This is a genomic window from Anaerospora hongkongensis (assembly GCF_004339805.1).
GTDB classification, from domain to species: domain Bacteria; phylum Bacillota; class Negativicutes; order Sporomusales; family DSM-15969; genus Anaerospora; species Anaerospora hongkongensis.
Map to the genome: position 1 here is coordinate 115,343 of NZ_SLUI01000009.1, position 100,466 is coordinate 215,808.

General features: G+C 47.8%; 92 protein-coding genes and 1 other RNA gene. 84 read left to right on the plus strand and 9 right to left on the minus strand.

What is annotated here, in order from left to right:
* Positions 1-109: 109 nt before the first annotated feature.
* Entirely contained in the window at positions 110-649 is a 540-nt protein-coding gene (locus tag EV210_RS14285) for a hypothetical protein (RefSeq protein ID WP_132081870.1), read from the minus strand.
* A gap of 154 nt (positions 650-803) precedes the next feature.
* Here EV210_RS14285 and EV210_RS14290 point away from each other — a divergent pair, with 154 nt between their 5' ends.
* The 15 genes from EV210_RS14290 to EV210_RS14360 all read left to right on the plus strand — a co-directional run bounded on the left by EV210_RS14290 (position 804) and on the right by EV210_RS14360 (position 14,454).
* Entirely contained in the window at positions 804-1,829 is a 1,026-nt protein-coding gene (locus EV210_RS14290) for an alpha-hydroxy-acid oxidizing protein (protein ID WP_132081872.1), read from the plus strand.
* 255 nt (positions 1,830-2,084) lie between these two features.
* Positions 2,085-3,200 (plus strand): histidinol-phosphate transaminase, encoded by a 1,116-nt coding sequence (gene hisC / locus EV210_RS14295; protein ID WP_132081874.1) that lies wholly within the window; start codon positions 2,085-2,087, stop codon positions 3,198-3,200.
* A gap of 80 nt (positions 3,201-3,280) precedes the next feature.
* Positions 3,281-4,288 carry an ABC transporter substrate-binding protein gene (locus EV210_RS14300; protein WP_132081876.1) on the plus strand — a complete coding sequence of 336 codons (1,008 nt, stop codon included), beginning with the start codon at positions 3,281-3,283 and terminating at the stop codon, positions 4,286-4,288.
* A gap of 87 nt (positions 4,289-4,375) precedes the next feature.
* Complete coding sequence (locus EV210_RS14305) at positions 4,376-5,170, plus strand: ABC transporter permease (protein ID WP_424218043.1); 795 nt, start codon at positions 4,376-4,378, stop codon at positions 5,168-5,170.
* Positions 5,170-5,955: an ABC transporter ATP-binding protein gene (locus tag EV210_RS14310; protein ID WP_132081880.1), complete on the plus strand. Its 786-nt coding sequence runs from the start codon at positions 5,170-5,172 to the stop codon at positions 5,953-5,955. Before EV210_RS14305 ends, EV210_RS14310 begins: the two co-directional genes overlap by 1 nt.
* A gap of 14 nt (positions 5,956-5,969) precedes the next feature.
* The gene (locus tag EV210_RS14315) at positions 5,970-6,467 is read left to right on the plus strand and encodes a methylated-DNA--[protein]-cysteine S-methyltransferase (protein ID WP_132081882.1); all 498 of its coding nucleotides are present in this window, start codon (positions 5,970-5,972) and stop codon (positions 6,465-6,467) included.
* Positions 6,468-6,541: 74 nt separating this feature from the next.
* The gene (locus EV210_RS14320; protein ID WP_132081884.1) at positions 6,542-6,886 is read left to right on the plus strand and encodes a phage holin family protein; all 345 of its coding nucleotides are present in this window, start codon (positions 6,542-6,544) and stop codon (positions 6,884-6,886) included.
* Positions 6,887-7,075: 189 nt separating this feature from the next.
* On the plus strand, positions 7,076-7,882 hold the full coding sequence (locus EV210_RS14325; protein WP_132081886.1) for a Cof-type HAD-IIB family hydrolase: 807 nt from the start codon (positions 7,076-7,078) through the stop codon (positions 7,880-7,882).
* A gap of 105 nt (positions 7,883-7,987) precedes the next feature.
* Positions 7,988-9,127, plus strand: coding sequence for a glycerate kinase (locus EV210_RS14330; protein WP_132081888.1), 1,140 nt, complete (start codon positions 7,988-7,990; stop codon positions 9,125-9,127).
* 162 nt (positions 9,128-9,289) lie between these two features.
* Complete coding sequence (locus EV210_RS14335; RefSeq protein ID WP_243650559.1) at positions 9,290-9,808, plus strand: hypothetical protein; 519 nt, start codon at positions 9,290-9,292, stop codon at positions 9,806-9,808.
* Positions 9,792-10,541, plus strand: coding sequence for a 6-carboxyhexanoate--CoA ligase (locus tag EV210_RS14340; RefSeq protein WP_132081890.1), 750 nt, complete (start codon positions 9,792-9,794; stop codon positions 10,539-10,541). Before EV210_RS14335 ends, EV210_RS14340 begins: the two co-directional genes overlap by 17 nt.
* Before the next feature lie 24 nt (positions 10,542-10,565).
* Entirely contained in the window at positions 10,566-11,732 is a 1,167-nt protein-coding gene (bioF, locus tag EV210_RS14345; protein ID WP_132081892.1) for an 8-amino-7-oxononanoate synthase, read from the plus strand.
* 12 nt (positions 11,733-11,744) lie between these two features.
* A complete protein-coding gene (gene bioD / locus EV210_RS14350) occupies positions 11,745-12,479 on the plus strand; it encodes a dethiobiotin synthase (RefSeq protein WP_132081894.1) in 735 nt (244 codons plus the stop codon).
* Positions 12,476-13,813 carry an adenosylmethionine--8-amino-7-oxononanoate transaminase gene (bioA, locus tag EV210_RS14355; protein ID WP_132081896.1) on the plus strand — a complete coding sequence of 446 codons (1,338 nt, stop codon included), beginning with the start codon at positions 12,476-12,478 and terminating at the stop codon, positions 13,811-13,813. Before bioD ends, bioA begins: the two co-directional genes overlap by 4 nt.
* A gap of 59 nt (positions 13,814-13,872) precedes the next feature.
* Positions 13,873-14,454, plus strand: coding sequence for a hypothetical protein (locus tag EV210_RS14360; protein WP_132081898.1), 582 nt, complete (start codon positions 13,873-13,875; stop codon positions 14,452-14,454).
* Positions 14,455-14,502: 48 nt separating this feature from the next.
* Here EV210_RS14360 and EV210_RS14365 read toward each other — a convergent pair whose 3' ends face one another.
* Positions 14,503-15,687: an ATP-binding protein gene (locus EV210_RS14365; RefSeq protein WP_165898911.1), complete on the minus strand. Its 1,185-nt coding sequence runs from the start codon at positions 15,685-15,687 to the stop codon at positions 14,503-14,505.
* 243 nt (positions 15,688-15,930) lie between these two features.
* On the opposite strand from EV210_RS14365, the gene rapZ reads away from it, so the two are divergent.
* The 9 genes from rapZ to rpoN all read left to right on the plus strand — a co-directional run bounded on the left by rapZ (position 15,931) and on the right by rpoN (position 26,136).
* Positions 15,931-16,821, plus strand: a complete 891-nt coding sequence (gene rapZ / locus EV210_RS14370) for an RNase adapter RapZ (RefSeq protein ID WP_132081901.1) — start codon at positions 15,931-15,933, stop codon at positions 16,819-16,821.
* Positions 16,822-16,837: 16 nt separating this feature from the next.
* Positions 16,838-17,173, plus strand: a complete 336-nt coding sequence (locus EV210_RS14375; RefSeq protein ID WP_132081903.1) for a hypothetical protein — start codon at positions 16,838-16,840, stop codon at positions 17,171-17,173.
* A 151-nt stretch (positions 17,174-17,324) separates the two neighbouring features.
* Positions 17,325-18,680 carry a gluconeogenesis factor YvcK family protein gene (locus tag EV210_RS14380; protein ID WP_132081905.1) on the plus strand — a complete coding sequence of 452 codons (1,356 nt, stop codon included), beginning with the start codon at positions 17,325-17,327 and terminating at the stop codon, positions 18,678-18,680.
* Between the two features lie 12 nt (positions 18,681-18,692).
* Positions 18,693-19,643 carry a DNA-binding protein WhiA gene (whiA, locus tag EV210_RS14385; RefSeq protein ID WP_132081908.1) on the plus strand — a complete coding sequence of 317 codons (951 nt, stop codon included), beginning with the start codon at positions 18,693-18,695 and terminating at the stop codon, positions 19,641-19,643.
* Positions 19,644-19,786: 143 nt separating this feature from the next.
* Positions 19,787-21,481 carry a methyl-accepting chemotaxis protein gene (locus EV210_RS14390; RefSeq protein WP_132081910.1) on the plus strand — a complete coding sequence of 565 codons (1,695 nt, stop codon included), beginning with the start codon at positions 19,787-19,789 and terminating at the stop codon, positions 21,479-21,481.
* A gap of 80 nt (positions 21,482-21,561) precedes the next feature.
* Complete coding sequence (locus EV210_RS14395) at positions 21,562-22,635, plus strand: copper amine oxidase (protein WP_132081912.1); 1,074 nt, start codon at positions 21,562-21,564, stop codon at positions 22,633-22,635.
* Positions 22,636-22,738: 103 nt separating this feature from the next.
* Entirely contained in the window at positions 22,739-22,879 is a 141-nt protein-coding gene (gene scfA / locus EV210_RS14400) for a six-cysteine ranthipeptide SCIFF (protein ID WP_132082054.1), read from the plus strand.
* Positions 22,880-23,195: 316 nt separating this feature from the next.
* Positions 23,196-24,575: a thioether cross-link-forming SCIFF peptide maturase gene (gene scfB, locus EV210_RS14405; protein ID WP_132081914.1), complete on the plus strand. Its 1,380-nt coding sequence runs from the start codon at positions 23,196-23,198 to the stop codon at positions 24,573-24,575.
* 166 nt (positions 24,576-24,741) lie between these two features.
* Positions 24,742-26,136, plus strand: coding sequence for an RNA polymerase factor sigma-54 (gene rpoN, locus EV210_RS14410; protein ID WP_132081916.1), 1,395 nt, complete (start codon positions 24,742-24,744; stop codon positions 26,134-26,136).
* Between the two features lie 459 nt (positions 26,137-26,595).
* Here rpoN and EV210_RS14415 read toward each other — a convergent pair whose 3' ends face one another.
* A complete protein-coding gene (locus tag EV210_RS14415) occupies positions 26,596-26,925 on the minus strand; it encodes a YnfA family protein (protein WP_132081918.1) in 330 nt (109 codons plus the stop codon).
* A 145-nt stretch (positions 26,926-27,070) separates the two neighbouring features.
* On the opposite strand from EV210_RS14415, the gene EV210_RS14420 reads away from it, so the two are divergent.
* The 18 genes from EV210_RS14420 (at position 27,071) to EV210_RS14505 (ending at position 45,541) form a co-directional block, all read left to right on the plus strand.
* Positions 27,071-27,811, plus strand: coding sequence for an MBL fold metallo-hydrolase (locus EV210_RS14420; RefSeq protein ID WP_132081920.1), 741 nt, complete (start codon positions 27,071-27,073; stop codon positions 27,809-27,811).
* 86 nt (positions 27,812-27,897) lie between these two features.
* Complete coding sequence (locus EV210_RS14425; RefSeq protein ID WP_132081922.1) at positions 27,898-28,407, plus strand: DUF134 domain-containing protein; 510 nt, start codon at positions 27,898-27,900, stop codon at positions 28,405-28,407.
* Positions 28,408-28,605: 198 nt separating this feature from the next.
* The gene (gene lipA / locus EV210_RS14430) at positions 28,606-29,517 is read left to right on the plus strand and encodes a lipoyl synthase (RefSeq protein WP_243650560.1); all 912 of its coding nucleotides are present in this window, start codon (positions 28,606-28,608) and stop codon (positions 29,515-29,517) included.
* 44 nt (positions 29,518-29,561) lie between these two features.
* Positions 29,562-30,137 carry a glycerol-3-phosphate responsive antiterminator gene (locus EV210_RS14435; protein WP_376746772.1) on the plus strand — a complete coding sequence of 192 codons (576 nt, stop codon included), beginning with the start codon at positions 29,562-29,564 and terminating at the stop codon, positions 30,135-30,137.
* A gap of 224 nt (positions 30,138-30,361) precedes the next feature.
* Entirely contained in the window at positions 30,362-31,090 is a 729-nt protein-coding gene (locus EV210_RS14440; protein WP_132081924.1) for an MIP/aquaporin family protein, read from the plus strand.
* A gap of 62 nt (positions 31,091-31,152) precedes the next feature.
* Positions 31,153-32,649 carry a glycerol kinase GlpK gene (gene glpK / locus EV210_RS14445; RefSeq protein ID WP_132081926.1) on the plus strand — a complete coding sequence of 499 codons (1,497 nt, stop codon included), beginning with the start codon at positions 31,153-31,155 and terminating at the stop codon, positions 32,647-32,649.
* A 105-nt stretch (positions 32,650-32,754) separates the two neighbouring features.
* Positions 32,755-34,230, plus strand: a complete 1,476-nt coding sequence (locus EV210_RS14450) for an NAD(P)/FAD-dependent oxidoreductase (protein WP_132081928.1) — start codon at positions 32,755-32,757, stop codon at positions 34,228-34,230.
* On the plus strand, positions 34,223-35,503 hold the full coding sequence (locus tag EV210_RS14455; protein ID WP_132081930.1) for an NAD(P)/FAD-dependent oxidoreductase: 1,281 nt from the start codon (positions 34,223-34,225) through the stop codon (positions 35,501-35,503). The genes EV210_RS14450 and EV210_RS14455 overlap by 8 nt, the downstream gene beginning before the upstream one ends.
* The gene (locus EV210_RS14460) at positions 35,500-35,871 is read left to right on the plus strand and encodes a DUF1667 domain-containing protein (protein WP_132081932.1); all 372 of its coding nucleotides are present in this window, start codon (positions 35,500-35,502) and stop codon (positions 35,869-35,871) included. Before EV210_RS14455 ends, EV210_RS14460 begins: the two co-directional genes overlap by 4 nt.
* Positions 35,872-35,897: 26 nt before the next feature.
* Positions 35,898-36,827, plus strand: coding sequence for a glycerophosphodiester phosphodiesterase (locus tag EV210_RS14465; protein ID WP_132081934.1), 930 nt, complete (start codon positions 35,898-35,900; stop codon positions 36,825-36,827).
* A 118-nt stretch (positions 36,828-36,945) separates the two neighbouring features.
* Positions 36,946-38,010 carry a sugar-binding transcriptional regulator gene (locus EV210_RS14470; RefSeq protein WP_132081936.1) on the plus strand — a complete coding sequence of 355 codons (1,065 nt, stop codon included), beginning with the start codon at positions 36,946-36,948 and terminating at the stop codon, positions 38,008-38,010.
* The gene (gap, locus tag EV210_RS14475; RefSeq protein WP_132081938.1) at positions 38,000-39,007 is read left to right on the plus strand and encodes a type I glyceraldehyde-3-phosphate dehydrogenase; all 1,008 of its coding nucleotides are present in this window, start codon (positions 38,000-38,002) and stop codon (positions 39,005-39,007) included. Before EV210_RS14470 ends, gap begins: the two co-directional genes overlap by 11 nt.
* 112 nt (positions 39,008-39,119) lie before the next feature.
* The gene (locus EV210_RS14480; protein WP_132081940.1) at positions 39,120-40,307 is read left to right on the plus strand and encodes a phosphoglycerate kinase; all 1,188 of its coding nucleotides are present in this window, start codon (positions 39,120-39,122) and stop codon (positions 40,305-40,307) included.
* 11 nt (positions 40,308-40,318) lie between these two features.
* Positions 40,319-41,071: a triose-phosphate isomerase gene (tpiA, locus tag EV210_RS14485; protein ID WP_132081942.1), complete on the plus strand. Its 753-nt coding sequence runs from the start codon at positions 40,319-40,321 to the stop codon at positions 41,069-41,071.
* Between the two features lie 13 nt (positions 41,072-41,084).
* Positions 41,085-42,626 (plus strand): 2,3-bisphosphoglycerate-independent phosphoglycerate mutase, encoded by a 1,542-nt coding sequence (gene gpmI, locus EV210_RS14490; protein WP_132081944.1) that lies wholly within the window; start codon positions 41,085-41,087, stop codon positions 42,624-42,626.
* 23 nt (positions 42,627-42,649) lie between these two features.
* Positions 42,650-43,933, plus strand: a complete 1,284-nt coding sequence (gene eno, locus EV210_RS14495; RefSeq protein ID WP_132081946.1) for a phosphopyruvate hydratase — start codon at positions 42,650-42,652, stop codon at positions 43,931-43,933.
* Positions 43,934-44,062: 129 nt separating this feature from the next.
* The gene (locus EV210_RS14500) at positions 44,063-44,914 is read left to right on the plus strand and encodes a histidinol-phosphatase (protein WP_132081948.1); all 852 of its coding nucleotides are present in this window, start codon (positions 44,063-44,065) and stop codon (positions 44,912-44,914) included.
* A 57-nt stretch (positions 44,915-44,971) separates the two neighbouring features.
* Entirely contained in the window at positions 44,972-45,541 is a 570-nt protein-coding gene (locus EV210_RS14505; RefSeq protein WP_132081950.1) for a nitroreductase family protein, read from the plus strand.
* 65 nt (positions 45,542-45,606) lie between these two features.
* Here the strand turns inward: EV210_RS14505 and nudC are convergent, their stop codons facing one another.
* Entirely contained in the window at positions 45,607-46,389 is a 783-nt protein-coding gene (nudC, locus tag EV210_RS14510; RefSeq protein ID WP_132081952.1) for an NAD(+) diphosphatase, read from the minus strand.
* A 390-nt stretch (positions 46,390-46,779) separates the two neighbouring features.
* Here nudC and codY point away from each other — a divergent pair, with 390 nt between their 5' ends.
* Together codY and EV210_RS22685 are read left to right on the plus strand one after the other, a co-directional pair.
* A complete protein-coding gene (codY, locus tag EV210_RS14515; protein WP_132081954.1) occupies positions 46,780-47,556 on the plus strand; it encodes a GTP-sensing pleiotropic transcriptional regulator CodY in 777 nt (258 codons plus the stop codon).
* A gap of 254 nt (positions 47,557-47,810) precedes the next feature.
* Positions 47,811-47,966, plus strand: coding sequence for a hypothetical protein (locus EV210_RS22685; RefSeq protein ID WP_165898912.1), 156 nt, complete (start codon positions 47,811-47,813; stop codon positions 47,964-47,966).
* Between the two features lie 43 nt (positions 47,967-48,009).
* Here the strand turns inward: EV210_RS22685 and EV210_RS14520 are convergent, their stop codons facing one another.
* A complete protein-coding gene (locus EV210_RS14520) occupies positions 48,010-48,648 on the minus strand; it encodes a response regulator (protein WP_132081956.1) in 639 nt (212 codons plus the stop codon).
* Positions 48,623-49,504, minus strand: coding sequence for a sensor histidine kinase (locus EV210_RS14525; RefSeq protein ID WP_165898913.1), 882 nt, complete (start codon positions 49,502-49,504; stop codon positions 48,623-48,625). The genes EV210_RS14520 and EV210_RS14525 overlap by 26 nt, the downstream gene beginning before the upstream one ends.
* A 329-nt stretch (positions 49,505-49,833) precedes the next feature.
* Between EV210_RS14525 and EV210_RS14530 the strand changes: the two genes are divergently transcribed.
* The 14 genes from EV210_RS14530 (at position 49,834) to EV210_RS14595 (ending at position 68,184) form a co-directional block, all read left to right on the plus strand.
* Complete coding sequence (locus EV210_RS14530) at positions 49,834-50,334, plus strand: hypothetical protein (protein ID WP_132081959.1); 501 nt, start codon at positions 49,834-49,836, stop codon at positions 50,332-50,334.
* The gene (locus tag EV210_RS14535; protein WP_132081961.1) at positions 50,331-52,307 is read left to right on the plus strand and encodes a TonB-dependent copper receptor; all 1,977 of its coding nucleotides are present in this window, start codon (positions 50,331-50,333) and stop codon (positions 52,305-52,307) included. The genes EV210_RS14530 and EV210_RS14535 overlap by 4 nt, the downstream gene beginning before the upstream one ends.
* 157 nt (positions 52,308-52,464) lie before the next feature.
* On the plus strand, positions 52,465-54,843 hold the full coding sequence (locus EV210_RS14540; RefSeq protein WP_132081963.1) for a DMSO/selenate family reductase complex A subunit: 2,379 nt from the start codon (positions 52,465-52,467) through the stop codon (positions 54,841-54,843).
* 16 nt (positions 54,844-54,859) lie between these two features.
* The gene (locus EV210_RS14545) at positions 54,860-57,244 is read left to right on the plus strand and encodes a DMSO/selenate family reductase complex A subunit (protein ID WP_132081965.1); all 2,385 of its coding nucleotides are present in this window, start codon (positions 54,860-54,862) and stop codon (positions 57,242-57,244) included.
* Between the two features lie 21 nt (positions 57,245-57,265).
* A complete protein-coding gene (locus tag EV210_RS14550) occupies positions 57,266-57,847 on the plus strand; it encodes a DMSO/selenate family reductase complex B subunit (protein ID WP_132081967.1) in 582 nt (193 codons plus the stop codon).
* 16 nt (positions 57,848-57,863) lie between these two features.
* The gene (locus EV210_RS14555) at positions 57,864-58,703 is read left to right on the plus strand and encodes a dimethyl sulfoxide reductase anchor subunit family protein (protein WP_132081969.1); all 840 of its coding nucleotides are present in this window, start codon (positions 57,864-57,866) and stop codon (positions 58,701-58,703) included.
* Positions 58,704-58,728: 25 nt separating this feature from the next.
* Positions 58,729-59,358, plus strand: a complete 630-nt coding sequence (locus tag EV210_RS14560; RefSeq protein ID WP_165898915.1) for a TorD/DmsD family molecular chaperone — start codon at positions 58,729-58,731, stop codon at positions 59,356-59,358.
* 173 nt (positions 59,359-59,531) lie between these two features.
* Positions 59,532-59,768 (plus strand): preprotein translocase subunit SecG, encoded by a 237-nt coding sequence (gene secG, locus EV210_RS14565; protein ID WP_132081973.1) that lies wholly within the window; start codon positions 59,532-59,534, stop codon positions 59,766-59,768.
* 70 nt (positions 59,769-59,838) lie between these two features.
* A complete protein-coding gene (locus EV210_RS14570) occupies positions 59,839-61,842 on the plus strand; it encodes a sodium-translocating pyrophosphatase (protein WP_132081975.1) in 2,004 nt (667 codons plus the stop codon).
* Positions 61,843-62,094: 252 nt separating this feature from the next.
* Entirely contained in the window at positions 62,095-62,820 is a 726-nt protein-coding gene (locus EV210_RS14575; RefSeq protein WP_424218046.1) for an alpha/beta hydrolase, read from the plus strand.
* A gap of 29 nt (positions 62,821-62,849) precedes the next feature.
* Positions 62,850-63,245: a PaaI family thioesterase gene (locus EV210_RS14580; protein ID WP_132081979.1), complete on the plus strand. Its 396-nt coding sequence runs from the start codon at positions 62,850-62,852 to the stop codon at positions 63,243-63,245.
* A 5-nt stretch (positions 63,246-63,250) separates the two neighbouring features.
* Positions 63,251-65,581 (plus strand): ribonuclease R, encoded by a 2,331-nt coding sequence (gene rnr, locus EV210_RS14585; protein WP_132081981.1) that lies wholly within the window; start codon positions 63,251-63,253, stop codon positions 65,579-65,581.
* Between the two features lie 62 nt (positions 65,582-65,643).
* Positions 65,644-67,047 (plus strand): FMN-binding glutamate synthase family protein, encoded by a 1,404-nt coding sequence (locus tag EV210_RS14590; protein WP_132081983.1) that lies wholly within the window; start codon positions 65,644-65,646, stop codon positions 67,045-67,047.
* 153 nt (positions 67,048-67,200) lie between these two features.
* Positions 67,201-68,184, plus strand: a complete 984-nt coding sequence (locus tag EV210_RS14595) for a D-2-hydroxyacid dehydrogenase (protein ID WP_132081985.1) — start codon at positions 67,201-67,203, stop codon at positions 68,182-68,184.
* A 34-nt stretch (positions 68,185-68,218) separates the two neighbouring features.
* On the opposite strand, the gene EV210_RS14600 is transcribed toward EV210_RS14595, so the two are convergent.
* Positions 68,219-68,599, minus strand: coding sequence for a RidA family protein (locus EV210_RS14600; RefSeq protein WP_132081987.1), 381 nt, complete (start codon positions 68,597-68,599; stop codon positions 68,219-68,221).
* Positions 68,600-68,798: 199 nt separating this feature from the next.
* On the opposite strand from EV210_RS14600, the gene EV210_RS14605 reads away from it, so the two are divergent.
* Both EV210_RS14605 and smpB read left to right on the plus strand, forming a co-directional pair.
* Positions 68,799-70,001 carry a threonine synthase gene (locus tag EV210_RS14605; RefSeq protein WP_243650564.1) on the plus strand — a complete coding sequence of 401 codons (1,203 nt, stop codon included), beginning with the start codon at positions 68,799-68,801 and terminating at the stop codon, positions 69,999-70,001.
* A 63-nt stretch (positions 70,002-70,064) separates the two neighbouring features.
* Positions 70,065-70,538 carry an SsrA-binding protein SmpB gene (gene smpB, locus EV210_RS14610; RefSeq protein ID WP_132081991.1) on the plus strand — a complete coding sequence of 158 codons (474 nt, stop codon included), beginning with the start codon at positions 70,065-70,067 and terminating at the stop codon, positions 70,536-70,538.
* On the opposite strand, the gene EV210_RS14615 is transcribed toward smpB, so the two are convergent.
* Entirely contained in the window at positions 70,535-71,434 is a 900-nt protein-coding gene (locus tag EV210_RS14615) for a DMT family transporter (RefSeq protein ID WP_132081993.1), read from the minus strand. The genes smpB and EV210_RS14615 overlap by 4 nt on opposite strands.
* A 158-nt stretch (positions 71,435-71,592) precedes the next feature.
* Here EV210_RS14615 and EV210_RS14620 point away from each other — a divergent pair, with 158 nt between their 5' ends.
* The 13 genes from EV210_RS14620 (at position 71,593) to EV210_RS14675 (ending at position 82,257) form a co-directional block, all read left to right on the plus strand.
* Positions 71,593-73,218 (plus strand): L-lactate permease, encoded by a 1,626-nt coding sequence (locus EV210_RS14620; RefSeq protein WP_165898918.1) that lies wholly within the window; start codon positions 71,593-71,595, stop codon positions 73,216-73,218.
* A gap of 109 nt (positions 73,219-73,327) precedes the next feature.
* Positions 73,328-73,671, plus strand: a transfer-messenger RNA (tmRNA) gene (gene ssrA / locus EV210_RS14625).
* Between the two features lie 312 nt (positions 73,672-73,983).
* Positions 73,984-74,943: a DUF1016 N-terminal domain-containing protein gene (locus tag EV210_RS14630; protein WP_165898919.1), complete on the plus strand. Its 960-nt coding sequence runs from the start codon at positions 73,984-73,986 to the stop codon at positions 74,941-74,943.
* A 182-nt stretch (positions 74,944-75,125) separates the two neighbouring features.
* A complete protein-coding gene (locus tag EV210_RS22690) occupies positions 75,126-75,281 on the plus strand; it encodes a hypothetical protein (protein WP_165898920.1) in 156 nt (51 codons plus the stop codon).
* 21 nt (positions 75,282-75,302) lie between these two features.
* Positions 75,303-75,653, plus strand: a complete 351-nt coding sequence (locus tag EV210_RS14635) for a hypothetical protein (RefSeq protein ID WP_132081999.1) — start codon at positions 75,303-75,305, stop codon at positions 75,651-75,653.
* Positions 75,654-75,933: 280 nt separating this feature from the next.
* Entirely contained in the window at positions 75,934-76,224 is a 291-nt protein-coding gene (locus EV210_RS14640; protein WP_132082001.1) for a hypothetical protein, read from the plus strand.
* A gap of 1 nt (position 76,225) precedes the next feature.
* On the plus strand, positions 76,226-76,555 hold the full coding sequence (locus tag EV210_RS14645) for a hypothetical protein (protein ID WP_132082003.1): 330 nt from the start codon (positions 76,226-76,228) through the stop codon (positions 76,553-76,555).
* Positions 76,556-76,637: 82 nt separating this feature from the next.
* Positions 76,638-78,329, plus strand: a complete 1,692-nt coding sequence (locus EV210_RS14650; protein ID WP_165898921.1) for a DUF927 domain-containing protein — start codon at positions 76,638-76,640, stop codon at positions 78,327-78,329.
* Positions 78,330-78,560: 231 nt separating this feature from the next.
* Positions 78,561-79,046, plus strand: coding sequence for a hypothetical protein (locus EV210_RS14655; RefSeq protein WP_132082007.1), 486 nt, complete (start codon positions 78,561-78,563; stop codon positions 79,044-79,046).
* Positions 79,047-79,172: 126 nt separating this feature from the next.
* A complete protein-coding gene (locus EV210_RS14660; RefSeq protein WP_132082009.1) occupies positions 79,173-79,604 on the plus strand; it encodes a hypothetical protein in 432 nt (143 codons plus the stop codon).
* On the plus strand, positions 79,579-80,190 hold the full coding sequence (gene radC, locus EV210_RS14665) for a RadC family protein (protein WP_243650562.1): 612 nt from the start codon (positions 79,579-79,581) through the stop codon (positions 80,188-80,190). Before EV210_RS14660 ends, radC begins: the two co-directional genes overlap by 26 nt.
* 245 nt (positions 80,191-80,435) lie before the next feature.
* Entirely contained in the window at positions 80,436-80,675 is a 240-nt protein-coding gene (locus EV210_RS14670; protein WP_132082011.1) for a hypothetical protein, read from the plus strand.
* Positions 80,668-82,257: a recombinase family protein gene (locus tag EV210_RS14675; protein WP_132082013.1), complete on the plus strand. Its 1,590-nt coding sequence runs from the start codon at positions 80,668-80,670 to the stop codon at positions 82,255-82,257. Before EV210_RS14670 ends, EV210_RS14675 begins: the two co-directional genes overlap by 8 nt.
* A 263-nt stretch (positions 82,258-82,520) precedes the next feature.
* On the opposite strand, the gene EV210_RS14680 is transcribed toward EV210_RS14675, so the two are convergent.
* Complete coding sequence (locus tag EV210_RS14680) at positions 82,521-82,742, minus strand: helix-turn-helix domain-containing protein (RefSeq protein ID WP_207900742.1); 222 nt, start codon at positions 82,740-82,742, stop codon at positions 82,521-82,523.
* 217 nt (positions 82,743-82,959) lie between these two features.
* Between EV210_RS14680 and EV210_RS22695 the strand changes: the two genes are divergently transcribed.
* From EV210_RS22695 to EV210_RS14725, 11 genes are all read left to right on the plus strand, one after another.
* The gene (locus tag EV210_RS22695; protein ID WP_165898922.1) at positions 82,960-83,121 is read left to right on the plus strand and encodes a hypothetical protein; all 162 of its coding nucleotides are present in this window, start codon (positions 82,960-82,962) and stop codon (positions 83,119-83,121) included.
* A gap of 35 nt (positions 83,122-83,156) precedes the next feature.
* On the plus strand, positions 83,157-83,567 hold the full coding sequence (locus EV210_RS14685; protein ID WP_132082017.1) for a hypothetical protein: 411 nt from the start codon (positions 83,157-83,159) through the stop codon (positions 83,565-83,567).
* A 75-nt stretch (positions 83,568-83,642) separates the two neighbouring features.
* Positions 83,643-84,134 carry a DUF1643 domain-containing protein gene (locus EV210_RS14690; RefSeq protein WP_132082019.1) on the plus strand — a complete coding sequence of 164 codons (492 nt, stop codon included), beginning with the start codon at positions 83,643-83,645 and terminating at the stop codon, positions 84,132-84,134.
* A gap of 82 nt (positions 84,135-84,216) precedes the next feature.
* The gene (locus tag EV210_RS14695; protein WP_132082021.1) at positions 84,217-84,594 is read left to right on the plus strand and encodes a hypothetical protein; all 378 of its coding nucleotides are present in this window, start codon (positions 84,217-84,219) and stop codon (positions 84,592-84,594) included.
* The gene (locus tag EV210_RS14700; RefSeq protein ID WP_132082022.1) at positions 84,581-84,973 is read left to right on the plus strand and encodes a hypothetical protein; all 393 of its coding nucleotides are present in this window, start codon (positions 84,581-84,583) and stop codon (positions 84,971-84,973) included. Before EV210_RS14695 ends, EV210_RS14700 begins: the two co-directional genes overlap by 14 nt.
* A gap of 155 nt (positions 84,974-85,128) precedes the next feature.
* On the plus strand, positions 85,129-85,866 hold the full coding sequence (locus tag EV210_RS14705) for a hypothetical protein (RefSeq protein WP_132082024.1): 738 nt from the start codon (positions 85,129-85,131) through the stop codon (positions 85,864-85,866).
* Between the two features lie 3 nt (positions 85,867-85,869).
* Entirely contained in the window at positions 85,870-86,724 is an 855-nt protein-coding gene (locus EV210_RS14710; RefSeq protein ID WP_132082026.1) for a serine/threonine protein kinase, read from the plus strand.
* On the plus strand, positions 86,724-87,929 hold the full coding sequence (locus tag EV210_RS14715; protein WP_132082028.1) for a hypothetical protein: 1,206 nt from the start codon (positions 86,724-86,726) through the stop codon (positions 87,927-87,929). Before EV210_RS14710 ends, EV210_RS14715 begins: the two co-directional genes overlap by 1 nt.
* A gap of 129 nt (positions 87,930-88,058) precedes the next feature.
* Positions 88,059-88,217, plus strand: a complete 159-nt coding sequence (locus EV210_RS22700; RefSeq protein ID WP_165898923.1) for a hypothetical protein — start codon at positions 88,059-88,061, stop codon at positions 88,215-88,217.
* Between the two features lie 26 nt (positions 88,218-88,243).
* Positions 88,244-88,555: an HNH endonuclease signature motif containing protein gene (locus EV210_RS14720; RefSeq protein WP_132082030.1), complete on the plus strand. Its 312-nt coding sequence runs from the start codon at positions 88,244-88,246 to the stop codon at positions 88,553-88,555.
* A 383-nt stretch (positions 88,556-88,938) separates the two neighbouring features.
* Positions 88,939-100,466, plus strand: an 11,528-nt coding sequence (locus EV210_RS14725; protein WP_243650565.1) for a leukotoxin LktA family filamentous adhesin, incomplete at its 3' end; no start/stop codon positions are given.

Below are 100,466 nucleotides of genomic sequence, written 5' to 3' on the forward strand. Positions count from 1 at the left end.
AGGAGCATCCGCAGTCCGGAGGCTCCTCATTCTTTATAAAAAAACGCCAGGCATTTGCCTGGCAATGAGAGGAGGTTAGTATTGTAGGACTTGGCAATAAGCCAAGGTGTTAGTGTTCTACTTTAGCAATATGCGGCAGCCAGCCGCGGTTTAACATCAGGTTGAGCAGGCGTAAGTTCCAGTCAAGGCCTTCGTCCAGTCGCTTGCGCAGCATCATACCTACTTCTAACTGGTAGCATTGGTGCAGGGCGGCTAGTATAGCCATTTGCGAACCTTTAGCCATGGTTCCCAGTGTGGCGGCAATTTCACTGTCAGTCAGACAGGCATCTGAAGGCAGTTCCAGCGGATGGGCATGCAATTGGCGACGCGTAAAATGGAATTTGGGAACTTCTGCTTTGCCTTTATGCAGGGCTTCCTCACAGTTTTCAACAGTGGTGCGCACTTGCTCTTCAATACATTGTTCCACTAATGTGCGCAGCTCAGGATCTTTAGCCTGATTATATAAAGCTTCTAATACACTTAGATTGAAACGGCCCTGGGAGACGATACCATAGAGGGCTCCTGCCTCCAGATAGCTGACGCTTTCTTTGTCGAAAATCATTTGAGTAGCCATTCGGGTGGCTCCATTAATTTTATCCATCATTGTCATGACCGGTGACCTCCTGTATTGAAACTTAGCTCATTTTTACAATGACTCATTGCTGTTAGGATAAACAGAATGAAAGCAGATCATGCACAGGAGCAGGAATTATTTTCACAAAAAGAGAAAGGGTAAAAAACATAGCATGAGGGAGGCGTAAATTATGGACTGGATGACCGTAAAACAGCAGGCCAGAGAAAAATTCCGGGGTTCCTGTCGTGTATGCCCAGTGTGCAACGGTATTGTTTGTGCCGGTGAGATTCCCGGCATGGGTGGACTTGGGACGGCTGCTTCATTTCGCAATAATCTGGAGGCACTTGCAAGCTATAAGCTGAATATGCGTACCGTTCATGATGTAACGTCGCCTAAGTTATCCCGGCTTCTCTTTGGCAAGGAAGTGGCTGTACCGGTAATTGCCGCGGCAATTGGCGGAATCGGACTGAATATGAATGGTGCGATGACTGAGCAGGAATATTGCCGGGCTGTTGTTACTGGCTGTCAGCAAGCCGGTGTGGTGGCAATGACGGGGGACGGCCCTAAGCCGGAAGTGTTTGATTCCGGCATACAGGCATTGACGGAGCAGCCTGGCTGGGCAATTCCCGTTATTAAACCCCGCAGTACGGAAAAAATTATTGAGCTGGCCGGGCAGGCTGCAGCAGCAGGTGCACTGGCCTTCGGAGTCGACATAGATGCGGCAGCGTTACTAAACATGACAAATGCAGGTCAGCCGGTTGGCCCGAAAACTCAGCAAGAGTTGGAATCCATTAAACGGCATACGACGATTCCGTTTATTGTCAAAGGGATTATGACGCCTGATGATGCGGAGTGCTGTGCTGCGGCCGGAGTGGATGCTATTGTTGTAACGAATCATGGCGGCCGGGCGCTTGACCACACACCAGGTACTGCTGAGGTGCTGCCGGTGATCAGTGAAGCGGTAAAAGGAAAAATGACGATTCTGGTAGATGGCGGTATCCGCAGCGGGACAGATATCCTGAAAATGCTGGCCCTCGGAGCTGATGGCGTATTAATCGGAAGGCCGCTGGCAATCGGTGCGGTGGGCGGCGGCGCTGCGGGCGTAGCAATGGTCATTAACAAGCTGGCTGCTGAATTACGGACAGCGATGGTGCTGACAGGGGTGGGGGATGTAACCACCATCCCCCCTTCTATACTCTGGGGCGGCCGCCGATAAAGGCTCATCTGCGTTGTTGCGGTCCTTGCCGGAATCCTCACCGTACGCCCCTGTACGCCTCCGGTTCCGGCAAGGACCACGCCTAGCATCTGAACCTTTCTCGACGGCCTGAGCTGTCGGCAAGGGAGCTGGGAACGAGGGGAACGAGCTTATGGCGGTTGGTGGTGGTGGGCTCCCCTGCGGGGTGCACAGGGGATAGGCTGCGTTGCTTCACTTGCAGTTAGATTATTTTATAGAAAATAGGAGAGGTACACATTGAACAAACATTCCATTCAGCCCCGTGAGGCCGTTCGGGCTTTGCGGGGTTTTACACCTGATTTGTCGGACCGTACGATTCCTGAGTTGAGGCGGTTGCTGGGCCGTGAGGATATTATTAAGCTTTCTTTCAATGAGAGCCCTTATGGACCGTCGCCGCGGGTAATAACAGCCTTGGGCGAGGCAGCAGCACAGGCGCATCTGTATCATGATCCGGAAGGCAAAGAATTGCGGGAAGCTCTTGCCAGCCATTTTGGCGTAACAGCGGAGGGGGTATTTCTAGCTAATGGTGCCGATGAAATTATTACCCTGGTTGGCCAGGCATTTCTATCGCCTGGGGATGAAGTAATTGTTGCTGATCCCACTTTTGGACAATATGCTTTTGCAGCGAAACTGATGGGGGCACAACCGGTAGTAGTGCCGGTTCGGCAGGATTTATCCACAGACCTGGAGGCTATGGCTGCTGCAATTACTGCTTCAACAAAACTGGTTGTGTTATGCAATCCCAATAATCCAACAGGCTTGATCGTGAAAGGTAGTGAACTGGCAGACTTTCTTGCCCGGGTACCTGCCGAGGTGCTTGTTTTGCTTGATGAAGCGTATGCCGAATACGTCGATGCTCCGGAATTTGTGTCAGGTGTTGAATTAGTGGACAAGTATCCAAATATTATTGCAGTCCGGACGTTTTCTAAAATTTATGGGTTAGCCGGCCTGCGTCTGGGATATGGAATTGCTCATCCTCAGGTAACAGGGATGATTGATCGTGTCCGGTCACCTTTTAATGTGAATGCCCTTGCCCAGACGGCGGCTTTGGCTGCAGTGGCAGATATGCCGTACTGCGCCCGGACAGCTGCTTTCAATGGCGCTGAACGCAAGCGCGTAACAGAAGCCCTGATACGGCTGGGGTATACGGTGTATCCGTCGCAGACCAATTTTGTGTTTGCTGATACGGGAGAAGACAGTGAAAATGTATGCCGGGCGTTGGCAAATGAAGGTATAATTATACGTAGCGGCTCTAACTGGTCAATGCCCACATTTGTCCGTATAACCTTGGGGAATTCCTTGCAAAATGATAAGCTTATTGCCGTTATAGAAAAATACAAGCAGCAAAAATGAGAAAGTTTACCGGAGTTAGCAGGGGAATATACAATTAATGCGAATAATAATACTTAAAAAATAGTGATGGAGGGTTATTCATGCTAAGAAAAGCAGCAGCATTTTTATTAATTTTTATGCTAGCCGTTACGGTTGGCTGCGGTTCCGGTCAACAGGCGGCCCCTGCCGATCAGGGAAAGGGCAAAAAAACAATTGTAGTAGCATTGCCGACCTTTACTGGCTATGGCCCATTGCTGGTAGCTAAAGAAAAAGGCTTATTTGAAAAGAACGGTTTAGATGTTCAACTGCAGATTATTGATGGTTTAGGTGAAAGAAAGCAGGCTATACTGGCCAACAAAATTCAGGCGATGGCTACGGCCCTGGATGTAGCGGTATCGCTGGAAGGCGATGGCGTAGCGACAAAAATCGTTTGGGCTTTTGACAGTTCCAATGGAGCAGATGGCATCATCGTTAAAAATGGCAAGGGGATCAATACTGTAGCTGATTTAAAAGGCAAGGAGATTGCTTTGCCTGAAGCTGCTACCAGCCACTTTTTCGCGCTTTCTGTACTGGACAAGGCTGGTTTGAGTGATAAAGATGTGAAGATTGTCAATATGACCGCCGGTGAAGCCGGAGCTGCTTTTGTTGCCGGTAAGGTTGATGCTGCGGTAACCTGGGAACCTTGGCTGTCCAAAGGAGCCAATGCGGAAGGAAAAATTCTGGTAAGTACGAAAGATACTCCCGGCCTGATTGCCGATATTGTCGCATTTCGCGCTGACTACGTAAAGTCGAATCCTGCTGAGGTGCAGGCTTTTGTTAATGCCTTGAAAGAAGCAACTGATTTTATGGCTGCTAATAAGGACGAAGCCTATAAAATTATTGCTGCTGGCTTCAAAATGAAACCGGAAGAAATTAAAGGCGATATGGAAACATTAACGTTCTATGATTTAAATGGCAACAAAGCATTCTTTGGTGCTGCCGATAAGCCGGGACAAATTTATGATGTTGCTAAAAAAGCAGGTCAATTCTATTTTGATAAAAAGAAAATAGCTAAGCTGCCTAATACGGTAGAGATGATTGACGGCAGCTTCCTGTCCAAAGTAAAATAACAGTAATGTTAGGCAGAAGAGGCTTTATGCCCAGGCCCGCACTTGCGGGCCGTTTTATTTAGAAAGCGTAAGTAGGTGGTGTTCTTGTTGAAGTATTTAGTTCCGAAAGCGGATATTCCTGACAGGCTGTATATTACCTTAACGGCATTGTCCTTTGCCCTGCTGCTCGCAATATGGTCAGGGCTTACGTACAGCGGCTTTGTCCCCATGCTTTTTCTGCCGGCTCCGGATCAGATTGTTACCAGCGCAATTACATTATTCGCTGAGTTTAATCTAATTGATGATATTCTGGCCAGTGTTGGCCGGGTGACGGCTGGTTTTGTCCTGGCCGCTGTTATTGGCGTTCCCCTGGGAGTTTTGATGGGCAGCCTGAAGGTCTGTGAGGCCTTTGCGGAACCTTTGCTGGGCTTTTTGCGGTATATGCCGGCCTCGGCCTTTATTCCGCTGTTTATATTGTGGCTGGGTATTGGTGAGAGTGAAAAAGTAGCAGTTATCTTTTTTGGTACATTCTTTCAGCTGACGCTGATGATCATGGATGTTACGAAGAATGTCTCCCAGGCGCTGATTGATACGGCCTATACCTTAGGCGTATCCCGCAGTGCCGTTTTCTGGCGGATCATCCTGCCGGCCAGCATGCCGGGGATTGTGGATACGCTGCGGATTACGTTTGGCTGGGCCTGGACCTATTTGGTTGTGGCTGAAATCGTAGCGGCCAGCTCGGGGCTTGGTCATATGATTATGCAGTCGCAGCGTTTTTTAAAAACGTCGCATATTATTGTCGGAATTATCATTATCGGGGTTATCGGTATTTTAATTGACGTGTTTTTTAAGAGCTTGTATAAGAAACTCTTTCCCTGGATGGGTAAGGGAGGGAGTTTATAATGGCGGATAAATTGATCATTGATAATGTTTCCAAGATTTTCAGCGATAAAGGTCAACAGGTAACAGCTTTGCAGAATACCAGTTTTACGGTATCGCAAAATGAATTTATTACGATTTTGGGGCCATCAGGCTGCGGAAAATCGACGATCCTGAAGATCATTGCCGGTCTGGAGGAGCCATCAAGCGGCAAAGTATTACTGGATGGACGTGAAATAAAAGGACCAGGCAGTGACCGGGGCATGGTATTTCAATCGTATACGCTGTTTCCCTGGCTGACGGTGCAGCAAAATATTGAATTCGGGCTGGACGTAGCCGGAAAAACAAAAGCAGAGCGCCAGGATATTGCCTGTCACTATCTGGAGAAAATCGGCTTAACCGGTTTTGAAAAGGCGTATCCCAGCAATTTGTCAGGAGGAATGAAGCAGCGGGTAGCAATTGCCCGTGCCTTGGCTAATGATCCACAGGTGCTGCTCATGGATGAGCCTTTTGGAGCATTGGACGCTCAGACCAGGACGGTTATGCAGGAACTGCTGCTCACCGTATGGGAAGAGTCTCATAAAACTATTTTGTTTGTTACTCATGATGTGGATGAAGCCATCTTTATGGGTGATACCATCTATGTAATGACGGCGCGCCCCGGTAAGATAAAAGCCCGGCTGGAAGTGCCGCTGCTGCGCTCGCGAACCTATGATATGAAGCTGGCGGATGGCTTTGTGAATCTCAAAAAACAGGCCCTGGAACTGATTCGGGAAGAAAGCTGGAAAACCGCTAACAGTAATATGTAAGGAGGGCGGCAAAAATGGGCAAGCTATATACGGTGATGGAAACTCCCTGGGGGTATTCGGTGGCTGTCTGGTCGGACGCAGGCTTGTGGGAAATCGGCTTTCCCAAAAATGATGTGGAAACAGCACTGGCTGATATTCAAACAAGCAATATCACAGAGACTACAGACCATCCTCTGGCAGGGCCATTAGTGCAGCAAATGAAAAGCTACCTTAAGGGCTTTCCGATTATTTTTGACATACCGATTGACTGGAGCGGCTACACACCTTTTCAGGCGGCTGTACTACGCTATACCAATGAAATTGGTTATGGGAAAGTGGAAACGTATGGTGAAGTTGCCCGCAATATCCAGCGCCCAAAGGCTTCCCGGGCTGTGGGCGGAGCACTGCACATTAATCGAACGCCGATTGTGGTGCCTTGCCATCGCGTAATCGGTTCAAATGGCAGCCTAACCGGCTTTGGCGGCGGACTTGATATGAAAGCGGCTTTACTGCTGCTGGAGAAAAACCAATAAACGGAGTATGCATTTCTAAATTTTTCCCTTATAATTAGGATGTAATATATGATATGGCTTAAGGGGGAACGGCCGTGTGCGGTTTTTTACTGAGAATTATCATTAATGCGGTAATCTTGTTTGTAGCCGTGGTTGAATTGCCAGGTATTTTTGTCGATACATTAGGCAGTACACTGCTGGGAGCGGCAATTATCGGCATTGCCAATGCCGCTATTCGTCCATTAATGGAATTGACATCAGTGCCGCTGAACATGACAACACTTAGTGGCTTAACCTTTTTCACCAATATTTTGACTCCCTTTATGGTGGTAAAAACATTACCGGGATTTCAGATTTCCAGTGTCCTTGCTCCCTTTGCAGCCATCGTATTAGTGACGGTTTGCAGCTGTACGCTGACTAAAATAATTCAGGACCGGTAACATAAAGGAGAGGACTTGGTGAAAACCAAGTCCCTTTTTGTTCTTCGTTCTTTCGGCCTTTATGATCCTTTCGGAAATAGCCGGTCCGTAGGATACGAAAAAAAAGAAACGGATTCTATCTTGGCTTGTGAACCTGTTTGTTTTTATGATGGAAACTAGCATAAATAATACTTTCTGGAGGATGATGAAATGGATATTAAATTAGTCGCCCTTGACCTTGACGATACACTTTTGGATAAAAGCCTGGCTGTATCCCCCCGGACACGTGAGGCTATTGCCCAGGCAATAGCGAAAGGGGTCACCGTGACGGTGGCCACTGGCCGGATGTACAGCTCTGCTTTAATTTATGCGAAACAATTGGAATTGGATGTGCCGCTGATTACGTATAACGGTGGGTTAATCCGCCGGGTTCAATCCGGGGAGACCTTGTACCACATGCCGGTGGATGAGCAGGTGGCAAGAGATGTTTTGTCCCTGTTCCATAAGAATGGCTGGTACATTCAGTCGTACGTAGATGATATCCTATATGTGGCAGAGCATAATGAGACTTCCCGCTACTACGAAAGAATGACCGGCATTAAAGCAGTTGCACTGGGTGAGGCCTTTTATACGATGGCCGGAGCACCGACAAAAATGCTGGCGCTTACCAGTGAAGTACAGCTGGGGGAAATTGAAAAGCAGGTGCGGTTAACTTTTGGTGATCATCTTTATATTGCCAAATCGAAACCAACCTATTTGGAAATGACGCACCCGCAGGTGAATAAGGGACATGCTTTGGCTTTCCTGGCAGAAAAACTCGGCATTACCCGTCAGCAGGTGATGGCTGTCGGCGACTCACAAAATGATCTGGATATGATTGAATATGCCGGCTGGGGTGTTGCTATGGGCAATGCGGCTGCCAATGTAAAAGCTGCTGCCCAAGCGGTAACCGGCCATCATGATGCCGAAGGGGTAGCGGAAGCGATCGAACAATATGTGCTGAAAAATAATGGGTAAACAGTAATAATCGCTGCGCTTACCATCATAGTCATGTAATGCTTGGGTTGCCGATCGGTTTTTTAGACAACCGGAACTTCGCGGCAGCTGTGAAGGAGGGAAAGCATGCGTATTATTATTGCACCTGACTCCTATAAAGGAAGTGTGTCGGCTCTAGGCGTGGCAGAGGCGATGGAGCGGGGCGTTCTTCACATTTTTCCTGACGCTGAAATCATAAAGATCCCAATTGCCGATGGCGGTGAAGGAACCGTTGATGCTTTGGTCACTGCTACAGGCGGACAAAAGCTGTATCAGGCAGTACGAGGTCCGCTCGGGGACACGATTGAAGCCTATTGGGGCGTACTGGGGGATGGAGAGACAGCGATTATTGAAATGGCTGCTGCTTCCGGGCTGCCGCTTATCCCCAAAGAGCGGCGGGATCCTCGTGTTGCCAGTACCTATGGTACCGGAGAATTAATGAAGGCTGCTTTGGACAAAGGCTTGCGCAAAATGATTATCGGAATTGGCGGCAGTGCCACTAATGATGGCGGCGCCGGTATGGCTCAGGCGCTTGGTGCCCGCCTGCTGGACAGTCAGGGACAGGAGTTGCAGCCGGGGGGTGCTGCGCTTATTCAATTGGCAGCAATTGATTTGGCCGGGCTGGATCCTCGTCTGGCTGATACCTCTATCATGGTGGCGTGTGATGTTGACAATCCGTTGTGCGGCTTGCGGGGGGCGTCGGCGGTATACGGACCTCAAAAGGGCGCAACTCCTAAGATGGTATCACAGCTGGATGAGGCCTTAGCTAATTTCGCCTGTATAGCTAAGCAAGTTACCGGCAAGGATGTAGCTGACTGCTCCGGTGCGGGTGCTGCCGGTGGACTGGGTGCCGGTCTGTTGTTCTTCACCAATGCCAGGCTGCGTCCTGGAGTGGAAATTGTGTTGGAAGCAACCGGCTTTACTGAACTTGCTGAGAAAGCGAATCTGATTATTACTGGTGAAGGACGAACGGATTTTCAAACTGCCTTTGGCAAAGCTCCGGTGGGGGTAGCGAAGACTGCTAAACAGTACGGTGTGCCTGTTGTTTGCTTATCAGGTGGTCTGGGGGAAGGGGCAGATGCGGTACTCAATCAGGGAATTGATGCAGTTATGTCTGTTATCCCTCAGCCGATGGTACTGGAAGAGTGTGTTAAGCAGGGAGCGGAGTTGATTGAGTCTGCTGCCATTCGTCTGTGCCGTCTGCTTCAGGTGGGTAGGCGAATTTAATATTTACAACAGCTAAATTATGGGTTATAGTGAGATTGTTAACTTTTATTAAAATGAAAGTTAACAATCTTTCTTTTATATTTAGTAAGGTTAGTTAGCTATAAGGTGATGGTTAACTTGATTTTAAAGTGTGGTTAACGAAATGTGGAGGATGTGTCAGGAGTGTGGAATAACAAATGTGGGGAAACGATCAATATTCGTAATTTGACGGAAATAGCACTGTTGATCGCGCTTATTACAATTACTGGTACAGTAAAGCTGCCGGGTCTGGTACCGGGAACTGAGTTTCAACTGTCAGCCCCGCTGGCAGTGGCTATTTGTGCTATTTTCGGCTTTAAGCGTTACATTACTGCCGGAGTTTTAGCCAGTGTTATCAGCTTAACCCTGGGAACCAGCAATCTGTTGAATGTATTTATTGCTATGGTTTTCCGGCTCACCGTAGGTGGCTTGCTAACTGCTTTTGGTACCTCCTGGCCGGTAGTTTCACTTGCCGGGCCGGTAGGATCAGCAGTCGCCCGTCTGGCGCTTGGCGGGTTATTAGGGAAAGCGGTAATCCCGCTGGTGATTGCCGCTATTCCAGGTATGATTTATACGGCAATAGCCGCCTGGCCGCTTACGTTACTGCTGGGCAGGGTAAAAAGGCAGACAGAAAAGGTGATGAATCATGCTATACAGCGTTAGAATGCGTTCAGCCAAAGGTGGGGCTCATGAGATGGGAGGACGCCATATTTCCGGGGCTGAACGCCTGGTAGAAAAAGAAAGGATTCAGCAAATTGCCGGGGAAATGGTTGCCCGTGCGTTGGGGCATTCCAGAGGATGTGCTGATTTTATTACCGTAACCATTGATGCAGTCAACCCTGAACAAGTGTGCCGTGTACCACTGCTTCCAGTAACAACAGTTGATGTTCCGGATGCTGAAGCAGGGCGAAGGGCCGCCATGACTATTTTGCTGCAAAGTGGTGTCAGCGAGCGGGCTGTGTGTTCGGCAATGGCGTTATTACTGTCACTGCCGGACAGTATGCACGGCGCAATGCTGGTATGCCGTAATACGGGCAAGAGACTGGATGAAGCCGGGCAGGCGGGTATCAGAGTATCTCGGATGGATATTGCCGATGACCAGCATTACCGGCAGGGCTTGCTAGCCCAGGGGTTGACAAACATACATGTCCGGGAGGCATTGGTATTGGCCTCCAAGGTTGCTGCTGCGCCTGGTATTGTGGCAGAGGTATGCTGGTCTGATGATCCTGAGTATACGGCTGGCTATGTGGCTTCTGCCGCAGGGTATTGCCGGATCACCCAGCTGAAGGAGTATGGCAGCCCGGTTGGCGGCAGGGTGTTTTTTCTGCGGCCCGGTACTGACCTGGCAGCACTGATTGACTATCTGGGCCAACAGCCGGTACTTGTAACAAACTAAGTAATTGATGAGGCAGGGGAGGCAATGGATATTTTACAGCATGCATTGGAGCAGACAGAACGAGAAAACTTACTCCGCAGGTTAGTTGACTATATACCTCGCGATGCTGTTCATGCCGATAGTGAAGGCAGGCAATACCTGATGATGGCTGCTAATAACTACTTGGGGCTTACGCATCACCCCAGAGTCCGGCAGGCCGCAGCCTCTGCCAGCCTGACTTATGGAACGGGCTCAGGCGGATCACGGCTGACAACAGGCAATCACTTGCTTTACCGCCAGTTGGAGACTACGCTGGCGGCATTCAAGAGAACAGAAGCCGCCTTACTGTTTAATACCGGTTATATGGCCAATGTTGGGATTATTAGTTCGCTGGTAGGGAAGGGAGATGTTATCTTTAGCGATGAGCTGAACCATGCCAGTATCATTGATGGCTGCCGGCTTTCCCGAGGGAGAACGGTGGTCTACGGCCACAACAACATGAACCAATTGGCAGAGTTGCTGACCAACACAGCCTGCAGCGGACGGCGGCTTATTGTTACGGATGGAGTTTTTAGCATGGATGGAGATATAGCCCGTTTGGATGATATTGTCCGATTGGCTCATAAGGCTGACGCACTGGTCATGGTTGATGATGCTCATGCCACCGGAGTAATTGGTCCTGGCGGCCGGGGAACGGCTGCCAGCTTTGGGCTTGAAGGCCAGGTCCATATTTCTATGGGTACTCTTAGTAAATCGCTTGGCTCTGAAGGCGGTTATGCTGCTGGTTCTCAAGTATTAATTGACTACTTAATTAATAAAGCGCGCAGTTTTATTTTTTCTACCGCACTAGCTCCGGCTACGATCGCGGCTGGCCTCGCAGCGCTGAATATATTGTCGGAGCAGCCGGAGCTAGTAGATCAACTGATGGCCAACGCAGCGTTCCTGCGCAAGGAATTAAACCAAGCCGGATTTGATACTTGTGGCAGTACTACTGCAATCCTGCCTGTGATGGTAGGCGATGCAGCCTTAGCGGTAGAATTTGCCTATCTGCTGAGAAAAGAAGGGATTATCGTTTCCGCTATCCGTCCGCCAACCGTACCGGCTGGAGCCAGCCGTCTGCGCGTAACGGTTTCGGCTGCTCATAGCCAGGCAGAACTAACAAAAGTAAGTCAGGCAATTTGCACGATAGGACGCCAGCTGGGCGTAATTTAGGGAGGAAGTAAAGTGACAGGCTTATTTATAACGGCAACTGATACGGAAGTCGGCAAAACGGTAATAACAGGAGCAATAGCGGCAGCACTTTATGCCCGGGGGGTTAAGGTGGCTGTTATGAAGCCGGTTGCATCCGGCGGTATATATAACAACCATGGCAGGCTGATTTCGGAGGATGCCGACTTCCTGATGAAAGCTGCGCTTATACCGGAAGAACAACGCAGCCTTGTTAATCCTGTCTGTCTTGAACCAGCGTTGACACCGGCTGTAGCAGCGCAGGTGAGCGGGGTGGTTATTGATGTTGCTCAAGTACTCTCGGCATATCGCACGCTGGCAGCGGCATACGATGTTGTTCTTGTAGAGGGGGTAGGCGGTATTACGGCGCCTATCTGGGAAAATTACCTGGTAGCCGACCTGATGCGTGATTTAGGATTGCCGGCACTGGTTGTTGCCAGACCGGATCTGGGGACAATTAATCACACTGTTTTAACGGCAGCTTATGCCCGGGAGCAGCAGCTGCCAATAGCAGGTGTTATTATGAATAAATGGGATCACAAAGGCAGCGTCCTTCAGACCGGTAATTTGTATTATATCGAACGGCTGACGCAATTATCTGTCCTCGGAAAATTTCCTTATGATCCAGCTGTTACGGCACAGGCGGGGTTACATGCGACACTAGTGTATTTAGCTGAAAAATATTTGGATATGCGGACAATTGCTGCGCTGGCAGGAGGAGTGAAACAATGAACATAGAGTTAAAAGATAAGACATATGTCTGGCATCCATTCACCCAAATGCAGGAATGGGAGGAGAATCCCCAGCTTGTCATTGCTGCCGGTGACGGCATACGGTTAATTGATACGGCGGGGAAATCCTACTATGATGGCGTTTCTTCCTTATGGCTGAATGTTCATGGCCACCGCAAAGCAGAGATTGATGCGGCGATTATCAGGCAGCTGGGGAAAATTGCTCATACCACTTTGTTGGGACTGGCTAGTGAGCCTGCCGCAGAATTGGCGGAACAGCTGATTCAAATTGTTCCTGAAGGTCTTACCAAAGTGTTCTATTCGGACAGCGGTTCTACGGCGGTGGAAATAGCAGTCAAAATGGCTTATCAGTATTGGCAGCTAAAAGGAGTTACACAGAAGCAAAAATTTGTTACTTTAGCCAACGCCTATCATGGGGATACGGTTGGCTCGGTCAGTGTGGGTGGTATTGATTTATTTCATCGGATCTTTGGGCCGCTGTTGTTTGAAACTATTCATGCCCCCTCGCCTTGCTGTTACTACTGTACATTGTCCGTACAAGCTGGGGGCTGCCAGTCAGCCTGTATCGGGGCGGTAGAAGACATTCTGGCCCGCCAGCACGGCGAAATTGCTGCAATGGTTGTTGAACCGCTGGTTCAGGGGGCTGCCGGCATGCTGACACAGCCGCCTGGCTATTTGCGACGCATCCGGGAATTGACCCGGCAGTATAATGTATTGTTGATTGTTGACGAAGTAGCAACAGGCTTCGGGCGAACTGGCAAAATGTTTGCCTGTGAGCATGAAAACGTAACTCCCGATATTATGACAATGGCCAAAGGAATTACCGCCGGGTATCTGCCTTTGGCGGCAACAGTGGCTACTAATGAAATCTATCAGGCTTTTTTAGGCGACCGGGCTTCAGAGCGAACATTTTTTCACGGTCATTCTTATACAGGCAATGCGCTGGCTTGTGCTGCGGCGTTAGCCAATCTGGAAATTTTTAAAGAAGAGCAGATTATTGCGGGACTGGCAGATAAAATTGCCGCTGCCAAAACGAAGCTGGCCGGTTTTGCCGAGTTGACGGCAGTAGCGGATATTCGCCAGTGCGGCTTAATGATCGGCATAGAACTCCAGGCTGATAAGCTGGCCAGAACACCTTTCCCACCGGAATTGTTGATTGGGCACCGCGTCTCGATGCTCGCGAGAGAGTATGGACTGATTATCCGTCCCCTCGGTGACGTGGTGGTCTTTATGCCGCCGCTGGCCAGTACAAAAGCTGACATTGAAGAAATGCTGGATATTATTTATCGCTGTATCCAGGAAATCGCCGGATAAATCATTTTTTCCCCTTTTATGCATATCATGTAATGGAAAGAAAAAAGGGGGAAATAGCTGTGATGCGTGTTATCCGGCAGGAATGGAAGTATTTCCTCAGCCTGCTACTGATTCTCCTCGTTCTCTCGGTCGCTTACTATGAATATAGACAATACGCTCAGAATAAACAGAGCATAAGTGAAAAACAGCCGACGGTTATTGTGAATACCAACGGTGAGAAAGGCAAGGCCAGTGATCCTCAGATAGTCTACATTCAGGGACAAAGCAGTGTGACAAAAGAAGTGGTTTATGTCCCGAAGGAGACCGATGAGAAAACGGGTATTACCGAAAAGACGGATGTACAGTTTGAAAAAAAGCAAGGAAAAATTTATGTTAAAGTAAACGGCAAAGAATTTGAAGTTCCGGCCAATGTTAAAGAAGACACCAAATTTGAAAATGGCAAATTAGTTGTTACCGAACAAACGGAAATGCACCTTAATCTCACTACGCCTAAGCCTGCGGTTAATTTGGGCGTAGGGTGGGGGATCAATGGGCCCGCCGCCCAGGTCAATGGTCCCTTATATAAAAACGTATCCTGGTGGATGTATGGAGATTCGAAGTCAGTTGCCGGTGGTGTGCAGTTTCCAATCATGAATAAATAATGCCAAAAGCAGCCTGTTAAAAACAGGCTGCTTTCATTTGCAGCGTGGTTACAAGGGAAAGTGGACAGATACTTTTGTTCCAAAACGTGAGGATTTTACGTCAATTGTTAAATTATGACGGGCTGCTATACTGTAGCAGACCGCCATTCCCAGGCCAATACCGTCGGGCTTAGTGGTAAAGAAGGGCGTTCCCAGCTTTTCCACTACTTCAGCTGACATGCCGCAGCCGGTGTCGCTGACAGACAATATCCCTTTGTTGCCTTCCACAGAGGTAGTAACGGTTACACAGTGTCCGGCAGGTGAAGCTTCCAGCGCGTTATTACACAGGCAGACCAGCAATTTGGCAATTTCCTGCTCATCAAGCAGCAGATCCGGAAATTCTCCTAACCGGAGCGAGAGGGTTTGATCGGCTAGAGTTGCTTCCAATTCCAGCGTGTGTGACAAGCTGGAAATAAGAGTATTCAAATTCTGCCATTTCCGGTTAATTGATTTATTACGGGCTAAAAACAAGAACTGACTGATGATGGCATTACTGTGGTCAAGCTCAGTAATCATCAACTGGAAAGCATCCTGCAGTTTATCCGGCGCTTTAATGGACATTCGCTGCAGATAGCCTCGTACGGTAGTTAATGGATTACGTATTTCATGACCAATATTAATCGCCATTTCACCTGCTATATTCAACCGTTCTAATATGGCGGCTTTCTTTTGTAATTGTTTTTGCGGCGTAATATCTTTGCCCACCGCATAAATTAACTGCTTCTGTTTGGCGGCTGTAGCTGTCCACGACAAATACCGGTAACTACCATCCTTGGCTAAAAAACGATTTTCAAAATATATGTGCCGTGTTTGCTGTTTGACCTGCTCAAAATGAACACGGGTCATAGCAATATCTTCCGGATGGATTAAATTTTTGAGAGGAATATGCTTTAACTCATCTGTATGGTAACCCATGTGGCAGCAGAAGGCGGAATTAATCCGGACCAATTCTTTATTAAAAGTAATAACCATAAGAGCATCGGGAATCAGTTCGAAAAATTGCTGAAGTTCCTGTTCTCTTTGCCGGCATTCTTTTATTTCTAAATGCAGCGCGTTGTTTTCATCAAGCAGTTCATTAAGAGCCGTCTGCTGGAGCGTCTCGCCTGCCTGGGATTTTGTTCTATAATGGAGCAAAGGAGTTTCCTGATTTGCCACATTATGAGGCCGCACTCCCAGGTATATATCATTTTTCACAGCGGGCTCCTTTCTATGCTGAAACAAAGTTGTATTTCGCAAATTTTTTACTTTATTCGCTATGATTAGGAAATTACCTTCCATATTCTTCTATAAATTCCAAAATATTTCCATAATTTTTTTTAAGGGGAATAATGTCTGGCAAGCCCTGTTTTTTGCAATTTTGGTGAATCTATCCTATAATAATATTGGTATGCTTATCGGCAAGATGCGCCGAAGCGTAATTTCAGAGGTGAAACAGACATGGAAAACTTTCGATTAGTTATCATTACCGGTATGTCAGGAGCCGGAAAAACACAGGTTGTACGGGCGATGGAGGATATGGGCTATTTTTGTGTGGACAACTTACCGCCCATGCTGATTCCAAAGTTTGCTGAACTGTGTGCCCAGTCAGGCGGACGGGTTAGCCGTATTGCGCTGGTCGTAGACATCCGGGGCGGTGAATTTTTTGATACGCTGATTCAAGCATTGGAAGAGTTGGAGAAGCAAGGGTATTTATATGAAATTCTTTTTCTGGAAGCATCGGATGAAACGCTGATCCGCCGCTATAAAGAAACACGCCGTCGTCATCCCATGTCGCCTCATGGCCGTTTAAGCGAAGGGATCAATCGCGAAAGAGACCGTTTGGAGCATATTCGCGGCCGTGCTACCCGGATTATTGATACATCCGATTTGTCTACGCCACAGCTGCGAGATAAAATTGCTACGTTTTTTGCCGGTGAATTGGAACAGGAGCGAATGACCGTTACGGTGGTTTCCTTTGGGTTCAAATATGGAATTCCTCTGGATGCCGATATGGTGTTTGATGTACGCTTCCTGCCTAATCCCTTTTATGTCGAATCGTTACGCAAAAAGAGCGGTCAGGTTCAGGAAGTCGGCGACTATATTTGGAAGTGGCCGGTAACGCAGCAATTTATGGAAAAGTTAGGTGGGCTTATCGATTTCTTAGTGCCCAATTATGTAAAAGAAGGCAAGAGTCAGCTGATCATAGCAATTGGCTGTACGGGCGGCTTGCATCGCTCGGTTTTTGTTGCCAGCCGGATTTATGAAGGGCTGCGCAATAAAGGCTACAAAGTGAATGTGGAGCATCGGGATATTAAGCACAACATCCTGGAGGGCGAGGCCGGCTGTTGAAAAGCGGCGTCTGGCGTTGTTGCCGCAAGTACCGGCATCCTCACCGTACTTTCCAGTACGCCTCCGGTGCCGGTACTCACGGCGCCTAGCCATACTTGCTTTTGAACAGCCGGTGCTTGGCGGCAGGGAACGGCGAGGGCATTGCATCGCAGGCTCGCAATGGAGGGACGGCGAAGGCATTGCATCGCAGGCTCGCAATGAAGGAACGGCGAGGGCATTGCATCGCAGGCTCGCAATGGGGAACGGCGAGGGCATTGCATCGCAGGCTCGCAATGAAGGAACGGCGAAGGCATTGCATCGCAGGCTCGCAATGAAGGAACGGCGAAGGCATTGCATCGCAGGCTCGCAATAGGGGAACGGCGAGGGCATTGCATCGCAGGCTCGCAATGGGGAACGGGCGAAGGCATTGCATCGCAGGCTCGCAATGGGAATAATATGTGGAATGTTCGCAATGAAGTGAAAAGTTTTGAAAATAAACCCTCTACCATAGGAGAGGTGGCATAATGCATTTTTTGAAATGGTTATATCCCGGTATGAAGCTGAAGCGGTGGCTGCTCCTGTTTTCTTTAGGAGTTATTGCCGTCAGTATTGGTTTAGCCGTTGTATTTAACTATAAGTATGTTGGTGCTCTGGAAGAAACTATTTTCAAAATGGTTTATCTTGCAACCGGCAAATTCTACTATACGGTAACGGTTATCGTCGGCATTAGTGTGGTTACTTTAGGTTTGCTGGTAATGATGTTTGCTACGCGGCAGATTATCCGTTCCGTAATAAGTGTCATTATCCCTGATGGTTCAGAACGGTTAGTTGAGTTGATTTTTCAGAAACGCAAACTGAACAGGGGGCCTTCCGTTGTTGTCATTGGCGGAGGCACTGGCTTATCGGTGCTGCTGAGAGGGATTAAAAGCGTTACAAGTAATGTTTCTGCAGTTGTAACGGTAGCCGATGACGGCGGGTCGTCGGGGCGTATCCGCGAGGACCTGGGGATTATTCCTCCTGGTGATTTGCGCAACTGCCTCGTTGCCTTAGCCGATACGGAACCGTTAATGGAGAAGCTCTTTCAACACCGGTTTGGTGGTACGGGCAACTTGTCTGGTCACAGCTTTGGCAATTTGTTTATTGCGGCTATGACAGAAGTCCTGGGAGATGTGGAACAAGCCCTGCGGGAATCCAGTAAAGTATTAAAAGTACGTGGTCAAGTGCTGCCGGCTTCAACGGATACGCTCCGCCTGGTAGCGGAAATGACGGATGGTACGGTCGTAGAAGGGGAATCGCGTATTCCCTTGGCAGGAAAGCGCATTAAAAAGCTCTCTATCCGCCCTGCTCAGGCGACACCGGTAAAGGCTGCGCTGGAGGCCATACAGGAAGCCGATGCCTGTATTCTTGGACCTGGCAGCTTGTATACCAGTGTGCTTCCTAACTTGCTGGTAGAGGGAATAGCCGATGCCTTACGACAAAGCCAGGCGGTAAAAATTTATATATGCAATGTGATGACGCAGCCCGGTGAGACAGATAATTACACGGCTTCACAGCATGTAAAAGCTATTTTTGATCACGTTGGACCGGGCATTATTGATTATGTAGTAGTCAATGTAGAAGGTGTTGCCTGTACGCTTCAGCAGACCTATGCCAGTCAGGGCGCTTATCCGGTTCAGGCGGATATTGAGGAACTGCAGGCACTGGGAGTTAAAGTCGTGGAAGCTAACCTGATCAGTGAAACCAACCTGGTCCGCCATGATCCGGTAAAATTGTCGCGGACGATTATGACAATGGTCTATCAGTTGAAAGCCAGTTCAGAGCGGATGAAACTGCTGGATTATTATTTAATTGGCGAAAATATAAAAGAACTCAAAGATTGAGAGTGAGAGAACTTGTCTTTTTCAGTAGAAGTGAAAAACGAACTGGCCCGCGTTGTCGGTGATACCGATTGCTGCCAGGTTGCTGAGCTGGCAGCGCTTATGCGTATGGGCGGCGCTATGCTGATCGGCGGCGGCAATAACGTAGGGATCAATTTTATAACAGAAAATGCGGCTGTTGCCCGAAAAGTTCTATCACTTATTAAACGCAACTTTAACTTAAAGACAGAAGTAATGGTCAGCAGGGGGCGGCGTCTGAAAAAAAATAATTCCTATATGCTGCGAGTTGTTCCCGCACCGACTGTTTCTGAGCTTTTAGTAACCCTGGGCATTATGCAGGGGGAAAACTTCAATGCCAGTGAAGATGGCAGCCTGCTGCGAAAAGCTTGCTGCCGCCGCGCTTATCTTAGAGGGGCTTTTTTGGGCGGCGGCTCTGTTAATAAACCTGCTGGTGATTATCATCTGGAACTGGTAACAGGCAACAGTGATTTTGCCAAAGCATTGGTTCGCATTATGAAGTCTTTTGGCTTGCCTGCCCGGATGACCGATCGCAAGAATGACTATATTGTCTACCTGAAAGAGGGGAATGCGATAACCTCGTTTTTGAATATTATTGGCGCCCATCAAGCACTTTTAGATTTTGAAAACGTGCGCGTTGTAAAAGATATGCGCAATCAGGTAAACCGGCTGGTTAACTGCGAAACTGCCAATTTGCAAAAAACGGTAAATGCTGCTGTTCGACAGGTGGAAAAAATTAAGCTTATTGCCCAGGCAATAGGACTTGATAAACTGCCCCGTGGTCTCAGGCAGGCGGCAGAAGTCCGGTTGGCTTATCCGGAAGCTACGCTGAATGAATTGGTGGAAGCACTTGATGAGGGCGTATCAAAATCAGGCATGAATCACCGTCTGCGGAAGCTGGAACAGTTAGCGGATAATCTTGGAGCAGATAAAGAGCATAATAGGTAAAAAACCTGTTTGGCTATTAGCCAGACAGGTTTTCCTATTTGAGATCGAAATCAGATTTGTGCAACTTTTTAAAGATGAAGGATAAATGGTATTTATAGCAAATATATATTAATTAATAAATAATAAAAAGTAGGTGCTCGATTATGAAGTTTCGCATGGGTTTGCAATTAAAATTGGTGACAACCATGATTGCTATATTATTAGTCATTTGCCTCAGTATTAGTGTTGTCGCTATACAGAATATGAAAGCCCAGATTAATGCTTCTGCCATTCAAAAAGTAAAATCCGATCAGGCTACCGGTTTAGCAATAATTGATGCATTGTATCCTGGCCAGTGGCAGGTAAAGGATGGTGTGCTGTATAAAGGAAGCATAGCGCTTAACGATCATACGGAAGTTGTTGATAAAATAGGGCAAATGACCAGCGATACGGTAACCCTGTTTGCCAAAGATACGCGAATAACAACGAATGTCATGCGTGACGGAAAACGGGCAGTTGGAACAAAGGCTGCACCTGAGGTCGCGGATACGGTATTGAAGCAGGGACAGACCTATATAGGGGAAGCGGAAGTAGTGGGCATTACTTACCAAACATTTTACGCTCCGCTGCGTGATAGTCAGGGAACGGTTGTCGGTATGTTTTATGTAGGAGCATCCAAAGAGTTTGCCGACAAGCTGATGGATGATTTTTTCGTCAATTTTGCGGTGGTGGCTTTCGTGGTTCTGTTAGGCGGATGTGCACTAGTCTGGTTTGTTGGCCGCCGTCTGACCAAGCCGATTATTGCTGTGGGAGTTACGATGGGGCAAGTTGCTGAGGGCAATCTGCAAATTGAGCCGCTTTCCAATAATTCTAATGATGAAATTGGTGATTTATGCCGGTCGTTAAATCAGATGATTGATAACCTGCGGCAGCTGGTAACTCAGGTATCACAGTCGGCTGAACTTGTTGCGGCTTCCTCACAGGAACTGAGTGCGAATGCCGATGAATCAAGCCGGGCTGCCGAGCAGGTGGCAACAGCCATTGTCGAGGTGGCAGGCGACAATGAAAAACAAGTACAAACAATGGGACAGACAGTGATTGTTATAGAGGATATGACCGCCCGGATTCAACAGGCAGCAGCGAATACCAAGCTGGTTGATGATATGACTGATAAAACGACTCAGGCTGCTGATTCGGGAAGTGAAGCTATTGACAGGGCAGTCCGGCAAATGCAGGATATTGAACGGTCAGTAGGCCGTTCTGCGCAGGTAGTGAGCAAACTGAATGGGCACTCTGCAGAAATCGGAAAAATTGTCGAGACGATTGCAGCAATTGCCGCGCAAACAAATCTATTGGCACTTAATGCTGCGATTGAGGCGGCCCGTGCTGGAGAACAAGGCAGAGGCTTTGCCGTTGTGGCTGATGAAGTTCGCAAATTAGCCGAGCAGTCGGGGACAGCTACCAAACAGATCGCTGCGCTTATTCATCAGGTGAGGGTGGATACGGCTGAAGCAGTCACGGTAATGAAGGCAGGCATAAACGAGGTTAACAGCGGTGCTGAGATTGTGTCTACTGCCGGTCAGGCTTTTGGTGATATTCACCGGCTTGTCGGCTTGGTAGCCGCTCAAATTAAAGATATAGCGACGGTTACGAATGATCTGGCAGCAGGCAGTCAGCAAATAGTCGGTTCTATCCGGCACATGGAAACAACTACTGCAAATATGGCTGTTCAAACGCAATCCGTTTCTGATGCAAGTCAGGAACAGCTGGCCAGTATGGAAGAAGTCGCTTCTGCCAGTCAGGCTTTGGCGGAATTGGCGCAAGACCTGCAAAATACCGTTTCTCGGTTTCATTACTAACTTTTTGCCCAATTTTGTAATTTTACAGATCCCTCCTGAGTTGTTATAATGACAATATGTTTACACCAAAGGAGGTACATATGTTAGTAAAACTCATGAGGTCATGGATAATTGCAATTGTGGCGACAATAGCGGCGGGAAGTACGGTATTTGCTGCTCACAGCGATATAGATCCTAGTCAGGTGAATGTTCTGCAGCTTCCGGAATGGAAAATGACGACAAGCAATTATGGCGGCAAGCTCTTATTGTCCGACAGTCCTGAAATGGTACCTGACGATGGCATCATGTATCAGGATACGGTCAGTGGTGATGCAAGACTCTTTTTCCATCATGTAAATGCGACAACAGAAGCGAAAAAAATCGTTGTTTTACTGGAGAACAACGGTTCTGAGCCAGCCCAAGTTACAGTGCTGCAACATGGTCTGGGGGGACCCAGTCTGGATTATCTCCAGGTAGGTAAAGCGGTTCAAACGCAGTATTTTGCCATGCATGAACCCTATTTGGTGGAAGTTCCTGCAAAGGGCGCTACGCAGCTTATTTATCAGCTGAATGATGCGGTTGTTGAACCTAACATGCTGGTTAACGGCATGTATGATTTTTATGCCGAGCAGCCGGTAACCGTTAAGGTTATGATGATGCCTGTCAAGGAGAATGCCCGGAAATTTGCTGCGACAGCCAAAGTTTTGCCTGCTGACCAATGGCGCCTGCGGGGGACTTTCGATGGCAAAGACCGGATGCTTATTCCTGCAGCCATATATAACCCTAAGGAGCATGGGGCGGTAGCCATTACGCTGGCAGACAATAAAAAGGATGTTTATGTCAAAGGCATTGATGCCACCGATGGTTCCGAAGTGCTGAACTACGGTAATTACGGGATTGTATACCGGATGTTTATGCCTTCAGAGTCGAATGGAAAAGTCAGTTATTATCTCAATCCCCGGGGTGGCGAATATGCCGGGGCACTGGGAATTAAATACCAGTACGTGCCAGGTCAAATGGATACACCGGCTGACCGTCTGTTTTTTGGTGCCTCAACTGAACAAGATATGCAGCTGCTGGGGAATTTCGAGGGCGGCCAGTCTTTGTGGTTTACTTTCTCACCCCCAGGTGCCTCCAATCTGCCGGTAAAAGTTATTTTAGCTCCGAAGCATTAAAACGATTTGGAATAGTGACGGTAAAAAGTGTTGTTGCTCTTTCCATTTTGTGTTATTATATATGGAGCAATGGCACATTACTTGCAGCGAGGAGGGATTCATGATGGCAAAGCACGTTATTACCATTAGTACAGCTTCTCTGCAGCAAACCGTACATACCGGTGGCTGTGGTGAATGTCAAACTTCCTGCCAATCAGCTTGCAAAACTTCTTGCACGGTTGGCAATCAGGTTTGTCAGAAGTAAGCCGTAAGGACAGCAGCCCCATGCTAACGGCATGGGGCTTAATTTTTACTTAGGCTGGCGATAAAGGCCCATCTGCGTTGTACCCGTTAAGGGTAAGCCGAAGTTCTAAAGCACTAAAGTGCCAAGAACTTCGCATTTGCCGATGTTTACGGAATCCTCACCGTACTTCCAGTACGCCTCCGGTTCCGGAAACATCGGCGCCTAGCATCTGGACCTTTCTCGCCAGCCTAAGCTTAGTGGCATAAGGACAAAGGATACGAGGGTTTGCATTGCTTCGCTCGCAAGGGAATTGGTTCTAATGAAAAGGTGGATATAGATGAACGACAAGATACACAAATTTTACTCGAATGGTTTGTATACTTTATTGGATGTGAACAGCGGAACCATTCATATTATTGATAAACTGACGTATGATATATTAGACGTCTTTACCGGTGAAAATGAGGCGGAGGTTGTTACTGCCCTGTCCTGTCAGTATAGCGAGGCTGAGCTTAGAGAAGCGCTGGCAGAATTAAGACAATTGGTTGAGCAGGAGCTGTTGTTTGCTCCCGAGCTGGACGTACCTCTGACTTTTAGTGAAAAGCCAATTGTGAAGTCTATTTGCCTCCATGTTGCTCATGACTGTAATTTGCGCTGTGGCTATTGTTTTGCCGGTACAGGCGATTTTGGACACAGCCGCGGGTTAATGACGGCAGAAGTAGCACGGCAGGCAGTTGATTTTATTATTGAGCAGAGCGGCATACGCCGCCATTGTGAGATTGACTTCTTCGGCGGTGAGCCGCTGCTGAATATGGATGTGGTCCGTTCAACGGTAGCTTATGTACGGGAGCAGGAGAAGAAAACCGGTAAGATTTTTAAGCTGACGTTGACTACGAATGCCGTACTGCTGTCAGATGATACGATTGAATTTTTAAATGACAATAACATCAGCCTGGTACTGAGTCTGGATGGCAGACGGGAAGTTCATGATTATATGCGTCCTAATGCTGGCGGCAAGGGAAGTTATGATCAGGCCTTTGCCAATATCCGCAAAACTGTGGATTCCCGCAATGGACAGAATTACTATTTGCGCGGTACCTTTACCGCTCATAATCTTGATTTTTGTGCCGATGTTCTGTCAATGGCCGATGCAGGCTTTGATTTGCTGTCTGTAGAGCCGGTGGTTGGCAAGGATATGGCCTATGAAATTAAAGAGCAGCATTTGCCGGTGCTGTTTGCCGAATACGATAAACTGGCGCAAGAATATATTCAGCGCAAACTAGCTGGAAACGGCTTTGAGTTTTTCCATTTTAATATGGATATTCATAAGGGTCCCTGTGTGGCCAAACGGCTGAGCGGCTGCGGTGCCGGACATGAATATCTGGCGGTCACACCGGAAGGCGATTTATATCCCTGCCATCAGTTTGTCGGAAGGGATGCATACTTGCTGGGAAATGTGGTGGAAGGTGTAAAAAACACGGTGATTCCCCAGCAGTTCCGTCAGACTCATGTATTGAATAAGGAAGCATGCCGTACCTGCTGGGCGCGTTTTTATTGCAGCGGTGGCTGCCATGCCAATGCGGAAGCTATGCATGGCTGCATTGACAAGCCTTATGAAATAGGCTGTGAATTGCAGAAAAAACGCCTTGAGTGTGCTTTGATGATCCAGGCTAGTTTAGCTTTGGCCAAAGCGGGAAACGATTCACACGGGGTATAAGGGAGTAACCGGTATGTGTAAAGGGTGGTGGGATTCCGCCCTTTTGCTTACCATTTAGGACAGTGTAAATCTTCAGAATCTTGGATAAAAATCCCTATTTACACAAACCTGTAATCTATTATGGGACAAAGGATAAGCTACCACTCGGCTAAGGAGGGAAAGCAGCATGCAAATGGATTTTGGTCTTAAACAGGAATTACAGCAGAAGCTGGTTATGACTCCTCAACTCTGTCAGGCTATTGCCATATTACAGCTTTCCTCTATGGAATTAGCCGAGATGGTTGAAAAAGAATTGCTTGATAATCCTGTACTGGAGCTGTCGGAACCGGCTGAAGCAAAGCCGGTAGAAGCGGAAGCGCAAGGAGAGACGCCTGCGGTGACGTCCGAAGAGGTAGACCGGTATTTGGACTGGGCCGAATATTTCGACGGGCCTAATTACAAAGAATATACCCCTGCTGAAAAAGTAGAGCAGAATACATTTGAAGCCTTAGTTTCCAATTCCATAACCTTGCAGGAGCATCTTGAATTCCAGCTGCATATGGCTGTGCTGAGCAATCGGCCCCGCCTGGCAGGCGAATACCTTGTGGGCTGTATTGATGCTAATGGCTATTTGCGGGTTACGATGGAAGAGGCTGCCGATGCTTTAGGCGAATCGGTAGAAATGGTGACAACCGTATTAGAGCTTATTCAGACCTTTGATCCTCCCGGCGTAGGAGCCCGCAATCTTCGCGAATGCCTGCTGATTCAAGCGAAGCTGCAAGGCATTACGGATCCGATCGTTTTTGCTGTGATTGAGAATTACCTGGATGATATTGCGGCTGGTAAACTAAAAAATATTGCCGAAAAACTGGACTGTACACCGCGGGCTGTCCAACTGGCTATGGATGTAATTCGTACTTTTGATCCTAAGCCGGGCTGTTCGTTTGGTGGTGGTCAGTCCTTATACGTCACACCTGATATAACGGTCGAAAAGGTAAATGGCAATTATGTCGTTATTATCAATGATAATGACACGCCTAACCTTACCATTAATCCCTATTACCGGCATGTTGTGCGCGAAGCGGACACGGAAGCGAAGAAGTATGTCGAAGGCCGCATTCAGGCTGCGGTGTGGCTGATCAAAAGTATCGAGCAGCGGCGCCGCACGCTGTATAATGTGATGGAAGCAATTGTCCTGATGCAGCGGGACTTTTTTGACAACGGACCCAATTACTTGTCACCACTTACGATGAAAAAGGTTGCTGATCAGGTTGGCATTCATGAATCTACTGTCAGCCGGGCAACGGCGAATAAATACGTACAAACACCGCATGGTCTGTTTAGTCTTCGAACCTTTTTTACAGCTGCCGTGCAAAATGCCGACGGCCCTGATGTGGCGGCGGGACGAATTAAACGGGAGCTCAAAGAAATGATTATGAAGGAAGATCCCTCCCAGCCCTACAGCGATCAGGCACTGACCGATATTTTTGCCGATCGCGGTGTTACTGTCTCGCGGCGAACTGTTGCCAAATACCGTGAAGAATTAGGGATTGCCTCTTCTTCGAAACGGAAGCGTTATTAGAAAATGATAAAGCGGCCTGCCTGATTAAGGTAGGTCGCTTTTCTGCATGATTCTGCTGCCACCCTGCGGGACGGCAATTTTTGTAAGGGTCGCAGGAGACGAAAGCAAAGAACGGAGAATAAGGATCTTAGCTGCAGATAATTTGTGTCAGTGGAACCGTCCCCTATGCCACACAGAATCGTCTCCCATTTGTTTCCCGTTCCTTTCGGCCTTTCTGGAAAAATACGGTCCGCAGGATGAGAAAAAGTCAGCTTACGTTAAGAAATCCGTTCTGTTTGAGCGTAGCGAGTTTAACGGATTTTAGTAAGCTGACTTTTTCTCAAGTATTTTGGAAGATCTGGCCTAGACTTTTTGGTTACTTTTGTGGCGATGACAAAAGTGACAACCGTGCTTTTTTCTTTACTCGTTCAGCTTGTTAGACAGTATACAGATACAATAAAAGACAGCCTGTTTTTGCTGCTAGCCCCGCGGCCAATACATAATAATCAGGACTCCTATTAGTGAAATCGCTCCACCGATTATGTCGAAACGGTCAGGCAAAACCTGATCCACCTTCCAGCCCCAAAGCAGGGATAAAACAATAAAAATGCCCCCGTACGCCGCATAAACCCGTCCAAAATTGGCTGGCTGCAGAGTGGGAATAATACCGTAGAGAATCAGAATGACCGCGCCGAAAAAAGCATACCACAGACTTTTTCCTTCACGCAGCCACAGCCAGATCAGATAGCCTCCGCCGATTTCGCATATACCGGCAGTGATAAAGTAAAATAAAGATTTCATTGTTTCCATAGAGATCCTCCATTCAATAAGCACAGCATAAAACATTTTATTATTTGCGTCAATGCATAGCAGTAGTGGAGCGGCAGTTTAAAAAATAGATAAAATATTGTATGCTGAAAGGGTATGCTAACAATAGCTGAAGGAGGTCGGAGCAATGGGTGTAAGGATTCAGTTTTTGGGAAGCGGTGATGCCTTTGGGAGCGGCGGCCGGTTGCAGACGTGCATGCTGGTGGACACAGGGGCAGATAAATTTTTAATTGACTGTGGAGCCTCAGCACTAATTGCAATGCGTAAGTATCAGGTTAATCCCAATGAAATCAGTACTATTTTTATATCGCATTTGCATGGAGACCATTTCTGTGGAATTCCGTTTTTTATTTTGGATGCGCAAATGATCAGCAAACGGACGGCTCCGCTCGCCATCGTCGGGCCAATCGGTACAAAGCAGCGAATTGTAAATGCAATGGAAGTACTTTTTCCCGGCTCATCCCAAACCGAACAAAAATTCTCTGTTAGTATCCGGGAACTGGACGCGGGGGGTTCTGATGATATAAACGGCTTTCATATCACTTCTTATCCGGTAGCGCATCCCAGCGGCAGCCCTTCAACAGCGTTGCGGATTGAAGCAGCAGGCAAGGTCATTGCCTATACGGGTGATACCGAGTGGCAGGAAAGCCTGGTAACAGCTGCCAGAGGTGCCGATATTTTGATTGCCGAGTCGTACTCCTTTAATAAAAAAGTAAAATTCCATCTTGACTATCATACGTTGATGGAACATGGGAACGAGCTTGAGGCTAAGCGCTTAATCCTAACCCATATGAATGATAATATGCTGGCGAATTTGCATAACATTTCCTGTGAATATGCAGAAGACGGTAAAGGCATCGAAATTTAAAATGTAGTTATTTGATAATTCTCTTGTAATTTATGGCAGTTTTGCTATACTTGAATTGAGCATATGCTCAAAAGGGAGTGGGGCTTATGCCCAGACAGCGTTGCTGCGGGTTAATTGAAGAAGCTCCTGGCTGCCTGAGGTTCAATCCCGACGGAAGCCAGGCAGGTGAGGCGGTAGTACTTGGTTTGGAAGAACTGGAGGCTATTCGCCTGAAGGATCAATGCGATATGGAACAAGTTGAGTGTGCGGCAGCCATGGCGGTGTCGCGGGCAACTTTCCAGCGCATTTTACGCTCTGCCCGCCTGAAAATTGCCAGCGCTCTGGTTGAAGGCCGCACGATTTTAATCCAGGGGGGGAATTATCGAATGAAAAACCGGATTTTTGAATGCCGCGATTGTGGCAAGCAGTGGGAAGAGCCGCCCTGTACGGCAGGTGGCAAGCATGGATATGAACTGGCCTGTCCTGCCTGTGGCAGCATGGAAAAAATGAAGCTGGGTGAAGACGGTACCAAACAGGCTTGCGGGCATAATGGCAGCGGTCACAGCCATGGTTCAGGCGGCGGCTGCTGTGGCGGAGGCCATCATCACCACGATTAATTACATATAAAGAGCTGCAATTCTATCAACTGACGGAAGGTATCTATTTTCCGGCAGTTGATTTTTTTGCCCGTTGGCATACCGGCAGTAGTGACAAGCGTAAGCAGGCAATTGTGTGCTTATTGGACATTGCCAGCCATCAGGCTTTGCTGCATAATAGAGGTAACGTTAATCAATACTCAGTGAATGCTGGAGGTAATGATGACATACCAGAACCGTCCCCCGGTGCCCGCCTGGCTAAGGCAAATGGTTAGGCAGGCTAAGCAGCACGGCAGCGACTCCCTGCACAGGCATATTGTGGAGCAGCTGGAAGACCAGCAGCTGCATACCGTCTGCCAAGGAGCCAGGTGCCCAAATCAGGGAAGCTGTTTTTCGCAAGGAACGGCTACTTTTATGATTCTTGGTAATTCGTGTACGCGAAATTGTGCTTTTTGTGCGGTCGGCCATGGAGTCCCTGCGCCAGTGGATGCGGATGAACCAGGGCGATTAAAAACAGCTGTAGAGCATATGGGATTGAAACATGTGGTAGTGACGGCAGTCACCCGTGATGATTTAGCTGACGGAGGTGCAAGTCATTTTGCCGCCGTCATTGCAGAGCTGCGTACTTTGCCTGAGCCGCCTGCCGTGGAAGTATTGACTTCCGACTTTCAGGGTAATACCGGGGCTGTAGCTGCTGTGCTGGCAGCAAAACCGGAAATCTTTGCTCACAATATAGAAATGGTACCTCGCCTGTATGGGGCTGTGCGGCCGGGAGCCGAATACAGCCGGTCACTGGCGGTACTCCGCTATGCGGCTGAGCATGCTCAAACCCCAACCACAATAAAAACAGGGTTTATGGTTGGACTGGGGGAGGAACGACAGGAGATTCGGAATTTGCTCCGTGATTTGCGCGCCGCTGGTGTTCAGATGGTGACAATCGGTCAATATCTGGCTCCGACTATGCAGCATTATCCCGTACAGCGCTATGTAACGCCGGATGAGTTCCGTCAGCTTGCTGCAGAGGCGGAACAAGCGGGCTTTATTAGTGTTGCTGCCGGACCGCTTGTCCGTAGTTCCTATCATGCAGGGGAGTTCTATGGACAGATGCTGGCAGGGAATTTCCAGCAATAGGCGAATAGGTAGATAGACTAAGAATTAGAAGAAGGCGATTTACCATGATCCCACAGGGGATATTAAAGCTCTTATGCAACGGCCCCGTTATTCCGGCTGTGCGCAATCCTGAAGATTTCAAATTTGCTATGGAAAGTACTTCGCCGGGAGTTATTTTATTGTTTGGTGATATTAATACGTTGCCCGGCTTATTGGAACAAGCGAAGCAGCATAAAAAGCGTTTGATTATTCATCTGGACCTGGTGGAGGGGATTGGCAAGGATAAGGCCGGCATCCGTTTTTTGGCCAGATTGGGCGTTTCAGCATTGATTACAACAAAATCCCATCTTGCTAAATTTGCCCGCGAAGAAAGCATGATCGTCATCCAGCGGCTCTTTCTGATGGATTCGGAGGCCCTGAAATCAGGTATCCAATTCTTACGCGGTTTTAAACCGGACGCATTGGAAGTGCTGCCTGGTTCGATTCCTGCTGCAGCGGTGCAGGAGCTCATTCAGAAAACCGGTATCCCCATTTTGGCGGGCGGTCTTATGACTACTCCGGCTGATGTTCAACAGGCAATTGACAACGGAATTTGTGCAGTCAGCACCAGCCGGCGGGCATTGTGGACAATCAAGGGCTAATAGCAGTAAAAATAATCGGGATAAGCAGGAATTTTAAAAAATATTCCGAATATATCTTAGTAACCGAATATGAGGGACAGAGAATAAGAGAAGTCCAAATTGCTCGCTACCATAAGTAGGAGTAGTTTGGGCTTTTTTGCTGTCCTTTTAACAAAGGAGGGTGATCGGGGAATTGCGCCCAAACCAGGTTATCAGCGTTGATAATAATGAGGAGGGGAATTAACATGACAAGTCCATTGATGGGAGAGTTTTTGGGAACTGCAGTACTAATTGTTTTTGGTAATGGAGTAGTAGCAAGCTGCCTGCTGAAAAAAAGTAAAGCAGAAGGGGCTGGCTGGGTTGCCATAACTGCCGGCTGGGCTTTCGCCGTTATTATGGGAGTATTTACGGCCAATGCCCTGGGATCGGTACAGGCTGACCTTAACCCGGCCGTAACACTGGCAAAGGCAATCGGCGGTGTATATACATCATCCCAGGCAATCGGCACCATAGTTGCAGAGATTGCCGGTGCTTTTGTGGGTGCTTGTATTGTTTGGCTGTTCTTTATGGACCATTGGAGTGCCACGGAAGATAAAGGTCTGAAACTGGCTTGCTTTTCAACCGGACCAGCTATACGAAATGCCACTAATAATTTAATTTCTGAAATCATTGGCACCTTCATGCTTGTTTTTGTTATTTTTTGCATATTCTCGAAAGCCGTTGGCGGAGTGGCTGCCGGTTTTGGACCCTATTTGGTAGGCGTTTTAGTCTGGGCAATTGGTCTGTCCTTAGGCGCTACTACCGGTTATGCCATTAATCCGGCCCGTGACCTCGGCCCCCGTTTGGCCCATGCCTTTTTACCGGTTGCCGGTAAGGGAGATTCTGACTGGAGCTATGCCTGGATTCCAGTGATAGGGCCCTTTATTGGCGGTGCTCTGGCTGCATTTGCTGCCATTATGCTTGGTCTGCTCTAATTACGATATAACGCAAAGTAGTACAAAATTTAACTTAGCGTAAAATGTAAGGAGTGAAAACAATGACGAAAAAATATGTAATGGCTCTTGACCAGGGCACAACCAGTTCTCGCGCCATTTTGTTTGATCAGCATTCCAATATTGTTGCCGTGGCACAAAAAGAGTTTACGCAGATTTATCCCAAAGCAGGCTGGGTAGAGCATAATGCCGAGGAAATCTGGGGAACTCAAATTGGGGTAGTTGCTGAAGTTATGGCCAAAGCCGGGATTGAAGGCACCGATATTGCCGCAATCGGCATTACCAATCAGCGGGAAACGACCGTTGTATGGGACCGGCACACCGGCAAACCTGTCTATAATGCGATTGTCTGGCAGTCCCGCCAAACTGCCTATATCTGCGACGATCTGAAGGCAAAAGGTTTAGAGCCGCTTTTCCGTCAGAAAACCGGCCTGGTAGTGGATGCTTACTTCTCCGGTACCAAAGTGAAGTGGATACTGGACAACGTAGAAGGCGCCCGGGAAAAAGCCGAGAAGGGTGATTTGCTGTTTGGCACAATTGATACCTGGCTGATCTGGAAATTGACGGGCGGCAATGTTCACGTTACTGATTACTCCAATGCATCCCGCACGCTCATGTACAACATCCGTGAGCTGAAATGGGATGAAGAACTGCTGGAAGCGCTTACTGTACCGGCACAAATGCTGCCAGCAGTCCGGCCGTCGAGTGAAATTTACGGTTATACCGATGCCAGTGTATTCCTGGGAGCCCGCGTACCAATCTCCGGTGCGGCAGGCGACCAGCAGGCAGCTTTGTTTGGTCAGACCTGCTTCCAGCCCGGTATGGCTAAAAATACGTACGGTACAGGCTGCTTTATGCTGATGAATACCGGCGATGCTTTGTATGATTCCAAGAATGGCTTGCTGACGACTATTGCCTGGGGCTTGGACGGTAAAGTAGAATATGCTCTTGAAGGAAGTATCTTCATTGCCGGTGCGGCAATTCAGTGGCTGCGGGATGGGTTGAAAATCCTTGAAGCGGCACCTGACTCGGAATATTTTGCTCAAAAGGTATCCGATGCTGACGGTGTATACGTAGTTCCGGCTTTTGTCGGGCTGGGCGCACCGTATTGGGATATGAAAGCCCGCGGCGCGATTCTGGGTCTTACCCGTGGCACATCTAAGGCTCATATCGTAAGAGCCACGCTTGATTCGCTGGCTTATCAGACGAAAGATGTTTTAAGTGCCATGGAGGCCGATTCCAATATCAAGCTGCAAGCCTTAAAGGTGGATGGCGGCGCAGTAGCCAATAATCTGCTCATGCAGTTCCAGGCGGATATACTAGGGGTACCTGTTGATCGCCCGCAGGTCACGGAAACCACAGCATTGGGAGCCGCTTACCTGGCCGGACTGGCAGTAGGTTTCTGGGCCAGCAAGGACGATCTCGTGAAAAACTGGCAGCTTGATACCCGCTTTGAACCGAAGATGGCCGAAGCAGAGAAAGAAAAGCTGTATAAGGGCTGGCAAAAGGCTGTTAAACGGTCAATGGACTGGGAAGACTAAAATTTAATAGTAAAGAACTAGAGATAAAGAGATGGTTCACATTCAGCGTCTGCATAGTGCAGGCGCTGAAGGACCATCTCTTTTATTAGGAAAGGAGTAACAATTATGCCTCCTATTAAACAGGCAGATATTATTATCATCGGCGGAGGGGTTGTTGGCACCGCAATTGCGCGGGAACTATCCCGCTACCGCCTGAATATTGTAATTGTGGAACGCCAGCCTGATCTGGCTATGGGAACGTCAAAAGCGAACAGCGGTATTTTGCATGCCGGCTTTGATGCTCATCCTGGCACGTTAAAAGGCGAATTGAATGCACGGGGCAATGAAATATACCGCAAGCTGGAAAAAGAACTGGATCTGGATATTCGCTGGGTCGGTTCACTGGTAGTTGCCAAAGATGAAGAGGATCGGCAGGCTTTAGACGAACTATTGGAACGGGGCAAACAAAATGGTGTGCCGGGGCTGGAAATTTTACCGCCCGAGGAAGTGCTGGCCCGTGAGCCTCACTTGGCTCCTGATATTACCGGAGCTCTATGGGCTCCTTCGGCAGGCGTCATCTGTCCATTCCGCGCTACGATTGCTTTTGCCGAAAATGCGGTGCAAAACGGCGCGCAGCTGCTAACGGAATGCGGCGTAAACGCAATTGTCACTGAAAATGGCAAGGTAACCGGTGTGGATACTACATTAGGCTTTATTGGCGCCCGTTTTGTAATCAATGCTGCCGGTGTTCATGCCGATGTACTAAGCCGTACTGCCGGCGATGACAGCTTTTCCATTAAGCCTCGCAAGGGCGAATATATTTTGTTTGACAAAGCCGTCAACTATCTGGTTAATTCGGTGTTGTTTCCCACACCCAGTAAAGTTTCCAAAGGGATTCTTGTTTCCCCTACCGCTCACGGCAATATCTTTATCGGCCCTAACGCCGAGGATGTTGCCGATGCCGACGATCTAGCCACATCTTCGCCAGGGCTGGAGAGCATTATTGCCGGTGCCCGCAAGCTGGTACCGGGCATACCTTTACAAGCGGCTATTGTGCAGTTTGCCGGGTTAAGGGCTGCCGCCGGTTCAGGTGACTTTATTATTAAAGCGTCTGATGCCGTATCCGGCCTGATTCATGCCGCAGGCATCCAGTCGCCAGGACTGAGTGCAGCTCCGGCCATTGCCGAAAAAGTGGTTCATATTTTGCAGGAGCAAGGCTTGGCCATGGAAGAAAAAGAAACGTTTATTGCAGCTACTCTGCCGCGGGTTCACAGCAGTTCATTAAGCTATGAAGCCAAGGAAAAGTTGATTGAAACCAATCCCCTCTATGGCCGGATCATTTGCCGTTGTGAGAGCATTTCCGAAGGCGAAATCGTTGATGCCATTCATAGACCCTGTGGAGCCCGCACGGTTGATGGTGTCAAACGCAGGACAAGAGCTGGATCAGGCCGCTGTCAGGGCGGTTTCTGCGGTCCGAAAGTAACGGCAATTTTAGCTCGTGAACTGGGCATTCCTGTTACTGCGGTGCGCAAGGACTCAAGGCAGTCTTATCTGTTTTATGACAAAATGCCGGTGGAATGTGAGGTGGTCTCTCATGATTGAGCGTGTAGTTGATGTGGCCATTATTGGCGGAGGACCAGCCGGACTGGCAGCTGCGAATGGAGCGGTAGCCAATGGAGCGGAAAAAGTATTAGTCATTGAACGGGATCGTGAGCTGGGCGGCATTTTGCAGCAGTGTATTCATAACGGGTTTGGACTGCATCGCTTTCATGAGGAGCTGACCGGACCAGGCTATGCCAGCCGGTACGTCAAAATGGTGCAAGGACAGCCGCAGATTGAAACAATGCTGGATACGATGGTGCTGGAGGTTGGCGCCGATAAAACGATAATTGCAGTCAATCCCCGGGAGGGTGTTGTCCGGATCAGTGCCAAAGCAGTTATCTTCACAATGGGCTGCCGTGAGCGGACAAGAGGGGCTATCCGTATTCCCGGCCAGCGGCCGGCGGGAGTCTTTACCGCCGGTGCGGCACAGCGCATGGTTAATATGGAAGGATTTCTGCCAGGTAAGAATATTGTCATTTTAGGCTCCGGTGATATCGGGCTGATCATGGCTCGCAGGATGACCCTGGAAGGAGCCAAGGTTCATGCCTGTATCGAGATTATGCCGTATTCTAATGGACTGACTCGTAATGTCGTACAGTGCCTGGAGGATTTTGATATCCCCTTATTCTTGTCACACAGCGTTGTCAAGGTCCATGGCGGCGACCGCATAACCGGTATTACGGTTGCGCAAGTGGGGGACAACAGGCTGCCCATACCGGGAACCGAGTTTGAAATTCCCTGCGACTGCCTGCTGTTGTCGGTGGGACTGATCCCAGAAAATGAACTGTCGAAGAACATTGGTTTGACGATGGATGATATAACGGGTGGACCGGTAGTAGATCAATACCGGCAGACGACATTGTCCGGATTTTTTGCCGCCGGCAATGTTGTTCATGTTCATGATTTAGTTGACTTTGTTTCGGAAGAAGGCGATATTGCCGGTAAATGGGCAGCCCGTTATGGGCAAGGCCAATTGCAGCAGCCGGAACGAGTCATTGCGGTAGAAGCGGGGGAAGGAATCCGTTCCGTAGTTCCCCAGCAGGTTGCCATTACTGCTGATATGCCTGTAGTCCGACTGTTTATGCGGGTAACCGAGCCGCAGCAGAAAATAATCATTGCCATTACGGCAGGCCATGAAAAAATAATGGAGCGCCGTCTGCCTATTGCTAAGCCGGGTGAGATGATTGTTGTCGATATACCGGCGGATAAGGTTAGAGCAGCCGGTGATAAGCTGAGTGTGCAAGTCAAACGTCTAGGGGGTGAAAAGGAATGACGGCTGTCAAGCGGAAATTGAGCTGCATCGTTTGTCCGATGAGCTGTGTCGGCGAAGTGGTACTGGAAGATGGAAAGTTTGCCGGTGTTACCGGTTTGACCTGTCAGCGGGGGAAAGATTATGCCCGGGAGGAAGTTACCTCTCCTAAACGCATGCTCACAACAACCGTACGGGTGACCGGTGGAGAACTAACGTTGCTGCCTGTGGTGTCACGCACTGCCTTGCCCAAAGATAAAGTTTTTGCCAGTGCCCGGTGCTTGTCCGGTGTTACCGTTAAGGCTCCTGTGCGAGAAGGCGACGTTATTTGTGCTAATATTTTAGGCTTAGGAGTAGATATTATTGCGGCCCGTGATGTAGCGGCCAGTTAAAAATCTGCTTTTGCAGGAGGCGTAACATGCATACTTTTGATTTACAGGCCCACCGCGGCGGCAGGATGGCCCGGCCCGAAAACACGCTGGCTGCTTTTGAATACGCCATTCGCCTGGGGGTTTCTACCCTTGAACTCGATATGCATGTTACGGCTGACAATGTTGTAGTAATCAGCCATAACCCGGTGTTGTCCTGGTATTTGGCCCGTGATGAACGCGGCCAATGGATAACACCGGGTTATGAGCCTGTTATTTATGCGATGACCTTTGCAGAGTTACGCCGGTATAACGTTGGGGGAGTTAACCGGGCTTGTACAGATTATTGGACGAAATACGGCCAGTATCAGCAGGCGGTAAAGTGGGAGCCGATTCCGACTTTAGCGGAAGTGTTTACCCTCGTGCAGCACTATGGTGCTGACTCTATCCGCTTCAATATGGAAACCAAATGTTATCCCGGGCACCCTGATTGGAGCCCATTGCCTGCTGAATTCTGCCGGTCTGTTCTGGCTGTTGTGGATCAGTTTGCCATGCGTGACCGGGTGATGATACAGTCCTTTGACTGGCGTACACTTATGGCTAGCAAAAAGCTTGATCCGGCAATACCCTGCGCGGCACTGACTGACAGTGAATGCCGGCAAGCGGATGAAAGCGGGCTGTCACCCTGGCTGGCAGGAATGAATCCGGCTGATTATGATAATAGTATGGTAAGGACGGCAAAAGCTGTAGGGGCAGATGTTCTTTCCCCTTATTACCAGGATGTAGATACATTCATGATGGCAGAGGCTGCTGCCAATCAACTGCCTGTCATACCCTGGACGGTAAATAACCGCCAGGACATGCAGGAATTGATGGATCTAGGTGTTGCCGGCCTCATTACCGACCAGCCTGCGCTGCTGCGTGAAGTAATGAAAGCAAGAAACATGCAGCTGCCACCAGCGTATACAAAAAAATATTAAATTGATAATGGAGCAGGAGTTTTTCTATCCCCAGCGAAGAGTAATAAGTGGTAAGTAATGCTATATTTATCGTGGGACATAATTTGTACCGGTGGGACACGGTAGACCCCGAAGGAGAATGTGCGTGAAAGATGTCGCTCGGCTGCATCGCAAGATTGCGCCAGAACTAATTACAATTATTGAAGACCGGTATAATATTTTGCGACATATTCAGTTTTCGCAGCCTGTTGGCCGGCGGGCACTGGCTGCAATGCTCGACATGGGTGAGCGGGGCATCCGGGCTCAGGTGGATTTTTTGAAAAGTGCCGGTCTGGTGGATTTTACGCCGCTGGGCATGACGATTACCCGTGAGGGAACAGCGATATTAGCTGATTTGGCTGAATATATCCGCCTCATGCATGGCCTGACCGACCTGGAAGAAGAGCTGGCGAGTAAGCTGAAGCTGAAACGAGTGGTCATTATTCCTGGTGACAGTGAAGAAGATCAGGCTGCCCGCCGTGAGTTAGGCAGGGCTGCAGCCGGAGTATTGAGCCAGTATTTAGGAAATAATAGCACAATAGCCGTCAGCGGTGGTTCAACAATGGCGGTGGTTGCAGAAGCTGTCCAGGCTTCAGCAGCAGCGGTAACGGTTGTTCCTGCCCGGGGAGGTCTGGGAGAAGAAGTGGAGTTCCAGGCGAATACGGTGGCCTCTGTAATGGCTGCCAAGCTTGGCGGCAGATACCGGATGCTGCATATTCCGGATGGCTTAAGTGAAAAGTCGCTGGAAATTATCCTGGAAAATGACAGTAACATGCGAATGGTAGCCGATATGATCCGTCATGCCGACATTCTCATACACGGCATCGGTCAGGCCCGGGAAATGGCTGTGCGCAGAAATATGTCTGAGGCCGCTGTAGCTGAGATACTTGCTACCGGAGCTGTTGGTGAGGCATTAGGACATTATTGCAGTCTCCAGGGAGAAATTGTTTATGTTACGAATAGTGTGGGGTTACGTCTGGACGAACTGGAAAGCATCGGACTGGTTGTGGCAGTAGCAGGCGGGAGCGATAAAGCCCAGGCCATCGTAGCTGTAACCAGCGCCGGCGGTCAGTCGGTATTAGTTACCGATGAGGCAGCAGCCAGGAGAGTCCGGACTATTATAAACCATCATAATTTTGAGGAGGAATTCATACATGGCAACTAAAGTTGGTATTAACGGATTTGGCCGTATCGGCCGCAATGTGTTTCGGGCGGCGCTGGGCAACCCGGATGTGGAAATTGTAGCGGTTAATGACCTTACTGATGCAAAAACTCTGGCTCATTTGCTGAAATATGACTCGATACACGGTACGCTGAATGCTGAGGTAAAAGCGGAAGGCGGCAATATCGTCGTTAACGGGAAAACAATTAAAGTTCTTGCTGAGCGGGAACCGGCTAACCTTCCCTGGGGTACGCTGGGAGTAGAGGTTGTTGTTGAGTCAACCGGCCGTTTTACTGACGGTGAAAAAGCTGCTGCCCATCTGAAGGCTGGGGCCAAAAAAGTCATCATTTCCGCTCCTGCCAAGGGCGAAGACATTACCATTGTTATGGGCGTTAATCACGATAAATACGATGCCGCCAAGCATAACGTCATTTCTAATGCTTCCTGCACCACGAACTGCCTGGCTCCTTTCGCCAAAGTGCTTCATGAAAATTTCGGCATTAAGCGCGGTTTGATGACAACTGTTCACTCCTATACAAACGATCAACAAATTCTTGACTTGCCGCATAGTGACCTGCGTCGTGCCCGTGCTGCCGCTATGTCGATCATTCCTACCACTACCGGTGCTGCCAAAGCGGTATCCCTGGTACTGCCTGAACTGAAAGGCAAGCTGAACGGTTTTGCTATGCGCGTGCCTACTCCTAATGTTTCTATTACCGACCTGGTAGTAGAACTGGATAAGGCAGCAACTGCCGAAGAAATTAATGCTGCTTTGAAGAAAGCTGCTGAAGGTGAACTAAAAGGCATCATGGCTTATTCGGATGAGCCGCTGGTATCCCGTGACTACAACGGCAATCCGCACAGCTCCATCGTCGATGGACTGTCAACAATGGTTGTTGAAGGCTCAATGGCGAAAGTTGTTTCCTGGTATGATAACGAATGGGGTTACTCCAATCGTGTAGTAGACTTGATCCGGTTCATCGTCGGCAAAGGTCTGTAAGCAGACAGTATAAATAATGGACAATATGAGATTGCCATAACGCTTCATCGAGAAGTACGGCAATCTCATATTGTCGTTATTTCCCGTTTAGTTGATAAAGGAGGCAGGCGTAGTGAAGAAGAAGACGATCTGCGATGTTAATGTAGCCGGCAAAAAAGTTTTTGTACGGGTAGACTATAATGTTCCGATGGATAAAAGTGGTCAGATTACGGATGATACCCGGATACGGGCAACTTTGCCGACGTTGAAATATTTGCTGGAACAGGGAGCTGCCGTCATTCTTGCCAGCCATCTGGGACGGCCTAAAGGAACTCCTGTTGCCGAATTTTCTCTTGCTCCTGTTGGCAGGAAACTGGCCGAGTTAATTGGCCGGAACGTGGCGTTTTCGCCGGAATGCATTGGCCCAGTGGCTCAATCCCAGGCGAAGGCATTGGAGCCGGGACAGATCTTGCTGTTGGAAAACCTGCGTTTTCATAAGGAAGAAGAAAAGAATGACAGTACGTTTGCCAGTGAGCTTGCCAGTCTTGCCGATATCGCGGTAAATGATGCCTTTGGTGTGTCGCACCGGGCTCATGCCTCTGTAGAGGGGATTACCCGTTTTGTTCCTACCGTAGCTGGCTTTCTGATGGAAAAGGAAATTACTTTTGTCGGAGGCGCGGTGGCAAATGCCGAGCGTCCGTTTGTTGCTATTATCGGCGGAGCAAAGGTCAGTGACAAAATCGGCGTTATTGAAAACCTGCTGCAAAAAGTGGATACGTTGATAATTGGCGGCGGCATGGCCAATACGTTTATTGCGGCAAGTGGTTACGCTACGGGCAAATCATTGGTAGAAGCGGATAAGCTGGACTTGGCCCGGTCGCTCATCGGTCAGGCTGAAAAGCGGGGAGTTAAGCTGCTGCTGCCTACGGATGTAGTGATTGCCGACCGGTTTGCGGCCGACGCAGAGCATAAAGTTGTTGCAGTTAATGCCATTGGCGAGGAATGGATGGCACTTGATATCGGACCGGATTCACAGCTAGCCTTTGCTCAGGCCCTTGCCGGTGCAAAGACGGTTGTCTGGAACGGACCTATGGGCGTCTTTGAGATGGATGCTTTTGCGAAAGGGACTGAAGCGGTAGCCAAAGCGGTGGCTGATTCCGGTGCCGTCAGTATCGTAGGGGGCGGAGATTCGATCGCCGCTCTTGAGAAAACGGGCCTTGCCAGTAAAATCAGCCACATTTCAACAGGCGGCGGTGCTTCGCTCGAATATCTGGAAGGCAAAGTGCTGCCTGGAATAGCCGCTTTGGCTGATAAAGAATAGGAGGGTACGTTATGCGTAAACCCATTATTGCCGGTAACTGGAAAATGCACAAAACGGTTGGTGAGGCGCTTGCCCTGGTGCGGGAATTATGCGGTATTACTGCCGGAGTTGCGGATGTAGAAATTGTTATATGTCCTACGTTTACGGCTTTATATCCCGTACATCTGGCTATTTGTGAAGGGCCGCTGCGATTAGGGGCACAAAATATGCATTGGGAAGCTCAAGGGGCCTTCACCGGAGAAATTGCTCCGGCAATGGTCAAAGAGGTCGGCTGCACATATGTAATCATCGGTCATTCGGAGCGCCGTCAATACTTTGGTGAAACCGATGATACGGTAAACAAAAAAGTAAAAGCTGCCTTTGCTAACGAGCTTATTCCCATCATGTGTGTCGGAGAGACACTGGAACAGCGGGAAGCAGGTATTACCGAGGGCGTAGTAGGCCGTCAGGTCCGGCAAGGCTTAACAGGCCTGTCTGCGGAGCAGGTAGCGGAAATGGTAATTGCCTATGAACCGGTTTGGGCAATCGGTACGGGACGGACTGCTTCTGCTGAGGATGCCAATGCAGTCTGCCGTTTTATCCGTCAGGTAGTTGCCGAAATCACAGGTGCCGAAAGTGCCGAAAAAGTGCGTATCCAATATGGCGGCAGCGTCAAAGGCGAAAATATTGCCGAGTTAATGGCGAAAAGTGACATTGACGGAGCACTTGTCGGTGGTGCCAGCCTGGATGCGGATTCATTTGCAAAAATAGTAAAATTCAAGTAGAGGAGGAGGCAGCTTGGCTAAGTTACAAACCCCTATTGCGCTTGTCATCTTAGATGGCTGGGGTATTGGAAGAAGCGATGATCCCAGCAATGCCATAGCCCTGGCAGAACCGAAGCATATGAAGCAGTTGGCGGAGCTTTATCCTGCAACTACGCTGACCTGCTCCGGTGAAGCCGTCGGGCTGCCTGAAGGTCAGATGGGTAATTCTGAGGTAGGCCATTTAAATATTGGGGCCGGCCGTATTGTTTATCAGGAATTGACCCGCATTTCCAAGGACATCCGGGAAAAACGGTTTTTTGCTAACCCTGTATTTACTGCTGTTATGGAACAGGTCAAACGAAGTGGTTCGGCGCTGCATCTGATGGGCCTGCTGTCTGACGGTGGTGTTCACAGTCACATCACACATCTTTATGCTCTGCTGGAAATGGCAAAAACTGCCGGTATAGACCGTGTATATGTTCATGCTTTTCTAGACGGGCGGGATGTGCCCCCCTCAAGCGGAGTGGATTTTCTACGGCAGCTCGAAGCGAAAATCGCGGAACTGGGAATTGGCCGTGTGGCCACCATTGCCGGACGTTATTATGCAATGGACCGCGATAAACGATGGGAGCGGGTTGAGAAGGCTTACGCCGCGCTCGTTTACCGGGAAGGTGAGCGCGCTGCCGATTCAGCTGCTGCTATTCAGGCTGCGTACAGCCGCACGGAAACAGACGAGTTTGTCCTGCCCACCGTTATTGATGGCTGTGGCGACTGCGGCATAAAAGAGCAGGACGGAGTTATTTTCTTTAATTTCCGGCCTGACCGGGCCCGGCAGCTGACACGTACATTTGTGGATGCATCGTTTGATGGGTTTAACCGTCGCAACGGTTTTTTTCCGCTCCATTTTGCCACGATGACGCAATATGAGGAGTCACTGGATGTGGCAATAGCCTATAAGCCGCAACTGCCGACAAATACGTTAGGTGAAGTATTCAGCAAAGCTGGGCTTCACCAGCTGCGTATCGCTGAAACGGAGAAATACGCGCATGTAACGTATTTCTTCAATGGTGGTGAAGAGGTCCCGTTTCCGAATGAAGAACGCCTGCTTATTCCGTCACCGAAAGTGGCTACTTATGATTTGCAGCCAACAATGAGTGCGGTAGAGGTTACTGAAAAGCTGGTCGCGGAGATACATTCGGGCAAGCACGATTTGATTATTCTTAACTTCGCCAATTGTGATATGGTAGGGCATACAGGCAAGCTTACTGCTGCTGTTCAAGCAGTAACGACTGTTGATCGATGTGTCAGCAAGGTTGTAGAAGCTATGCAGGCACATAACGGAATCGTTCTGATTACGGCTGATCATGGCAATGCTGAAATGCTTGTTGATCCCGTCACCGGCGAACCTTACACGGCTCATACTACCAATCAGGTGCCGCTGCTGTTAGTATCGGACGCCCATCGGGGCAGAACACTGCAGCCCGGAATTCTTGCTGATCTTGCCCCTACTATTCTCGACCTGGCCGGTATAAAAGCTCCGTCTGAAATGACAGGCAAAAGTTTGCTGCTAAAATAAAACGAAAAGTGGAGAGTGAGTATATGTCAATCATTACTGATGTATTTGCCCGCGAAATTATGGACTCCCGTGGTAACCCCACCGTTGAAGTAGACGTTGTGCTGGAAGACGGCATTGTCGGAAGGGCTGCTGTTCCTTCCGGAGCCTCCACCGGTATGTTTGAGGCTGTCGAACTCAGAGATGGCGACAAAGGACGCTATATGGGTAAAGGCGTGCTGAAAGCAGTAGCAAATGTTAACGAAATTATTGCTCCTGAGATTGTAGGCATGGAAGTCATTGATCAAATCGGTATTGATAAAGCGATGATTGCGCTTGATGGTACGCCCAATAAAGCGAAATTGGGTGCTAATGCAATCCTGGGCGTGTCCATGGCTGTTGCCAAAGCGGCTGCCGCTGTTCTGGGTATTTCCCTGTATCAATATCTCGGCGGATTTAATGCAAAACAACTGCCTGTACCGATGATGAATATTTTAAACGGCGGCCAGCATGCCGACAACAATGTGGATATTCAGGAATTTATGGTTATGCCGGTAGGCGCAGGTTCATTTGCAGAAGCTCTTCGCATGGGCGCAGAAGTCTATCATAACCTGAAGAAAGTGCTCCATGACCGTAAGCTGGCCACTGCAATTGGTGATGAAGGCGGCTTTGCGCCTAATTTGGCCTCTAACGAGGAGGCTTTGCAAGTCATTATGGCTGCTATCGAAAAAGCAGGCTATAAACCGGGCGAACAAATTGCCCTGGCTTTGGACGTAGCTTCTTCTGAAATGTTCAAAGACGGTAAATACCATCTCGAAGGCGAAGGGCTTGTTAAAACTCCGGCGGAAATGGTGGAGTATTATGCCGATCTGGTTGCGAAATACCCCATTGTTTCGATTGAAGACGGCATGGCCGAAGAAGATTGGGATGGCTGGAAGCTGCTTACAGAAAAACTTGGCAGCAAAATTCAGCTGGTCGGTGACGATCTGTTCGTAACGAATACTGAGCGCTTAAGCCGCGGTATCAAAGTTGGCGTGGGCAATTCCATTCTGGTCAAAGTCAACCAAATCGGTACCCTGACAGAAACCTTTGATGCTATTGAAATGGCCAAACGGGCTGGTTATACGGCTGTTATTTCTCATCGCTCCGGCGAAACGGAAGATTCCACAATTGCCGATATTGCTGTAGCTGTTAACGCAGGTCAAATCAAGACAGGCGCACCGGCCCGTACCGACCGTGTTGCCAAATACAATCAACTGCTCAGAATTGAAGAAGAATTAAGTGATATGGCTGAGTACAAAGGCCGTGCCGTATTCTACAATCTGAAATAGTAATATAAGACAAGGGAACTTTTTTGTACTGGCGTCGTTCTAATACGGCGCCAGTTCTTTTTAAGATATAGATATGATACAATTAATTAATACGTAAATACCTTTTTCACGCAGGGAGATGAGCTTTTTATGCGCATTGATTATCATATGCATTTTGAATACGGCAGCTATGATTTTGACTGGGTGCAGGGCTTTTTTGATCACGCAAGCCAGCGGGGCATTGATGAGATCGGCATATCTGAGCATACCCATGGCTTCAGCGAATTTAAAGATCTTTACTATGAAGAACTGGTGCGGGATGAGTCTCCGGTAGGACAATTCCAAAGCAAATGGCTGACGAAAAACAAGTTCCGGTATAGCTTGCAGGACTACCAGCGCTTCATGAATTCCTTAAAGGAAAAAGGCTATCCGGTCAAGATGGGGATTGAGGTTTGTAATTTTCAAAATCAGGCTCGCGTTAAGGAAATTTTATCGCAGGCTCAATTTGACTACATCATTGGCTCTATTCATTTTCTACGGGGCTGGGGTTATGATTTTGCCGATATTAAGTTTGTCTGGGATCAGTATAAGCTGCAGGATATGTATGAATGGTATACGGGAGAAGTAGAAGCGTTATGCGCTTCCGGAATCTATGATATTCTGGGGCACCCCTTTAACATCCGCTTATTTAAAAACTTTCCTGATTTTGATGTTCAGCCTTATTTAGAGCGTGTCGCAGCTGCCGTGAAACTGGCCGGTATGGCGATAGATATTAATACCGGTACCCTATACCGGTATCCGGTACAAGAAATATCTCCCTATCCGGAGTTTATGAGAACGGCCCGGAAGTATGATTTGCCGATTATTTTATCTTCTGATGCACATCGGCCTGAGGATTGCGGAAGGTATATTGAGATGGCAGTAGAATATGCTAAAGGATTTGGTTATGATGAACTGCTGGTATTTACCAACCGGCAGGCTACAGCTCATAAAATATCCTAATAACCTGTGGGATCTAGTTGCTGTTCGGTTTACTAAAAGAATGAGGAGTGGGGCTTAATGTTTCGTGACATGGTAAAAGCAAATCGCAGCTACCGGCGTTTTTTTGAGGAAGAAGAGATCACAAGGGAGTCTTTGCTGACACTGATAGACTATGCCCGGCTGACTCCTTCCGGCGCAAATAAGCAAGCGTTACATTATTATCTTTCTGCAGATAAAACGCTTAACGGACAAGTATTTGAGACGCTGGGGTGGGCCGGATATTTAAGAGATTGGGATGGCCCTGTTGCGGGGGAAAGGCCTGCAGCTTATATTATTGTCGTACAGGATAAGGCTTATAAAATGGCTACTGCTTTTGACGCGGGTATTGCCGCGCAAACGATTTTGCTTGGCGCAACAGAAATGGGATTAGGCGGCTGCATTCTGGCCAACATTAAGCATGCCCAGCTGCAGGCAGTACTCAACATGCCGGAAAACCTGGAGATCCTGCTGGTTATTGCCTTGGGCAAACCGAAAGAAACGGTTGTCATTGAAGAAATTGAGGCCGATGGGGATATTAAATATTGGCGGGATGAACAGCAGGTACATCATGTACCGAAACGGCAATTAAAAGATATTGTGAGGAACTAACAAAAACAGGGCTGCGCAGCTAGGTATTATAACCTAATTGCGCAGCCCTGTTTTTCGGCATGATATTAGCTGTTTGTCTTTACAAAGGCGTCAATGAGCTGCCGGGAAATACTTCCCTTGGCCGGTATGTCGGGAAGCTCTGCAGCAGAAAACCAGCTGGCGGCGTCTATTTCATCATGATCCACCGTTATTTCACCGCTCGCGTATTGAGCGGTAAAGGCGACCATCAGGGAATCCGGAAAAGGCCAGGGCTGGCTGCCGAAGTATTGAATATTCTCCACTTCAATTCCCACCTCCTCACGGATTTCTCTTCTGACGCAATCCTCCAGTGTTTCCCCCGGTTCGGCAAAGCCGGCTAAAACGCTGTAACGGCCTGCCGGAAAGCGAGTAGAATGTGCCAGCAGAATTTGCCTGCCTTTAATAACCGATACAATAATAGCAGGAGAAATCCGGGGATATTCAATATGACTGCAGGTCGGACATGTTACGGCAAAGTCGCGGGCGTGTGCTGCTATTTCCATAGCATTGCCGCACTGACCGCAGAATTTATTGTTTTTCAGCCAGTGAATTAAGTGATAGGAGCGGAAAACCATCCGCCACTGCTCGGCAAAGCTGTCGGCAAGATTGCGCAGTTTAATAAAAGTAAAGCCGGCATAAGACGGTTTACTGGTAATATCGGCAGCGAAATAGTGATTACCATTAGCTGTACCGGTATATTGCAATGGGGGCAGAGGTATATGGAGAAACTTGCTATCGTTTTTGGCTGGGAAGCTAAGCGTACTACCCTGAACTTCAACTAATACTTCATCTTTATAAAATAACAAAGCAAAATCAGCTGTATTGCTCATGAGAGAAGACCACCTTAACGTGAATTTGGTTACTTTCAAACTATACTGCTTGAACAGCAAGATTTCAATCTATATTTGCTGAGAAGTAATGCAGGAAAAGGAAAATTGCCATCATCTTCATAAGCTCGCGTCGACGAAGGATGATGAAAGATCTTCGCAAACATAATACAGTGGTTGACTAAATATTCCAGGTGCTGATAAAAAACAGTGGGTCTTTATCAATAATAGTTCTTACTATCATTGACGCGTTTTAGCTTTTAATGCTATACTATGATAATGATAAGCCGATCAGTAATCATCTGAAGGCCGGGCAGAGCTGCATCTGAACGGTCTTTTTCTGCTTTTTTAGGCTTATATTATGGAAATTTAGCATAGATAAGGGTGGGTTTAGTGGAACTATTATTAAATCGTATACGGATCATTAATAAGGCGTTACAAAAATCGGAAAGAATGCAGTATGCGGAGCTTGCTGCGATTTTAAGCAACGTAATGCCTGCTAATGTGTATATTGTTGGAAAAGCCGGACATGTTCTTGGCTACAGCCTGCTGGATAATTTTGAATGCCGGCTAATGGATGAACAGGTTTTGCAGAAAGGCATTTTTCCGGCGGATTATGCGGAGTGGCTGCTGCGTGTAAATGAGGTTTCGCCAAATAAGACTCTCAAAGGCAGACTGTGTGCTTTTAGTGAAAATACAAATTGCCTGTTCACTGAAAAGTATACTACAATTATTCCCATATTCGGCGGCGGACAAAGAATGGGGACGCTGATAGTCGCTAAATTTCAGGAAGCATTTGTCGATGCTGATTTAGTATTGGCAGAATATGGAGCTGCCGTTGTAGGTGCTGAGATTTTTCGAGACAAGTCGGATAATATCGATGAGGAAGCGCGCAGGCAGGCATGCAGCCAAATCGCTGTCAATGCTTTGTCTTACTCGGAATTGGTGGTACTCAGCCATATTTGCAGCGGCATAGATGGAACAGAGAATTTGTTTATAGCAAGTCAGATTGCAGACAAAGCAGGTATTGCCCGGTCGGTTATTGTAAACGCGCTGCGCAAATGTCAAAGTGCTGGATTGATTGAGTCTAAATCGCTGGGAACGAAAGGGACCTATATTCGCATACTGAATGAGTATTTTCTCGATCAGGTTAGAAAAGTCGCCCAATAATCCAGAGTAATGCAAAGCAAATAATGACAGCAGACAACTTAGGAAGTTTAAATGCGTTGGCTAAGCCGACGACTAAGGCTAAGGTGCATGGTAATGCTCCTTAGCCTTTTTTATTAACCAAAAAAGGACGCTGGTCAGCAGAAAGCCTTATAAAGAGAATAAAAGATTGAAAAACGGTTAATTACTAAAGGTCTGATGCGATTTCTGCCACAAATGATACTGTTCCTTAATCAACCGACTGGGAGGGTCAATGGATGAAAAACACCTGGAGCAAAACGATTGATCTTTCTAATCAGCCTGAGGACAATCGCAAGAAAAGAAGTATTTATGATGTAGCAAACTTAATTGTAGAAAGCATTTTTGTAAGTATCATTATTACGATGGCAGCATGGGTATTGAATGCACGATAACAAAGAAGCCGGTCTTTGAGGACGCGGCTTCTTGCTTTTAAATCTAATTTCCGGCAAGACCGTTTTTATAAGCGTAGGCAATTAATTGCATGCGATTTTGTAAGTGCAGTTTATCTAAAATATTGCGTAAGTGATGTTTAACCGTGCTCTCACTGATAAATAATGCTTCGCCAATTTCTTTGTTGCTGAGCCCCTGCGTGATGAGCTGTAAAACTTCCTTTTCCCGCTCCGACAGCTTATGGTCACAAACAGCTTGTTTCTGCCCGGCAAATTCTTGTAGGATTTTCACTGCCAGGGCACGCGAAATGGGAGCCTCACCGCGGGCAATACTGACAATATAATCCAGCCAGTTTTCCGGCTCCATATTTTTCAGCAAATAGCCTTGTGCTCCAAGCTTAATGGCTTCAAAAAAATCCTGCACGTCATCAGATACACTAAGAATAATAATTTTGACAGAAGGTAACTTTGCTTTGATTAAACGGGTTGCTTCCAAGCCATTCCCATCGGGCATGCGAATGTCCATTAGAATAAGATCGGGAGTAAGCTGCTGCGCTTTTTCCAACGCTTCTTTGCCTGTAGTGGCTTCGCCTGCGATGACAAATAAGGGATTAACAGAAAGAATGCTTGCGATTGCTTTGCGCGATAAGAGATGGTCATCAACGATTAACACTTTGGTTGTCAAAATCGTAACTCCCTTTCGTTGGTTTTACAGTAACAATTGCAGTTGTGCCGTTACCGGGAGTGCTTGTAATTTTGAGATCTGCTCCAATGGAATGAAGATCCTGCTCCAGAAGTTTAAAACCGAAAGAGGATTGCTTCTGCAGAATATCTTCAGAAGCGAATCCTCTACCATTATCGTGAATGGTCATGCTAAAGGTTCCGTCTTGCTCAGCCAGGCTTACACTAACCCGGCTTGCTTCAGCATGCTTGCGAATATTAAATAGTAATTCCTGAAAGATGCGGACAAGCTTCTGCTGCTGATCAGAATTGAAGCTGTCGGTACTGCTGCAGACAGCAGCCAAGTCTGTTATTGTGCCGGTTTGCGCTTCGTACTGCTGCAGCCGGTTTCGTATTGCAGACGAAAGTTCGACGGCTTCATCCGGTGGAGCAACTGTTTGCAGCGCGAAAATTTGCTGTCTAACCTCCGTGTCGGTCAGCTTTATTGCCTCTTTTAATTCTGTGATTGCCGGCCAGGGCTCTTTGCCGTTTTTCCAGGATGATTCGATCTCAAGCAATTTCACATTCATAAAAAATAAGGACTGGGCAATATTGTCGTGCAACTCCCGGGCAATTCGGTAGCGTTCCTGCAGGATGGCAGTTTCCTGTTTCTCTTGCTGCAGTTTTCCATAGAGGTTTTCCATTAAGGTAAATATGCCGTGGGAGAACAAAATAAACAGCAAGCCTGTTAAGACTGCTGCTAAAACATTACCCCAGCTCATGGAAATAATGTGCAGATATTCGTGTCTGGCAAATTCAAACAGGCCAATGCAAATTGCCGGAACGATAGCAGCCAACCATTTCATTCTGGTAATATTCAACGAAGTCTTCCTCCTGGCAGGAAATATCATGCGTACTTAGTTTTGACTGTAATCGGAATTAAGCAATTTGTCAATGCACCACACGGAGATAAAACGGACGGCAGGCACAATCAGTATGAAATAGTACTTTAGGATAGTAGACAAGAAACTAGTCAGGTTTATAATAGACGTATAACTGAATATCATTATCAATAAAAATGTACGGAAAGATCTGGTTATTTCAAAAAAGTAAGTTTGGCTATTTAATGTGTCAGATGAAAAGGGGAGTGGATAGAAGGGAAATATAGCTAAAAAAAGCTGATGATAACTAAATTCAGGAGGTTGACTGTATGAACAAAAAGGTAGTGACAAGATACTGTTTGTTTGTATTCGCGCTGTTATTATTGATAATTATTCCTATTACATATGCTGCTCCTGGTTCTCAGTCCATTAGTCAGTTTACCATGCCAGCCAGCAAGAATACTGCTCTGCTCTCCTACTCATTTTTTAGTGAACCGGCAAGCGGTACCTTGAAATTTCATGAGCTGTTCAGTCCGAATGGCAGTGATGCCTATCTGGCAATACCAGTAGAGAGTAAGACAGGAGTTGTTGAAGTACGGCTGCAATTTGATAATCAATATGTTACCGCTTATTTTCCTCAGAGTGGAGATCGTATTTTGCAAATGGACAGGAAAAGCCTGGATTGCTGCAGCCTATACAGCTTTACCATTAAGGATGGTCAGCTTACGGTCACAATTGGGACAAAAAGCAATACGGTTGACGGCATTTCAGCCTTTACAGGTACTTTTGCCAGTCAATCTGTCAGCGGTAAGGCGGCAGTGTACAAATGAAGAATCTGCATAAAATTGCAGCCCAATTGCTTGTAGCGTTTACTGTCCTGCTGGTTAATCCGCCCTGGGTTTTGGCGGCTGGGGAAGGTGAGGGAGAACAGCAGGTTTTTACCTTGGAAGAAATCGTTGTAACCTCTCACCGCATGACGGAACCGCTGGTAATACAGACTGATCCCAAAGCGCCGCGCCAGCCTGTGCCGGCAGCTGATGGCGGCGGATACTTAAAAAATATTCCCGGTTTTTCCGTCGTGCGCCAGGGAGGGACAGGCAGTGATCCCCTGCTGCGGGGGCTTGGCGGGACAAGGCTGAATGTTCTGCTTGATGGAACATCCCAGCTGGGCGGCTGCCCTAACCGGATGGATCCGACTACTTCTTATGCTTTCCCGGAAGCATTTAGCAGCATTACCGTACTGAAAGGGCCTGAGAGCGTCCGGTACGGCAGCAATGTGGCCGGTACGGTACTGTTCGAGCGCGAAACCGCCCCTTTTCAACAGGCTGATATTCGGTTAAATACCAGCGCTTTGTTCGGCAGTAATGGCCGCAATGATGAATTGCTTGATGTAACAGCCGGTGATACCACAGGCTATGTACGAATTATCAAAACAAGATCGCATGCAGATAATTATACAGATGGTGCAGGCAACGAAGTACATTCTTTTTATACCCGTCAAAGCCTGACCGGTATAGTCGGTTTGACACCTGATGCCAATACGCTTTATGAATTTGCCATTGATACCAGTACGGCAGAAGCAGCTTATGGTGGCCGCATGATGGATGGGACAAAGTTTGATCAAAAAAATTATAGCTTTACCTATGAAAAGAAGAATCTGAGTACTTTGCTCGTCAGTCTGGAATTTAAGGCATATCATAATTATGTGGATCACGTAATGGATAATTTTTCTTTCCGTACCCCCAGCGGGATGATGGGGCCCAGGGTCAGTAACGTTGACCGGACAACAGAGGGGGGGAGAATGTCGGCTAAACTTCTGCTGAGTCCGGCGACCGAAGCGAATGTGGGCTTTGATTATCAGAAAAATGAGCATACCAAAAGAGGAATGGGGACAGAGTACAAGTCACTAAAGAGAGACCCTGATCTAGCTTTTACAAATTACGGTCTGTTTGGTGATATTAAGCGCACGCTGGATAGCCATAACCGGCTGCTGGCCGGAATTAGGGCAGACAGCCTGGAAGTGAAAAAGCTGACAGAGGTAACGGCTGCGGATAAAGATCATACTTACGGAGCTTTCTTACGGTACGAGCATGATTATGCCAACTCTCCTCTCACTAGTTTCATCGGCATTGGCCATGCACAGCGTCCTGCCGACTATTGGGAGAGAACCAAAGGCGCAAACAACAGTACTTTCTTTCTGAAACCGGAAAAAAACACTCAGCTCGATACAGGACTTTTATATGATGCAGGGAAACTAAAGGCGAGCGTATCGGTGTTTTATGCTGATATTAAAGATTTTATCCTGATTACAGGAACTTCATCTGCGAGTAATGTTGATGCTACCCTGTTTGGCGGTGAAGCGGATGCGGCTTATCGCCTGGCGGATCATTGGACAGTTACAGCCACACTTGCCTATGTTCACGGCACTAACGAAACGGGCAGCAAGCCGCTGGCCCAAGTGCCCCCTCTCGAAGCAACCATTGGCTTGAAATACAACAGAGAGAAACTAGAGGCTGGTCTGTTATGGCGTGGTGTACAGGCGCAAACCCGTTATGATATAGGCAGCGGCAGTGAAGTGGGCCTGGATATCGGGCGGAGTAGCGGTTTTGGTATTCTTTCGGTGAACGCAGCTTATCGTCCAACCCGGAATATGGTTATTGCGGCTGGAGTGGATAACTTGTTTGATAAGAACTACGCAGAGTTTGTCAGCCGGGCTGGTTTTGCCGTTGACGGAATTCCTGCCACTATCAGGCTTAATGAACCGGGACGTACAATATGGGTGAAAACAAGCTATAGTTTCTAGTAAACCGAATGTTTGGTAAAGGGGTCTTACGAGTATTCGTAGAATATTCAGTAAGACTCTTTTTCTACGTAAGTGGTAAGGTATATTGGCGGGTAAGTTTTTATAAGATGTAAAACAGACGATCAAGGAGAATACCGGAAGGGATGGGGATGGGGCGATGTCTGAAAAGGAGAATCAGGGGCCATTTTCGTTGACAAGGCGGCGTTTTCTGGCCTGGAGTGCAGCAGTGGCCGGCAGTTCCAGTCTGCTTCACTGGGCAGAGGCGGCAAACTCTTTTGAACCGGTTACTGCCGGAGCGACAGTGCAAAGAAATGAAAAGGTAGTTCTTACCTCCGGGTCGCATAACTGCGGCGGCCGCTGCCAGATTAAGGCGCATGTCAAAGATGGTGTGATTGTTCGCATTACTACCGACGATAAGATAACCGACTCTGAAGCTGTCCCTCAGCTGCGCGGCTGTCTGCGCTGCCGGTCATACCGCAACCGGCTGTATCACACCGACCGTCTGAAGTATCCGATGAAACGGGTTGGTAAGCGGGGCGAGGGAAAGTTTGTCCGCATTACCTGGGAAGAAGCAATTACGACTATAGCCGATCATACACGGCGCATTATGGCACAATACGGTCCGGAGGCAATCTTTCTCCATTATGCCTCCGGTATTGCCGGCAAGGTTGCCGAACGGGTCTGGATGGGCCGGCTGCTTGGGCTTTACGGCGGTTATCTCAGCTATTACGGAACCTACAGTACCGCCTGTACTCAGGCGGCAACGCCCTATACGTATGGTACGGTGGCTACCGGCAACAGCCGGGAAGACTGGGTGAATTCAAAACTCATTATTTTATTAGGCTTTAATCCGGCAGAAACGGTACATGGAACAAATACGCCTTATTATTTGAAACTGGCGAAAGAAGCCGGTGCCAAGATTGTGGTTATTGATCCCATTTACTCCAGTACGGCGATTGCGCTGGCTGATGAGTGGATTCCGATTAAGCCGACAACCGATAATGCTTTGCTTGATGCCATGGCTTATGTAATGATTACGGAAAATCTCCATGATCAAGCCTTCTTGAATAAATACTGCCTGGGCTTTGATGAAGAGCATATGCCGCCAGGCATACCGGCTGGTCAGTCTTATAAAAGTCATGTCTTAGGCCAGGGCGGTGACGATACGGCAAAGACACCGGAGTGGGCAGAGGCCATTACCGGCGTTCCCCGCGATACTATTATCCGCCTGGCCCGCGAATATGCGCAGCTCAGGCCGGGTGCACTCATTCAGGGATACGGACCGCAGCGCCACGCCTATGGGGAACAGGTGGTCAGGGGAGGAACGGTATTGGCCGCCATGACGGGCAATGTGGGCGTTAAAGGCGGCTGGGCTTCGGGAACCGGCTATAAGGCCCGGGATCAGGTTGTGGGCTCGATACCGTCTCAAAATCCGTGCAAAGCCTCTATTTCCTGCTTTATCTGGCCTGACGCAATACAGCGCGGCAAGGAAATGGGTGCTGCCGACGGCGTACGGGGTGTTCCGAAATTATCTTCGAATATTAAAATGATTTACAACCTGGCAGGCAACTGTCTGATCAATCAGCATTCTGACTGCAACGGCACTGCCAAACTGCTGGCAGATGAAAGCCTGGTCGAGTGCATTGTGGTAAGCGAGCATTTCATGACAGCCAGTGCAAAGTTTGCTGATATCTTACTGCCCTCCGATAATTATATGGAACGGGACGATATAGTCAGTCCCTGGGGCTGGGGGGATTATCTGCTGTATATGAACAAAGCAGTGGATACTGTCTTTGAGTGCCGCAATGGTTATGACTGGATCAGTGAACTAGCTGAACAACTGGGCATAAAAGAAAAGTTCACCGAAGGCAAAAGTAAAGAGGACTGGCTGCGCTACCTGGTTGATAAAACCAGGCAGGCTAATCCTGGTTTTCCTACCTGGGAAGAATTCAAAGAACAAGGCGTTTACCGCTGGAAATATGATAAACCCTCCATTGCTTTTCAAAAGCAGATTGAAGAACCGGATAAATATAAATTCTCTACTCCTTCCGGGAAAATTGAGATTTTCTCGCCCCGCCTCTGGGCCATGAATAAACCGGAGCTGATTCCAGCGGTACCGAAATACATTCCGGCCTGGGAAGGCCCCCAAGCACCGCTGGCCCGGCAATATCCGCTGCAGTGCATTGGCCATCATTACAAGCGGCGGGTTCATTCGACTTTTGATAATGTGCCGTGGCTGGAGGAAGCCAGTGCCCAGGAGGTATGGATGAATCCGGCTGATGCCGCCGAACGCGGCCTCAAAGCCGGAGATAAGGTAAAGGTCTTTAATGACCGCGGCGTAATGGTAATTCCTGTGAAAATTACCTCCCGGATTATGCCTGGTGTCGTATCAGTACCGCAGGGAGCCTGGTGGACGCCGGATGAGAACGGCATTGACCGGCGGGGCTGTACCAATACCATTACCAAATACCATCCGACTCCGCTGGCTTTTGGCAATCCTCAGCACACTAATCTCGTCCAGATCGCAAAAAACTAACTGATTAGGAGGACGTATGGCGTATGATAAACTTTGGTCAGCACCGTTGTCCAGGCGGCGCTTTCTCGTTATGAGCGCATTAGCCGGAGGGGCGATGGGGCTTACCGCGCTGCCTGTAACGACAAATCGTTTTGTAAAAGCTAACAGCCCGTTATTAGGAGAGAAAACTTACCCTACCAGCTGCACTCACAACTGCGGCGGCCGCTGTTTTTTAAAAGCTCATGTTAGGGACGGGGTAATAACCAGGCTAAGTACGGATGACAATCCGGATACAGCTGAATTGCCTCAAGTCAGGGCTTGCCTGAAGGGCTGGGCCCAGCGCAAGCGGCTGTATCATCCTGACCGCCTCAAGTATCCGATGAAGCGGGTTGGCAAGCGCGGTGAAGGCAAGTTTGTCCGCATCAGCTGGGAGGAAGCACTTGATACCATTGCCGCCCAAATGAAGCGCATTAAACAAACGTACGGTAATGAAGCCATCCATTTGCTGTATGGTACGGGAGTGTACGGCCAAATCAGTCAATCCTGGCTGATCCCTTCCTTTGGCGGGGCACTTGCCCGCTTTCTGCATATGTTCGGCGGGTATCTGGGATATCACAATACCTATAGTTCAGCCTGCTTTAGTTACAGCACACCCTACACATATGGAACGGCAGAAGGCAATAGTCCCGATGATCTGGTTAACGCCAAACTAATTGTGCTTTTTGCGGAAAACCTGATGGAAACCAGAATGGGAGGGGCCAATACCGGCCATTACATCAAACTGGCGAAAGAAAAAGGCGCAAAGGTCATCGTTATTGATCCGCGCTATAGCGATACTGCTCTGGCGCTGGCAGACGAATGGATACCGATTAAGCCGACAACGGATAACGCGCTGCTGGATGCTCTGGCGTATGTTATGGTCACGGAAAACCTGCAGGACCAGCATTTTTTGGACACCTACTGTTTGGGCTTCGATGAAGAACACATGCCTGACGGTATTGCACCAGGCAATTCCTATAAAAGCTATCTGCTTGGCAAGAGTGGTGATAATACTGCAAAAACACCAGCCTGGGCTGAGGCCATTACCGGTGTGAACCGCGAGACGATCGTTAGACTGGCGCGCCAAATAGCCGGGATTAAACCGTGCTGTCTGCTGCAGGGGCTCGGCTGGCAGCGCCATGCCTATGGCGAACAGCCGGTTCGGGGCTTGCCTGTGCTGGCAGCAATGACCGGCAATGTAGGCAGAAGCGGCGGCGGCCCGGGGCTGCGGCTCGGCGGTCACAGTGTGCCAATGGGCTGGATGAGGGCCGGAACTAATCCGGTAAAGGCCACGATATCCTGTTATGTATGGCCGGAAGCAATTCTCCGGGGGAAAGAAATGGGGCCTGCCGACGGCGTACTGGGTGCGCCAAAACTTTCCACCGATATTAAAATGATTTGGAACTATGCCTCTAATACGCTGATTAACCAGCACTCTGATTGCAACGGGACTGCTAAAATCCTGCAGGACGAAGAAAAATGCGAGTTTATTCTTGTTCACGACGTCTTTATGACACCAAGTGCCAGGTTTGCTGATATTTTACTGCCTGACGTGACGCAATTCGAACGGGAAGATATTATCACCTTTGCCTCGGGCATCGGCTATGCAATCTATCATCAAAAACTGGTTGAACCGATGTTTGAATGCCGTAATGTTTATCAAGTTACCAGCGGCTTGGCGGAACGGCTTGGTTTCGGTGCCCAATTCACCGAAGGAAAGAATGAGCAGGACTGGCTGAGGGAATGCGTTGACGTTGCCCGGCAAAAGGATGCGAAGTTTCCAGCTTTCGAACAGTTTCGTGAGCAGGGAATTTATAAGGCTGCACCTGCTAAGCCGGTGATTGCCTATGAGAAGCAGATTGCTGACCCGGCGGCTAATCCCTTTAAGACCCCTTCCGGGAAAATTGAGCTGTTTTCTCCCCGGTTGTGGAATATGAAAAATGATCGGGAAATTCCTGCTATACCCAAATATATCCCAGCCTGGGAAGGTCCCGAGGCAGCTTTGACTAAAGAGTATCCGCTCCAGTGTATTGGCCATCATTATAAACGGCGCGTCCATTCTACATTTGATAACAGCCCCTGGCTGGAGGAAGCAGCACCGCAGCAGATGTGGATCAATACACAAGATGCGGCAGCCCGGCAGCTGAAAGACGGGGAGTACGCTAAAATCTTTAATGACCGGGGAACGATCGTTATGCCGGTGAAAGTAACGCCCCGCATTATGCCCGGAGTTGTTTCTATCCCGCAGGGAGCCTGGTGGACACCGGATAGTCAGGGCATTGACCGGCGCGGCAATGTCAACACCATTACGAAATATCATCCGACACCGCTTGCCAAAGGGAATCCGCAGCATACCAATCTGGTAGAGGTCGTGAAAGCGTAATAGTTGAAGGGGGAAGAATGTATGTCGGGCCAACGTGGATTTTATCTCAAACAGGACCGCTGTATCGGCTGTTTTACCTGTCAGATAGCCTGTAAAGATACCAATGATCTTGATGTGGGGCAGTGTTTCCGTAAAGTTCATGAGTTTGCCGGCGGCGGTTACAGTAAGACTGACAAAGGCTTTACGAATAATGTGTATGCCTATTGGCTTTCTATGAGCTGCAATCATTGCCAGGAGCCGCTGTGTGTAAAAAATTGTCCCACCGGAGCCATGCAGAAACGTCCGGAGGACGGCATTGTATTTATTGATCAGACTAAATGTATTGGCTGCCGGTACTGCATCATGAGCTGCCCTTACGGAGCGCCTCAATATAACCCGAAAACAGGTAAAACAGGCAAATGCGATATGTGTAAATATCTGCTGGATAGAGGCGAGCAGCCGGTATGCGTCAGCGCCTGTCCGATGCGGGTGCTGGAGGCCGGCGATGTAGAGGAACTGCAGAGAAAGTACCAGGGTGTCCGGCAAATTAAGGGGATGCCCGAACCGAAAACGAAGCCTTCTTTTGTGATAACTCCCCATCGTGATGCTGTGATGGAACGGTAGAGAGGAGAGAAAGAGAATGGGTGATGAATGGTCTTTAGTTCTGTTTACGCTGCTTGCTCAGACTAGCGTCGGGATGATTGCCGTAAGTCAGTTTACACCGGAGGTGGAACACAGAACCGGCTTGCTCGTGCTGCGCTGGGCGATAGGGACAATGGCAGCCAGCCTGCTGGTATCATTAACGCATCTGGGTGATCCCTTCGGTGCTTACCGGGCGCTGTATCACGTCGGTTCGTCCTGGCTGAGTAGGGAAATCTGGTGTGCCAGTGGCTTTTTCGGATTGTCGCTGCTGTTGTACTGGCAGGTCCATAAAGGTGCACGGCTGCGGTCGCTGCTGGGAAAGGCTGCAGCTATTTTTGGAGTATTGATGCTTATCAGCATGTCCTTTATTTATGAGGAAACGTCGGTCTATGCCTGGAGCACTGCCTATACGCATGTAACCTTCTTCGGAGCAGCAGCGGCCTTGGGAGCACTGGCGTATTCAGCAGTCATTATACGGGTTCAGGCAGATACCCCCGTTGCCCTCTACAGCCGTGCTTTTGCAGCCGGAGCTGTCGGGGCAGGCTTGCAGCTGCTTAGCCTGGCGCCTTACCTCGCTGCGCTTGCAGCTGGCTCCGTTTCCATGCAGGCGACAGCCGGGCTTCTGTACCGGCATATCTGGCTGCTGGCCGCCAGTCAGCTGCTGCTGCTTGCCGGTGCCATAGGTTTTACTTTCATGGCCTGGGATAAGTATACGGTAAAGGGAAGTGGTGCAGCTGCGAAATGGCTGTACTTGGGGCTTGCCGCCGTTATTACCGGTGAGTTGGCCAGCCGGTACCTCTTTTATGCTACTGGCGTGCATACGATGCTGGGACATTGATAAAAAGTGAGGGATACGAGAAACGGTGGAATGGCAATGGAGAGCATATATATATAGTACATTGGCCTGCTTATACCGGCAGGAGCCTGATCGGGAGGTATTGGCTGCAATCAGCGAACAGCAGCAGTTATCCTGTCTGTTTGAAGATGTAAGCGGTTTATTACCGGTGGCAGCCGAACTGGAAGCTGACATTGCCGCTCACACCTTAGAGATCGGTGCTTATCAGGAACTGCTAAGGGAGGATTATAACCAGCTGTTCGTAGGGCCGGGGCCGCTGCTGGCCCCGCCTTGGGAATCAGTTTACCGGTCGAAGGAGCGGCTGTTGTTTGGCGAGCACACGCTGGCGGTGCGTGCCTTTTATCAATCCTATGGCCTGAAGGCTGTTAAGCAGCAACAGGAGCCGGAGGATCATATCGCACTGGAGCTGGAGTTTGCCGGCTGGTTGTGCCAGCAGGCTGCTAATGCTTCCAGTCCGGAGGAAGCCAGTGGTTTTATAGAAGGTCATAAAGAGTTTCTTGTCAGGCATCTGCTCGAGTGGATACCTGCTTTTAACGAAGCTGTCCGCAAAGGCAGCCGCACGGTTTTTTATGACCGGCTGCCAGTACTGACTCAAGCCTGGCTGGACTATGAAAAAGAGGCGGTATCTAGTAAGTAAAATGGGCCTCATCCATAAGGCGCAGAGAAAAGAGAGCGTTTAATGATGCTAATTACTGGTAATACTACAATAAACAGTCTATTTGATCAAAAATCTACCCCGGTACAATTGTCAAGGTGTTTTTCCATATGCTACAATAGGAGGGTACAAGCGGGTAGGGGGGTAAGGAACGAATGAAATCTGCGCTTATGATTCTTGAAGCGGTTGTGGCAATTGCTTTGATTGCATCCGTAGTACTGCAATCAGGTAAAAGTGCCGGTATGTCAGGCTCGATTGCCGGTGGAGCGGAAACTCTGTTCGGCGGTAAGAAAAAAGGCCTTGACGAGTTGCTGGCTCGTGTTACCATGATTCTGGGTATTGTATTTGGCATACTAACCTTGATTCTTGGTCGTGTTCTCAGCACCTATTAAACCTCAATGATAACATTGAGGTTCTTTTTCGTTCTGAATTGCTCCAACAGGTAGAGGAGGAAGAGAAGGTATGGAATTATTGTACTTAGCGCCCCTAGCAGGAATTGTGGCGCTTTTGTTTGCGGCCTATCTTATGTCCAGTGTGTTGAAGGAAGACTCAGGTAATGCGAAAATGCGCGAGTTGTCTCAGGCCATCTTTGAGGGTGCTATGGCATTTCTCAACAGGCAGTATAAGACACTCATCCCTTTTACAATCGGTATTTTTGTGATTTTATTTATTGTTGACGGATATAAATTAGCCAGCTCCTTTTTAGTAGGTGCCATTTGCTCGGCAATTGCCGGTTATATTGGCATGACTTCAACTACTAAGGCGAATGCCCGTACAACCGAGGCTGCCCGCCATAGCCTGAACAAGGCTTTAGGAGTATCGTTCAGGGCCGGTGCCGTTATGGGTATGTCTGTTGCCGGACTTGGCCTTTTAGGAGTATCCACGCTGTACATCCTGTTCCGCGACCCCGTTGTTATTAACAGCTTTGCCTTTGGTGCCAGTGCGATTGCTTTTTTTGCCCGTATCGGCGGCGGTATTTTTACCAAAGCTGCTGACGTTGGTGCCGACCTGGTCGGTAAAGTAGAAGCCGGTATCCCTGAGGATGATCCCCGCAACCCTGCCGTAATTGCCGATAACGTTGGCGACAACGTCGGAGATACTGCCGGCATGGGTGCCGACTTGTTTGAATCTTATGGTGCCACCGCTATTGCAGCGATGCTGATTGGCAATACGCTGTTCGGTGTTACCGGAGCCATTTTCCCCTTGTTGATTGGTGCAGCGGGAATTGCTGCCTCAATTATCAGCACGTTCTTTGTACGTACTACTGAAGATGGCGATCCGCAAGCCGCTCTTAACCGCGGTTTATGGGCAACGAATATAATCACAGCTGTGCTTTCCTATTTGTTGGCAACTGCAGTTTTTGATGGCAAAAATGCTTTCGGCATTTTTATCGCTATCATTTCCGGCTTGGTTGTTAACGTATTGATCGGCATGCTGACCGAATATTATACCTCTAACGATAAAGCGCCTTGCCAACACATTGCCGATGCTTCGCAAACAGGTGCTGCAACTAATATTATTGCTGGTATTGCGAATGGCTTGCGCAGTACCGGATTACCGATGATCGTTTTTTGTGCCGCTACCTGGCTGGCTTTTTCTCAGGCCGGTATCTACGGTATTGCGATGGCGGCAATGGGTATGCTCTGCACTGCCGGTATGGTAGTAGCAGTAGATTCCTTTGGTCCTGTTGCCGACAATGCCGGTGGCATTGCGGAAATGGCCGAGCTGGGTCCTGAAGTCCGTAAAACAACTGACAAACTGGACTCTGTAGGCAATACAACCGCTGCAATTGCCAAAGGCTTTGCAATCGGTTCAGCCGCACTCACGGCGCTGGCGCTGTTTACGGCATTTGCCGAAGAAGTTGCCAAAAATCCGAAGCTTTCCGGACTGCTGGTTGACGGTCATTTAGTTGTTAATTTGACCGAACCGGGTGTTATCATCGGCATTTTCCTGGGCGCTACATTGCCCTTCCTGGTTTGCGCCTTTACCATGGAAGCTGTTGGTAAAGCCGCTTTTGAAATGATTGGCGAAGTTCGCCGTCAGTTCCGGGAAATTCCCGGCATTATGGAAGGCACAGGCCGTCCAGATTATGCGAAATGCGTTGATATCAGTACAAAAGCTGCGATTCGTGAAATGCTGCTGCCTGGTGCCTTTGCTGTTGGCTCGCCGCTGATTGTAGGGTTCCTGCTTGGTGCGAAAGCACTGGCTGGTTTCCTCGCCGGTGTTACAGCCTCGGGCGTACTCTTGGCCATCTTCATGTCCAATGCCGGTGGTGCATGGGATAATGCGAAAAAGTATATTGAAGCAGGCAAGTTTGGCGGTAAAGGTACACCTACCCATGCTGCTGCCGTTATCGGCGATACCGTCGGCGACCCCTTCAAAGATACTTCCGGCCCAGCCATGAATCCGCTAATTAAGGTTGCCGGTACAATTTCACTCATCATTGCGCCGCTGCTCTTTTTCTAGAGTACGCTTAGTTAAGGCCTGCAGGTTTATGCCTGTAGGCCTTTTTGCGTTAAAAAGGGGACTGTCCCCTTTTTTGTACCTAAGCTGTAACATTTTTTACGCCCATCCGGAGCATAATGAAAACACTATCGTATACATAGATTCTGCGTTTTCCTGCATTTTCTGACACTGCCAGTATATACCGTTTCCGGAACATGATATAATAATAAAGGATTACCATTATTTAACGGGAGGACAACAGAATTGTCTGTTATGAGAGGCGCTGAACCATTTCTGCTGCCAGGTAGTGGGCAGGGAGTGCTGCTTGTCCACGGCTTTACCGGATCACCGGCGGAAATGAAATTGCTTGGCGAATATTTACATGGCCTGGGTTATACCGTGCTTGGCGTGCGATTGTGCGGCCATGGTACCGATGTGCGTGACATGAATTCTACAACTTGGCCATATTGGTATGGCGCCGTCGAAGACGGTTACCATTTGTTAAAGGGATTATGCCAGGAGATCAGCGTAATCGGATTGTCGATGGGCGGATTATTATCCCTTAAGCTGTCGGTAGAATATCCGGTGGTTAAAGTTGCAGCCTTGAGTGCACCGATTTATCTGTATGAACGTCGCTTGCCATTGCTGCCAATTTACCGGTTGTTCCGCAGCTATATGCCTAAGAAACGCAAGCGTTTTGCCGATATTGACCCCCTCTATTCAGTGGGCTATGATCACACGCCATTAAAAAGTCTGGAAAGCTTATTAGCTTTTATCAAGCATGTGGATAAATTGTTACCGTTGGTGAATATGCCGGCCTTTATCGCTCATTCCCGCATTGAGCATACGGTACGTCCGGAAAGTGCCAGTTATATTTATAACAGGATTGCCAGCAGCGATAAGCAGCTATGCTGGCTGGAGAAATCGGGACACATTATTACGCTTGATGTAGAGCGGGAACAACTATTTGAACAGCTTAAACGATTTTTAGCCAAATAAATAAATTACAACAGATAGGGGGATGAGCTATGGAAGACCGCGATAGTATGTGCTTTGTGTGCGGACCTAAAAATCCGATTGGATTAAAGTTGCAATTCCGTGAAGAGAACGGACAATATATGACTGAATTTACAGCCGGGCAGGAGCATCAAAGCTATGATGGAATTGTTCATGGAGGTCTTGTCAGTACGGTGCTGGATGAAGTAATGGCCCGATATATTTATGCGAAAGGACTTCATGCCGTAACCGCACGGCTGGAAGTACGCTATCGTCAGCCGACGCCGATTGAACAGCCGCTTACTGTTGTAGGATGGATAACGCGCGAACGGGGCAAACTATACGAGTTAGCCGGAGAAATTCGCCTGGCAGATGGAACTGTCACAGCGGACGGCAAAGCAACAGTAGTACTGGTGCAAGGTGAGTGATGAAAATGGATAAACCGAATGTACTGAAAGAACGGATTTTGGACTTTATGCGAGAAGAAGCCTACAAGCCAATCACTGCGGAGGATTTGGCGGAAGGTATGGCCCTGAAAGGCAAGGAACTGTCTGAATTTTGGACTGTTCTTGATGAGTTGGAAGCCAAAGCGTTTATTATTAAGACGCGATACGGCAAATATGGTGTTCCGGAAAAGATGAACCTGGTTGTTGGCCGCTATGCGGCAACCTCCAAAGGATTCGGGTTTGTTATTGATGATATCGGCGTTGAGGGCGATGTATTCATTGCACCTGACGCGACAATGAGTGCCATGCATAATGACCGGGTGGTAGCCCGGGTGCACAGGCTCAATTCCGGGGGAACGGGCCGTCGCCGGGAGGGCGAAGTCATCCGGATTGTTGAACGAGCGAATAACACCGTAGTGGGGACTTTTGAATCAAGCCGTCATTTTGGTTTTGTTATTCCCGATGATTTGCGTATTGGCCATGATATCTTTATTCCGAAGAGTGAGTTTAACGGGGCGAAGAAAGGCTCGAAGGTTGTAGTGGAAATCACTAAGTGGCCGGAGAAGCGTAAAAGTGCTGAAGGCAAGGTTGTGCAGGTATTAGGGCATAAAGGGGATACGGGAATTGAAATTCTCTCCATTATTACCCGCCATAACCTGCCGACTTCCTTTGATGCCGATGTCGAACGGGAAGCAGAAAAAATTCCGGAATCAATCAGTGAGAACGAACTGGTCGGCCGCCGCGATCTGCGTCATTTGCCGTTAGTTACAATTGACGGTGAGGATGCCAAGGATTTGGATGATGCCGTACACATCGAACGCCTGCCGAATGGACGTTACCGTTTGGGGGTACATATTGCGGATGTCAGCTACTATGTACGGGAGAATACGCCGCTTGATAAAGAAGCCCGCGAACGGGGGACAAGCGTGTATCTGGTCGACCGCGTACTGCCGATGCTGCCGCAGCGCTTATCGAATGGGATCTGCAGCCTAAATGCCGGAGTAGACCGTTTAGCCTTATCAGCGCATATGGACATTGATCACAGAGGTCAGGTTGTAAACTACGAAATATTCCCCAGTGTTATTCATGTTCGTACCCGCCTGTCCTATACCATTGTCAGAAAGATTCTTGCCGATCATGACGAGGCACTGCGCAGCCAGTACAGTGAGCTTGTACCTGATTTGGAACAAATGGAACGGCTTTGTCGCATTTTGAAAGAAAGACGGCTGCGCCGCGGGGCAATCGACTTTGATTTCCCGGAAATAAAAGTGAAACTTGACGAACAAGGTCAGCCGGTGGAACTGGTAAAACGGGTTCGCTCTATTGCCGAATCCATCATTGAAGAGTTTATGCTGGTTGCCAATGAAACAGTTGCCGAGCATATGCATCATATTGGGGTTCCTTCCGTATTCCGGGTTCATGATGAACCAGATGCGGAAAAAATGCAGAAGCTGAATCATTTGCTGCATAACTTTGGCCAGCGCCTGCAAAAGGTGGATGAAATTCAGCCAATGGCATTGCAGCAGATTCTCTCGCGTATTGCCGGACGCCCGGAAGAGCGGATTGTCAGTACGGTTATGCTGCGCTCATTAAAACAGGCTCGTTATGAGGCAGAGAACCGGGGGCATTTTGGCCTGGCTGCCCGCTACTATACGCATTTCACTTCGCCGATCCGGCGTTATCCCGATCTCATTGTCCATCGCCTAGTCCGAGAAACCTTTACCAGTGGCGATATTTCTGCAAAACGGCGTGAAAAGCTGGCTCAGCTTTTACCGCAGATTGCCTTGCACTCTTCCGAACGGGAGCGGGCGGCAGCTGAAGCGGAAAGAGAAACAGTAGATCTGAAAAAGGTCGAATATATGGCGCAGTTTGTCGGTGAAGAATTTGACGGGGTTATCAATGGGGTTACGGCCTTTGGTCTGTTCGTTGAACTGGCGAATGGCGTAGAAGGACTCGTTCATGTATCGAGTATGGATAACGACTATTATCGCTATGTTGAGCAGGAGTATGCCTTAATCGGCGAGCGGACCGGCAAGATATTCCGGCTGGGCGATGCGGCCCGTGTACTGCTGACAAAAGTGAATCCGGAAGAGCGGACCATTGATTTTGTGCTGGTTTCCGATGTAGGGGTGCAGGCAGCCGGTAGTAAAAGACCATCAGCACGTAAGTCTCTTGGCAGCAAGCGTTCTGCCGTCAAAAATACCGCTGCTGTTAAGTCCGCCGGTAAAAGTGCTTCCGCAAAACCTGCTAAACAGGGCAGCCGCACGAAAAAGAAGAAAACCTCCAGCGCCAGACCGAAAACTTCCAAGAAAGATTAATAAGGCGTGTATTTTAAAGCCCGGCTACTCATACTACACTTAAGCAAGACGGAGGTGTATGTATGTTTTTAAGCTGGGCTTTAATGAAGTTAATGAATCCAATGGTTGATGAAACAACAATCAAGATGATGACTGAAGAGTACTCTGATAATCCCCTGGCGCTGCTTACCGTATCGGAAAAGCTGTCTCCCCGGGCGCTGATTGAAGCGGCCATGCGGGCTGAAGCCGGCATGGAACTATCCCGTCCTTTAGGCAGTCCGGTGGTGCTTTCACCATGGACTAAGCTGTATCTTAATCCAAAACAATTGTTTGAGCTGCCCAGTACCGATTATACATCGGTCGAAACGGCTACTGTTATTGGTGCGGGGGCTAAAAAACCGCTCCGGCTGGATATTCCTATTATGATTACCGGTATGAGTTATGGCGGGTCACTGAGCCTGCAAATGAAAATTGCATTGGCTAAAGGAACCGCAGCTGCCGGTACGTCTACCAATACTGGTGAATCGGCGGTGACTGATGAAGAACGGCAGGCGGCAAAATACCTGATTGGCCAGTATCATCGCGGCGGCTGGCTGAGTGGTCCCGAGCAGCTGGGGCAGCTGGATGCCATTGAAATTCAGCTTGGCCAGGGAGCATGGGGCGGAGCAGTGGATGAAACGATTGAAAGTGATACGATTGGCAAACACCTGAGAAAAGCCTGGCATTTGGAAAAAGGGCAGGATGCTACTATTTATTCCCGGATGCCTGGCAAGGAAACTACTCAGGATATTATTACGATGGTGAACAAGATGAAAACGCAGTTTGACGTGCCGGTAGGCGTTAAAATTGCTGCAACCGATTACATCGAATATGAACTTGCCGTAATTGCCAAGACTCAGGCTGATTATATTGTTATTGACGGAGCGGAAGGGGGCACCGCAGGCTCGCCGCCTACGCTGCAGGATGATATGGGGCTGCCAACGCTGCATGGCTTAGTCCGGGCTGTGGATTATCTGACGGATAACGGGCTGCGTGATAAGTTCAGCCTGATTGTTGCCGGGGGACTGGCTACGCCGGGGCATTTTTTAAAGGCAATGGCCTTGGGGGCTGATGCCGTGTATATTGGTTCCATTGCCTTATTGGCTGCTATGCATACTCAGTCAGCTAAAGTAATGCCCGAAGCACCGCCCTCGCAGCTGGCTTTGTACAAAGGAAAAATGAATGACAAGCTGGATATTGACAGTGCGGCTCATCACTTAACAAACTTTTTGGCATCGTGTACGGCCGAAATGAAGCTGGCTGTTCAGGCGATGGGAAAACATTCCTTTAAGGAGCTTACCCGGGAAGATCTGGTAGCGGTAGATAAGGACCTGGCCGAATTTGCCGGTCTTCGCTACGCCGGCAGCCATCGCCGGTCTGAGTCCAGTCAGCCTGCAGTTCAGCCAGGAAGGAAACGACAAAACGAAGAGAGTGTACCGCTCCAATAGCAACCAGACGATGACCGCTGCAAAGTGGGCATCGTCTGCTGTTTTTGTGTAGTTTTTTAAAATTGGGGAAAGCTGGTCATTTTTTGCAGGCTTTTTATTTCCTGTGGAGAAATAGTTGCCAATACAGACGAATAAATGCTAAGGAGAACGCGTATGAAGGCAGTGATACTTGACGGCTATACGTTAAATCCGGGAGATTTGAGCTGGGAACAGCTGCGGGAAATGTGTACCCTAACGGTCTATGACCGGACGGCCTATAGTGTGGACGGGCTGGAGGAAATTATCAGACGTTCAGCCGATGCGGAGCTGCTGTTTACCAATAAAACCCCGCTGCCGGCGGCGGCGCTGGCAGCATTACCGAAGCTGAAATATATTGGTGTGCTGGCTACCGGATACAACATAGTGGACATTGCTGCGGCGGCAAAGCAAGGCATTGTCGTGACCAATATTCCCGCCTATGGGACCAATGCGGTGGCGCAAATGGCTATTGCCCTATTACTGGAGCTATGTCATCACGTCGGGGCGCACCATGAGGCTGTAAGCCGCGGGGAATGGGGAAAGAGTCCCGATTGGTGCTTTTGGAACTATCCATTGGTTGAATTAGCAGGAAAGACGATGGGAATTATCGGCTTCGGCAGGATCGGCCAGGCTTCTGCCCGTATTGCTCAGGCACTGGGGATGAATGTGCTGGCTGTTGACCAGCACCGTTTACCGGAATTAGAAAGTGATACTGTGCGCTATGTAGAATTGGATGAGCTTTTGGCCTATTCGGATGTGATTAATCTGCATTGTCCGCTGTTTGAAAGCACCCAAGGAATCATTAACGCTGCAACTATCGCCAAGATGAAACCGGGCGTGATGATTATCAATACATCAAGGGGGCCGTTGGTCGTGGAAAAAGACCTGGCAGAGGCGCTTAACAGCGGCAAGGTTGCCGGAGCCGCTGTAGATGTGGTATCAGCGGAGCCAATCCAGGCAGATAATCCCTTACTATCAGCAAAAAACTGCATTATTACACCGCATATTTCCTGGGCACCGAAAGAATCACGGCAGCGCTTGATGGATCTAGCTGTAGAAAATGTAAAACAGTATTTGGCAGGTACACCCGTAAACGTTGTTAACAATCAAGCAGAATAAAAACAATCCCCGATCGCGTAATCGGGGATTGTTTTTATTCTACATAGGCAACAGCTTCGATTTCTACTAGGACATCTTTTGGCAGGCGGGCCACTTCTACGCAGGAGCGGGCTGGCGGAGTTGCTGTAAAGTAACTTCCGTAGACCGTATTAATAGCGGCAAAGTCATTCATATCTTTAATAAATACGGTTGTTTTTATCACTTTGTCAAAACTGGTACCGGCAGCTTCCAAAACAGCTTTAAGGTTAGTCAGTACCTGATGGGTTTGAACTTCAGCCGTACCAGTTACCACTTGGCCGGTTGCCGGATCTAACGGAATTTGACCGGACGTGTACACCAGATTTCCCATCTTGATTGCCTGCGAATAAGGGCCAATTGCAGCAGGTGCATTGGACGTACTAATAACTGAAATCATATTCATCGCTCCTTGTAACTTGATTGGTAGCAAATATCTAGTATTAGTGTACCCAGTTTATTCCATACTTGTCAATTGCTTTAGCGGACAAAGCAGCATTAATATAAAATCTAACAGGAAGTAGCCGTTCAACGGAGAAATAGTAGAAATAAATAAAACAGGCATTCTGTTTTTAGTGAATGGAGTGATAACGATGTATATGACTCATCTGGAATGTCCAAAATGTAAATCCGAGCATAATCCTCATCAGTTAACTCAATTGTGTCCTGATTGTGGTGCTCCGCTTCTAGTGAGGTATGACTTGGAAAAAATTAAAGCTAATTTCAAGAAAGAAGAATTGCCGCACCGCAAGCCCGATTTGTGGCGTTATCGCGAGATGCTGCCTTTAGTCGACGAGCAATATAAGGTCACCCTTGGTGAAGGAATGACACCACTGCTTTCACTAGATAAGTTAGGAAAGAAACTGGGTATTGAGTTGTATGTAAAAGACGAAGGGATTATTCCCAGCGGCACCTTTAAGTCGCGCGGCGCTGCTGTCGGCGTTTCCCGGGCGAAAGAACTGGGAGTTACGGCGCTGGCCATGCCGACCAATGGCAATGCAGGCGCTTCCTGGAGCATCTACTGTGCGAAGGCTGATATTGATGCGTATATTGTCATGCCTGTTGATGCACCGGCTATTACCCGCAATGAATGCGCTATCGCTGGGGCTAAACTGTTTCTGGTCAATGGATTGATTAGTGATGCCGGCAAAATTGTTGGCCGTGCAGTCGCGAAGAACGGCTGGATGGATGCCTCTACGCTGAAAGAACCATACCGGATTGAGGGTAAAAAGACGATGGGACTGGAAATAGCCGAGCAGCTGAACTGGGAGGTACCTGATGTTATCTTGTATCCAACTGGCGGTGGCGTAGGACTGATCGGGATTTATAAAGCTTTGCGGGAACTGCAGGCGATTGGCTGGATTGGTGAAAAAATGCCTCGTTTGGTAGCCGTACAGGCAGCAGGCTGCGCTCCTATTGTGAAAGCCTGGGAAGAGAAGAAGCCTGCTTCCGAGTTCTGGAACAATGCTTCTACCGTCGCCTTTGGCATTACTGTGCCAAAAGCACTGGGGGATTTCCTGGTACTGGAAGCGGTGTATGCGACTAATGGCTGCGCTATTGCCATTGAAGATGCAGAACTGCTGCAGGATTTGGCTGAACTGGCCCGTGAAGAAGGAATGTTCATCTGCCCGGAAGGAGCAGCCAACTATACGGCTACGAAAAAGCTGCTGCAAAGCGGCTGGATCAAGCCAGGGGAAAAAGTGGTTATGCTAAATACCGGTGCTGGTCTGAAATATCCCGATACGGTAAATGTGCAAGTTCCGGTGCTGCAGCCTGATGAGGATATCCCGGCAGTGCTGTAACTTGACTAGCTTCCAAGTTTTGAGGTAACATAGAATATACACAAGTAAAAGAGGTGTCAGGCAATGCCAAAAACTGCAGGCATAAAAATAGCTGCCGAAAACCGTAAGGCGCGGCATGATTATCATATTCACGAAACATTTGAAGCAGGCATTGCTTTGACCGGTACGGAAGTAAAGTCATTGAGAGCCGGCAAGGCTAACCTGAAGGACAGTTATGCCCGGATTGATAACGGTGAGCTGATGCTGCATAACATGCACATCAGCCCTTATGAGCAGGGCAATCGCTTCAATCATGAACCGCTGCGTACGCGGAAGCTGCTGATGCACCGGTATGAAATTAATAAGCTGGTTGGCCAAACCCGGGAAAAGGGGTATACCTTAACGCCACTTAAACTCTATTTTTCCAAAGGTAAAGTGAAAGTGGAGCTGGCTTTGACGACCGGCAAGAAAAACTACGATAAGCGCCATGACATGGCCGAAAAAGATGCAAAGCGGGAAATTGACCGCCATATGCGGGATAAACAAAAAGATTTCTAAGAAACATCAGCAGCCTGCTGTGGCTGTTTGGTACCTCCCCAGAGCTGTAAAATAAAAATACCGGATAAAATCAACAGACCGCCGCCCAACTGGGGCGGCGTTATTTTTTCGCCTAATAGTGAAATGGACATTAAGATGGTCAGAACCGGTTCTGCACTGCTGATAATCGCAGCATTGGACGGTCCGATATAGGGCAAGGCTGCAAAAATTCCAAGGATGCCGACGATCGTTGAGAATATGGCCATAGCCAATAGCGTTAGCCAGCCGCTTGCCGGCAGGGTAAAGATGAACTCACCGCTGAGTAATGATAGTAAGCTGAATGTAATGGCTGCTGCCGTACATACATACGTGGTGGCAACGAGGGAATCAACCGTTTTCATTAACCGGTTTCCTGCAAGAATGTACAGCGAATAGATAATTGCTGAAGTGACCCCACAGATAATTCCTACCGTGCTCACTCCCGTAAAGGAAACGCCGAGGATTAAAAACAAGCCGGAAAAACAGATGAAAAGAGCAACGAATTTTCGCCAGTTGAGCTGGTCATCGCCCATTATAATGGCGAGAATGCTGACGATGGCCGGATACAGATAGAGCAGCATGGAACTCAAAGAAGCCGGTAGATATTGAATAGAAGCGGCAAAAGTAGCAGACATAGCTCCATAACCAACTACGCCCAGCAGGCCCAATTGAATGCCGGTTTTTTTGCCGACCGAGGCATTGCTATTTCGCCAGTACAGGATTAGCCACAGACAGGTACTGGCCAGAATAAAGCGGGTCGTCAGAATGGTCAGCGTGTTGGCTCCAACGGAATAAGATAATTTAATAAAAATCGGCAGAGTTGCAAAACCGGCGGCTGATGATAAGGCCAGCAGCGCTCCCTTGTGATGAGGACTCATGACGCCATTCCCCCAATTCCGTAATAGCTAGCTTTATCATATAGTAAATGCAGGGAGAAAGAAAGGTGCAACCATCTATAATTACAAATCTCTTAGGAATTGATGGATATTCCCGTATTGCTGCAATATACATGTAAGAAAAGAAGGAGGAGATGAATTTGGATGCGCTGATTGCCTCGTTACCCCTGTTTGTCTTGTTAATCGGGCTGCCGCTGCTCATGAAGCCGGCAGTAAAGGTAGCTCCTATTGCCTGGCTGGTTACAGTCTTACTTGCAATTTTTTATTTTGAATTTCCTGTGGGAGTAACCTTGCTGGCAGCACTGCAGGGCGCGATAACCGGTATCTTTCCTATTATGTACATTCCTTTTGGCGCCCTAGTCGTCTATAATGTTTTAAAAGTAACGGGCTGGATGAATAAGATGCAGGGGGCAATGGGATCGCTTACGACAGACCGGCGGGCCCAGGCTTTGCTGATTGGCTTTGGTTTTAGTGCCTTTCTGGAGGGAATCTGCGGTTTTGGTGCACCTGTGGCCATTCCGGCAAGTATCTTGGTTGGCTTAGGTTATGATCCGATGATGGCCGCTCTGGTATGTCTGGTAGCCAATACCGGTCCGGTACCATTTGGATCGCTTGGCATTCCCACCGATACACTCGCTCTTACCACTCAGCTAGACTGGATGAAACTTTCGCAAATGACCGGGCGCATTATGCCGGTGCTGGCCTTTATTATGGCATTTGCCACTGTGTATGCCATGTCAGGCACACGCGGAGTCAAAGGCGTCGTTCCGCTAATTGTGGTAACCGGCTTGAGTTTTTCCGTTATGCAGTTTTTTACTGCTAACTATTTGGGGGCAACACTGGTGGATGTGCTTTCATCCCTTGTTTGCCTGACAGCAGTAGCCGGCTATCTTAGCTATCGCAAACTTGAGCCGGTATGGTTGTTCCCGGGAGAGAAAAAACGGCAGCAAGCAAGAATTGGGCGAATTAATTTCCGCGAATTGTTTTTATCCTGGCTGCCCTATATTTTACTGGCTGTATTGATTATCGCAGTCAATCTGCCATCTACCAAAGCATTTTTCGCCGGACGGACGACAGGCTCCGAGTTCCTGCTCATCCGGGCGGACATCTATAACCCCGGCAAACTCTATGCTTTTACCTGGCTGCAAAGTCCCGGAACCATTATGCTGATCGCCGGGCTGATTGCGTTCCGCTTCATGGGGATTCGGTTCGCAGTGGTAAAAGAACAGTTCGGAAAAACCTTTACCCAAATGATTCCTTCCTTTATTGCAGTGGCCTGTATACTTTCTATATCAGAAGTGATGAATCTGGCATTGCCAATTATTGATCCTAAGACAAAAGCAGCTGTATGGGTCAGCTCCACCGGCGCGGCTCTGCCCTCGATGGTTGCCGTTATGGCCAAGAGTCTGGTCAGTATGGTGAATGCCTATGTATATCCTTTCCTCAGCCCCGTATTCGGCACAATCGGGGTTTTCCTGACAGGCAGCAATACTTCCTCAAACGCCCTGTTCGGTAACCTGCAGAAAATAACCGCTCAGGGGCTTGGCCTATCCGATATCCTCATGGCGGCCGCCGGTAATGCCGGCAGCACGGCGGGCAAAATGATCTCACCGCAGAGCATCGTCATTGCCGCAACTGCCGTAGGGCTATTGGGCAAAGAAGGTCTAATTATGCGAAAGACTATTAAATATACAATTCCGTATGTTATTTTCTTGGGACTGATGGTATGGCTGTATGCCTTTGTCTTCCCAGGATTGGTTCCATAAAAAAAGGCTCCCTTAGTGGAGCCTCTTTTTGTTGATATTGACTTTTTAACAGTAATAGTATATACTAAACAGTGCACTAGAGTCATACTGCCAAATGCTCCATAATCATGGGGGCGTACTGGTTTCGACAGGGGTGGGTGTGGCATAGGTAGCGAGCCGGGGTTCCATCTGCCCGTTGAGACGGTGGGAAATTGTAAACGCAAACGAAGATTACGCTTTAGCTGCATAGCTAACGTTCTACCCACGCTCGCCCGTGGCCTGGGATAGGACGTCATTTAGCGGGATACCTGAAGCCCAATTCTCGGAGGGCCGACTGGGAAACTTTATCGAGATAGCGCCAGAGAAGCCTGTCAGGGGGCGTCAACGGGGCGAAATCTAAAGCACTGACTGCGCTCGGAGAGACTTATGTAGCAACGCCTTTGGACAGGAGTTCGATTCTCCTCGCCTCCACCAATCAAAACCACCTTTTTTTACAAATATAGGAAGTCTTGAGAACCGCGAATTGTCTGGCTTTGTGACGGACAATTCGCGGTTTTTTGCTTTTTGGAGGCGGTTTTCTCGCCTCCACCATAATCTAATTTTTATAAGTAATAGGAAATGACTATTTGCTGTTTAAGATTAGTTGAAGAGAGCGTTACCACTGGTAACGACGAGAAATGGCCTCAATCCTTCTTAATACGAGGATCGGGGCTTTTTTTAAAGGATTTATTAAATATTGTTAGAACTTTGTATGTGCATAATACTTGAAAAATGAGGATTGAAGGTATGACTGAAACAGATTGTTTTGTAGACAAGCTATATAGTGAAATTATTAAGATATTGTCAACAAGCCCCAAAACTCTTCGAAGCAATTGGGAAGTTGGTAGAATACTAACGAAATTTGATCAATTACAAGCTGGATCGTCTTATAAAGCACTTATCTTGAAGCGGCTTGCAATTAAATTAAATAGTACGTTCAAAGAGGGCTACGGTGAATTTAACTTAAAGTCTATGGAAAATTTTTACAAAAACTTTTTAGACTTTGAAGAAGTTTGTCCTCAATTGACTTGGACTCATTATTCTATACTAGGTAGAATTGGCAATGAATTTAAAAGGAAAAAGTTGTTTCTTGAATGCATTGAGAATAATCGTAATTCTCGATGGCTTAGAAATCAATTAAAATTCAACACAATTAATGCTGTTGATAGTCCGACTAGTACTTTAATTCAAATATTTTTAAAGGTAAATCAAGCTTTTTTATCTAAAGAGGTTGACTCCATTATACTAAATCTATCGGAAAGGTCTTTGTGTGCTCAGATGATGATGTATCTTAGACACGAACTGGATATATCAACTTTTAGGGAGTATCATGTTGATGTAGAATACAATAGAAATGATAGTAAAATTAAGACCATCATTGATAACGATATGAAAGTTATAGCTATAACTTGCGATCTTATAGTACATAGTCGAGGTCAAATAATAGCACAAGATAATCTGCTTGCTGTTGAGATGAAGAAGTCTACGGCTAAGAAGGAAGAAAAAGATAAAGATAGAAATCGCCTTATTGCATTAACAAAAGATAGTTATGATGATGTCTGGTCATTTGATGGTATTACATTGCCTGAGCATGTATGTGGGTATTTATTAGGAGTATATTATGAAATAAATGTACTCAATAGGAGCGTTTTGCTTGAATTTTATAGAAAAGGCAAACTTGATTTTGAGCAAAAAGTTGCGTTTTAAACAAGGTAAATAGAAAAGCTGATTTGCTTTTCTTATTTCGATCAAATTGAATGAAAAACGCGATTATGGTAGTATTAATGATGCTTGTTAATTTAAGAGGAGGCATTTATCATTATTTATGATTTAGAAGATTGGTTGATACAACTCGCGGCGAAAATGAAGAAGAGGATGAAGAATAAATAATGGAATTAAATACGTTTAACTTGTCGGAATTAACACGGGAGATGGCGGCTAAGTATCATTATGATGCGAATACGATATATGGTTGGTTTAAAACCCTAATGGAGCGACTTGGTATTGATCATAATGAATTGAAAAATGAGAAAGAAGAAATTTGATTTTATGAAGCAGAACGTCCGTTGCTGCAAGGACTTTTGCTCGAGATGGGGGACGGTGAATATTTAAGAAAACTGTTTTCCACTAAGAAAAAGACAAGCTTTTCGGCATTGGATAAACAGGCAATCGATTTTCGCAATCGCATGTTGGCTTTATGTGATGATGTGCAAGATGAAGAGCTAAAGGAGAAATGGCAATCAATTGTTGATGCCTTAAGCCAAATCCAAATACGCGAGTTAATGCAGCAATTTGCAGAGAAAATGTCGGATATAGCCAAACAATTAGGAACTACTGAGAAGTATCAGGAGCATATTGAATTGCTGCAAGAACTCAATGATGCCTTAGTACAATGGGAAGAGAAGCATAAAAACTAAAACGGTTTAAAAGAAAGTGAGAGACTGGAATTCCAGTCTCTCTTTTTTTTATTAGATCAAATTAATTTGATTTGTCAATTAGAATTTTTCCGTCAAACCAATAAATTTACCGATTAGCGAGAATTTGTCATAATCATGATGCAAGGCAAGTTAGTTCCTTGAAAACTGAATACAGAGCCGAATAAAAACAGTGAGCGTGCCAGTAGTTTGCAGCGAAGCATGCGACGACCGGTTTGACGTTCGGAAGCTAACGAAATTTTAAAAATTTGGAGGAATGGCAATGAAAAGGAGTATTAACTACGAAGCCCGCTTTAATGAAATGATCGAGCAATGCCAAGCTATTAAGGAATTTGATATTGAGGCCATAAAAAGGCTGCTTAACAGCTTAGAGGATTTTAGTGAAGAAGCCTTGAGTTTAGGGTTGCTGATTGGCAACTTTATCGATTTCAACGAACAGTTGCTAGAAGCAGGATTTTTTACTTTTGAAGAATTTCAGCAAAATATTGGTGGCTTGATTGACTATCGTGAAAGGTTTGTTTTACTTACCGAATCAGTAAAAGGAGGTGAGTAGAATGGGAGAGTTCCTAAATACAATACCTGTAAATGAATTTGTTGACTTTGGTGACAATGGAGAAAACTTGCGTAGAAATTCTCAAATAGGTAAAGACTTACATCCTGCTTATTTGAAGCTTCTTTTAATAGAAGGCCGGGATATTGAAACCACTAAGGAGTTTATTAAAGCAATGCAGGAATATAAAACGCTTGTTGTGGAGTTACAAGAGGATCTGGAGGATGTTATTAAGGCTCTTTTGGATCTTGTTGAATATGCAGACGATTACAGTGAAGAAAACTATAGATGGGAAGTCGATATTAGGTCGTACAGGATTGGTAATTACCTTTAAGTGACATTATCTCAAGCAAATGGTATGTAAAATTCAAAACGAAATATCTACCGGCATTATATTGATCGATAGGTGGCTAAAGATGAGCAAAAACAAAGTAATACCGTTTATAAAGAAAAATGCTCCTGCAAATGAGGGTTTGCAAGGAGCTAATAAACAAAAATTCAATCCTTATCATCCTTATTTTATCAAAAATCAATGCCTATATAAAGTACCGGATAAATCCGGCAGTGACCCGATTTCTATCAGCAGGGCCGTCCAAATTGTTGAAATTAGGCAGAATGTTGACACGAAGGAGGTTTCCCTGGTACTCGAATACGAGTACCAGGGAAATATTGCTCGCAAAGAAATCACTAGAGATATGCTGACCAGAGCAAAAGTAATGCAGCTTATGGCCTATGGCGTGGATGTTGCCGATCATAATGTGAAGGATGTATTAAGATTTCTAAACATTCAAGAACGTACGATTGCGATTACGCGTACGCATAATCAAACCGGCTTTTGCTTTGAGGGAGATAAACTGGTGTTTAAGCACGCTACGGCTATTGGTGAGAAATCGGTCTATAACGGCGATTTCAAGCTTCAGCCAAAGGGATCGTTTGATCAGTGGCTGGCAATTATTGAAGAGCAGGTATTAGGCCATATTCCCTTGGAGTTCGCCCTGATTTTAGGGCTTGCGGCTCCGGTAGCGTCTTTAGTCGGTAAGGCGACAGGCCTGGAAGTATTGGTAGTTCACATTTTCGGAAACTCCAGCCAGGGAAAAGCGACTGGACTTCGTCTGGCGGTATCTCCCTTTGGATTGCCTCATATCAGTGATGGCGGGCTTATCAGAACCTGGAACTGTACATTAAATGCACTCTTAGGTGCTTTAAGAAACAATCATGGTATTCCGCTGGCTTTTGACGAAGCATCCATGACGGATGCAAACTTTAGTAAGCTAATCTACATGGTAACAAGCGGTCAGGACAAAGAACGCCTGAATAAGGACAGTCAGCGTGAGAAAGCGGCTCAATGGTCGGGCTTGTATTTGTCCAGCGGCGAACATGCGCTTACCGCAAAAACTCTGCAGAATATCGGCATTCCCATGCGCCTGATGGAAGTCGGAAATATTGAATGGACGAAATCGGCAGAGCACGCCGATGCAATTAAGGAGGGGCTGCTTAGCCATTATGGTTTTGCCGGACCAAAATTCGTAGAGTGGTTACTGGAGCAAGGAATTGATGAGGTAATGAGCTGCTGGAAGAAATGGAAACAACAATTTTTGGACGGGATGCAGGAGCCTGATCAGTTTGCGAGCCGGATCGCGGATAGAATGGGAATTCTACTAGCGACAGCGGAAATGGCCGGACAGGCGTTAAGTCTTAATTTTAACATTGAGGGAGTAAAGACGTTCTTGCTAAAACACGCAAAGGAGGCAGGCGGCAATCGCGACCTAGGGGCGAAAGCGTATGAATATTTTATGAACACGGTAGTTCAGATGGGAAAAAACTTTTCAACCGACTTATGTGAGGTAAAACCGCAAAATGAGCATTGGGGCAAGATTACCCATGATGCAAATCGCAATTGGGATGAAATCTACATTCTGCCAAATAAGTTCCGGGAAATAATCAAAGCGGGTGGTTTTGAAGATCCGAGCATCATTTTAAAAATTTGGAAAGACCGTAACCTGCTGAATTATGAAAAGAGCAAGCTAACCAGGAAAAAGGTGCTTGTCAAAGGGCACTCACAAGACGTGTATGTTATTAAAGCCGTAAACAATGTAGCATCCGATTAGCGGTGCTACCACCTGCTAGCTACCAAGCTAAAAGGGTGTTGGAAAGGCTATGACCCAATATAGCTTTTTAAAAAGCTCACCCTTTTCACCAATTAAATTTTGTAAATCTAAAAAAATAAGTAATATAGGGAACTTAAAAAAATGCTGTATTTTGGTACTGGGTAAGAGAGTGGAATGGGTAAAAACCGTATTTAGCAGTTAGAGAATTGAGAATAATGGGGGAGAACAATCATGGATATGAATCAATATGATCAATACGAAGCAATTGCTGAAGAAAATGAGCAGGAGTTAAGAGGCGATGAGGATGCGAATCTGTATATTTGGAATGAACCGATCCGTGGTCCGCGTTTGCCGGAAGGCGAATATCAGGCTAAAGTCGGGAGAATATCGGCAGAACGGATGCAAGGCGCTTATGGAGAGTGGATTAAAATTACAATTCCGTTTATTATCTTCAGTGAGGAAATTCTGGACAATATTGCAGTGTGCTTCAGGGCAAGTAAAAGTCTGAGACCTGATGGAAGAATGTATCCGATCGTTAAAGGAATCCTGGGGACGGAACCGGAATCAGGTTTTGACTTTAAGCGGCTTGAAGGCAAAGTAGTTAAGGTTGTGCTTGAACATCAGGCGGACAAATATGGAGATATATGGGAAAATGTAGTCTCGGTTAAAAAAGTTCCGACTGAAAGAAAGAGGCCGATGCCGGTAAGAGTGGGGTAGTTGTATTAGATTCCAAACTGACAATACTGCTAAACTGAATCGTAGCAAATATCAAACATATATTATTTCCTTGAATACTGAGGGCTGGCCAACTTTTCCGCCAGTCCCAATCAAGGGAGTGAAGGTATGTACATCATCAAAACCATGGCCGATGTCAGGCGGCTAAAACTTGCAGGCAGCATCAGCCCAGAACTTGCCGCCCATTTCGCACGGAAAATGAACCGGCTTAGGGAGAATTTTGCCCCCGAATTGGATCTGGAAGAGTTCAATCTGGAAACACATGGGGTATTCGGCATATTGGAGCCAGCTGACCAAGATCTTACCGCCATTGGACTTCCCGAATCTTTAGCGCTCATCATGCCCGAATGGGTCAGTCGGTTGGCGGTCGCAGGCGAGGTTTTCTATGTTCTTTATCTCATGGCAGATAATGACTTTATTGATCAAGTGTACCTGCCGGATGCTATTATGCCGGATAAAATCCGTCTGTGGCTGTCCGAACAGCCTGCTGAAGAGGAAAGTGAGGAGGACATTGATGATAATGCCATCCACCCTTTCTAACGTGACTGACGAGACCCTTTTAGAGGCTGTTTTACCTAAGCCTGCAGTGCGGGAGTTAATGGCTGAGTATGGCAGTGTTCAGCAGGCGCTTTTGCAGACTTATCCGCAGGAATTAAAGCTGATTAAAGGGATTGGTCCGGTTAAGGCCAGACAGCTTCAGTACCTGTGTGAACTGGCTAAACGTATCTATCGCGCAGACAGCAAGCTGCCGCCTGTTATCCGTGGCCCGCAGGATGTATTTGACCGGGTGCTGGACATGCAATACTTGCCCGTCGAGCAATTTCGGGTGCTCTACCTCAATACAAGAAACGGCGTCATAGCCGAAGAAGCGGTATCACAAGGGACACTCAACGCCGCTCTTGTCGGTCCGCGAGAATTGTTCCGCAGGGCTGTACGCCTTATGGCCGCTATCGTGATTCTGGTTCACAACCATCCCAGCGGTGATCCCGCACCGAGTCAGGAGGATATTGCGCTCACGAAAAACCTTGCTGCTGCAGGTGAGATTTTGGGCATTGCCGTTGCCGATCACCTCATCATCGGTAAAGGGAAGTATATCAGTTTTAAGGAAAAAGGCTTGCTTGCGTGAGTAGCCGCTGCCTCAAAGGAGGTGACGGCGTGAATCCCTGGCTGGGTATCGTATTTTTCATTTTGAAAACCATTCTAGAGGAACGTTACCGGAAGTAATGCTATTTTTGACAAGAAAGCTGCAGGCCAACCAACCCGCTGCCAAAGCGGAGTTGGTTTGGCAAAAGCGGCAACAAACGAAAACCCGACCAGCTTTTCTGCTCTCTGAAAGAGGGACAAACAGTCGGGGAGGGGAGAGTTAGCAGCATGGCAAACGTAAAGTACTGTACAGCAAAACCGCAGCATTTGACCACCTACCAAACCAGCTTGTCCAGGGACAGCTTAAAATGCGGCTACTACAAGCCGCTTAGCGTAACTGTCGTTCGGGAAACACCGCTGGATGAAAGCACCAGAGAGGCCTTTTATCATCCGGCAGTCGTCCTTTTAGATAAAATTTCTAAAGTAAAAAACAGCTCAGACCGGAAAGAGGGTGAGGTCAATGGTTAGAAGAGCCGTCATCTACGCCCGGTTTTCCAGTGACAACCAGCGGGATGAATCCATTGACGCCCAAATCCGGGCCGCTGAGGACTATGCGCGGCGCAACAGCCTGCAAATCGTGGAAGTGTACAAGGACAAAGCCAAATCAGCCACGACCGACAGGCGGCCTGACTTTCAGCGTATGATTGAAGACAGTGAAAAAGGCTTGTTTGATGTTCTGATTGTACACAAGTTAGACCGCTTCAGCCGCGACAAGTATGACAATGTTTACTACAAACGGAGATTGCGGAAAAATGGTGTTTCCATCATGAGTGTTTTGGAAAATCTTGATGATTCGCCGGAAAGCATCATGATGGAATCCGTACTGGAAGGTATGGCCATGTACTACAGCCGTAACTTGGCCCGTGAGGTCATGAAGGGCATGCGGGAGAATGCCTATCAGTGCAAGCATACGGGAGGTCTACCCCCGCTAGGATATGATGTGGACAAGGAGACTAAGCAGTATGTCATTAACGAGCAGGAGGCTCAGGCCGTCCGTATGATGTTTCAGATGTACCTTGACGGGTGCGGCTATGACAGAATCATTAACGAACTGAACGCCAGAAGGTACAAGACCAAGAAAGGCAAGCCCTTTGGCAAGAACAGCATTCATGACATTCTAGCCAATGAAAAGTACAGCGGCGTCTATATATTCAACCGGGCCAAGGCCAAGGATGCCGAGGGCAGGCGCAACAATCACGAAGCCAAGAATGATGACGACATTATTCGCGTGCCGGGAGGTATGCCTGCTATCATTGACCCGGCAATGTTCAGTCAGGCACAGAAAAAGATGCAGACCAACAAGCGTCAGCCGGGAGCCTACAAGGCTAAAGAGGTATACCTGCTGAGCGGGCTTATCGTATGCGGCGAATGCCTGACGAAAAAAGGACGCAACCCCGCCATGATGGGCAATGTCAAGTATTCCGGCAGGAACAAGAACAAGCACGTAACGTACCGCTGCGGCAACCGGGAACGCACAAAAGGCTGTGACAACAAGGAACTGCGCCGCGAGTATATCGAAGCGTATGTGCTGCAGGAATTGGAACGGCGGATTTTCAACGACAAAGCCATCCCCTACCTGGTGAGAAAGCTTAACGAGTATCAGGATAGCCTTTACAGCGGTCACGAAAGCGAAGTAGCTCGGCTGAAGGCCCTGCTTGGTGAAGTGGAAAAGCAGATAGGCAACATTGTGGATGCGGTAGCTAAGGGGCATGGAACAGCATTACTTGCCAAACTGGGTGAGTTGGAACAAGAAAAGGCCAAAACGGAAGCTGCTCTGCTAAATATTCAGTCCCGCCATACCAGAACGCCGGTTACGGAAGAGGGACTCAAAGACTTGTTCGGGATGTTTCGGCAGTTTGTGACCGAGCGAAACATCCCCGAAGTCAAGAAATTCATTGGTAACTATGTTGAAAAGGTTATCGTTTACAAAGACCACGTCGAAGTGGTCTTTTTCCTTTTGTACGGCCAAGAAAAGCAAGCGGACGCTTATCACTTCTCAGCTGAAATCAGCCGAAGAAAACTGCTGCGCTTGCTGCTAAAAGCGGCCTAATTTTATCTATAGGCAGAATTGAGAAAGACCGACGCGTTAGGATTGGTTACGTGATAGGGCAGCTTGGCAGCCAAAGCAAAGGCAGGCAGATGGTTTTTCATTCCTGGCTGGGATTACTGTTAGATAAACGAAAAAACGCGTCACCAGAACGGTAAACGCGTTTAAGGGCATAAGGAATAGGCAGACATATTGACACTCTTTGAATACTATAGTATTCTATCGGTAGCATATTGTCATATTTTGCATAATGCTGTGCGAAAAAGCTAGTCTTGATTTTGCTCCAATTCGATCATCAACTGAACTAATGTGATGCCAAGCTCGCTTGATATTTTGGCCATTACCCCGAGGGAGGGACTTTTGAGGCCCCGTTCCAGTTGGCTGATGTAGGTACGGTGCAGACCGACGTTGGCGGCAAATTCTTCCTGACTCAAGCCTTTTTCCGTTCTTAATTTCTTTAAAACTTGTCCAAAAATTTTATCAATCATATTCACACTATATGATTGATGGAGAGTATTGGTCTACAGACTATAGTATTCAAAAAAGATAGATCAGAAATAGGGATTTAGCCAGACTTTGTGAATGAATTTTTGTACCATAAGGAAATTGAAATGGCTAGGATTGGAGGTTGGGTAAAAAGCAGATTCAAAGAGAGATTTCGTAGCAAGCGTTTGTATCTTATTTAGCTAAAGGAGAGAGAAGATTATGCATTCATTTGGAAGGTCATTACTGAAGTGGATTATCGGGGGGATGATCATAGGGTTTCTGTATGGAATCACTCATCATGGCGTCAGTACCATCAATGCAACAATAGGGGCAGGAATCTTTGCCTTCATTGCCCGCTGGTTTTTGACAATGTTCTTTTGAGGACTATTTTTAGTACAACCTAGGAGCGTGTTGACATGAGAAAATTAGGCATGGCAGTACTGATTGGCGTTCTGCTTGTTTTGCAATCTGTTGCAGTATTTGCTGAACCGGCTGTCAGTGAATGGATGTATTCCAACGAGCAACAGGGCAGCGGATTTTCTATGACCCTCTGGTGTGAGGGGAACAAAGTGTGGGGCCAGCATTCGGGCTGGGCTAGGCATGGAAGTCGCATTGACGATTCCAGGGACAAAATTTCGATTGAGGGAGCCAGTGAGGACAAGCCCAACGAGTACATTGTACGCTGGCAGAGCGGGTACAGCAATGCCCAAGGCTGGGCGTACCTGATCTTTAGCGAGGACGGTACACTATTGTGGCAGGTTTTTCGAGTGCAGGTAGAAGGGGAAAGGTACATACCGAACAAGGCAGTTTTACAGCCGCAGAATTAGAGGTAATTTAATAGTAGACCTATTGGCGAACTATGAGGCCAATAGGTCTTTTCACTTCAATGGGAGGAATTTCGTATGATGACTGATAAGTGCGTAGTCAAAACGGAAGTGGTGTTTTCCGATGATCGGCGGCACCGCTATTTGCTAAAGAAGGAATGGGACAAAAGCAAGAAAAAGGCAATGGTGCTGATGGTCAATCCGAGCTATGCAGATGGCATGCTGCTTGACCCTACGACTATGTATGTGATGAACAATCTATACCGCATGGATTTTGGCACAGCGGAAATCGTCAATCTCTTTTCGACTATTGATGGTAGAAAGAGCATGAAGGATGAAATCGAGCCGGACAATTTAGAGCAGATTTTGGCGTCGGCAGCACGAGTGGATGTAATCGTCATTGCCTGGGGCAAGGCGGGAGAGAGTAGCAAGGCGGTGCAGAAACGGCAAGAATACTTTCGAGAGAAGTTAGGTGATTTCGCCGACAAAATGCAAATGATTAGTTTTCATCCTTTGGCTCCGCGAATGCGGTTGCAATGGAATTTGGAAAGCTGTAAAAATGACAAGTAGCAACAGTAAGACCTATCAGCAATGGGAAAGCTGATAGGTCTTTTCTGCGTGTACCGTGAAAATTTGAGAGGGGGACTCCAAAATGTTGAAGATTGCACACGCTAGAAAGATTGCTGGCCTCCAGTTGCCGCAAGCGGTTGTTACAGTGGTACGGGAGGCTGTAACGGTGCTGGATGCGGAGTACGGTGAAGACAGAGCAGAAGATAGCGGCTACGGCGGCTATGTGCTGGTGATGGACTCGGAAAAGGATGTGCGAAGTTTGCCTAATGAGATTCGGACGGCATTGCCAGAGTACATTGACGTTTTTCCTGCTCCGAATGATGAATTTGTGAGCGTATTGGTTTTGCTTGGCAGCGATTTCGGTGTGGTTGTCATCATGCCAAAACAGTTTCTGAGTCTTACAAGTTGGATTGTATCGACGGAAGAGAACAAAGGGGTGGGCAACAATGAAGAAAACTAAGCAAAGCATTCGCATCCGTATTGTCAGGGCTTCATCAGCAGATTTCTGGTATGCCAACAAGGTGGGCCAGGAATTTGCCGTATTGAGCGAAAGAAAGGATGCCTACCGTGTGAATGTAGGCGACCCGTCAGCACACTACGTCAGAAAGCAGGATTGCGAGATTGTTGGGACGGATTCGCGTACCTATTTTGGTGATGTGGACAGTGTTCCTGATGATGAATGGATTGATGCTGAAATGGAAGATGGAGCAGACTATTTGCTTCAATACGCAGTGCAAGGCGAGACGGTTTACTATCGTTTGCTTGGTGACAATGATGATATTGTTGAACATGGAGTGATTTCAAAAAAAGCCTTTAGAGGAATGAGCAAGAGTTTTTGAGTTGAACTAATAAGAATGAGTCTACAGTTGATTCATCAGATAGGTAATTTGAGGTCTAAAGGAATCTTTATTTTGGAAGAATATTTTGTATATATTTACAGCGCTCAATTGCTATACCAAAGCAATTATAGTACAATTACGGTGGAGTGATGTGTATGGATGACATATTTGAAATAGGTGAATCTAACAAAAAACTAGGAATCATAACACGTAAGAATACACACGGGGAAGAATTTGAGTTAGTTAAAAGGTTTATTGATTATCGTAAAGAGATTTTTAAACCAACTTCTACTAAGAAATTGGCGATATTTATTGAACCTAAAATAAATTTATCATATCCAGATATCGTTTTTGTTGAATATAATCCAAATAATTTTGAGCAATGGAATAAATCTAGATTTGAACTTGGGTCTGCTGACTTAAAAATTTTATATCATATATATGTATCACATGGAATTGATGCTACGAATATTGTTACGCAATTAGGATGCAGTTGGAAAGATGTAATACTCACAGTAGAAAAATTATATGATTCAGACTTGATAATAAGAAAAAACCAAAAATGGTGTATTAAGAATAAGAAGAGTTTAAGTGTAAGAAAAATCGAAGCAGTGGAAGCTAAAATTAATAAGTGGGATGAAGTATTTCAGCAAGCAATTATCAATAAGAATTTTGCTTCTGAGAGCTACGCACTATCTAAGCTTGTTATTAATCCTCAAAAAAATACTATTGATCGGTTTGATAATTTTGGCATAGGCTTATATATTCAAAATAATGATGGCTTTAAAATGATGCGAGAAGCCCAAAAAACTTCGATACCTGTAAGTTTTAATTCAATTTATTTTAATGAATGGATTGGCAGAGCAATCTCCTTGTCGGGAAAGGCGGTGTAGCATATGATTTCAACGAATGAAGTTCAATCATTATTGAAGTGTGAGGAGATAATTAAACAGTTTCCGAGCAGTGGACAAAAACAGGTTTTTCTAGTTAGCTTTCAAGATAAGGGAATTGTTGTTGCAAAATTTGTTAAAAGCGAAGATTTAAGGGTTCAAAGAGAAATTGAAATAGTAACCGAAAATGACATTATTAATGTCCCCAAAATGATTGAAATTAAGAATTTTACTACTGAGAGTAATGAGGCGTACATTTGTATAATTGAAGAGTATATCAAAGGTATTTCGCTGACCTCGAAAATGGAGCAGGGTAAAGTATCTACTCCAGATGGATTGAAATTATTAAATACGCTACTTCGTATTTCAGTGCAGTTAGAAAATTTGCAAGTTGTACATCGTGATATAAAGCCAGATAACATAATCTGTGGCGATGATGGTGAATACTATTTAATTGATTTTGGAATTGCTAGGCAATTGAATAGGGCGTCTTTGACGATGACTCAAGCAGTTGTTGGACCCCATACGCCTGGTTATGGGGCGCCAGAACTTTTTCAATATAGTAAGAGTGATATTGATATAAGAGCTGACCTATTTTCAATAGGAGTTGTTTTATTTCAGGCACTTACAGGTGAGCATCCTTTCCTTACTGGTGAAGAAATGAGCGTCAATGAAATATGGTATAGGACAAAAACTGTGTCGCCTAAAAATATAATAATTGATGGAGATATTAATCGGCAATTTATTAGCTTTATTCAAACCTTAATGCAAAAACATCCTACAAGAAGGCCGCCATCTGCAAAGAAAGCTTTAGAATGGTTTGACGCGGTTGTACCTACAATGCAATTGGAGGGGCTGTGATGGACTTATATTTGCAATTTGGTTATGGCATGAAAAATTTAACCATTGATTTAAGCAAGGAATGGGAAAATACTAATGTAATACTTAGTCCACGTGACATAACTCCGAAACAGCTTGAAAAATGGAGTAAGGAATTTAGCAAGGCTAACGTGAATTGTATGTTTGATCCTCAATGCTATTTTCCAAAATGTGATCATAAGAATTTAATTCAGTATGGTTATTGGGACAATTCGCTAAATACCAATCTTAATACTGTAGACGATTCGGAGACTATATTGATCAGAAAGATCAATGTATATAATGGAATGATCAATTCTGATAAGTTTATCATTCCTGGAATTATGCGGAAATATAGTTCGGAGTGGTTTAGTCAATGGAAAAGTAATTGCTCAAAGCTTTCTGATGTTACTAGGAAAGTTGTAAAAAATAGAAAATCTATTTTAACACTTGCTCTTCCTTCGGATTTACTGTGCCAGGATGAGTCAAATATTGAGCAAATTATTGAGACTAGTAGTAAATGGGATGTAGATGGTTATTACATAATTGCAGAACCTTATAATGGTCAATATTTAGTTGATAATCCTGTTTGGATTTCTAATCTGATGCAACTTTGTGCTGGTTTAAAACTTCAAAATAGGGAAGTAATTGTTGGATATGCCAATCAACAATTATTAAGTCTTTCTGCAACAAAAATAGATGCTATTGCATCGGGAACTTATTTGAATGTACGAAAATTCTCAAATAAATTTGAGCAGCTAGATGATATAAAACGTAAAAGTGTATGGTTTTATTATCCCCATGCTCTATCAGAATATAAAATTCCATTTTTAGATGTAGCTTATAATAATGGGATTTTAACAGAGATGAAGCCTGATGTAGAATTAGATAATTCATATATTTCTTTGATTTTTTCGGGAATTTTACCATCATCAACAGCATTTAATGAGAACTTGGCTTTTAAACACTATTTACAAACGCTAAAAAAACAAGTGGCATTGTGTTCAAGAGATACTTTTAAAGACACCATTGCAGCCAATGAGATGCTACTGAACACTGCTGAACGCCGTATTGAATTTCTTGAAAAAAATGGGGTATATGCACAAGCTAGAAGCTTCAAAGATATTGTAGATGTCAATCGTTCCGCTTTGCAGAGGCTACAAAAAACAAGAGGATTTATGTTAGAACATTCCTGGGGTTATATATAAATTATGGGATTTTTAACCAAAATAAGGCGGATTTGTCCTGCTGCGGATCGCCTCCACCAATTAAATCTCCCCTCCACCTGGTATATAATAGATGTAAGATCTATCTATATTAGGTGGAGGTTTTGCTTTATGAAGGTGACTTGTCATTTGTGTGGAGTGGAATTTGAAAAGGCAGATAAAGAAGTGAGGCGACAGCAAAAGAAGGAAGAGACTATTTCTTCTGCAGCCGTAGCTGTACTGGTATTCACGCAAATAAAATCAGGCACAACACGCCTGATGACGGCTTAAAGTCTTATCAGCGGCGAACAAAAAAGATGGAAAAAATGCTCGGCGAAAAATTAAGCACTGCTAAATCCAGGCTGAATGAGCTTCTGATGTTTGAATTAGCAAGGAAGTGCAACATGGATAGTTGCTTTCGCTGTGGGGAGCGGATAATAAATATTGAAGACTTTACAATTGATCATAAAGAATCATGGTTGCTCAGTGATGATGCGGCGAAGCTTTTTTATGATATGGATAATATTGCGTTTAGTCATGCCAAATGCAATTATGAAGCAGGGACAAAGAACTATGTTAGCAATTGTAAAAATGCTATTAAAGAAGAGTTGGAATTATATATATACTAGACGAAAAATAGCACTCGGAAAACCGAGTGCTATTTTGTTCTTTTAAGATGAAGCGCCGACAGTATCGTAACTAGTCAGCGCTTTATTTTGTGATCAAAGAATGCATTAATTTATTAAGAAAAAATTTATAATTTTAGATGTTTTATGATGATATTATTATATTAATAAATTGTCGAATGATAGTCTCATAAACCTATCAAAGCGTGGAGGTCGTATAATAATGGGCCTAAAACTAAGGTTGTAGCGCCAGATTGCATTTAGGTTTACTTAAATCAATTTGGCGTTTTTTATTCAATATCTGATTGATTTTATTATTTAAAGCCAATTTATCAGCTGAAACTGCAAAATACTAAACTAGATTGATGGGGGAAGTAGTAGTGAAAATGCAAAGAAAATGGATTAGAGCCTGGAAACGTGGTAAACCAGACTATATGCGTAGTGCTTACAGTATATTCAGAACTAGAAGAATTGTTGCTCCTCCTAAACAATTACCTGCTAAACGGACTTGGCACAAGAAGGTACTGCCAGTTGCCGCAAGTACGATGCTGGGTTTCTTACCTTTTCTTTATTCACTGAGTGATAGTATTGTTTATGCAGAGCCTCAAATTATTACTGATGGTAGAACTGGTACAAGCCTAGCGATAAATGGCAGCATTACCGATATAACAACGTCAACCATTAAAGGAGTCACTGGTTTCAACTCATTTGACCGGTTTAATGTCTATGCGAATAATACAGTCAATCTCTACCTCCCAGGCGGTACTAGTAACTTATTAAATCTTGTCCATGGCGAAAGATCGTACATAGACGGTATGCTTAATTCAATTAAGGATGGCAAGATAGGCGGTAACGTTTATTTTCTCAATTCGTACGGTACAGTGGTCGGGACGACCGGTACAATGAATGTGGGCTCGCTGACCATGATGACACCGACGAAATCATTCATGAACAATTTTTTTGACAACACGGGAGCGCTTAACCAGGTTTTCGATGGAACAGTGCCACTTGATGCGCAAGGGCAAATCGTGGTGAAAGGAAAAATAAGTGCTATTGACGATGTTACACTAAGAGCAGGTACAGTTGTTAATGAAGGGACAGTTGCCACAGGTTCGGTATTTAAAGTAGAGAAGCCTGATTTTAGCCAAATTGTTAACATTACAAACATACAGGACAATCCAACACTCGCGATTAAAAATGGTAATATTGTCATTTCTGCTGTACAAGAAGTCAGCATTAGCGGCAATTTGCTCACTACCGGTCCTAACTCCACCAAGGCCGGTGATATTACAATTTCCGTTAACTCAGGTGAGACCGCAAAAATCGGGATAACTGGAGGAAATATCGAAGGCAATAACATTACCCTTACTGCCAGTGTTCAAGATACGACAACAGGTATAGTAGGTCTTAAAACAAGTGAAGCGCTTGTGGATGTGAGCGGTGGAATGATAAAAGCTTCTGGTGACGTCGCTATGACAGCCTCCAGTGATGTGAAGGTGACCACGAAAATAGAACCCGGCCCAGAGCAGCCACCGTCTGAAGGCAACGCCGCCGCTGCAATTACAAAAGTCGATAGTTCAGCTGAAGTGCATATTCATGGTAATAGTAGTCTGGATGTAAGCGGTAACTTATCACTACATGCAGATAATAAGGTAGAAGTAACTTCTATTGCTGACGGTAGTGGCAGTAGTGCGGGTGCTTCTGTAGCATTAAGTAAGATTGTTTCCGATACGAGTGTTATTGTTGATGAGAATGCTGTCATTAATCAGGCGGCAGCTATTACATTAGAGGCTTCATCCTCCAACGTAGTAAATACAACAGCAACAGCCTCAACTGGTGGTGCTGCAAATGCACCTAATCAAACATTAAATGATTATCAGGACGATGCTAAGACCAGCGAAGGTTCCGTTACTGCTGCTGGGTCATTGGCTATCAATGATATTTCCAGTACTACCAGAGCGTATATGGCTTCTTCTCAAACTGCTAATTCCAGTGGCAAGGTTGAGGTTGTTAGCAGCGCGCTTAATAAATCTACCGTTACTGCCGATGGCAGTACTGTTGCAAAAGATGCAGCAGGTATTGGTGCGGCTGTAGGGATCAATAAGGTCAATTCCGTCAATGAAGCGCATATTGATCAAGAGGTATCTGCTAAAGGGGTAACTGTATCCGCTAATAATGGCGAAGACACAAGTGTGTTTGATACAACCGCTGTGTCTGGTGCTGGTTCAGATCAGATAGGTGTTGCAGGAGCCTTAGCAGTAAATAAAATAAATCATAAAACCGCAGCTGTTATTGGTGAAGGTGCTTCTATTACTAGTAACGATGGGGATATCAGCATTTCCGCTGAAAATAGGGCGACTGAAACAGCAAAAGCACTTCCCAATAAAAATGCTCTTCAAGGCGGCGATTTAGGCATAGGTGCTTCTGTTGCGCTAAACCTTGCCAATAATATCACTACAGCAGAATTAAAGGGTGCAATAACCGGTGCTCACGATATAAGTGTCAGTGCCTTAGGTAAACATACCCTGGTGACGGAAGCAGAAGCGGGAGCAGCCGGTGGTTTTGCGTTAACACCGGTAGTAGCGTTGACGGTTGCGGATAACATCACCACAGCGAAGATTGCAAGCGGTCCAGACCTAAATGTAACCGGAGATGTCAGCGTTAGCGCAGATAACACGGGCAGTACCAAGACAAGTGCTACAGGCTCGGCAGAAGGCAATGCAGCGATTGGCGCCGCCATTGCCGTCAATGTCATCACGGACAGTGCGGAAGCTACTACGGCAAGAAGCATCAGTGCCGGTGGTGATGTCAGCTTTACCGCGAAATCGAGCAGCACAGTAGAAGCCAATGCCATAGCAGGAGCCAAAGGCGGCAAACAAGACGAAAAAGGCGCGGCGGTGAAAAACGACTCCACGGAACAAGGCGGAGTCGATCAAGCGATCGCCGAGCAAACCGCCTTTGGCCAAGAACAGAAAAACGGGAAAGATACCGAGAAAAAAGAAGCGAAATCTGCGTCTACCAGTGAAGGCAAGCTCTCGGTAGCAGCAGCGGTAGGGGTGAACGTAGCGGAAAACAGCGCGCGAGCCTATACAGCAGATGGAGTCAACATCAGCGGGAAGAAGTTAACAGCGAAAGCCGAGCAAAAGACGGTAGATAAAGTCAGTGCAGACGGTAACTCAGAAATTGCGAAAGCTCCTGTCAAAGAAGGGGAAACAGCGCCAACTCCAACGGGTACGGGAATTGGAGCGGGTGTCGCGATCAACAGCGTATCAGCTTTGGCTGATGCGCATATTGGCAAAGGCACGCACCACGTAACGGGAGTGGAAGTAGCGGCAAAAACCTTAAACAATGAGGCTAGCCAGTTTACAGCGGAGGCTATCTCAGGAGCAAGTGGCGGTAACGTAGGGTTAGCGGGCTCGTTTGCGCTCAACAGCGTAGAGAACACTAGCACAGCCAGCATCGACAAAGACGCCGAAGTAAATGGAACGGCAGCAGATGTTAACGTCGAAGCCACGAATCAATCCGAGTACAAGGCCAGTGCCACACCCGGCAAGACCACAGCAGGAGCCGGGTTAGGGATCGGTGCGTCAGTTGCAATGAATTTAGCAGATAACATAACGACGGCTCAAATTGAGGGTAAAGTAACGGGTGCTCACGACGTAACTGTGAGTGCCTTAGGTGATCATACCCTGGTGACGGAAGCGAAAGCCGGAGCGGCCGGTGGTTTTGCGGCAACGCCTGTAGTGGCGTTGACAGTAGCGGATAATGTAACGACAGCGAAGATTGCAAGCGGTGCAGACTTAGCGGTAAGTGGCGATGTCAGCGTTAGCGCAGATAATACCGGCAGTACCAAGACAAGTGCTACAGGCTCGGCAGAAGGCAACGCAGCGATTGGCGCCGCGATTGCCGTCAATGTCATCACCGACAGTGCCGAAGCAACCACGGCAAGAAGCATCAATGCCGGTGGTGATGTCAGCTTTACTGCGAAATCGAGCAGCACAGTAGAAGCCAATGCCGTAGCAGGAGCCAAGGGTGGCAAACAAGACGACAAAGGCGCGGCGGTGAAAAACGACTCCACGGAACAAGGCGGAGTCGATCAAGCGATCGCCGAGCAAACCGCCTTTGGCCAAGAACAGAAAAACGGGAAAGATACCGAGAAAAAAGAAGCGAAATCTGCGTCTACCAGTGAAGGCAAGCTGTCGGTAGCAGCAGCGGTAGGGGTGAACGTAGCGGATAATAGCGCGCGAGCCTATACAGCAGATGGAGTCAACATCAGCGGGAAGAAGTTAACAGCGAAAGCCGAGCAAAAGACGGTAGATAAAGTCAGTGCAGACGGTAACTCAGAAATTGCGAAAGCTCCTGTCAAAGAAGGGGAAACAGCGCCAACTCCAACGGGTACGGGAATTGGAGCGGGTGTCGCGATCAACAGCGTAACAGCCTTGGCTGATGCGCATATCGGCAAAGGCACGCACCACGTAACGGGCCTAGAAGTAGCGGCAACAGCTTTAAACAATGAGGCTAGCCAGTTTACAGCAGAGGCCATTTCAGGAGCAAGTGGCGGTAACGTAGGCTTAGCGGGCTCGTTTGCGCTCAACAGCGTAGAAAATACCAGTACAGCCAGCATTGATAAAGACGCCGAAGTAAATGGAACGGCAGCAGATGTTAACGTCGAAGCCACGAATCAATCCGAGTACAAGGCCAGTGCCACACCCGGCAAGACCACAGCAGGAGCCGGGTTAGGGATCGGTGCGTCAGTCGCGATGAACCTGGCAGATAACATAACGACGGCCCAAATAGAAGGGAAAGTAACGGGTGCTCATGACGTAAGTGTGAGCGCCTTGGGTAACCATACCCTGGTGACGGAAGCAGAAGCGGGAGCAGCCGGTGGTTTTGCGTTAACACCGGTAGTAGCGTTGACGGTAGCAGATAATGTGACCACTGCCAAAATTGCAAGCGGCACAGATCTAGATGTAAGTGGCGATGTCAGCGTCAATGCAGATAACACGGGCAGTACCAAGACAAGTGCTACAGGCTCGGCAGAAGGCAATGCGGCGATTGGCGCGGCGATTGCGGTTAATGTTATCACGGACAGTGCAGAAGCAACCACGGCGAGAAGTATCAGTGCAGGTGGAGATGTCAGCTTAACCGCGAAATCCAATAGCACAGTAGAAGCAAGTGCCATAGCGGGAGCCAAAGGCGGTAAACAAGACGAAAAAGGCGCCGCGGTGAAAAATGACGCGGCGGAACAAGGCGGAGTCGATCAAGCGATCGCCGAACAAACGGCCTTTGGACAAGAGCAGAAAAATGGCAAAGATGCCGAGAAAAAAGAAGCAAAGTCGGCGTCCACTAGTGAAGGGAAGCTCTCGGTAGCAGCAGCGGTAGGGGTAAACGTAGCGGAAAACAGCGCACGAGCCTATACGAGTGACGGCGTCAACATCAGCGGGAAGAAGTTAACGGCCAAAGCCGAGCAAAAGACCGTTGCGCAAGTAAAAGCAGACGGCAACTCGGAAATCGCGAAAGTTCCTGTCAAAGAAGGGGAGCAAGCGCCAACCCCAACGGGAACGGGAATCGGAGCGGGTGTCGCGATCAACAGCGTAACCGCCTTGGCCGATGCGCATATTGGCAAAGGCACGCACCATGTAACGGGAGTGGAAGTAGCGGCAAAAGCTTTAAACGGTGAGGCCAGCCAGTTTACAGCAGAAGCAATCTCGGGAGCAAGCGGCGGTAACGTAGGGTTAGCGGGCTCGTTTGCGCTCAACAGCGTGGAGAATACGAGCACCGCCAGCATTGATGAAGAGGCCGAAATTAATGGAACAGCGGCAGACATCAAAGTCGAAGCCAGAAATCAATCCAAGTACAAGGCTAGTGCTACACCTGGCAAGACCACAGACGGAGCCGGGTTAGGGATCGGTGCGTCAGTCGCGATGAACCTGGCAGATAACATAACGACGGCCCAAATAGAAGGGAAAGTAACGGGTGCTCATGACGTAAGTGTGAGCGCCTTGGGTAACCATACCCTGGTGACGGAAGCCAAGACCGGAGCGGCAGGCGGCTTTGCGTTAACACCTGTTGTAGGACTCACCGTAGCAGACAACATCACCACAGCTAAAATTGCAAGTGGTACAGACTTAGTAGTAAGTGGCGATGTGAGTGTCAGTGCAGATAACACGGGTAGCACTACGACAAGTGCTACTGGCTCGGCAGAAGGCAATGCAGCCATAGGAGCTGCGCTTGCTGTTAATGTCATCACGGACAGTGCCGAAGCGACGACGGCAAGAAGCATCAGCGCCGGTGGGGATGTCAGCTTTACCGCGAAATCCAATAGCACAGTAGAAGCCAATGCCATAGCAGGAGCCAAAGGCGGTAAACAAGACGAAAAAGGCGCCGCGGTGAAAAATGACGCGGCGGAACAAGGTGGAGTCGATCAAGCCATTGCGGAGCAAACGGCCTTTGGGCAAGAACAGAAAAACGGGAAAGATGCGGAGAAAAAAGAAGCAAAGTCGGCGTCCACCAGTGAAGGGAAGCTCTCGGTAGCAGCAGCGGTAGGGGTAAACGTAGCGGAAAATAGCGCACGAGCCTATACAGCAGACGGAGTCAACATAAGCGGGAAGAAGTTAACAGCGAAAGCCGAACAAAAGACTGTAGATAAAGTGAGTGCAGATGGCAACTCGGAAATCGCGAAAGTCCCTGTCAAAGAAGGGGAAACAGCGCCGGCTCCAACGGGTACGGGAATTGGAGCGGGTGTCGCGATCAACAGCGTATCAGCTTTGGCTGATGCGCATATTGGCAAAGGCACGCACCACGTAACGGGAGTGGAAGTAGCGGCAAAAGCTTTGAATGATGAGGCCAGCGAGTTTACAGCGGAGGCCATCTCGGGAGCAAGCGGCGGTAATGTAGGATTAGCAGGCTCGTTTGCGCTCAACAGCGTAGAAAATACCAGTACCGCCAGCATTGATAAAGACGCCGAAATTAACGGAACAGCAGCGGATGTTAACGTCGAAGCCACGAATCAATCCGAGTACAAGGCCAGTGCCACACCCGGCAAGACCACAGCAGGAGCCGGGTTAGGGATCGGTGCGTCAGTCGCAATGAATTTAGCAGATAACATAACAACGGCTCAAATTGAGGGTAAAGTAACGGGTGCTCACGACGTAAGTGTCAGTGCCTTAGGTGATCATACCCTGGTGACGGAAGCGAAAGCCGGAGCGGCCGGTGGTTTTGCGGCAACGCCTGTAGTGGCGTTGACAGTAGCGGATAATGTAACGACAGCGAAGATTGCAAGCGGTGCAGACTTAGCGGTAAGTGGCGATGTCAGCGTTAGCGCAGATAATACCGGCAGTACCAAGACAAGTGCTACAGGCTCGGCAGAAGGCAACGCAGCGATTGGCGCCGCCCTTGCCGTCAATGTCATTACGGACAGTGCCGAAGCGACGACGGCAAGAAGCATCAGCGCCGGTGGGGATGTCAGCTTTACCGCGAAATCCAATAGCACAGTAGAAGCAAGTGCTGTAGCAGGAGCCAAAGGCGGTAAACAAGACGAAAAAGGCGCAGCGGTGAAAAATGACTCGGCTGAGGCGGGCGGAGTCGATCAAGCGATCGCGGAGCAAACGGCCTTTGGCCAAGAACAGAAAAACGGGAAAGATGCCGAGAAAAAAGAAGCAAAGTCGGCGTCCACTAGTGAAGGGAAGCTCTCGGTAGCAGCAGCGGTAGGGGTAAACGTAGCGGAAAACAGCGCACGAGCCTATACGAGTGACGGCGTCAACATCAGCGGGAAGAAGTTAACGGCGAAAGCCGAACAAAAGACGGTCGCGCAAGTGAAAGCAGATGGCAATTCAGAAATTGCGAAAGCTCCTGTTAAAGAAGGGGAACAAGCGCCGGCTCCAACGGGAACGGGAATCGGAGCGGGTGTCGCGATCAACAGCGTGAGTGCGGTAGCTGATGCGCATATTGGCAAAGGCACGCACCACGTAACGGGCCTGGAAGTAGCGGCAAAAGCTTTAAACAATGAGGCCAGCCAGTTTACAGCGGAGGCCATCTCGGGAGCAAGTGGCGGTAACGTAGGCTTAGCGGGCTCGTTTGCGCTCAACAGCGTAGAAAATACCAGTACAGCCAGCATTGATAAAGACGCCGAAATTAACGGAACAGCAGCGGATGTTAACGTAGAAGCCACGAATCAATCCGAGTACAAGGCCAGTGCAACACCTGGCAAGACCACAGACGGAGCCGGGTTAGGGATCGGTGCGTCAGTCGCAATGAACCTGGCAGACAATATCACCAGTGCAACTATAGCAGGCAAAGTAACGGGTGCTCACGACGTAAGTGTGAGTGCCTTGGGTGATCATACCCTGGTGACGGAAGCAGAAGCGGGAGCAGCCGGTGGTTTTGCATTAACACCTGTTGTAGGGCTCACCGTAGCAGACAACATCACCACAGCGAAGATTACAAGCGGTCCAGACCTAGACGTAACCGGTACAGTGAGCGTCAGTGCAGATAACACGGGCAATACAACCACAAGTGCCAAAGGAGCAGCCGACGGTGCGAAAGCCGCTATAGGAGCAGCGGTAGCGATCAACATCGCCAATGACAAAGCCTTTGCGACGACTGGCAGAAACATCACCGCCGGTGGCGATGTGATCTTTCATGCAGACAACCAAAGTAGAACCGAGGCCAATGCCATCGCCAGTGCGGCAGGGGGAACCCCAGCCAAAGATGATGGCAGTGCGTCCAACGGGAAAAACGTAGACAGCTTGGTCAAAGAACAGACGGACTTTGCCCAGAAAGAGAAAACAGAGAAGAAAGAAGTAGCCAGTGCCCAGACTAGCGAAGGCAAACTGGCCGTAGCAGCGGCAGTCGGGGTCAACCTGTCCGACAGCAGTGCGGTAGCCGTTACTCCGGATGGCGTAACCATTAAGGCAGGCGGCAAATTCGGCGTCATAGCAGCGAACGAAACGGATGCCAAAGCCGCAGGAGACGGCTCGGCAGGCGGCAATATTGGAAAAGATAAAGACGGCAAGCCGGTAACCAGCACAGCCTCCATAGGAATTGGAGCAGGCGTTGCCATCAACACCGTGACGGCTACCACCAGTGCCACCATTGGAGCAGCTGACCATGAAGCAGGCAGCGTGGAAGTAAAAGCAATCGCTCACAAAGAAGGAGATATTGCCCAAAGCAGTGACTTTACGGCAGAAGCGATCTCGGGAGCAGCTGGTGGCAAAGTTGGGTTAGCAGGTTCGTTTGCCTTAAACAGCGTGACCAGCAATGCAACAGCCGAAATTAAAGACGGAGCAACAATTGCTGTCGATAATGCCGGTTCCGTGACCATAGAAGCAGAAAACAGAACCACCCGTGAAGCCAGTGCAACGCCTACGGAAAAAGGAGCAACCGGTGGCAGCGTAGGCTTAGGAGCATCGGTAGCGTTGAATATCGGGGCAAATAGCGCCCTGGCAAAAATCGCAGGCGGAGCGGATGTGACCGGAGCAGGAGCGGTCAGCTTAGCGGCAATGGGCGTGCATACCATTCATACCAAAGCCGAAGCGGGATCCGCAGGCGGCATCGCCTTAACCCCGGTTGTGGCAATGAATAGTGTGGATAATCAGGCAACGGCAATCGTCGAAAAACGGACAGGCAGCGCAGAAGACGTGGCTGAAAACCTGTTGACTGTCGGCAGCTTAAGCGTAAGTGCCACTAACAGCGCCACTGGTGTGACTGAAGCCAAAGGAGCAGCCGACGGCTCAAAAGCAGCCATCGGGGCAGCAGTAGCCATCAACATAGCTAATGATCGGGCTTTTGCGACCACGGGAAGAAACATCACCGCCGGTGGCGATGTGGTCTTCCATGCAGATAACCAAAGCAAAACCGAGGCTAATGCCATCGCCAGTGCGGCAGGTGGCACCCCAGCCAAAGACGATGGCAGTGCGTCAAACGGGAAAAACGTAGACAGCCTGGTCAAAGAGCAGACCGACTTTGCTCAAAAGGATAAAACCGAGAAGAAAGAAGCAGCCAGTGCGCAAACCAGCGAAGGAAAACTGGGCGTAGCAGCGGCAGTCGGGGTGAACCTGTCCGACAGCAGTGCGGTAGCCGTTACTCCGGATGGCGTAACCATTAAGGCAGGCGGCAAATTTGGCGTCACGGCAGCGAATGAAACGGATGCCAAAGCGTCAGGCGACGGTTCGGCCGGCGGCAGAATTGGAACGGATAAAGACGGCAAGCCGGTAACCAGCACGGCTTCTATTGGAATTGGCGCAGGCGTCGCCATCAATACCGTGACAGCAACAACCAGCGCCAGCATCGGAGCCGCTGACCATGAAGCAGGCAGCGTAGAAGTACAAGCAATCGCCCATAAAGAAGGAGACAGTGCCCAAAGCAGTGACTTTACAGCAGAAGCAGTTTCTGGTGCAGCTGGTGGCAAAGTGGGCTTAGCGGGATCGTTTGCGTTAAACAGCGTAACCAGCAATGCAACGGCAGAAATTAAAGACGGAGCAACAATTGCTGTCGATCCTAATGGTTCTGTAACCATTGAAGCAGAAAACAGAACAACCCGCAGTGCCAGCGCCACGCCGCAAGGCAAAGGGGCGACCGGCGGCAGCTTAGGCATGGGAGCATCGGTAGCGTTGAATCTGGGCAGTAATAGTGCTTTAGCAAAAATAGCAGGCGGAGCAGATGTGACCGGAGCAGGCGACGTAAGCTTAGCGGCAACGGGAGTGCATACCATTTCTACCAAAGCGGAAGCAGGAGCTTCCGGCGGCATTGCCCTAACCCCGGTTGTGGCCATGAACAGTGTCGATAACCAGGCTACGGCAATCGTCGAAAAACGGACAGGCAGCGCCGAAGACGTGGCCGAAAACCTGCTGACTGTCGGCAGCTTACATGTGAGTGCTGCCAATAGCGCCACTGGTGTGACTGAAGCCAAAGGAGCAGCGGACGGCTCAAAAGCCGCCATCGGGGCAGCAGTAGCGATCAACATCGCCAATGATCGGGCTTTTGCGACCACGGGAAGAAATATCACCGCAGAAGGAAATGTTGTATTTAGTGCAGATAACCAAAGCAAAACCGAGGCTAATGCCATTGCCAGTGCGGCAGGGGGAACCCCGGCCAAAGACGATGGCAGTGCGTCCAACGGGAAAAACGTAGACAGCCTGGTCAAAGAGCAGACCGACTTTGCCCAAAAGGATAAAACCGAGAAGAAAGAAGCAGCCAGTGCCCAGACGAGCGAAGGCAAACTGGCCGTAGCAGCGGCAGTCGGGGTGAACCTGTCCGACAGCAGTGCGGTAGCCGTTACTCCGGATGGCGTAACCATTAAGGCAGGCGGCAAGTTTGGTGTTACAGCAGCGAACGAAACGGATGCGAAAGCCGCAGGAGACGGTTCAGCCGGTGGCAGAATTGGCACCGATAAAGACGGCAAGCCGGTAACCAGCACGGCTTCTATTGGAATTGGAGCAGGCGTTGCCATCAACACCGTGACAGCAACAACCAGCGCCAGCATCGGAGCCGCTGACCATGAAGCAGGCAGCGTAGAAGTACAAGCAATCGCCCATAAAGAAGGAGACAGTGCCCAAAGCAGTGACTTTACAGCAGAAGCAGTTTCTGGTGCAGCTGGTGGCAAAGTGGGCTTAGCGGGATCCTTTGCGTTAAACAGCGTAACCAGCAATGCAACGGCAGAAATTAAAGACGGAGCAACAATTGCTGTCGATCCTAATGGTTCTGTAACCATTGAAGCAGAAAACAGAACAACCCGCAGTGCCAGCGCCACGCCGCAGGGCAAAGGGGCGACCGGCGGCAGCTTAGGCATGGGAGCATCGGTAGCGTTGAATCTGGGCAGTAATAGTGCCCTAGCGAAAATAGCAGGCGGAGCGGATGTGACCGGAGCAGGTGATGTAAGCTTAGCGGCAACGGGAGTGCATACCATCACGACCAA

What these genes read in the sequence shown, in the direction of transcription:
- EV210_RS14590 (WP_132081983.1), top strand. Translation starts at nt 65,644, where the DNA reads ATGTTTTTAAGCTGGGCTTTAATGAAGTTAATGAATCCAATGGTTGAT.
- smpB (WP_132081991.1), top strand. Translation starts at nt 70,065, where the DNA reads ATGCCAAAAACTGCAGGCATAAAAATAGCTGCCGAAAACCGTAAGGCG.
- EV210_RS14575 (WP_424218046.1), top strand. Translation starts at nt 62,095, where the DNA reads ATGAGAGGCGCTGAACCATTTCTGCTGCCAGGTAGTGGGCAGGGAGTG.
- EV210_RS14340 (WP_132081890.1), top strand. Translation starts at nt 9,792, where the DNA reads ATGCTATACAGCGTTAGAATGCGTTCAGCCAAAGGTGGGGCTCATGAG.
- EV210_RS14465 (WP_132081934.1), top strand. Translation starts at nt 35,898, where the DNA reads ATGCATACTTTTGATTTACAGGCCCACCGCGGCGGCAGGATGGCCCGG.
- EV210_RS14455 (WP_132081930.1), top strand. Translation starts at nt 34,223, where the DNA reads ATGATTGAGCGTGTAGTTGATGTGGCCATTATTGGCGGAGGACCAGCC.
- EV210_RS14685 (WP_132082017.1), top strand. Translation starts at nt 83,157, where the DNA reads ATGAGAAAATTAGGCATGGCAGTACTGATTGGCGTTCTGCTTGTTTTG.
- glpK (WP_132081926.1), top strand. Translation starts at nt 31,153, where the DNA reads ATGACGAAAAAATATGTAATGGCTCTTGACCAGGGCACAACCAGTTCT.
- EV210_RS14315 (WP_132081882.1), top strand. Translation starts at nt 5,970, where the DNA reads ATGGGCAAGCTATATACGGTGATGGAAACTCCCTGGGGGTATTCGGTG.
- EV210_RS14425 (WP_132081922.1), top strand. Translation starts at nt 27,898, where the DNA reads ATGCCCAGACAGCGTTGCTGCGGGTTAATTGAAGAAGCTCCTGGCTGC.
- rpoN (WP_132081916.1), top strand. Translation starts at nt 24,742, where the DNA reads ATGCAAATGGATTTTGGTCTTAAACAGGAATTACAGCAGAAGCTGGTT.
- EV210_RS14570 (WP_132081975.1), top strand. Translation starts at nt 59,839, where the DNA reads ATGGAATTATTGTACTTAGCGCCCCTAGCAGGAATTGTGGCGCTTTTG.
- EV210_RS14290 (WP_132081872.1), top strand. Translation starts at nt 804, where the DNA reads ATGGACTGGATGACCGTAAAACAGCAGGCCAGAGAAAAATTCCGGGGT.
- EV210_RS14660 (WP_132082009.1), top strand. Translation starts at nt 79,173, where the DNA reads ATGTACATCATCAAAACCATGGCCGATGTCAGGCGGCTAAAACTTGCA.
- EV210_RS14330 (WP_132081888.1), top strand. Translation starts at nt 7,988, where the DNA reads ATGCGTATTATTATTGCACCTGACTCCTATAAAGGAAGTGTGTCGGCT.
- EV210_RS14695 (WP_132082021.1), top strand. Translation starts at nt 84,217, where the DNA reads ATGTTGAAGATTGCACACGCTAGAAAGATTGCTGGCCTCCAGTTGCCG.
- EV210_RS14700 (WP_132082022.1), top strand. Translation starts at nt 84,581, where the DNA reads ATGAAGAAAACTAAGCAAAGCATTCGCATCCGTATTGTCAGGGCTTCA.
- EV210_RS14605 (WP_243650564.1), top strand. Translation starts at nt 68,799, where the DNA reads ATGACTCATCTGGAATGTCCAAAATGTAAATCCGAGCATAATCCTCAT.
- EV210_RS14535 (WP_132081961.1), top strand. Translation starts at nt 50,331, where the DNA reads ATGAAGAATCTGCATAAAATTGCAGCCCAATTGCTTGTAGCGTTTACT.
- EV210_RS14450 (WP_132081928.1), top strand. Translation starts at nt 32,755, where the DNA reads ATGCCTCCTATTAAACAGGCAGATATTATTATCATCGGCGGAGGGGTT.
- radC (WP_243650562.1), top strand. Translation starts at nt 79,579, where the DNA reads ATGATAATGCCATCCACCCTTTCTAACGTGACTGACGAGACCCTTTTA.
- secG (WP_132081973.1), top strand. Translation starts at nt 59,532, where the DNA reads ATGAAATCTGCGCTTATGATTCTTGAAGCGGTTGTGGCAATTGCTTTG.
- EV210_RS14710 (WP_132082026.1), top strand. Translation starts at nt 85,870, where the DNA reads ATGATTTCAACGAATGAAGTTCAATCATTATTGAAGTGTGAGGAGATA.
- EV210_RS14640 (WP_132082001.1), top strand. Translation starts at nt 75,934, where the DNA reads ATGAAAAGGAGTATTAACTACGAAGCCCGCTTTAATGAAATGATCGAG.
- scfA (WP_132082054.1), top strand. Translation starts at nt 22,739, where the DNA reads ATGGCAAAGCACGTTATTACCATTAGTACAGCTTCTCTGCAGCAAACC.
- EV210_RS14715 (WP_132082028.1), top strand. Translation starts at nt 86,724, where the DNA reads ATGGACTTATATTTGCAATTTGGTTATGGCATGAAAAATTTAACCATT.
- EV210_RS14595 (WP_132081985.1), top strand. Translation starts at nt 67,201, where the DNA reads ATGAAGGCAGTGATACTTGACGGCTATACGTTAAATCCGGGAGATTTG.
- EV210_RS14655 (WP_132082007.1), top strand. Translation starts at nt 78,561, where the DNA reads ATGGATATGAATCAATATGATCAATACGAAGCAATTGCTGAAGAAAAT.
- EV210_RS14670 (WP_132082011.1), top strand. Translation starts at nt 80,436, where the DNA reads ATGGCAAACGTAAAGTACTGTACAGCAAAACCGCAGCATTTGACCACC.
- bioF (WP_132081892.1), top strand. Translation starts at nt 10,566, where the DNA reads ATGGATATTTTACAGCATGCATTGGAGCAGACAGAACGAGAAAACTTA.
- tpiA (WP_132081942.1), top strand. Translation starts at nt 40,319, where the DNA reads ATGCGTAAACCCATTATTGCCGGTAACTGGAAAATGCACAAAACGGTT.
- EV210_RS14415 (WP_132081918.1), bottom strand. Translation starts at nt 26,925, where the DNA reads ATGGAAACAATGAAATCTTTATTTTACTTTATCACTGCCGGTATATGC.
- EV210_RS14285 (WP_132081870.1), bottom strand. Translation starts at nt 649, where the DNA reads ATGACAATGATGGATAAAATTAATGGAGCCACCCGAATGGCTACTCAA.
- EV210_RS14530 (WP_132081959.1), top strand. Translation starts at nt 49,834, where the DNA reads ATGAACAAAAAGGTAGTGACAAGATACTGTTTGTTTGTATTCGCGCTG.
- eno (WP_132081946.1), top strand. Translation starts at nt 42,650, where the DNA reads ATGTCAATCATTACTGATGTATTTGCCCGCGAAATTATGGACTCCCGT.
- EV210_RS14310 (WP_132081880.1), top strand. Translation starts at nt 5,170, where the DNA reads ATGGCGGATAAATTGATCATTGATAATGTTTCCAAGATTTTCAGCGAT.
- EV210_RS14680 (WP_207900742.1), bottom strand. Translation starts at nt 82,742, where the DNA reads ATGATTGATAAAATTTTTGGACAAGTTTTAAAGAAATTAAGAACGGAA.
- gap (WP_132081938.1), top strand. Translation starts at nt 38,000, where the DNA reads ATGGCAACTAAAGTTGGTATTAACGGATTTGGCCGTATCGGCCGCAAT.
- EV210_RS14600 (WP_132081987.1), bottom strand. Translation starts at nt 68,599, where the DNA reads ATGATTTCAGTTATTAGTACGTCCAATGCACCTGCTGCAATTGGCCCT.
- EV210_RS14720 (WP_132082030.1), top strand. Translation starts at nt 88,244, where the DNA reads ATGGAAAAAATGCTCGGCGAAAAATTAAGCACTGCTAAATCCAGGCTG.
- EV210_RS14675 (WP_132082013.1), top strand. Translation starts at nt 80,668, where the DNA reads ATGGTTAGAAGAGCCGTCATCTACGCCCGGTTTTCCAGTGACAACCAG.
- scfB (WP_132081914.1), top strand. Translation starts at nt 23,196, where the DNA reads ATGAACGACAAGATACACAAATTTTACTCGAATGGTTTGTATACTTTA.
- EV210_RS14545 (WP_132081965.1), top strand. Translation starts at nt 54,860, where the DNA reads ATGGCGTATGATAAACTTTGGTCAGCACCGTTGTCCAGGCGGCGCTTT.
- EV210_RS14390 (WP_132081910.1), top strand. Translation starts at nt 19,787, where the DNA reads ATGAAGTTTCGCATGGGTTTGCAATTAAAATTGGTGACAACCATGATT.
- EV210_RS14325 (WP_132081886.1), top strand. Translation starts at nt 7,076, where the DNA reads ATGGATATTAAATTAGTCGCCCTTGACCTTGACGATACACTTTTGGAT.
- EV210_RS14505 (WP_132081950.1), top strand. Translation starts at nt 44,972, where the DNA reads ATGTTTCGTGACATGGTAAAAGCAAATCGCAGCTACCGGCGTTTTTTT.
- EV210_RS14555 (WP_132081969.1), top strand. Translation starts at nt 57,864, where the DNA reads ATGGGTGATGAATGGTCTTTAGTTCTGTTTACGCTGCTTGCTCAGACT.
- EV210_RS14630 (WP_165898919.1), top strand. Translation starts at nt 73,984, where the DNA reads ATGACTGAAACAGATTGTTTTGTAGACAAGCTATATAGTGAAATTATT.
- EV210_RS14705 (WP_132082024.1), top strand. Translation starts at nt 85,129, where the DNA reads ATGGATGACATATTTGAAATAGGTGAATCTAACAAAAAACTAGGAATC.
- rnr (WP_132081981.1), top strand. Translation starts at nt 63,251, where the DNA reads ATGGATAAACCGAATGTACTGAAAGAACGGATTTTGGACTTTATGCGA.
- EV210_RS22700 (WP_165898923.1), top strand. Translation starts at nt 88,059, where the DNA reads ATGAAGGTGACTTGTCATTTGTGTGGAGTGGAATTTGAAAAGGCAGAT.
- EV210_RS14500 (WP_132081948.1), top strand. Translation starts at nt 44,063, where the DNA reads ATGCGCATTGATTATCATATGCATTTTGAATACGGCAGCTATGATTTT.
- rapZ (WP_132081901.1), top strand. Translation starts at nt 15,931, where the DNA reads ATGGAAAACTTTCGATTAGTTATCATTACCGGTATGTCAGGAGCCGGA.
- EV210_RS14690 (WP_132082019.1), top strand. Translation starts at nt 83,643, where the DNA reads ATGATGACTGATAAGTGCGTAGTCAAAACGGAAGTGGTGTTTTCCGAT.
- EV210_RS14615 (WP_132081993.1), bottom strand. Translation starts at nt 71,434, where the DNA reads ATGAGTCCTCATCACAAGGGAGCGCTGCTGGCCTTATCATCAGCCGCC.
- EV210_RS22685 (WP_165898912.1), top strand. Translation starts at nt 47,811, where the DNA reads ATGAAAAACACCTGGAGCAAAACGATTGATCTTTCTAATCAGCCTGAG.
- EV210_RS14580 (WP_132081979.1), top strand. Translation starts at nt 62,850, where the DNA reads ATGGAAGACCGCGATAGTATGTGCTTTGTGTGCGGACCTAAAAATCCG.
- EV210_RS14550 (WP_132081967.1), top strand. Translation starts at nt 57,266, where the DNA reads ATGTCGGGCCAACGTGGATTTTATCTCAAACAGGACCGCTGTATCGGC.
- EV210_RS14460 (WP_132081932.1), top strand. Translation starts at nt 35,500, where the DNA reads ATGACGGCTGTCAAGCGGAAATTGAGCTGCATCGTTTGTCCGATGAGC.
- EV210_RS14300 (WP_132081876.1), top strand. Translation starts at nt 3,281, where the DNA reads ATGCTAAGAAAAGCAGCAGCATTTTTATTAATTTTTATGCTAGCCGTT.
- EV210_RS14645 (WP_132082003.1), top strand. Translation starts at nt 76,226, where the DNA reads ATGGGAGAGTTCCTAAATACAATACCTGTAAATGAATTTGTTGACTTT.
- EV210_RS14420 (WP_132081920.1), top strand. Translation starts at nt 27,071, where the DNA reads ATGGGTGTAAGGATTCAGTTTTTGGGAAGCGGTGATGCCTTTGGGAGC.
- EV210_RS22690 (WP_165898920.1), top strand. Translation starts at nt 75,126, where the DNA reads ATGGAATTAAATACGTTTAACTTGTCGGAATTAACACGGGAGATGGCG.
- EV210_RS22695 (WP_165898922.1), top strand. Translation starts at nt 82,960, where the DNA reads ATGCATTCATTTGGAAGGTCATTACTGAAGTGGATTATCGGGGGGATG.
- EV210_RS14470 (WP_132081936.1), top strand. Translation starts at nt 36,946, where the DNA reads ATGTGCGTGAAAGATGTCGCTCGGCTGCATCGCAAGATTGCGCCAGAA.
- EV210_RS14440 (WP_132081924.1), top strand. Translation starts at nt 30,362, where the DNA reads ATGACAAGTCCATTGATGGGAGAGTTTTTGGGAACTGCAGTACTAATT.
- lipA (WP_243650560.1), top strand. Translation starts at nt 28,606, where the DNA reads ATGATGACATACCAGAACCGTCCCCCGGTGCCCGCCTGGCTAAGGCAA.
- EV210_RS14435 (WP_376746772.1), top strand. Translation starts at nt 29,562, where the DNA reads ATGATCCCACAGGGGATATTAAAGCTCTTATGCAACGGCCCCGTTATT.
- EV210_RS14380 (WP_132081905.1), top strand. Translation starts at nt 17,325, where the DNA reads ATGCATTTTTTGAAATGGTTATATCCCGGTATGAAGCTGAAGCGGTGG.
- bioA (WP_132081896.1), top strand. Translation starts at nt 12,476, where the DNA reads ATGAACATAGAGTTAAAAGATAAGACATATGTCTGGCATCCATTCACC.
- EV210_RS14395 (WP_132081912.1), top strand. Translation starts at nt 21,562, where the DNA reads ATGTTAGTAAAACTCATGAGGTCATGGATAATTGCAATTGTGGCGACA.
- EV210_RS14540 (WP_132081963.1), top strand. Translation starts at nt 52,465, where the DNA reads ATGTCTGAAAAGGAGAATCAGGGGCCATTTTCGTTGACAAGGCGGCGT.
- nudC (WP_132081952.1), bottom strand. Translation starts at nt 46,389, where the DNA reads ATGAGCAATACAGCTGATTTTGCTTTGTTATTTTATAAAGATGAAGTA.
- EV210_RS14650 (WP_165898921.1), top strand. Translation starts at nt 76,638, where the DNA reads ATGAGCAAAAACAAAGTAATACCGTTTATAAAGAAAAATGCTCCTGCA.